Annotated in this window: 96 protein-coding genes and 3 pseudogenes (1 of these 99 running past the window's edge); 70 read left to right on the top strand and 29 right to left on the bottom strand. The window is 55.2% G+C overall.

What is annotated here, in order from left to right; all coding sequences use genetic code 11:
• The 3 genes from FYJ44_RS09325 to FYJ44_RS09315 all read left to right on the top strand — a co-directional run.
• The coding region (locus FYJ44_RS09325; RefSeq protein WP_154508122.1) for an integrase core domain-containing protein at positions 1-106 on the top strand (106 nt) is incomplete at its 5' end.
• Positions 107-575: 469 nt separating this feature from the next.
• On the top strand, positions 576-1,106 hold the full coding sequence (locus FYJ44_RS09320) for a putative type IV secretion/conjugal transfer ATPase (RefSeq protein ID WP_154511426.1): 531 nt from the start codon (positions 576-578) through the stop codon (positions 1,104-1,106).
• On the top strand, positions 1,103-2,203 hold the full coding sequence (locus FYJ44_RS09315) for a conjugal transfer protein TraW family protein (RefSeq protein ID WP_154511424.1): 1,101 nt from the start codon (positions 1,103-1,105) through the stop codon (positions 2,201-2,203). The genes FYJ44_RS09320 and FYJ44_RS09315 overlap by 4 nt, the downstream gene beginning before the upstream one ends.
• Positions 2,204-2,223: 20 nt before the next feature.
• Here the strand turns inward: FYJ44_RS09315 and FYJ44_RS09310 are convergent, their stop codons facing one another.
• Together FYJ44_RS09310 and FYJ44_RS09305 are read right to left on the bottom strand one after the other, a co-directional pair.
• Positions 2,224-2,496 (bottom strand): type II toxin-antitoxin system YafQ family toxin, encoded by a 273-nt coding sequence (locus FYJ44_RS09310; protein ID WP_302556098.1) that lies wholly within the window; start codon positions 2,494-2,496, stop codon positions 2,224-2,226.
• On the bottom strand, positions 2,497-2,757 hold the full coding sequence (locus tag FYJ44_RS09305; protein ID WP_154511422.1) for a type II toxin-antitoxin system RelB/DinJ family antitoxin: 261 nt from the start codon (positions 2,755-2,757) through the stop codon (positions 2,497-2,499).
• An 82-nt stretch (positions 2,758-2,839) separates the two neighbouring features.
• On the opposite strand from FYJ44_RS09305, the gene FYJ44_RS09300 reads away from it, so the two are divergent.
• The 25 genes from FYJ44_RS09300 to FYJ44_RS09180 all read left to right on the top strand — a co-directional run bounded on the left by FYJ44_RS09300 (position 2,840) and on the right by FYJ44_RS09180 (position 24,105).
• On the top strand, positions 2,840-4,951 hold the full coding sequence (locus tag FYJ44_RS09300; protein ID WP_154511420.1) for a DotA/TraY family protein: 2,112 nt from the start codon (positions 2,840-2,842) through the stop codon (positions 4,949-4,951).
• A 1-nt stretch (position 4,952) separates the two neighbouring features.
• A complete protein-coding gene (locus tag FYJ44_RS09295) occupies positions 4,953-5,594 on the top strand; it encodes a hypothetical protein (RefSeq protein ID WP_154511418.1) in 642 nt (213 codons plus the stop codon).
• On the top strand, positions 5,591-6,019 hold the full coding sequence (locus tag FYJ44_RS14485; protein ID WP_195841004.1) for a hypothetical protein: 429 nt from the start codon (positions 5,591-5,593) through the stop codon (positions 6,017-6,019). The genes FYJ44_RS09295 and FYJ44_RS14485 overlap by 4 nt, the downstream gene beginning before the upstream one ends.
• Positions 6,020-6,066: 47 nt before the next feature.
• Positions 6,067-6,537, top strand: a complete 471-nt coding sequence (locus FYJ44_RS09285) for a DotD/TraH family lipoprotein (protein WP_195841003.1) — start codon at positions 6,067-6,069, stop codon at positions 6,535-6,537.
• Positions 6,534-7,790: a type IV secretory system conjugative DNA transfer family protein gene (locus FYJ44_RS09280; RefSeq protein WP_195841002.1), complete on the top strand. Its 1,257-nt coding sequence runs from the start codon at positions 6,534-6,536 to the stop codon at positions 7,788-7,790. Before FYJ44_RS09285 ends, FYJ44_RS09280 begins: the two co-directional genes overlap by 4 nt.
• 93 nt (positions 7,791-7,883) lie before the next feature.
• A complete protein-coding gene (locus FYJ44_RS09275; protein ID WP_154511410.1) occupies positions 7,884-8,945 on the top strand; it encodes a type IV pilus twitching motility protein PilT in 1,062 nt (353 codons plus the stop codon).
• A complete protein-coding gene (locus tag FYJ44_RS09270; RefSeq protein ID WP_154511408.1) occupies positions 8,929-9,225 on the top strand; it encodes a hypothetical protein in 297 nt (98 codons plus the stop codon). Before FYJ44_RS09275 ends, FYJ44_RS09270 begins: the two co-directional genes overlap by 17 nt.
• Positions 9,225-9,998 (top strand): phosphoadenosine phosphosulfate reductase domain-containing protein, encoded by a 774-nt coding sequence (locus FYJ44_RS09265; protein ID WP_229772636.1) that lies wholly within the window; start codon positions 9,225-9,227, stop codon positions 9,996-9,998. The genes FYJ44_RS09270 and FYJ44_RS09265 overlap by 1 nt, the downstream gene beginning before the upstream one ends.
• A complete protein-coding gene (icmT, locus tag FYJ44_RS09260) occupies positions 9,991-10,263 on the top strand; it encodes an IcmT/TraK family protein (RefSeq protein WP_154511404.1) in 273 nt (90 codons plus the stop codon). Before FYJ44_RS09265 ends, icmT begins: the two co-directional genes overlap by 8 nt.
• A gap of 25 nt (positions 10,264-10,288) precedes the next feature.
• Complete coding sequence (locus FYJ44_RS09255; protein WP_154511402.1) at positions 10,289-10,708, top strand: hypothetical protein; 420 nt, start codon at positions 10,289-10,291, stop codon at positions 10,706-10,708.
• A gap of 16 nt (positions 10,709-10,724) precedes the next feature.
• Complete coding sequence (locus FYJ44_RS09250; RefSeq protein ID WP_154511400.1) at positions 10,725-10,940, top strand: hypothetical protein; 216 nt, start codon at positions 10,725-10,727, stop codon at positions 10,938-10,940.
• Positions 10,937-12,301 (top strand): zincin-like metallopeptidase domain-containing protein, encoded by a 1,365-nt coding sequence (locus FYJ44_RS09245; RefSeq protein WP_154511398.1) that lies wholly within the window; start codon positions 10,937-10,939, stop codon positions 12,299-12,301. Before FYJ44_RS09250 ends, FYJ44_RS09245 begins: the two co-directional genes overlap by 4 nt.
• Before the next feature lies 1 nt (position 12,302).
• Complete coding sequence (locus FYJ44_RS09240; RefSeq protein ID WP_154511396.1) at positions 12,303-14,423, top strand: DNA topoisomerase 3; 2,121 nt, start codon at positions 12,303-12,305, stop codon at positions 14,421-14,423.
• Positions 14,424-14,506: 83 nt separating this feature from the next.
• Positions 14,507-14,923, top strand: a complete 417-nt coding sequence (locus tag FYJ44_RS09235; protein WP_154511394.1) for a hypothetical protein — start codon at positions 14,507-14,509, stop codon at positions 14,921-14,923.
• Positions 14,924-15,009: 86 nt separating this feature from the next.
• Positions 15,010-15,435: a lytic transglycosylase domain-containing protein gene (locus FYJ44_RS09230; protein WP_195841001.1), complete on the top strand. Its 426-nt coding sequence runs from the start codon at positions 15,010-15,012 to the stop codon at positions 15,433-15,435.
• Positions 15,432-16,790 (top strand): secretion/conjugation apparatus DotM-related subunit, encoded by a 1,359-nt coding sequence (locus tag FYJ44_RS09225; protein ID WP_154511390.1) that lies wholly within the window; start codon positions 15,432-15,434, stop codon positions 16,788-16,790. The genes FYJ44_RS09230 and FYJ44_RS09225 overlap by 4 nt, the downstream gene beginning before the upstream one ends.
• Positions 16,791-16,801: 11 nt before the next feature.
• The gene (locus tag FYJ44_RS09220) at positions 16,802-18,061 is read left to right on the top strand and encodes a type IV secretory system conjugative DNA transfer family protein (RefSeq protein WP_154511388.1); all 1,260 of its coding nucleotides are present in this window, start codon (positions 16,802-16,804) and stop codon (positions 18,059-18,061) included.
• 74 nt (positions 18,062-18,135) lie between these two features.
• Positions 18,136-19,341 carry a tyrosine-type recombinase/integrase gene (locus tag FYJ44_RS09215; RefSeq protein WP_154511386.1) on the top strand — a complete coding sequence of 402 codons (1,206 nt, stop codon included), beginning with the start codon at positions 18,136-18,138 and terminating at the stop codon, positions 19,339-19,341.
• A gap of 18 nt (positions 19,342-19,359) precedes the next feature.
• Positions 19,360-19,581 carry a helix-turn-helix transcriptional regulator gene (locus tag FYJ44_RS09210; RefSeq protein ID WP_154511384.1) on the top strand — a complete coding sequence of 74 codons (222 nt, stop codon included), beginning with the start codon at positions 19,360-19,362 and terminating at the stop codon, positions 19,579-19,581.
• A gap of 380 nt (positions 19,582-19,961) precedes the next feature.
• Positions 19,962-20,171 carry a helix-turn-helix transcriptional regulator gene (locus tag FYJ44_RS09205; protein WP_154511382.1) on the top strand — a complete coding sequence of 70 codons (210 nt, stop codon included), beginning with the start codon at positions 19,962-19,964 and terminating at the stop codon, positions 20,169-20,171.
• Positions 20,172-20,865: 694 nt separating this feature from the next.
• Positions 20,866-21,213, top strand: coding sequence for a plasmid mobilization protein (locus tag FYJ44_RS09200; protein ID WP_154511380.1), 348 nt, complete (start codon positions 20,866-20,868; stop codon positions 21,211-21,213).
• A complete protein-coding gene (locus FYJ44_RS09195; protein ID WP_154511378.1) occupies positions 21,210-22,418 on the top strand; it encodes a relaxase family protein in 1,209 nt (402 codons plus the stop codon). The genes FYJ44_RS09200 and FYJ44_RS09195 overlap by 4 nt, the downstream gene beginning before the upstream one ends.
• Positions 22,419-22,427: 9 nt before the next feature.
• Positions 22,428-22,796 (top strand): hypothetical protein, encoded by a 369-nt coding sequence (locus FYJ44_RS09190; RefSeq protein ID WP_154511376.1) that lies wholly within the window; start codon positions 22,428-22,430, stop codon positions 22,794-22,796.
• A 2-nt stretch (positions 22,797-22,798) separates the two neighbouring features.
• Complete coding sequence (locus FYJ44_RS09185; protein ID WP_154511374.1) at positions 22,799-23,503, top strand: nucleotide-binding protein; 705 nt, start codon at positions 22,799-22,801, stop codon at positions 23,501-23,503.
• Positions 23,500-24,105, top strand: coding sequence for a hypothetical protein (locus FYJ44_RS09180; RefSeq protein ID WP_154511372.1), 606 nt, complete (start codon positions 23,500-23,502; stop codon positions 24,103-24,105). The genes FYJ44_RS09185 and FYJ44_RS09180 overlap by 4 nt, the downstream gene beginning before the upstream one ends.
• Before the next feature lie 18 nt (positions 24,106-24,123).
• On the opposite strand, the gene FYJ44_RS09175 is transcribed toward FYJ44_RS09180, so the two are convergent.
• The 4 genes from FYJ44_RS09175 to FYJ44_RS14950 form a co-directional block, all read right to left on the bottom strand.
• A complete protein-coding gene (locus tag FYJ44_RS09175) occupies positions 24,124-25,974 on the bottom strand; it encodes a UvrD-helicase domain-containing protein (RefSeq protein ID WP_154511370.1) in 1,851 nt (616 codons plus the stop codon).
• 10 nt (positions 25,975-25,984) lie between these two features.
• Entirely contained in the window at positions 25,985-27,865 is a 1,881-nt protein-coding gene (locus FYJ44_RS09170; protein WP_154511368.1) for an ATP-dependent nuclease, read from the bottom strand.
• A gap of 41 nt (positions 27,866-27,906) precedes the next feature.
• Positions 27,907-31,680, bottom strand: coding sequence for a type ISP restriction/modification enzyme (locus tag FYJ44_RS14955; RefSeq protein WP_326833679.1), 3,774 nt, complete (start codon positions 31,678-31,680; stop codon positions 27,907-27,909).
• 81 nt (positions 31,681-31,761) lie between these two features.
• Positions 31,762-32,742: a restriction endonuclease gene (locus FYJ44_RS14950; protein WP_326833678.1), complete on the bottom strand. Its 981-nt coding sequence runs from the start codon at positions 32,740-32,742 to the stop codon at positions 31,762-31,764.
• Positions 32,743-33,189: 447 nt separating this feature from the next.
• Between FYJ44_RS14950 and FYJ44_RS09160 the strand changes: the two genes are divergently transcribed.
• Complete coding sequence (locus FYJ44_RS09160) at positions 33,190-35,598, top strand: helicase C-terminal domain-containing protein (RefSeq protein ID WP_195841000.1); 2,409 nt, start codon at positions 33,190-33,192, stop codon at positions 35,596-35,598.
• Between the two features lie 53 nt (positions 35,599-35,651).
• Positions 35,652-36,545, top strand: coding sequence for a recombination-associated protein RdgC (gene rdgC, locus FYJ44_RS09155; protein WP_051643871.1), 894 nt, complete (start codon positions 35,652-35,654; stop codon positions 36,543-36,545).
• Positions 36,546-36,681: 136 nt separating this feature from the next.
• Here the strand turns inward: rdgC and FYJ44_RS09150 are convergent, their stop codons facing one another.
• The 3 genes from FYJ44_RS09150 to FYJ44_RS09140 form a co-directional block, all read right to left on the bottom strand.
• Positions 36,682-37,701 (bottom strand): Rpn family recombination-promoting nuclease/putative transposase, encoded by a 1,020-nt coding sequence (locus FYJ44_RS09150; RefSeq protein WP_051643870.1) that lies wholly within the window; start codon positions 37,699-37,701, stop codon positions 36,682-36,684.
• 83 nt (positions 37,702-37,784) lie between these two features.
• Positions 37,785-40,031: a DNA-primase RepB domain-containing protein gene (locus FYJ44_RS09145; protein WP_029436198.1), complete on the bottom strand. Its 2,247-nt coding sequence runs from the start codon at positions 40,029-40,031 to the stop codon at positions 37,785-37,787.
• Positions 39,997-40,371, bottom strand: a complete 375-nt coding sequence (locus FYJ44_RS09140; protein ID WP_034506676.1) for a plasmid mobilization protein — start codon at positions 40,369-40,371, stop codon at positions 39,997-39,999. The genes FYJ44_RS09145 and FYJ44_RS09140 overlap by 35 nt, the downstream gene beginning before the upstream one ends.
• 201 nt (positions 40,372-40,572) lie before the next feature.
• Between FYJ44_RS09140 and FYJ44_RS09135 the strand changes: the two genes are divergently transcribed.
• Both FYJ44_RS09135 and FYJ44_RS15055 read left to right on the top strand, forming a co-directional pair.
• Positions 40,573-40,911 carry a hypothetical protein gene (locus FYJ44_RS09135; protein ID WP_154511364.1) on the top strand — a complete coding sequence of 113 codons (339 nt, stop codon included), beginning with the start codon at positions 40,573-40,575 and terminating at the stop codon, positions 40,909-40,911.
• Between the two features lie 191 nt (positions 40,912-41,102).
• Positions 41,103-41,666, top strand: a complete 564-nt coding sequence (locus FYJ44_RS15055) for an IS5 family transposase (protein ID WP_154511362.1) — start codon at positions 41,103-41,105, stop codon at positions 41,664-41,666.
• Between the two features lie 275 nt (positions 41,667-41,941).
• On the opposite strand, the gene FYJ44_RS09125 is transcribed toward FYJ44_RS15055, so the two are convergent.
• Both FYJ44_RS09125 and FYJ44_RS09120 read right to left on the bottom strand, forming a co-directional pair.
• Positions 41,942-42,595: a hypothetical protein gene (locus FYJ44_RS09125; protein WP_154511360.1), complete on the bottom strand. Its 654-nt coding sequence runs from the start codon at positions 42,593-42,595 to the stop codon at positions 41,942-41,944.
• A 21-nt stretch (positions 42,596-42,616) separates the two neighbouring features.
• Positions 42,617-43,414, bottom strand: coding sequence for a hypothetical protein (locus tag FYJ44_RS09120; RefSeq protein ID WP_154511358.1), 798 nt, complete (start codon positions 43,412-43,414; stop codon positions 42,617-42,619).
• A 590-nt stretch (positions 43,415-44,004) separates the two neighbouring features.
• Between FYJ44_RS09120 and FYJ44_RS09115 the strand changes: the two are divergent.
• Positions 44,005-44,699 (top strand): annotated as a pseudogene (locus tag FYJ44_RS09115) (IS1 family transposase).
• A gap of 173 nt (positions 44,700-44,872) precedes the next feature.
• Here the strand turns inward: FYJ44_RS09115 and FYJ44_RS09110 are convergent.
• The 5 genes from FYJ44_RS09110 to FYJ44_RS09090 all read right to left on the bottom strand — a co-directional run bounded on the left by FYJ44_RS09110 (position 44,873) and on the right by FYJ44_RS09090 (position 52,100).
• Positions 44,873-46,531, bottom strand: a complete 1,659-nt coding sequence (locus FYJ44_RS09110; protein ID WP_154511356.1) for a hypothetical protein — start codon at positions 46,529-46,531, stop codon at positions 44,873-44,875.
• Between the two features lie 418 nt (positions 46,532-46,949).
• On the bottom strand, positions 46,950-47,246 hold the full coding sequence (locus FYJ44_RS09105; RefSeq protein ID WP_195840999.1) for a hypothetical protein: 297 nt from the start codon (positions 47,244-47,246) through the stop codon (positions 46,950-46,952).
• A 1,016-nt stretch (positions 47,247-48,262) separates the two neighbouring features.
• Positions 48,263-49,864 (bottom strand): helix-turn-helix transcriptional regulator, encoded by a 1,602-nt coding sequence (locus tag FYJ44_RS09100; RefSeq protein WP_195840998.1) that lies wholly within the window; start codon positions 49,862-49,864, stop codon positions 48,263-48,265.
• Positions 49,865-49,876: 12 nt separating this feature from the next.
• Positions 49,877-51,253, bottom strand: a complete 1,377-nt coding sequence (locus tag FYJ44_RS09095) for an ABC transporter substrate-binding protein (RefSeq protein WP_195840997.1) — start codon at positions 51,251-51,253, stop codon at positions 49,877-49,879.
• An 80-nt stretch (positions 51,254-51,333) separates the two neighbouring features.
• Positions 51,334-52,100, bottom strand: a protein-coding gene (locus tag FYJ44_RS09090; RefSeq protein ID WP_407643780.1) for an IS5 family transposase whose coding sequence is annotated in 2 segments (ribosomal slippage) — positions 51,334-51,737 and positions 51,737-52,100 — 768 coding nt in all. Because the reading frame shifts where the segments join, the coding sequence is not laid out codon by codon here.
• Positions 52,101-52,491: 391 nt separating this feature from the next.
• Here FYJ44_RS09090 and FYJ44_RS09085 point away from each other — a divergent pair.
• From FYJ44_RS09085 to FYJ44_RS09015, 15 genes are all read left to right on the top strand, one after another.
• Positions 52,492-53,727 (top strand): TMEM43 family protein, encoded by a 1,236-nt coding sequence (locus tag FYJ44_RS09085; RefSeq protein ID WP_154511346.1) that lies wholly within the window; start codon positions 52,492-52,494, stop codon positions 53,725-53,727.
• A gap of 48 nt (positions 53,728-53,775) precedes the next feature.
• On the top strand, positions 53,776-54,045 hold the full coding sequence (locus FYJ44_RS09080; protein ID WP_154511344.1) for a hypothetical protein: 270 nt from the start codon (positions 53,776-53,778) through the stop codon (positions 54,043-54,045).
• Positions 54,046-54,244: 199 nt separating this feature from the next.
• The gene (locus tag FYJ44_RS09075) at positions 54,245-55,732 is read left to right on the top strand and encodes a leucine-rich repeat domain-containing protein (protein WP_195840996.1); all 1,488 of its coding nucleotides are present in this window, start codon (positions 54,245-54,247) and stop codon (positions 55,730-55,732) included.
• Positions 55,733-55,826: 94 nt separating this feature from the next.
• A complete protein-coding gene (locus FYJ44_RS09070; RefSeq protein ID WP_154511340.1) occupies positions 55,827-57,452 on the top strand; it encodes a bifunctional metallophosphatase/5'-nucleotidase in 1,626 nt (541 codons plus the stop codon).
• Between the two features lie 86 nt (positions 57,453-57,538).
• Entirely contained in the window at positions 57,539-58,654 is a 1,116-nt protein-coding gene (locus FYJ44_RS09065; RefSeq protein ID WP_154511338.1) for a DUF805 domain-containing protein, read from the top strand.
• Between the two features lie 31 nt (positions 58,655-58,685).
• On the top strand, positions 58,686-60,158 hold the full coding sequence (locus FYJ44_RS09060) for an ankyrin repeat domain-containing protein (protein WP_195840995.1): 1,473 nt from the start codon (positions 58,686-58,688) through the stop codon (positions 60,156-60,158).
• Positions 60,159-60,190: 32 nt separating this feature from the next.
• Entirely contained in the window at positions 60,191-61,144 is a 954-nt protein-coding gene (locus FYJ44_RS09055) for a hypothetical protein (RefSeq protein WP_154511335.1), read from the top strand.
• 9 nt (positions 61,145-61,153) lie between these two features.
• Positions 61,154-61,654 (top strand): hypothetical protein, encoded by a 501-nt coding sequence (locus FYJ44_RS09050; protein WP_087353085.1) that lies wholly within the window; start codon positions 61,154-61,156, stop codon positions 61,652-61,654.
• A 5-nt stretch (positions 61,655-61,659) separates the two neighbouring features.
• Entirely contained in the window at positions 61,660-62,223 is a 564-nt protein-coding gene (locus FYJ44_RS09045) for a LemA family protein (RefSeq protein ID WP_154511333.1), read from the top strand.
• A gap of 258 nt (positions 62,224-62,481) precedes the next feature.
• Positions 62,482-64,326: a DUF2207 family protein gene (locus FYJ44_RS09040; RefSeq protein WP_195840994.1), complete on the top strand. Its 1,845-nt coding sequence runs from the start codon at positions 62,482-62,484 to the stop codon at positions 64,324-64,326.
• Between the two features lie 249 nt (positions 64,327-64,575).
• Positions 64,576-65,226 carry a hypothetical protein gene (locus FYJ44_RS09035; protein ID WP_154511329.1) on the top strand — a complete coding sequence of 217 codons (651 nt, stop codon included), beginning with the start codon at positions 64,576-64,578 and terminating at the stop codon, positions 65,224-65,226.
• Between the two features lie 24 nt (positions 65,227-65,250).
• Entirely contained in the window at positions 65,251-66,003 is a 753-nt protein-coding gene (locus FYJ44_RS09030; protein ID WP_195840993.1) for a DUF6935 domain-containing protein, read from the top strand.
• A 21-nt stretch (positions 66,004-66,024) separates the two neighbouring features.
• Positions 66,025-67,626 (top strand): hypothetical protein, encoded by a 1,602-nt coding sequence (locus tag FYJ44_RS09025; RefSeq protein WP_154511325.1) that lies wholly within the window; start codon positions 66,025-66,027, stop codon positions 67,624-67,626.
• A 187-nt stretch (positions 67,627-67,813) separates the two neighbouring features.
• Positions 67,814-68,905: a nucleoside hydrolase gene (locus tag FYJ44_RS09020; RefSeq protein ID WP_229772630.1), complete on the top strand. Its 1,092-nt coding sequence runs from the start codon at positions 67,814-67,816 to the stop codon at positions 68,903-68,905.
• A gap of 96 nt (positions 68,906-69,001) precedes the next feature.
• Entirely contained in the window at positions 69,002-69,664 is a 663-nt protein-coding gene (locus FYJ44_RS09015; RefSeq protein WP_154511324.1) for a DUF6935 domain-containing protein, read from the top strand.
• 166 nt (positions 69,665-69,830) lie between these two features.
• Here FYJ44_RS09015 and FYJ44_RS09010 read toward each other — a convergent pair whose 3' ends face one another.
• Entirely contained in the window at positions 69,831-70,847 is a 1,017-nt protein-coding gene (locus FYJ44_RS09010) for an ankyrin repeat domain-containing protein (RefSeq protein ID WP_195840992.1), read from the bottom strand.
• On the opposite strand from FYJ44_RS09010, the gene FYJ44_RS14480 reads away from it, so the two are divergent.
• From FYJ44_RS14480 to FYJ44_RS08990, 5 genes are all read left to right on the top strand, one after another.
• Entirely contained in the window at positions 70,846-71,130 is a 285-nt protein-coding gene (locus FYJ44_RS14480) for a hypothetical protein (protein WP_195840991.1), read from the top strand. The two genes, FYJ44_RS09010 and FYJ44_RS14480, sit on opposite strands and share 2 nt — an antisense overlap.
• Positions 71,131-71,279: 149 nt before the next feature.
• Positions 71,280-72,728 (top strand): lysozyme inhibitor LprI family protein, encoded by a 1,449-nt coding sequence (locus tag FYJ44_RS09005; protein WP_195840990.1) that lies wholly within the window; start codon positions 71,280-71,282, stop codon positions 72,726-72,728.
• 222 nt (positions 72,729-72,950) lie between these two features.
• Positions 72,951-74,129: a hypothetical protein gene (locus FYJ44_RS09000; RefSeq protein ID WP_154511318.1), complete on the top strand. Its 1,179-nt coding sequence runs from the start codon at positions 72,951-72,953 to the stop codon at positions 74,127-74,129.
• 150 nt (positions 74,130-74,279) lie between these two features.
• Entirely contained in the window at positions 74,280-74,528 is a 249-nt protein-coding gene (locus tag FYJ44_RS08995) for a hypothetical protein (protein ID WP_154511316.1), read from the top strand.
• A 575-nt stretch (positions 74,529-75,103) separates the two neighbouring features.
• Positions 75,104-75,481 (top strand): hypothetical protein, encoded by a 378-nt coding sequence (locus FYJ44_RS08990; protein WP_154511314.1) that lies wholly within the window; start codon positions 75,104-75,106, stop codon positions 75,479-75,481.
• A 153-nt stretch (positions 75,482-75,634) separates the two neighbouring features.
• On the opposite strand, the gene FYJ44_RS08985 is transcribed toward FYJ44_RS08990, so the two are convergent.
• The 4 genes and pseudogenes from FYJ44_RS08985 to FYJ44_RS08970 form a co-directional block, all read right to left on the bottom strand.
• Positions 75,635-76,392, bottom strand: a protein-coding gene (locus tag FYJ44_RS08985) for an IS5 family transposase (protein ID WP_154511312.1) whose coding sequence is annotated in 2 segments (ribosomal slippage) — positions 75,635-76,059 and positions 76,059-76,392 — 759 coding nt in all. Because the reading frame shifts where the segments join, the coding sequence is not laid out codon by codon here.
• 85 nt (positions 76,393-76,477) lie between these two features.
• Complete coding sequence (locus FYJ44_RS14885) at positions 76,478-76,897, bottom strand: IS5 family transposase (protein ID WP_326833680.1); 420 nt, start codon at positions 76,895-76,897, stop codon at positions 76,478-76,480.
• Between the two features lie 17 nt (positions 76,898-76,914).
• Positions 76,915-77,235 (bottom strand): annotated as a pseudogene (locus FYJ44_RS15050) (IS5 family transposase); the annotation flags it as partial.
• An 88-nt stretch (positions 77,236-77,323) separates the two neighbouring features.
• A pseudogene (locus FYJ44_RS08970) lies at positions 77,324-77,497 on the bottom strand (transposase); the annotation flags it as partial.
• A gap of 1 nt (position 77,498) precedes the next feature.
• On the opposite strand from FYJ44_RS08970, the gene FYJ44_RS14880 reads away from it, so the two are divergent.
• The 4 genes from FYJ44_RS14880 to FYJ44_RS14705 all read left to right on the top strand — a co-directional run bounded on the left by FYJ44_RS14880 (position 77,499) and on the right by FYJ44_RS14705 (position 79,566).
• Positions 77,499-77,876 carry a capsular polysaccharide export protein, LipB/KpsS family gene (locus tag FYJ44_RS14880; protein ID WP_268234076.1) on the top strand — a complete coding sequence of 126 codons (378 nt, stop codon included), beginning with the start codon at positions 77,499-77,501 and terminating at the stop codon, positions 77,874-77,876.
• Positions 77,870-78,499: a capsular polysaccharide export protein, LipB/KpsS family gene (locus tag FYJ44_RS14875; protein WP_326833677.1), complete on the top strand. Its 630-nt coding sequence runs from the start codon at positions 77,870-77,872 to the stop codon at positions 78,497-78,499. Before FYJ44_RS14880 ends, FYJ44_RS14875 begins: the two co-directional genes overlap by 7 nt.
• Positions 78,500-79,005: 506 nt before the next feature.
• Positions 79,006-79,239: a helix-turn-helix transcriptional regulator gene (locus FYJ44_RS15045; protein WP_081847572.1), complete on the top strand. Its 234-nt coding sequence runs from the start codon at positions 79,006-79,008 to the stop codon at positions 79,237-79,239.
• Between the two features lie 18 nt (positions 79,240-79,257).
• Positions 79,258-79,566 (top strand): hypothetical protein, encoded by a 309-nt coding sequence (locus FYJ44_RS14705; protein ID WP_034506670.1) that lies wholly within the window; start codon positions 79,258-79,260, stop codon positions 79,564-79,566.
• An 8-nt stretch (positions 79,567-79,574) separates the two neighbouring features.
• Here the strand turns inward: FYJ44_RS14705 and FYJ44_RS08950 are convergent, their stop codons facing one another.
• Positions 79,575-80,780: a tyrosine-type recombinase/integrase gene (locus FYJ44_RS08950; protein WP_154511308.1), complete on the bottom strand. Its 1,206-nt coding sequence runs from the start codon at positions 80,778-80,780 to the stop codon at positions 79,575-79,577.
• Positions 80,781-81,207: 427 nt separating this feature from the next.
• Between FYJ44_RS08950 and FYJ44_RS08945 the strand changes: the two genes are divergently transcribed.
• Positions 81,208-82,002: a prepilin peptidase gene (locus FYJ44_RS08945; RefSeq protein ID WP_195840989.1), complete on the top strand. Its 795-nt coding sequence runs from the start codon at positions 81,208-81,210 to the stop codon at positions 82,000-82,002.
• 287 nt (positions 82,003-82,289) lie between these two features.
• Here the strand turns inward: FYJ44_RS08945 and secF are convergent, their stop codons facing one another.
• The 4 genes from secF to FYJ44_RS08925 form a co-directional block, all read right to left on the bottom strand.
• Positions 82,290-83,390 (bottom strand): protein translocase subunit SecF, encoded by a 1,101-nt coding sequence (secF, locus tag FYJ44_RS08940; RefSeq protein ID WP_154511304.1) that lies wholly within the window; start codon positions 83,388-83,390, stop codon positions 82,290-82,292.
• Between the two features lie 14 nt (positions 83,391-83,404).
• Positions 83,405-84,985, bottom strand: a complete 1,581-nt coding sequence (secD, locus tag FYJ44_RS08935) for a protein translocase subunit SecD (RefSeq protein WP_154511302.1) — start codon at positions 84,983-84,985, stop codon at positions 83,405-83,407.
• 302 nt (positions 84,986-85,287) lie between these two features.
• Positions 85,288-85,644 (bottom strand): preprotein translocase subunit YajC, encoded by a 357-nt coding sequence (gene yajC, locus FYJ44_RS08930; RefSeq protein WP_229772629.1) that lies wholly within the window; start codon positions 85,642-85,644, stop codon positions 85,288-85,290.
• A 102-nt stretch (positions 85,645-85,746) separates the two neighbouring features.
• A complete protein-coding gene (locus FYJ44_RS08925; protein ID WP_154511300.1) occupies positions 85,747-86,535 on the bottom strand; it encodes an alpha/beta hydrolase in 789 nt (262 codons plus the stop codon).
• A gap of 95 nt (positions 86,536-86,630) precedes the next feature.
• Here FYJ44_RS08925 and FYJ44_RS08920 point away from each other — a divergent pair, with 95 nt between their 5' ends.
• The 12 genes from FYJ44_RS08920 (at position 86,631) to dapA (ending at position 99,903) form a co-directional block, all read left to right on the top strand.
• Positions 86,631-87,956 (top strand): amidohydrolase family protein, encoded by a 1,326-nt coding sequence (locus FYJ44_RS08920; protein WP_154511298.1) that lies wholly within the window; start codon positions 86,631-86,633, stop codon positions 87,954-87,956.
• A gap of 364 nt (positions 87,957-88,320) precedes the next feature.
• Complete coding sequence (locus FYJ44_RS08915) at positions 88,321-88,584, top strand: PxxKW family cysteine-rich protein (protein WP_154511296.1); 264 nt, start codon at positions 88,321-88,323, stop codon at positions 88,582-88,584.
• A 205-nt stretch (positions 88,585-88,789) separates the two neighbouring features.
• The gene (locus FYJ44_RS08910; protein WP_154511294.1) at positions 88,790-90,037 is read left to right on the top strand and encodes a M20 family metallo-hydrolase; all 1,248 of its coding nucleotides are present in this window, start codon (positions 88,790-88,792) and stop codon (positions 90,035-90,037) included.
• Complete coding sequence (gene mnmG, locus FYJ44_RS08905) at positions 90,030-91,973, top strand: tRNA uridine-5-carboxymethylaminomethyl(34) synthesis enzyme MnmG (RefSeq protein ID WP_154511292.1); 1,944 nt, start codon at positions 90,030-90,032, stop codon at positions 91,971-91,973. The genes FYJ44_RS08910 and mnmG overlap by 8 nt, the downstream gene beginning before the upstream one ends.
• Before the next feature lie 114 nt (positions 91,974-92,087).
• Positions 92,088-93,023 carry a PilZ domain-containing protein gene (locus FYJ44_RS08900; protein ID WP_154511290.1) on the top strand — a complete coding sequence of 312 codons (936 nt, stop codon included), beginning with the start codon at positions 92,088-92,090 and terminating at the stop codon, positions 93,021-93,023.
• A gap of 106 nt (positions 93,024-93,129) precedes the next feature.
• The gene (locus tag FYJ44_RS08895; protein ID WP_154511288.1) at positions 93,130-93,990 is read left to right on the top strand and encodes a hemolysin family protein; all 861 of its coding nucleotides are present in this window, start codon (positions 93,130-93,132) and stop codon (positions 93,988-93,990) included.
• Between the two features lie 8 nt (positions 93,991-93,998).
• Positions 93,999-95,678, top strand: a complete 1,680-nt coding sequence (gene lnt, locus FYJ44_RS08890) for an apolipoprotein N-acyltransferase (protein ID WP_229772628.1) — start codon at positions 93,999-94,001, stop codon at positions 95,676-95,678.
• Between the two features lie 2 nt (positions 95,679-95,680).
• Positions 95,681-96,794, top strand: a protein-coding gene (prfB, locus tag FYJ44_RS08885) for a peptide chain release factor 2 (protein WP_229772627.1) whose coding sequence is annotated in 2 segments (ribosomal slippage) — positions 95,681-95,755 and positions 95,757-96,794 — 1,113 coding nt in all. Because the reading frame shifts where the segments join, the coding sequence is not laid out codon by codon here.
• The gene (locus FYJ44_RS08880; protein ID WP_154511284.1) at positions 96,778-97,623 is read left to right on the top strand and encodes a GGDEF domain-containing protein; all 846 of its coding nucleotides are present in this window, start codon (positions 96,778-96,780) and stop codon (positions 97,621-97,623) included. Before prfB ends, FYJ44_RS08880 begins: the two co-directional genes overlap by 17 nt.
• A gap of 2 nt (positions 97,624-97,625) precedes the next feature.
• Entirely contained in the window at positions 97,626-98,429 is an 804-nt protein-coding gene (locus tag FYJ44_RS08875; protein WP_154511282.1) for a MinD/ParA family protein, read from the top strand.
• A 112-nt stretch (positions 98,430-98,541) separates the two neighbouring features.
• Positions 98,542-98,817 (top strand): HU family DNA-binding protein, encoded by a 276-nt coding sequence (locus FYJ44_RS08870; protein ID WP_154511280.1) that lies wholly within the window; start codon positions 98,542-98,544, stop codon positions 98,815-98,817.
• Positions 98,818-99,024: 207 nt separating this feature from the next.
• Positions 99,025-99,903: a 4-hydroxy-tetrahydrodipicolinate synthase gene (gene dapA, locus FYJ44_RS08865; RefSeq protein WP_154511278.1), complete on the top strand. Its 879-nt coding sequence runs from the start codon at positions 99,025-99,027 to the stop codon at positions 99,901-99,903.
• Between the two features lie 199 nt (positions 99,904-100,102).
• On the opposite strand, the gene phoU is transcribed toward dapA, so the two are convergent.
• From phoU to FYJ44_RS08850, 3 genes are all read right to left on the bottom strand, one after another.
• Positions 100,103-100,831: a phosphate signaling complex protein PhoU gene (gene phoU, locus FYJ44_RS08860; protein WP_154511276.1), complete on the bottom strand. Its 729-nt coding sequence runs from the start codon at positions 100,829-100,831 to the stop codon at positions 100,103-100,105.
• Between the two features lie 189 nt (positions 100,832-101,020).
• Positions 101,021-101,776, bottom strand: a complete 756-nt coding sequence (gene pstB, locus FYJ44_RS08855) for a phosphate ABC transporter ATP-binding protein PstB (protein ID WP_154511274.1) — start codon at positions 101,774-101,776, stop codon at positions 101,021-101,023.
• Positions 101,773-102,888, bottom strand: partial view of a sensor histidine kinase gene (locus FYJ44_RS08850; protein ID WP_154511272.1) — the 3' portion only. It continues 714 nt past the right edge of the window; 1,116 of the gene's 1,830 nt are visible here — the last part of the coding sequence; its start codon lies off the right edge, out of view; it ends in the stop codon at positions 101,773-101,775. The genes pstB and FYJ44_RS08850 overlap by 4 nt, the downstream gene beginning before the upstream one ends.

Raw genomic sequence — 102,888 nt, 5'->3', positions numbered from 1 at the left:
GAAAAGAACAGCGAACTTGCCGGTCTGGACGCATCGCTACAACTTTGTGCGTCCGCATACGGCTCTTGGCAGAAAACCTCCAGCCTCAAGGCTGAGCGGAGGGTGAACAACGTGTTGACACTCTACACCTAGAGCTTGTCCGGGCAAACCCTAAAATGTCCACTCAAAGCTAAAATTTTTAGGGGTATAAAATTTATTTTTCTAAATATGCCGTATAAATTAAGAGAGTTAAATAGGTAATTTAAATCCCGTCTCCGCATTTTGAAATTATGAGCATTAGCTGTGCTTCTCCGATGTGCTTATCAAAAAATGCCTTAAAATGGAATACGTTTACCCCGCTTTTTCGTCCCACTCCAGTTGCCCAATTTTTCCGAGTCCCGCTCCCTTCTGTCTAATCCCGTCCGCAAACGTCCTCAGCTATCCCGAATTTTTTGGGGTAACTGGCAGGGTAAATTTTTTTCAAAAAAATTTTTATTAAATTATATCAAGTAGATATTTGCCAAAAAAGACTGAGCTACGACGAGGCTCACCGTGTAACCAACAACGTCTCGGTGGCGGGCCAGCTTCAGGCCGACATGACCACAATGGCGCGGGAATCGCGCAAGTGGAACCTGTCTATCGGGCTGTACACGCAGTCCATTGACGACATTCCGAAAATCATCACGGACGAACTTGCCACAACCGTGGTCATCCTCGGCTCCGGCACGGAAAAAAGTATCGACAATATCTCGGAACGCTTCGGCCTGAACGGGGCCTGCCGTCATGCGCTCTCGCGGCTGGGCAAGCCCGGCAAGGCCGGTTCCAATCTCATTGCCCTGTTCAGAACAGGTTCGGGCATGTCCCAGCTTGTCCTCAGTCTGACCATAGGCCCGCAATCACTTTGGGCCTTTTCCACCACCACGGAAGACGTGGCTATCCGCAACAATCTCTATCAGCGCCTGGGGCCGTCCGAAACCCTGCGGCGGCTGGCCGCTCGTTTTCCCGGCGGTTCAGCCAAGGCCGAAGTCGAACGCCGCAGGCGCAAGGTCGAAGACCAGAGCGACGCCGATGGGGAAGTCGTCAACGTCATCCAGGAAATTGCCAACGAAATAGCGAGGGAACTATGAAAAAAGTTCTTTTGGCTTTGCTGATAACGGCTTTTCCGGCTCAGGTCTGGGCCGGTGGCTGCGGATGCGGCTCTGTCAGAGCCATCGTCACGGCGGCGAAATCCGAAACCATTCAGGCGGTAAACGCCTATACCGCTGCGGAAGCGCAGGCCATCCGTTCGGAAATCCTGCTGGCGGCGCAGAACATCATCGGCACCATCAAGACGGAATCCGCCACCATCGTGCGGGCGCTGGTCGCGCTCAAGGAAAGCAATGCCGCCACGCTCAAGGGACAGGCCGTGGCGGGTGAGGCCATGAAAACAGAGGATATGTACGGCAAAGCCGCGCAACCCGCCGGGCTGTGCGGAAGCAGTTCCCTGGGCGCGGGCATCCAGCTCGGCGCTCAGGCCGGACGGGAAATCCACGCCGCCATGCGCGAAAAGCAGCTTGAACACGCCCATACGCCGGGCAAAAAGCCGGTGGAATTTCTCCGGCGTGTGCTGGCGGAAGACCAACCTTCCCAACAGGAAAGTCTGGACGCGCTCTTTCCGCTGGGCGGCACGCTCACGGAAGACCAGGTAGCGCAGGCCCATGAAGCCGTCAAGACGCTCGGCAATCCTCGTCCGCTGCCGGTGGTGACGGAGGAACAGAAGAACACTCCCGCCGGACAGACCTATGCGGCGGCGCGGAAAATCTATGAGGAACGGATAACCGCCGTCATGGAATCCCTGAACAATCATGTGGTCTATCACGCGCCCACGCTGCCGGAGGATGTCACGGCCTGGGCGGAAAACCAGTGGTCGGAAGCGGGTGGGAGCGGCACGCCGCCCGGCATTGTGGACGGCAAGATCTCCGAAGCCGGGCTGTACAGGCTCCTCTCGCAGATGCGCGTCGGCAATCCCAACTGGTTCGCGCAAATAGCCACAGCAACGGATGCGGGGCTTTTGCGGGAGCTGGTCATCATGCAGGCGTTCCAGATGGAACTGACGCGCAAGAATACGGACTTGCTGGACAGGCTGACCGTCATTGCCTCGCTGGACTACCTCACACGTATGGAAGGCACGACGGGCAAGGAAATGGATGACCTCTACACCCGTATGGTCGGCGCACAGCAGTAGGGGGGATGGTAATGCGACAACTACAACGAAAAAAGGTCGGCGTGGGTGCCGGTACGATAAAAAACGCACTCGTTCCCGCTTACTTTATACACAAGAAGCCAATCCGGTTCTATATGCAACTCCCGGTAAGGTTTCCACTCTCCTTTGAGGGCATGGTCACGACAATGCTTGGGCAGTTGTTCCTCGTTAAGCAAAAGCATGATTATTGTTTTCAGCTTTTGCATATCGTAGCCGCGATGTTCCACCTTTCTCAAATCACGGCGAAATTGAGCGGTAAAAGTGGAATTACGCACTTATATCCCCAACTGTCTGAAAAGGTCTTCCGCATCCTTGGCGTGAAATATTTCCTCTCCCCGTTCCGCCTTCTCTATGGTTTCACGGGTCAGGGCATTGGGAATTTCAGCACTGAAAGGCAGGCGCTTTTCATGGGCCACCCTGGTCAGTGCCATGCGGCAGAGGTCGGATACCGTCAGCCCCATTTTCGCAAGCACGGCTGCCGCTTCATTCTTGATGACCGGGTCAATTCTGGCACGAACATAGTCATTGGCAGGCATAGGTCTTCTCCTTGTTTTCAATATTGTAGCTCACATGAGCACAAAGTCAACCTCATTTCCAACACCGGCATAGAGGGCAGTCATGGCCTCATCTGACCTTCCCGCGACTTCGGAAGTCCTGCTCCCGACCGATGCCAGTAAACATATCCTTGATACCTTTCTCGGTCAGGGATGGGATACCTGGGGCACGGGCCTCGGCGGTTCGCAGGCATCGGAATTGATGCTTGAAATGTTCAGCGCCTTCAACCTGATTGCGCTGGCTGTGGTGTCGGCCCTGTTCATCTGGGTGCTGGCCGTTGCCGTGGCCGGGACGGCCCACGAAGGCACTCCTTTCGGAAAGCGTTTCAGCTCGCTGTGGATGCCGCTGCGTTTTGTGGGCGCAATGGGGGCATTGGCTCCCATTTTCAAGGGACTGTCGCTCTTTCAGGTGGCGATTCTGGCCTGCATCGGCTTTTCCATCAACCTCGGCAACTACGTCTGGGAGCTGGGTACGGACTATTTTGTGGAGCATGGTGGGCAGCTTTCTCCCCAGGCTCCGGATCAGAACGTCACTCAGTATGCGTCCATCACCAACGGCGCTCTGGAATCGCTGACACTCCAGTATTACCTGAACGAACGGCGCGGCCTGAACATCACGCCGGGCGGGGAATGGAAGTACAGCGGCAACTGGTTCCGCTCCGGCGGCGAATACAGGTTCATCTTCAACGGCAACGCGGGAAGCATCACGGTTTCCTGCGTGGACGAAAGTGACGCCCTGTGCCGGGGCAAGGTCAATGCCGTGGGCACGGCCATTTCCGCGCTCTCGCCTCTGGCGCAACAGCTTGCCGATCCCGATACTCCGGCTGCATCCATCGAGCCTCGCGCCCTGTACGATGCGGCCAATCAGGTCAACACGACCATCCTTTCCGGTCTGCAAAGCTACGCGCAACAGGGACAGCTTCAAGGCAAGCTCAACGAGTTCAGGGAAAACGCCGCGCAATACGGCTGGTTCATCGCCGGGTCTTCCTACTGGTCAATCGCCTGGATCAATCAGGAAGTCCGGGAAGCCATGTACTCCGGCATCACCTACAGTCCGCATGAGTACACCGTGTCGGAGCTTCAGGCGCTGATGCACGGCCTGCGCGACTATGAAGCGGCAAAGGAGCGCGTGGACAACTACATCAAGACCGCCTACGCCAGCCGGAGGGGCATTTCCGACACCACGGCCACGCCGTCCGTCACGGACGAAGGCCGGGCTTTCGACGAAATCTGCAACTGGCTGCGGGCCACGCTGAATCAACTTGTGGCCGGAAATATCCTGCCCATAGCCATTGAAAAATTGTCCTCCAGCGATCCCATTATGGCCGTATCCGATGTGGGGGACTACCTCATCGGCTCGGCCTGGGGTCTGGCCTCGGCGCTCGGCGTCGTGGATGTGGCGCACTCAATGGGCAAGGCGCTGCCGTTTGTGGGCAAGGCCGTTCCCAATCTGGACAAATATATTTCCTTTGCCTTGTTCACGGTCTTTCTGCCGCTCCTGCTCTATGGCCTGGCTCTGGCTTATTATCTGCCCGCCATTCCGTTCATCCGCTGGATTTCAGCTCTCGTCGGCTGGATTATTCTGGTGGTGGAAGCTCTGGTCGCGGCCCCGCTCTGGCTCTGTGCCCATGCCCTGCCCGAAGGGGACGGCGCTGCGGGACAGCACGGCAAACGGGGCTATTTCCTCCTGCTCGGCATCATCATCCGTCCGCCGCTCATGGTTTGCGGCTTCTTTGCCGCCGTCATCCTCATGAACGTGGTGGGAAGACTGCTCGGCGCGGGTTTCGAGATATTTGTCGGCGGAACCATGCAGACAAAAATCATCGGCATCACCGGCACGTTCTCCATGCTCGTCATCCTCGGCATCGTGGTCATCATGACGGCCAACAAATTCTTTTCCCTTATTCACTATCTGCCCGAACACGTCACCAACTGGATAGGCCAGCAGTTCCACGCCCTTGGCGAGAAGGAAGACCAGGCAGGTGTGAAAAACGTCTTTGTCGGTTCCACCAATGCGGTTTCCTCCGGCGCTCATGGAGCGCGGGAACTGCGCGGCGACATTTCGCGGCAATGGAACAATCCCGGCTCCGGCGCGGGCAACGCCCGGATGTCAACGCCGCAGGCCCCTGCATCCAACGTCAGGCCGGGACTGACGCAGCAGAATTTCAGGAGCTGATATGGATATTTTCGACAAGGAAAAAACCGTCATCAGTTGCTTTGACCTGACCGGCAACATGGTGCGTCCCTGGGCGGAAGCGGGATACCTCTGCTACTGCGTCGATATACAGCATCCGCAGGGAGAAACGCGGCAGGGAAACATTATCCATGTCGGCGCGGATATGCGCGACTGGCTGCCTCCGTTCCGCCCTATCACCTTTGCGGCCTTTTTCCCTCCCTGTACGGATGTGGCTGTTTCCGGGGCAAGGTGGTTCAGGGACAAGGGCTTGTTCGCCCTGTTCCAGTCCATACGTCTGTTCTATGCCTCCATCCGCCTCGCGGAATGGCCACATGCGCCGTACCTCATCGAAAACCCCGTTTCCACCATCTCCACCTACTGGCGCAAGCCGGATTACACCTTCGATCCCTGTGATTACGCGGGCTATCCGGGTGGTGAAAATGACCTGTACACCAAGAAAACCTGCCTCTGGACAGGGGGAGGCTTCATCATGCCGCCGCCCAAACGTCTTGAACCGGTACAGGGAAGCAGGATGCACCGGCTTCCTCCTTCACCGGAAAGAGCGAACCTCCGCAGCGCCACGCCGATGGGCTTTGCCCGCGCGGTGTTTGAGGCGAACTGTCCCGGCTGGAGGTCGGTATGAAAACGCCCGTTTCTCTTTCAAGCCTTCTGGCTGTCGCCGGTGAATCCCGTCAGCACCTGACGGAACTCCGTTCCGGTTTCCGTTCCCGGCTGGCCGCTTTCCGGCGGAATCGCACGACCTCGGAACAGGCCGCGCTGGAAGAAGATTTCTCCCTCGTTCTTGCGGCCTGGGGTATTGCCGACGCGGATATTCCCGGCGTCATCACGGCTTTGTATCTGCGTCTGCCGGTGTTCGCCGTTCCGATGCTGGCCTGCCTCATTACGGCGGCATGGTCGCACAGTCCGCTTTCCTTTCTGTCCCTGGCCTGCATCGCGCCGCCCTGTCTGCTCGGCATGGTCACAACGCTCTGGCGCATTTCCATTTTGCGTCACCGTCGCTTTACGCCGCTGTGCCGCTGGCTGTTGCATTTCCGCAAACGCCCGTAGCGGGCGGGGGCGTGTCTCCCTTAACCTTAAATATAAGGAGTACCTTTGTGTTTTCCAGAACCGTATTGATAGTGTCCTGTCTGGCTCTTGCGGCCTGCGCGGAGAAAACCGCGCCTCCGGTTCCTCATGAAGTCGATTTCGTATCAGCTACGCTTGGACAGGCTGCGGAGCAGGCCCACGGCGAACTCGCCATGCTTGCCAGACTGCGCGGGCAGGGCTTGCAGCCCTTGCTGCCGCCCGCCGATCCCTCGCTGAATCTGCCCGTTTCCCTTGCCTGGACTGGCGAAGCGTCCGGGGCGCTCAAGGAAATCTGTCTGCAACTCGGCTACCGCTATAAAGAGGCAGGGAGTCCTTCCGCGCAGGCTTTGACGGTCGTGGTGCGCGGTTTGAACCGTCCGGCGCATGAACTGCTGGAAGACATCGCATGGCAGATTCAGCCGCAGGCCGTAGTGCGCGTCGATCCGGTCAACCGGGTGCTGACGCTGGCCAGAACTTCCGGCACGGAGGGAAGGTCATGAGTGCCACAGAGAAAACATCCGTGGAAATTCTGCGTCCCACCCCCATGCCCGCGCCCAAAATCGACGACTACAGTTATACGCTGGGATTCAGCAAAGGGTATGAGGCCGCTGATTCCTCCACCGTCTGTTGGGCTTTAGGCTTGTGTGCCGTTCTGGTCATCATTTGCTGTTTTATCGTGCTGTATAATCACCTCAGCCAACAGAACGATATCCTGTCTCGTTTCTGCACTTCCGAAAAAAACAGGAAAGGTGTGTCGAACAACGGCAGATTCTTCTCCCTGCTGCTTCCGCTGGCCTTCACTGTCTGCCTTGCAGGATGCGCCGGAAAACAGAGTGAAGTCGTCACTCCCGCGCCCGTATCGCCGGAAATAACCAATGCGCCGAAGCCTGCCGATGGTGTAACCAAAGAAGGAGCCTTCACTCCCTATGACGCCTCGTACCGGGAAGACGGTTCCGGGCAGTACCTTGCCGTCCATATTCCTGCAGACCCGGCCTCCGGGCCGCGTCACGGCGATCCCGCCGAACTTGCGGGACTGCTGGAAATGACTGGTACGGCGACCGGCAAAGAAAAAACGGCCGTCCAGCTCATGCGGCCCAAAGCCATCCGGGAAGCGGCACGGCTGATCACGTTCCAGACCGCCATGTCCTGGCGTTACGGCCAGCTTGTGGCGGAAACGGAACGCTACAGCGCCGTCATGGACACGGCCTTCAACTTTGCTCCGTTGATGCTCACGCAGGGCGAAGCCCTGATTATGCCGCCTCTGCTCACGCGGGCGGGAGCATCCATGCGCATTGAAGATAACGCCACGGCCACGGCGGCGAAAACCACCTATGAACTGCTGGAACCGGCCAGGTACATCGCGGTTGTGCCCAACTGGCGGGAGTTTCTCATGGCCGACGACTTCCCCGAACCGGAACAGCCCAATCCCGCCGTGCTGCCGAAAAACGCGGAGGAACGCGCCATCTGGCGAACCGCCGTGCGCGAAGCCTGGGAACAGGGGCTGGTCGAAGCCGACCAGCTCTATGCCGACAATGTGTCCCGCATGGCGCGGAGTTATCGCGGCGTCATGCTCTATCACCTGCTCACCGCCCAACATCTCATGAGCCGGGTCAATACCGCGTCCGCCGACCTGGGGACGCGCCGATCCGACAACGGCAACAAGCTGAACATCGGCCAGAAGGTGTACCGGATCACCGCGCCTTCCGCGTTCACGGTCGCGACGCCCGCGTCCCGGAAGAAAGGGGGAAAATAGCATGGGGCCAGTGATTTCTACCCTCATGAACCCCGTATCCGCTGGACGCATAAGGAACTCAATGACCTGCTGCTCTGGGGAACCCATTGCGGCATGTCCGACCTTAATCTGCGCTCCGGTCTGCCCGCATGGATGCGGTTGAACGGCTTATGGCGAAAGGTCACGCAGCGGGCCATCACGACCGATGAGCTGCTGGCCGCGCTGGAGCGTCTGACCAAAAACAATTCCGTGTCCGCGCTCATCAAGTCCGGCCAGTCCGATTACGACTTCGCCCACGAGGTTGAGGAATCACGCGGTCTGCGCCGCCGTTTTCGCGGCAACGCCACACCGGTGGCGGACGGCTATTCAACCGGCGTCAAAATCGTCTTCCGTACCATTCCTTCCATGCCGCCCGCTCTGGAAGACCTGAACGTCGAACAGGGCATCCTTGACCACGCCATGCCGTCCAACGGTCTGGTGCTGGTCACGGGTGTCATGGGTTCGGGCAAGTCCACGCTGCTGGCCGCCATCCTGCGGCGCATCATCGAAACTGGCGGGCGTAACGTCAGCACCTACGAAGCGCCCATCGAGTTTGACTTCGACGCCGTGCCCAACCCCGGCGGCCCTGTCTCGCAAAGCACGATTCCCGAACACCTGAAGTCCTTCCTCACGGCCACGCGCAACAGCACGCGCACGGCCCCGGATGTGGTGCTCATCGGGGAAAGCCGCGATCCCGACACCCTGCGGGGGATGATGGAAAGCGCGGAAATCGGCGTCGCCGCCTATTCCACCGTGCATACCCGCTCCGTGCCGGAAACCTTGAGCCGTATCATCAACGTCTTTCCCTTCGCGGAACGACTGCAAGTTGCTGCCACGCTGCTTTCCAGCCTGCGGCTGGTCATCTCGCAGCGTCTGCTTCCCCTGCCGGACAACAACGGACGTATCGCCCTGCGCGAATATCTGGCCTTTACGCCGGAAATCCGGGAAACGCTGCTGGAAACTCCGCTGGAACGTCTGATTCTGAAAACCGAAAACCTGCTGGCCGCTTCCGGTCAGCGGATTCAGGACGCCGCCCAAACCGCCTACAAGAACGGAAACATCGCCAGGGACAGCTATCTGGCGATTCTGGCCGAACGCAAACACAGGAAAGGAACCGATTATGGCGCAACAGCATAACGACAACATACCGTATTACGAAATCTTCAGCATCAGGGAATACGTCAGGGAAGGAGAGACAAAATCCTCCTGGCTGCGTATCGGCGCGGGCTTCAAGAACAGGGATGATTCCTTCGGACTGATCTTTCAGGCCATGCCTCTGCCCGATCCCAAATCCGGCCTGCTCCGTCTGTACATGCGTCCGTTCCGTCCCGCAACGGAACAGGATGCCGCTCAGGGGGAAGACGCCTTCTATCTGGAGATCGACCCGCTCATGGGCGCTCCGCTGGAGGAGCTGTGATGAAACATCCCGCGAATGTGGTTTCCCTCTCCGGCGGAAAGGACAGTACGGCCATGCTGCTCATGCTCCTCGAACGCGGCGAACCCGTGGCCGATGTCGTGTTTTTCGACACAGGCTGGGAATTTCCCGAAATGTATGAACATCTGGAAAAGCTCGAAGCCTTTACCGGCCTGAAAATCACGCGCCTGCGTCCCAGAATGCCGGTAGATATGGAAACGGACAAGTCGCCGTTTGACTGGATGTTTTCCGAATATCCGGTGGCCAGGCGGGGAACACGTCAGGTGCACATGATTGGCCGGGGCTGGCCAAACGCGCCCGTTCGCTGGTGTACGGGCCGCAAACGGGATGCGCTTCACGCGCATTTCCTGGCGCTCACCCACCGGAGTGGCCTTGAACTCCCCCTGCGTCAGTGTATCGGATTCGCCGCAGACGAACGGCATCGACTGGACGGCGTGACAAAAAAGAACAGCGCCTACTGTGTACAACGGTATCCGCTGGTGGAATGGGGCGTCACGGAGGCCGACGCGCTGGCTTACTGCTACAAACGCGGCTTCACCTGGGGCGGACTGTACCATTTCTTCAGTCGCGTCAGTTGCTTCTGCTGTCCATTGCAGCCCCTTGATGAACTGCGGACACTTCGCGGTTACTTCCCTGACCTGTGGCAACGGATGCTGACGATGGAATCCTGGCTGCCGGAAAACAGACGGCGTTTCAAGGATTCCAGCGTCTCTGCCCTGGATGCCCGCTTTGCGGAGGAGGCGGATAATGGCTGATGTTCTCTGGCGCGATACCGCGCTCACGCCCAAAATCTTCATTCTGGACGCCCGCGCCGTCTTTCCTCTGGCCCTCTGGCTCTTTCATTGGGCCTGGTGGACGGCGGGGCTGGCGCTTGCCGCGATCCTCGTCCTCTACCTTGTCCAGCGCACCGGCATGACGCCCATTGCCTGTTTCCGCGCCATCCGCGTGGCCTGCATGGGACGGAGACGCGAAACACGAAACACTGAAAACCAGTGGCGCAAACGCTGCCGCTGGCAGTAACCCTCTCACTAAAAAGGTGATCAATATGACCCATTACGCCATGCTTTTGAATCTTGATGAAGCCAACGCGCACTCCCTGCGAAGAGATGAACTGTTTCATCACATTCTTCAGGGCAGCATTTTGCGAAAAATCCTGCTTGGTCACGGTCAGACCGAGTATACAGCCATGAAAAACTCCCTTGATGCCATGCTGGATAACGGTCTTCTTGAAATCTGCGAATGTGACGGCGGCGTCGCTTCCATTCTGAAGGGCAGTACGTCAGGCAGAGAGGCTTTCCGTCACCTCTGGCTGCATGATGAAGAAAGTGAATCCATGCCCATCCTCCATACTCTGCCCGGTCATGAGTTTGCCATGCAATTTTGCCGTAAATACAGCCTTCCCGGAGAAGCTGAAACTGAGCTGTCCTCTTTCTTCAATATATTGTTCAAGAATAACGAACAGTAACTACAAAGGGATCATTATGAACAGAAAAGAACGCAACAGCCTTGGCCTGTTTGATACCGCGCGGCGCTCTTCTGAAAAAGAGCGCGTCACGCTCACCCAGGCGGACATCGAGCGCCAGCTTGACGCGGGCGCGTTTCTCATGAGCCGCGAGGAAGCCGTCGCCGCCGGGTTTCTCAATCCGTATGACGAACAGGATACCGTGATTGTGGACATCAGGGAGGAGCAGAAATGAGCCAAACGCCAGAGCAGAAAAAGAGCCGCTTTCAGCTCAGTCGGGAAGTTCAGGAGGAATTTGTCAACGGCATTGCCCAGACCATGTTGTCGCTGGCCGAAAATGCTGAACAGGGACAGCCGTCCGTGGCTGAAACGCCCTTTTGCCCCGTGACCGGCAAGGAATACAGCGGCGCGAACATGGTGCGTCTGACACTGACCGCTATGGAAAAGGGCTACGCCGACAACCGCTGGCTTACGTTCAAACAGCTTCAGGCGGTCAGGGAGGAACATCCCGACCTGAACATCCGCATCCGAAAAGGAGAGCACGGCGTCACCGTGCTGCGCCCGGAGGACGTGTTCTTCACGGTGGAAAAGGAAGGAAAGTGGAATTTTGTTTCTGAAGAGCAGGCAAAGGGCCTTCCTGATGTGCGGCGTCATACCCTGCTGTATCCCTTCACGGTCTTCAATGCGGCCCAGATTGAAAACTTTCCCGCCAGGGAACAACCCGCGCCCGTCATAACCGAAGCGGAACGCAATGATTTGCTGGAACGATTTGTCGCCAGTTCGGGTGTGGCGGTCGAACACGGCAAGGGCGTTCCGCGCTTCGACCACAAGACGGATACCGTCAGGCTGCCGCACCCGGAGAATTTTCACAGTTCGGGCGATTACTACGCCGCGAAGCTGCGGGAGTTCTTCAAGGCTACCGGTCACAGGTCACGGGAAGCCCGACAGCCTGTAAAGGCCCAAACACTCAAAAGCTGCGCCTTCGAGGAAATGCGGGCGGAAATGTTCTCCATGCTGGCCGGGGCGAAATTCGGTCTGCCCATGCCGGAACACGGTTCCGCGGAACGGCTCAGGCTCTGGAACCAGACCTTTTCCGGCGGGGAATCCAGGGCGCTTTTCCGGGCCGCCTCGGAAGCCGCGCGGGCGCTGACAACCCTGCGCCAGTTTGAAGCGGGCGAACAGCCCGCCGCCCGATGGTTCCCCAAACGCGAAGCATGGCCGGAACTCATGGAGATGCAGAAACAACGGGATGCCGTGACGGGCGTGTCCTTCCGGGAAAAGACCGGTTCCGACGTGCCGCGTCCCGCGCCCGGCAATACCGCCTCGCGTTCTCTGTCCGAATCCGTCAGGGCATTTGAAGAAACGGACGACCTGACCGTCAAGGCCCGTCTGATTCTCCAGAATCCCGACTTCCTGAACATGGCGCTCAGGCTCGACCCTTCCGCCACCAGAGAACTGGCCGCGCTCTGCGACCAGGTGTCGCAGGCATTGCACATGGAGCTGGACGAAAAGCTCCAGTCCGCGCCGGGCGCTGTGGAAAATCCCCTTCCCCTGAACGAACAGAAAGCCGCTTCCGCGCGGCGCATGAGGATGTAATATGCGACTTTTCATTGCCGAAAAACCCAATCTTGCAAAAGCCATCGCCAACGGCCTGGGCAACGGTCGCACGGAGAGCGGCTGCATCCGCTGCGGTAGCGATGTGGTGACATGGTGCTTCGGGCACATGCTCGAACTTGCCTGGCCGCAGGAATACAAGCCCGAATACGCTCAATGGCGGCGCGAACACCTGCCCATCATTCCTTCTGAATGGAAATACAAGGTCAAAAAGGACTCCGCCAAACAGCTTGCCGTCATCGGCTCCCTGCTGCGCGAGGCCGATTCCGTGGTCAACGCGGGCGATCCCGACCGCGAGGGTCAGCTTCTCGTGGACGAAGTGCTGGAGCATTTCAAATATCGCGCCCCGGTTGCCCGTATCTGGCTGCCGTCTCTGGATGACAAATCCGTCCGCATCGCCCTGAACGGCATCAGGGACAATACGCCCTATGCGCCTTTGCGCGACGCCGCCCGCGCCAGAAGTCTGGCCGACTGGCTGGTGGGCATCAACGCCACACGCGCCCTGACCATCAAGGGAAGAGAAGGCGGACGTTCCGAAACGCTTTCCCTGGGTCGCGTCCAGACGCCCACGCTTGCTCTGGTCGTTGCCCGCGACAGGGAGATTACCAACTTCACGCCCACGGACTATTTCGTGCTGCGGGCCTCACTCACCCATGCCGCCGGAGAATTTACGGCGAACTTCGTGCCCTCCGAGATGCAGGCCGGTCTGGACGCTTCCGGGCGGCTCGTGGATTTCTCCCAGGTTGCCGCCGTTCTTGAACGGGTCAACGGCGTGGAGGGCGTTGTCACGGAATCCCTGCGGGAGAGCAAAAGCAAGGCCGCGCCCCTGCCGCACAGTCTTTCCTCCCTGCAAAAAGCTGCTTCCGCCCAACTCGGCATGTCGGCTCAGGAAGTGCTGGATACCGCGCAATCCCTCTATGAGCGCAAGCTGACCACCTATCCCAGAACAGACTGCCGCTATCTGCCGGTTGAGCAGTATCAAGAAGCCGCCGCCGTGCTGGCCGCGCTTTCCTCGCTTCCCGGTCTGGAACAGGTGGCGGGAAAGACTGACGCCTCGCTCAAAAGCGCCGCGTGGAATACGGGAAAAGTCACCGCGCACCACGCCATCGCGCCCACAGGCGAACTGCCCCCGGACAATCTCAAAATGGAGGAACGCTCCCTCTATTTCATGATTGCCACGGCGTTTTGTCTGCAATTCCACCCGCCCATGCGTTATGAAGCGCGAAAAATCGTCCTCAACCTTGCCGATACCCGTTGGGAAGTCACGGGGCGGCGCGTGGTGGATGCCGGATGGACGGCCTTCTCCAAAGACGAGGATGACGACAGGCAGGAAGAGGAATCCCTGCCGCCGGTTGAACAGGGTGATGCCGTGACCTGTCGCACCGTGGAAAGCGTAAAGAAAAAGACTTCCCCGCCTTCCCGTTTCTCCGAGGGGACGCTCATCGAGGCGATGGCCAATGTCCACCGTTTTGTGGGCGACGCCGAGGCCAGAGCCACGCTCAGGGAAACCAAAGGCATCGGCACCGAGGCCACCCGCGCAAAGGTTCTCGAAACGCTCAAAGAGCGCGGCTATCTGGCGCTTGACAAGAAGTCCATCGTTTCCACGCCGCTGGGCCGGGAAATCATCGACCTCACCCCGCCCGCGCTCAAAGACCCCATTACCACGGCGGAATGGGAGTCCCGCCTTGAAGCCATCGCCCAGGGCAGGGAAACGCTCGACGCCTTTCTTGCGGAGCAGAAGAAGATTCTGCCGGATTTGCTTGCCCCCATTCTGGGTGACGGCAAGCCCGCCTTTCCTTGTCCTTCCTGCGGCGCAGCCCTGAACCGCCGCAAGCGCAAGAAGGACGGTTCGTGGTTCTGGGGCTGCACGGCGTATCCCGACTGCAAGGTCATCCTGCCCGACGAAAACGGCAGGCCCGGCAAGGCCAGGCCCAAACCCGCTCTTTCGGAATACGCCTGCCCGGCCTGCGGCAAGCCCCTCGTCAAACGCTCCGGCGCGAAAGGCGAGTTCTACGGCTGCTCCGGCTACCCCGGATGCAAAAAGACCTGGCCCGTCGCTCCGAACGGCGCTCCTGATTTCAACGCAAAGAAAAGAGGAAAATAGAACGGAAGATGTGGGGGCGCTGCCCCCCACTCCCCCGCAAGGGGCATGATGCCCCTTGACCCCCATTATTTGGAGACAGCGACATGAAATATATTGCCATGTTTCTCTTGTGCATGGTTCTGGCCGCGCCGTGTTTCGCCGGTTCCTGTCAGGATATGCAGGACGCCGTGGGCAGCGCGATTCAGGAACGCAACAACAGGGTATCGGACTCGCACGACATTCTCATGCCCGACCCGGAAACCGAACGGGACGCGCTTTCCGGCTGCCTCGGCTCCGTCAATGCCATTGGTGATGCTTTTTCTCTCGGCGTGACTCTGCCGAGCATGGATCAGATTGTCGCGGGCATGTGCAGTCAGGTCAATTCCTACATCAACCGGAAAATCAACGAGGCTCACAATCAGGTCAACAACGCCGTCAACGGCATGGGCGGCAACAACCCCTTCAAGGTCTACGGCACCGGTGGGGATTATGTCGTCAAAATTACGGGAAAACTTCAATGAGAACGGTAATCTTTCTTTTCGCCGCTCTGTGGTTGTTGCCGGATGCGGCCTTTGCCGCTGACCGGACAAGAGTTGTTTTGCCGTCCATGCGACCGCTGACAGCTGACTGCGTTCTGGACGCCGCCCGCATCAGCGGAATGCCCGTCGCCGCGCTCTTCGCCATTCTCGCCACGGAAGGCGGAAAAACCGGGGAAGCCCTGAGCAACAGGAACGGCACATGGGACATCGGGCCGTTTCAGGTCAACACCATTCATCTTAACGAGTTGGCCGCGATGGGCATTTCGCCTGACGCCGTACTCCGTGATGGCCGTGTCAATGCGTATGCGGCGGCCTGGCTGCTGCGGAAGGAGTATCAGCGCACGGGCAGTCTCTGGCAGGCCATCGGCGCGTATCACTCCCGGACGCCGCATCGCCGGGATGCCTATATCCGGCGCGTAAAAAGCAATCTGGAACGGCTGCGCCGGGACGGGCTTTTCACGCTCTCCGTTCTTGAGCGGGAGGCGGGACAATGAACGGTCGGGATAACAGGGATGACCACCTTTTCTTATGGTGCGCCTTTCTGGTTTTCGTCTTTGTGCTGCTGCCCGCCCTCTATGTCGTGTATGCGGATGATGTGAACAGGCCGCTGCTGGCGTTGGCCGAAGCCCAGATTCAGGTCTTCGCGCCATTCTTTGAGGAAGCGCAAACCGCGTGGGCGCGTATCGCGGAAGCCGATCCGGCCTCCCTGTCCTGGGAAACCATGCAAAAAGTCCTGCGCTACACCGGCTCGTGGATTCGCTGGCCCTTTGCGCTGCTGCTCGTTCTGTTCGGCGTGGCCGCCATCTTCATGGGGCGCGTGGGCAGTCTTGTCCGCCGCTTCAATATGGAAAGCCTGCTCCGGAACAACGCGGAGTCCTTCCCTTGTCTGCGGCCTGTGGTGGGGCGCGGCAAGTATCTGCTCTCGCCGGAATCCCATGATTCCGGGCCGTGGAAAATCGCCCGGACACCGGTGCAGTTCGCTCTGGAGAATGGATTACTGCTTGATGAACAGGGGAAAGCGTTCACGCCGGGACAGGCCCTGAAAAACGGCCTGCCGTCCACGGAACTGCCCGCCTGGGGCAACGCCCGGCTGGATGGAGAAAAAGCGCTTCGTGTGCTGACGGAACAGCTCGGCAAACGCTTTGAGGGCTACGAGGGCTTGTCGCCCTGCCGTCGCGCTCTGGCCGTCGCTTTTCTGGCCTATGCGGGCGGGGACAAGAAGGGATGCGTCGCTCTTCTCGACGCCGTTTCCCTCTCCTACCGCGAGGAAACCGGGCAGGCGTCTTGTCCTCTTCTGGAGGACGGCGACTTTGCCAACAAGCTGAAAACGCAATGGGAACGCCATGCTTCCGTGTTGAACGAGAAGTGTCTGAGCATCCATGCCGCCTATGAACTGCCTTGGTTCATGGCGTTGCTGTATCGGGCGCGACAGAAAGGCGTGCTGGCCAGTTCGCAGTTCCTCTGGCTCCGCCCGCTGGATCGTCCGCTCTGGTACGCGCTCAATCAGTGCGGAGGACGCGCGGCATGGGCCGAAGGTTTTGCGCCCTGGGCGCACTACACGGCGGAAGAAAAAGAAAGGAAGACTTTGACAAAACCGCATGTGGCTCCCGCCGTGGCAAGTCTCAGGGAAGCCCTTTCCGCCCAGGGCTGGCTGACGGAAATCTTTGTGCCGCCCATGCCGGAAACAATCCCGGTTCCGCCCGCTGACGCCGCCGAAACTTCAAACTCCGAGGCTGAAACTTCTTCCATTGAATCGCCGCCGGACGCGGATGTGGTTCTCTGCCCCCCGGAAGAAAACCCCGAATACGACGCCAATGAAGATGAACACTTAGCTGACGAATACTACTAGAGGTTCCACTTATGAACAGAACCATCAGAGGTCTGGAAGACCACGAAACACAGGAACGTAAACGCCTGCACCGTGATGTACGCTCCCCCTCGCAACGTCTCGCGGACGCGCTCAAGCTCGGCCAGGTGCAAATCGGTGGAATGTTCGGCGCGGGGGTGTGTCTGTTCCTCTTCCCCGTTCTGGCGACGCCGTTGTTTTTGGTTGGCATCGCTCTGTTCCTTGCCCGCTGCGCCTGCGTGAACGGCGAACGCCTGCCGTTCCGTATGCCGATGGGCCTGTACGGTACGGACAGAGGCGATCCCCTGCCCGGACGGGGCGGTTTTGCCAGACCTGAAGGCATCTTCTTTCTCGGCAACCGGCTTCAGGACAAACAGGAGCTTTGGCTGAAAGCCAAGGATATTCTCACCCATTGCCTGCTCTTCGGCACGACTGGTTCCGGCAAAACGGAAACTCTGGTTTCCCTGTCCTACAACGCTCTGGCCACAGCATCCGGGCTGTTCTACATCGACCCCAAGGCCAGTCCCAAGCTGGCTGTCCAGATATGGCAGATGGCCCGGTTCCTTGGCCGAGATGACGACTTCCGCGTGTTGAACTACGGCACGTCAGGCAAGGTCAAGGGCAAGTCCCCGCGCCGTCTTTCCAACACCAACAACCCGTTCACATTCGGCTCGGCGGAAGCCCTGACGCAGCTTCTTGTTTCTCTCATGCCCGCTTCGGATGGAGCCAATTCCATTTTCGCGGACAAGGCGCAAGCCCTGATTTCCGGCGTCATGTACGCTCTGGTGGACTTGCGGGACAAGGGACTGCTCAAGCTCTCCACCTCAATCATCCGTGATGCCCTGGCTCTGGAAAAATGCGTGGCTCTGGCCCTGCATCCTGAACTGGATCAGGAATCCCGCGCCTCCATCCAGGCGGCTCTCGGAACATCGGGCTGGATCGCCGGACGGGAAATGAAAGACCAGCCGCCGTCCTTCGCGGAACAATTCGGGTATGCTCAGAGCTATTTCGGCAAGGCGCTTTCCAGCCTGACCGACACCTATTCCCACATCTACGGCGCGGAAGATGGGGAAGTGGACTTCGCGGACGCCATCATGCAACAGTGGATTGAGATTCACAGTAGTCTTTGTTTTTACATAATATGTTATTTTTATTGTGAAATATTTTTGAGCGGTAGTCTGGATAGTCCAGAGAAGTCCGCTTGCAGCCTGCATTTTTGTGGGTATATATGTGGGTATCAAAACTTGGGATGCCCCAAAAGGGAAATCGTGTAACACTTTGAAATTGCACAAATAAGCGGATAAAAGCCCCAAAAGGCTCCTGCAACGTCCTTCAGGGAGGTCTGTCCATGCTTACCGATACCTACATCAAAAGCCTGAAGCCCGCAGAAAAGGCCAGAAAATACGCGGATGGAGGCGGCCTGTTTCTCTATATTCCGACCAGCGGCAGCAAGCTGTGGCGCATGGCCTATCGCTTCAACAAGAAGAGCAAGCTCCTCAGTTTCGGGGAGTACCCAACGGTCACGTTGAAGAAGGCCCGTGAAAAGCGCGACGAGGCTAAAAAGCTCCTTGCGGACGGCATAGACCCAGCGCAGCATAAAAAGGCGGCCAGAGCCGCCAGAGAAGCGGAAGAAGCCAATTCCTTCAAAAATATTGCGCTGGAATGGCAGGAAACGCAGACAGTCCACATTTTGCCGGCAGGAAGGGCCCATCTGCTGCATTGTCTGGAGCAGCATATTTTTCCTCATATCGGTTCCATGCCGATAACCCAGATTGAGGCGGCAGACATTCTGGCGTTCGTAAAGCCCTTTGAAAAGCAGGACAGGCTGAATCAAGCCCATCTGCTCATTCAGCTCTGCGGGCGCGTCTTCCGTTATGCCATTGCCACCTCACGCGCCAGACATGACGTAACCGCAGACCTCAGAGGCGCAATCCGTACCAAGAGGCCGAAGCATCATCCGACAATTCTGGACAAGAACAGGATCGGTAAACTCCTTTTGGAGTTTGATGAACACCCCGGCTACTATCCCGTTACCTGCGCCCTGCGGATCATGCCGCATGTTTTTGTGAGAGAAAAAGAGCTGATCTGGGCAGAGTGGACAGAATTCGATCTGGAGCGGGCAGAATGGCGCATCCCTGCGGAGAGGATGAAAAAGCGCGAAATGCACATAGTCCCCCTTTCCCGGCAGGTACTGCAAATTCTGCGGGAGTTACACCGGTTTTCAGGCAATGGCCGTTACCTTTTTCCATCTGCACGCTACATGGAAAAGCCGATCCAGAAGTCAACCATGCTGGCCGCACTCCGGCGCAAGGGATACTCCGGGAGCGAAATGTGCATTCATGGCTTCCGTTCAATGGCCTCGACGCTGCTCAATGAAATGGGTTTCAATAGCGACTGGATAGAGCGGCAGCTTTCGCATGATCACAGAGACGCCGTCCGGGCTGCCTACAACCATGCGCAGTATCTGCCGGAACGGCGCAATATGATGCAGACATGGTCTGACTATCTCGATGACTTGAGGGAAAAGGCCCGCCAATGCAGTGAAACATGTTGAAACAGCAGGAGGAAAGCCATGACATATCCGGCAGGAGATTCTTTGCTGCGCCTACCGCAGGTTCTTGAACTGATCCCTGTAAGCAAAAGCGCATGGTGGCGTGGATGCAGGGATGGCAGGTTTCCCAAGCCCGTCAAGCTGGGGCCGCGCACGACGGCATGGAGAAGTACAGACATTGCAGCCCTGATAAGGCAGGCTCCTTCCCCGGCTTGTGAGGAACAGGCAGTTCCTCTGGATTGAGTATTGTCTTTCCCGGACAGAAAACGGCAAGGCCGGTGTATGCCCCTCAGAGGCACGCACCGGCCTTTATATGTATCAAAAAGTCCAAAAGTATACACAGTACGCAAGAGGCTTTCCCGGATATTTTTATGTCTATGAGACCCGAATATAGACAAGGAAAGCATGGGGAACAAGAAAAATAAGAAAACTAATTATTCCAAAAAGTTTTACTGCTGTGCAAAGAATTTCAAAAAGTTGTCAAGATAAAAAATATATTTTTGAGAATATAACAGGTATTTCATGGGACAATATGGGACATATGCAATGGCGCAATCAGGAGAAAAAACGGGAACGCCGGAAAAGGCATGATATGCTGCGCAAAATACCGAGGAGGGGAAATTATGCCGACACCTGAGCACACTAAAGGCCTGTTGCGATTGCGCCAGATTCTGGAACTCATCCCCATCAGCCGCAGTGCATGGTGGGCGGGATGCAAGAGCGGACGCTACCCCAAGCCTATCAAACTCGGCCCGCGTACCGCTGTTTGGAAAGCAGCGGATATTTATGCCCTGCTGGACAAGCTCTCCTCTTCGCAAAAGGAAGAAGAATAGGCATGACCCTGTTCCCGGCTCGTCGTCCGTCACTCCCGCAAATCTGCCGAAAGCGGGCAGCGCGTCAAGGCCAGGCCCTTGCGGGCCGCTTCGCGGGCCTTGACGCTTATGCCCTTGCTTCCGGCAAAAAATACATGCGGGCGACGGACGAGGAAGCCTCCGGCGGGGGCTCTGTCAAAGGAAGTCCACATACCAGCAAGGCCGCACATACATTTCAGGAAAGCTGCGCAGACGTTCTTTGCAGTGGGCACATAAAGAACAGCGGTACGCAGGATACCGGGCAGCAACAGCAGGCGTTACCTGCTGCCTGTTCATGGAATACCGCCCCAGAAAAAGGCCCGTATATGCCCGGTGCCTGTCTCTGGCATAGGCGGATACTGACTTCCCGGAAGACGGATAGTGATCCGTCTGCGGCAGAAAGCGAATCCGTTATCGGAGTCATACCGATCCGGCAAACGCTTCCTGTCATCATGTCGCGTGCCACATGCGATCCGGTTATGCGGCATATGCGTTCCCGATATTACCCGGATGCTGATCCGTCACCATGTTGTTCCTCTGCTCATGTCTGCGTATTTGTCCGGCGGTATTTCCGAGGGCCAGCCTACGTTTCGTATAGACGCTTCGCGTCATACTTCACGGCTGGCGAGGGGCGCTGCCCCTTCGAACCCCTAAAAGGCAAAAGGCAGGCAAGGCGATGAAGCGCGTCAAACCGGTTCGCACTGCGGCTGTTATCATACGCCTTTACCCGGAGGAACGCGACATTCTTCGCTTCAATGCCGGGCTGCATGGCATGAGCATGTCGGATTATGTGCGGCAGACCTGCCTTGGCATACGACTGCGAAGAACTCCCGAAGAAAGACGCCGAGTGCGTGAGCTGGCGCGTATTGGCGTTAATATCAATCAGCTTGCACGCTGGGCCAATACTTACAAGCAGGCAGCTGAGGCCGTGGAAGTCCTGCTGGCCCTGAAGGAGCTTGAAAGGCATGTCAGAGAGTTTGCCACGGCAGCCCCGGAGGATAGCAGTACGGGGGAGGCGTCATGATGATGAAGGTATTTCCGCATGGAACCGGATCAGGAGACAAGCCCAGCCGCTATCTTGTGCGCACGGATTATCCGGGAAGAGACACACGCCCCCCGCAGGTATTGCGCGGCGATCCTGCCATGACCCGTGCGCTTATCGACAGCATAGAGCGGCGATGGAAATTCACGTCCGGCGTACTGGCATGGCATCCTGATGACTGCGTCAGTGAGCAGCAGGAAAACGCCGTGATGGATGCTTTTGAACATGTGGCCTTTGCCGGGCTTGAAGAAGATCAGCGCAATATTCTCTGGGTTCGCCATACCCATGCGGGGCATCATGAGCTGCATTTTCTGATTCCGCGTCTGGAACTTTCCAGCGGAAAGGATTTTAACGCCTGTCCGCCCGGCTGGCAGAAGGACTTTGATGTTTTTCGAGACCTGTTCAACTGGCGTGAAGGCTGGGCCCGCCCGGATGATCCTGCCAGACGCCGGGAGGTTCTGCCGAAAAAGGCTGATTTGTTCAGGGCGCGTCTGGCCAGATGGGGAAAGGAACTCCGGGCAGGAGAACGCGACAAGGTAAGAGACGCCATTCTGGCCCACCTTGGGGAAAGGAGAGCAGCGGGAGAGATCAGGGAACGCACGGACATTCTGAAGGCGCTGAAAGAGCTGGGATTGACTATCAACCGTCAGGGCAAGGAATACGTCAGCGTCATCGAACCGGAAACGGGCATGAAACTGCGTCTGAAGGGCGGCATGTTTTCTCAGGACTGGAAAGCTGCGGACAGGGAAGGCTGGGCTCATGTACCGGAACAGGCGGCGCATACCATCGCCCGCCTTGAGGCCGAACTGGGGCGCGTTCTGGCAAAACGCACACGGCAGAACAGGAAGCGTTATCCGCTGAAATGGAAAGAGGTAAGACCAGCCGTTTCCCTGCATTTGCCGGAAAAACAGAAGGAAGTTTGCCATGAGCGAAACAGAGCAGATGCTGCTTCAGGCGCTGAAACGTCTGGAGGAAAATTACGAGACGCGGCTGAAGGAGTGCGGCACACGTCTGGAAGAGCTGGAGGAGCGCCAGATGCTTCTTGTGGCGGAAGTGCGCAGTTTGAAAAAATTGTTCAGCGATGTCGAAGCGGTGTACAGCAACTTGCAGACCTTGTTGCTGAGATTGAAAAACGGCGCATAGCGCAGGAGCGGGAGCGCAGCAGCCCGCGCATACGGATGCGATGAGGCGGACGCATGGGAAAGTTCAAGCGCATTGCAATGAAAGACATCAAGGCCATGCAGAAAACGCTGGATGACCTGCCGGACAAGAACCTTGGCAAGACAAGGGAAGAAGCCGTTGAGCTGCTCGACGTCCAAATACGCAAGGCTTTGGAAAAGGGCTATACCGTAAGGGAATTGTCCGAGATCATGGCCGACGGCAATGTCAGCATTCCACCGCCAGTCATTCGGGCAAGGTTGCTTCCCAAAGGGGAAACAACGCGCAAGCGGGCTTCCTCTCCCTCAAAAGCGCGGGATACGGCTTCTGCCCCGGCAGACGCCGCTCCGGCATCGGCAGAGACGCCTTCTTATTATACCCCGGACATACCGGATTCGGAGTTGTAGCAATGACTATTCAGAACAGTGTCTTTTATGTTGGCGGCAGCAAGGGCGGCGTGGGCAAAAGCCTTTTTTCCTTTGCGCTGGTGGACTACCTGCTCAACAGGGAAGTCAACGTCCTGCTGGTGGATACAGACACCGACAATCCTGATGTCTACAAGGCGCACAGCTCTCTGGAGCTGCCCAATCTGCATTGCCGCATGAACAGTCTCGATGATGCTGACGGCTGGGCGGATCTTCTCGACATGGTGCAGAAATTCCCGGAATACGCCGTCGTCATCAATGCGGCAGCCCGTACCAAGACCAGCACGAACAGTTATGGCGAAATCATGAAGGCGGCCTTGCAGGATATGGCGCGTGAACTGTGTGTTTTCTGGATTATCAACCGCCACCGGGATTCCATAGAACTGCTGCATTCCTTTCAGGAAGTCTTTGCCGACGTGCGGATTTATGTCTGTCGTAATCTGTACTTTGGGGAGGCGCAGCGTTTTGACCTTTATAACGCCTCAAAAGCGCGTGAAGCCGTGGAAAGAAAGGGCGGTACGCTGGATTTCCCGGCTGTTGCCAACCGTGTAGCCGACTGGCTTTATTCCAGGCGGATGTCCCTGCGTGCAGCGTGCGCGGAAATGCCCTTTGGGACACGCGCCGAAGTGCAGCGCTGGCGCTCTCTGTGTGCTTCCCTGTTTACGCAGGTTCTGGGAGAAAACGCATGAGCATGGATGCCATTATTAATCTGGAGGAGGCCCTTGGGCGCAAGTTTACCGAACAGGAATCCGCCCGCCTGCGGGAGATCGGCAGGCAGCTGCATTTGCGGGATGACGACGCTCTCTGGTCGCTTTTGGCAGCTCTGGAGTACCAAAGAATTTTTTACGAAGCCCTGCCGGACAGGATTGCTGACGCATCACGGGAAATCATGGACGGTATCAGCGCAGCTGCCGCCAGCGAAACAGCAGCCGCACAGGCACGCCTGACCGAAAGCGTCGTGGAACAGGCAGAACGGTTATCCGGCAAGATTCACTATGCAACCCTTGTGCCTTTGGGCATTGCGGCCCTGATATGCCTTCTTGTCTTTGGCAGTCTGATGCTTTGGGCTGGCTTCTGTATCGGCTCCGGCCAGTCTCTCCCGCCTGCTGCTCTTTTGAATATGCCGTCCGGCATCCTGATCGGAGGCTTGAGCTTCGTTGCAGGTATCTATCTTTTTGTAATTACCGCACGGCTCTTTATTGATGAAGATGATGCTTGGAAAAAGAGTTGTGCCGTAATGTTTTTATTTATGATTGTTGGGTTATGCTTATACCTTTCAATGGTATACTAATTTATGTAGTACAATGTTTTAGCCGATATGTTTTATGTCCCATTCTGAAAAGAAATCTTTGTAAGTTTTATATGTGCTATGTCGTATGGCTAGGCATAATAAGTCTCTTGGACGAGAGAAGCCAACATATACACAATTTCTATCTTTTTTATATAGACTGCTTTTGCACTGATCTTGCTTATAAAGTAGCTTTATTGTTCGTATGATATCTGACCTTTTTTGATTTTCTGTTTCTAAATACAGAGTGGCATCATGAGTTTCACCCTTTACACCATGTACAGTATCAAATTGAATTTTTATTCCATATTCTTCTGATTCATAGATATTATTTGTTGCAACAGGATTATCAATGATATTCTTTTCCATGAAAAAATTGGGGATTTCTTGAAAGATATTGTCTCCTAATATATAAAAAATAATTTTATCTATTTTTTCTTTTATATTTTCATATGTAATTGTGTTTATGGTTATCAAATTAAACATATGTGTTTTATACTCTCGTTCACATGTTTCTTCAAGGAAACGTTTAAGCGTCTTTGTTGTATGATATTTATCTTTATTGTATCTTCTATTTGTAAAGTGTAACATTTTACATATTAGTTTTCTAACAAGCCTCTCTACTATATATGCTCTACCAGAATTTAATTCGTTCATGATGTTTACAATATAATATTGATAACTGTTTTCAAGCGCTAGTTTATTTGTTTCTCTGAATTGCGGCCAATAATCACTAATTTTTAGTCCTTTAACATTTTTACATATTCCAATAGCTTTATATATTCCATCCTTTTTTATTAAATCGTTATTTTTTATTGCTTCGATAAAGGAAGGCAGTACTTTTGTAATATCTTCATATACTAATAGCGTCGGTCTTATGCTACAATACCCTCTTATAGATAATATTTTCTGTTCTGGTTGGAGTTGTGTTACTAGATTAGCAATTTCTTGACTAAATCTGTGAGTGTGAGCAATAGATAAATGATTAGGACTCGCCTCCCAATAAGGATCATCCTTTCTCACATCGCTGTAGATTGTTTGATTGGTATCACCAATTTTTTGGAAAATAGTCTTCGTATTGGAAAAAAGTTGTTCAAAAATTTGTCTTTGTATACTTGAACAATCTTGATATTCATCAATGAAAACAAAAGCAAACCGTCGGGATAAAATATCCCGTAGTAAGATGCCATTTTCTCTTATTATTTCTTCTGTGTAAAGATATGTATCACGATACCTAATAACACCATCGTTAAATAATGATTGTTTTGCATTATTTAAATTTTGAGCGTGAATAGTATCTTTTTTATATATCTTTTTTGAAGAAGAGTTTTCTATTAAAATATTTCCCTCAGCATCAAAAGCGATATCTTTAATAATGTCCACGGCTGTATTATATTTTCGACTATGGCGGCATTTTATAATAAGAGAATTATATGTATCGGGATACGTTTTTCTTATTGCGTTGTTTAAACATTGTGCATAATCTTCATCACTTGTTAATTGTATGGGGTTAGGGATTCTACATCTGAGAAAGGGGAATAATATATATTTATCAATGAATGATTGAATTGTCCCTATAAAATTAGGGTATGATAGTAGTTTATGGGCAGAGCCTCCAAATTTGTTTTTAATTTCATTAACTGCAACATTAGTATGAGATAATACGCAGATTCCTTGACCATTAGGTAGTGGCAGTCGATCCGTAAGTATTTTTAGTTTTCCGATCAGAACAGTTGTTTTTCCACTACCAGGGCATGCCAAAATATCTTTACTTTCCCAGCAGTTGATTACAGTTTTTGCGTCATGTGAAAACGTACAACCGGGAGGTAAGAGTAATTTTTCCAACGAAGAAAAATCAGATATTGTATACATAATCTCTGCCCTATTTTACGCCAGCTGCGTGTTTGATTGCATCAACGATGTATTTCAGGTAGATATCTCTCTCTAGCTGCTCAGCAAGAGCTTTCCTTTTATCCTCATTGATACTTATCTGATACAAATCTAAATCAAACATCTTTTCTTTTGTTAATCCTTTTGTTTCATCAATAAGGCTCCATCTTAAATTACTAGCTAGGCACTGTGCTACAACAGCTTTTGATATTTGTTTTTCGAGCATGATATCGTGATAGTATTTATAAGCGACTTTCTCAGGAGAGATACTTTTCCATGCAGTTTGTTCTTCTTGAAATTCAGTATGAACAGATTTTATTTTTGAGTCAGTTAGAGCATACTTGTCGCTGTTTTCTATTTTTTCTGCTTGTAAAATAGATTCAAACAACATATCTTTTAAACTGCTAAGTCCAATAGAATACTCAAGAGTCCATTTTGGTGCAACAAATGCTTGAACATTTTTGTTGTTGTATCTTTGCTTGATGCTTTCGATCTTTCTTTCTGTTTCAGTATTATAGGTGTTAAAGACGCCATCTTTTTCTTCTGGTTTAATATCACAATCTGTGATAATTGATACAGGAATTGGGAGTGTATCTCCTTGTGATCTAAGAAAAATTTTTGAATATCGAAAGAAAGCAATATTCCCAACATTAACAAGAGATACTCCATGCTTTTCTAGATTTAAATCTAAAATATCTGCTAAAGCCGGGATTAATAATGCTTCTGCATCTCCTTCAACCATGATAATGCCTTTAGCAAAGAAGAAATTCGCTTTAGTTGCATCAAGGAATCTTTGCAAGAATAGATAATCGCCCTTATTGAGAGCTGTTTTGTCTGGTGTTAACTCATATGCAGCATTTCCTTTAATTAATATGATGTTTTTCGTATTGATTTTAGATGCCAGTGTCGGACTATGCGTTGATATTATAAGCTGAACACCTGAATCGTTATACTTCTTTTGCAGATAATTCATTAGTCGTAGTTGAGCTTGAGGATGTAAATGGGCTTCGAGTTCCTCGATTAGGGCTAGTTTTAAGCTGTCATTCGCATTAGAATTGAGCAGTAATAGTTCTGCTGCAATAAAGAGTAAGTTATAGACTCCCAAGCCTGGGCTCCTTTCGGGGGCAATAAGAGACAAACTTTCAAGGATTTGTTTGAGTGTAGTTCTAGAGGCTTCAATAGAAGCACTATTAGAAGCATTTTTATCAATAAATTCTTGTAATGTTTCTCTGATGTTTTCTAAAATTATTTTTCCATCTTTATCAATAAAATACTGTTGAATTTCATTGTTAGCTTTTTTTATTATTTCTACTAACTCATTACTTTCTTTATTGGAAAAGTGTGGATGGCTATATAAAATTTGTGAAATTCTTGAGTTTCGTCCACGACACATTTCACGTTCGGCATCACGTAGCGGTTTCAAATATACACATTTAAGCAATTCTTTCGCTTTACCGTTAAGAACATTCCCTCTATCTCTGTCTCCAGTATTTAATTCTCTATATATCCTATTTCCTTCCTTATATGCTCTGAAGAATAAGAACAACTTAAAATTAGTAGAAGAATTATTTTCTTCTTTTTCAACTGTTGCAAATTCAATGAAGTTTTTTGCTTCTTCTGCTTCGAAATTTTCAATTGTGCAGCTGATTGAGAATTCTGTAGCACTTTTCCCATCATTATCAGTAAAAAAATCGTCCTCGGTAATTGCAATGTAGTCGTCACTCTGAGTGGAGAGTACTATTTTGATGGCGTCGATAATTGTACTTTTTCCGGAATCATTCTCTCCTACCAAGGCATTTAATCCTTTATGAAAGTTAATAGTAAGATTAGTATATTTTCTGAAATTTTTCAAAGTCATTTGCGATAAAAACATGATAGACTCCTACTGAAATGATATCAAACTTTGTTATACTGTTACAGCCCATTTCCTAAGGAAAGACTTGGCAAACTTTTAACCAGTTTCACCGTCTCCACGCTGACGGTTATCACGCTCAGGAGCAAGTCGAGGATGTACCTCGGCTTGCCCTGTTCTGTGGCCCAGTCGTTGGGGTCGTTGGTGATGCCGCTGGCCTTGTCCATTTTGATCTGGTAGCGCTCCATAATCCATTCCACAGCGGTTCGGCCATTCACTACATATTCGCAGGCTTCCTGCGGGATATGCGAGATCGTTATCCACGGGTTATACTCGATGGTCGTCTTGTCCTGCTTGTCCGGGAAGCGCATCTTCTCCACGCGGAACTTGCCCTGTTCCGCGCCGGTAACAACCACGTCCGGGTGCGGGGGCTGCGTCTCATAATTCAGATGCAGTTCCGCCAGCGCGCGCCCCGCCTTGCTGAACGCCCAGAAGTCCGCAGGCTTCTCCACCAGCGGCAGGCGCGGCAGCATCTTCTTCAAGTCTGCGGCAAACGTCCGGCGGTAGTCCGGCGAATGCAGCAGGCTATAGACATAATAGAAAATGTCTTCCTTGCTGACCTTCGGCCCGTAGCTTGCCCGGCAGCGTTCCAGAATGAAATTGGTTATGCCGTCCTTGCGCGTGTACTCGCTTTTTTCGCTGTCAAAAAGCGTCGGCTGGTAGACGGATTTCTTTTCGTAATAGTACAGCGGAAAGCATTGGGTTCCATCATTATGAAGATGCAGATCGGGAATATCGTTGACCATGAAGGGGCTAAACTCTACCCAACGCCCGCCAATACCCGGCAAGCAGATAACAAGATTTTTGGTTTCCGGCGTGGGAAAAAGTTTCGGCATTTGATACTGCATTTCATTCAATGCCGCAGAAAAATAGACGTGCTGTTTGCAGAAGGGGCGGTAGACTGCCTGCCTAATGGCAGAAGGCTCAAAAGTCTTTGTGCGCTTCTTCTGAAAATCATTCTGGAATGCCCGCGTCCAGCTTATTCTTGTGGCATCAAGCATGGGCGTTTCCCTGCCGGATTCCACCATGCTGTTGTAATAATCAATGGTAGATTTGACATTCTGCTGCAATTTTGTTTGCGAAAAATTGTAGCACCATGCGTCACGCTGGGTTTTCAATCCATTGGAATAATACGGCATAAAAAACGTCTGCTTATTCTCCTTGTTCTCCTTGTCTCCAAGAGGGATGAAAGTGCCGAACACGTCATTGCGCTGATTGAGCCAGTCGCCATGCGCGTTGGGGCGGATATGCGTCCAGTTCATGGCAGGATTGAGGATGCTGCGCTTTTCGGCAATGATGGCAAGTTTTTCTTCCCTGCTCAGATAATCGCCGATGTCGTGATACTGGATAAGGGCCTTGCCTGTATAGCCGGGCTTTTTGACCAGCACGGTAATGGCAATGGGCGTGCGACTGCCAAGACCAAAGACGTTCCCGGATTCCTTGCGGCGAACTTCTCCCGACGTGCGGCAGTTGCCGCGCAAATTGAAGACATAGATGGCGCTGAACTCCGCCTCAAGGCTTTTGCGGAAACCGTCCATAGCGTTGCCGTCCAGCCAGTAGCCATTGGAAACAAAGGCAATGATGCCGCCGTGCTGTTTGTCCAGCCTGTCCGAAGCCCAGCGGAAGGCCTTGATATAGGAATCATAGAGGGCGTTCTTGTTGGTCTTGTCCGATTGTTTGGCGTAGGTATCGGCAATGCGCTGTTCCAGGCGGCGATAGGACTGGTTCTGCGCATCGTCATTGGCGGATTTCTGGCCCACGGAATAGGGCGGATTGCCGATGATGACCTGAATGGGGGCGTTCTGCTGGGCCTGCACCCGTTCGGAATTTTGCGGCAGGGCGGGCGTATAGAGCCAGTTGACGTCATCGGTTTCGCCAAGCTGGAAGGTATCCGTCAGACAGATACCGTTGAAGGGCGTATAGGCGGCGCTTTCGCCCTGTGTGGCATGGTAGGCATTTTCGATATTGATGGAGGCGATATAGTAGGCCAGCAGGACTATTTCATTGGCGTGCAGCTCCGCCGCGTATTTGCGGGGCAGAGCCTCCGGCGCGATGAGGCCGCTCTCAATCATGCGAGCGATGAACGTTCCTGTCCCTGTAAAGGGGTCAAGAATATGCACGTTTGCATCGGAAAGGGAGCGCCCGAAGGCCGCCTGCAGGACATCGGCCACGGAACGGTTGATGAAGTCCACGATTTCCACGGGGGTATAGACGATGCCGAGTTTCTCCACCGTGCGGGGAAAGGCCGTGCGGAAAAACTTGTCGTACAGCTCCACGATGACGCGCTGCCGGGCTTCGGCATTGTCGAGGCCGGAAACGCGCATTTTGACGGATTCGTAAAAGCGCGAAAGCACGACGGTATCCTTTTCCAGCGCCTGCGCTTCCAGCAGATCAAGCATGCCTTGCAGGGCGCGGGAAACGGGATTGTGCTGCACAAAGGAATAATCCTCAAACAGCGCTTCAAAGACCGGCTTGGTGATCAGGTGCTGGGCCAGCATTTCCACCACCTCGCCGGGCGTGACGGCGGGATTGATATTCTTGCGCAACCCGGACAGGAAGTCGTCAAAGGCGGTCTTGTGCGGGCCGGGAACGGCGATCAGGCGGTCGATGCGTTCCATATAGCCCTGAGCGATCTGGGCAACGTCCGCCGCCCACTGTTCCCAGTAGCGTTTGTTGCCGACCTTCTGCACCATGCGGGCATAAATGGCCCCTTGCAGATCCTGAAGATGCGGCAGGGGCAGGGGAAGCCGCGTTGCCGTGCCACCTCCCTTGCCCGCCGGGGGCGTGTCGCCTTCCTCATCCGGCGTATGTCCGTCGCCAATGCCGCCGATCAGCACCGTGCCGCCGTCCTTTGGCTTGTGGCGATTCAGTTCCAGCTTGTTGATCATGGCGCTGAAGCGGTCATCATGCGCGCGCAAGGCATTGAGAACTGTCCAGACAACGGCAAAACGCTTGTTGTCGTTGAGCGCTTCTTCCGGCGTCACATGGGAAGGAATGAGGACGGGAATAATGATGTAGCCGAATTTCTTTCCCGGAGCCGTGCGCATGACGCGCCCCACGGACTGCACCACGTCGATCTGGGAATTGCGGGCCGAAAGAAACAGCACCGCATCCAGAGAAGGCACGTCCACGCCTTCGGAAAGGCAGCGCACATTGGTCAGGATGCGGCATTCGTTGCCGTCGGCAGGGGCGGCATTAAGCCATGACAGCTTTTCGTCGCGGGTGGTGGCGGGCATGGTTCCGTCCACATGCTGCGCGGATACGCTGACCATTTCCGCGCGTTCCTCCTGCGTCAGGCTGTCATAATAGCTTTCCTTGAAACCGTTGAAGACCGCGCTGATCCGTTTCGAAATCTTGATGTTCTGACAGAAGGCGACCGCCTTGCGCATGGGCGCGGGATCGGAGGTCTTCAGCAGGCCCTCGTCAATGAGCATCCGCTTTGACAGGGCGTTGATGCAGCCGATGAGCTTGCTTGCGTCGTCGGTATCGATCTCCTTGCTGCTGTCCGCCACGGCGGCTTGCAGGGCGGCGGGAATCTGGCTTTCGCTGAGCGTCAGCACAAGCACCTTGTAATCCGCCAGCAGATTCTTATCGACCGCCTCGCCAAAGCCGATGCGAAAGACCTCCGGCCCGTACAGGGCTTCGTCATCCATCGAGCAGAGCCAGGCTTCGGCATCCTGCGCCTTTTTCTTGCTTTCTTCCGCATACAGGCGCGGGGTGGCCGTCATGTAGAGGCGTTTTTTCGCCTGAATAAAGGCGTTGTCATGCACCTTCACAAAGGCGGAATCTTCCGCGTCCTTCAGCGTGACGCCGGTGGTTCTGTGGGCCTCGTCGCAGATAATCAGATCAAAGGGCCGCTAAAAGGTCTTTTGCGCTTCCGCAATGACGGCAATGGACTGATAGGTGGAAAAGACAACCAGCAGGTTGTCCGCATGAAATTTTTCCGCCAGCCGGAACTGACGCACGATGTCATCCACATTGGTGGACGCGGGAAAGGCCAGATCGGTAACGCTGTAGCCGTCCTGATCCTCGTCCTTTTTGCTTCTGCTTTTGCTGACTTCGGGATCGGAGCAGATGCAGATGGGGAAAATGTCCGCCGATGTTTCCGCCGTCCATTCCCGCAGGGTCTGACCCACCAGCGCAATGGAAGGAGCCAGAAACAGCACAAGCCCCCTGCCGCCGGTTTCGTTCTCCGCAATTTTCAGGGAAGTGAAGGTCTTGCCCGTACCGCAGGCCATGATCAGCTTGCCGCGATCCCCGGTCTGGAAATGCTCGTGAAAGGCGGTTATGGCCGCCTGCTGATGCGGGCGCGGCTGCTTGCGTTCCTGCCGGGCCTGTGCGCCGCTGATGCCCTGTTCCAGCGCGGCCCAGTCCACGGGCGCGTTTTCCAGATCGGCAAGGCTGATGCGCTGTACCGGCGGTTCCTGATGGCGGATGGCGTTTTCCGCCTCGCTGCCCCATTTGTTTGTGGTGGATATCCAGAGCCGGAGCGCAAAGGAGGTCGTCTGCTGCTGGTCATTGACAAACTGCTTGCTGGACGTGGCTAGAAAGCTGTCCACGGCGGGCTTGTCTATGCTGGCTGTTTCCGCATAGCACTTGCATTGAATGGCCCAGAAATCCCCCTCCACGGTCTGCGCAACCAGATCAATGCCCGTATCCTTGCCGCCGAGGTTCTGCTTGTACGGAAATTCCCGCCAGAGCCAGACATGCCGGAACGTGCCCGCATACCACGGAACCGTTTGCAGAAAAGCCTGCATGAGCCGCTCGAAACGGTCGCCCTTGTCACGTTCGGAAAAGGAAATGGCGCGGTACCTGGCAAGAATATCCTGAAAGGTCATGGGGACTCCTGAAAGCGATATGGCATAATATGCTATCCCGGAACGTCCAAAAAGAAAATCGAAAAAACGGGACAGAAAATGCGGGAACCTTCTGACGCTGCGCCCCTGTAAACATCCTATCCCGCAGCGTACAACGACGTGTTTTCCCATCTCGCGTTTTGCCGGGTAACTTTCAGGGTATCAAAAATATTTAAAAAATTTTTATCCTATAATTTCAAATAAATATATCCTAAAACAGGCGTCAACTACAAGTTAAAAAGCCGCTTTGCCAAGTTTCAGAACGTACCTGAGCTGCTCTCCATGTACCGTACCTTTGCCGATGTCGTGACAAAAAGCGATCTGGACGAACAGGCGAAGCAGGCCGGGGAACGGCCTCTGACGCCTCCGATTGAAGGCGGCAAGCCTTATAACGATGTGGTGGAACGCTCCCCGGCTCAAGCCGCGTATATGGACAAGATCATCCAGCGCATGGAGAATCTGCCCAGGGACCCGCGCATCGACAATTCTCTCAAAGTCACCAATGACGCCCGCAAGGCTGGACTGGATTTCCGGCTGATAGAACCGACCGCCGATGATTTTGAAGGTTCCAAGCTCAACGCCGCCGTCGAGCGTATCCACGAAATCTGGCGTGATACAACCAATGACAAGGGAACGCAGCTTGTTTTCTGCGACCTCTCCACACCCAAGGGAGGAAAGGTTCCGGCATCCGCTCAGAGCGAACGGCAGGATTTGGAATCCGGGGCGCTTATCGACGTGGACGGCACGCTTGTCCGAGAAACGCCGGAACAGGAAGACATGGCCGAGGATGACGGGGACGACGCTCTTGCCGGTGTCGTCAATATGGATGAGGTCATCGCCATGTCGTCCGGCAAGTTCTCCGTGTATGACGACATGAAGCAAAAACTCATGGCAAAGGGGATTCCCGCCGATGAAATCGCCTTCATCCATGATGCCAACACTGATATACGGAAAGCAAAGCTGTTCAGCGATATGAACACGGGTCGTGCTCGTGTTCTTCTTGGCTCTACGGCCAAAATGGGCGCGGGCATGAACGTACAGAAAAGGCTTGTGGCCGCGCACCATCTGGACGCACCGTGGCGGCCGTCAGATTTGGAACAACGAAATGGAAGAATTATACGTCAGGGAAACATATTTTATGAACGCAATCCTGATACTTTTAAAGTAAAGATATTCAATTATGCAACAAAGATGACTTACGATTCGCGAATGTGGCAATGCATAGAGTACAAGTCAGCAGCCATTGAACAGTTTCGCAAGGGCGATCTGCTCCAGCGTGTCATTGACGATGTGGCCTCAGAAGCTGCCAACGCCGCCGAAATGAAAGCCGCAGCATCCGGCAATCCGCTTATTCTCATGCAGGTACAGCTTGCCGCCGATCTGCGCAAGCTGGAAGCCCTGTATTCGCAGCATCAGCGCAGCCAGCACCGGATGCGCGACCGCCTCAAGTATCTTGCTTCCACAGAAACACGGCTTGCAAAAGAGGAAACTCTGTATGCGGAAAACGTCCGCCGCAGGGATTCCCATACCCACACGGTCATGGAAAAGGGGAAAGAAAAAATCCTGGTGGAACTGACGGCTGACGGCAAGACCTTCACGGCCAAAGACAGCGAAAAGATAAAAGACCGTTTGCTTGAAGGCGTGAAGGAAGTCACCCGCGATTCCAGCGCAACATTTCCGTTCGGCTCCTATCGCGGTTTTGAAGTCTCTGTCGAACGCGCGGCAATACGTATGAGCGGCAAGGACGGTTTTCAGCTTTCGCTTCGGGGGGCGGGCGAACGGGAGTTCCGACCGGGTAATCTGTTCTACGATTTTGAGGAAAAGTTCAGTCTGGCCGGTCTGTTTCAGCGCATGGACAATTTTCTGGCCAGGGGACTGGATGACGCTGTGGAAACGCAGCGGGAGAACGCACGGCAGGAAAAGGCCGAACTGGAAACCGTCAAGGCCACTCTGGGCAAGGAGTTTCCGCAGCAGGAAGAACTGGCTCTGGCGCGGGAAAACCACAGCGCGGTCATCCGGGAATTGCAGCGGATGCAGGAGGATTCGAGCTACGTCTCCACCTGGACACCGAAAACATCTCTGACCGATGAACAGCCGACAACAGCGGAAGCGCCCCAGCCGAAGGAGAACAGCGCTGCCGCCGCAGTTCCCGCTGCGCCGCCGGAAAAACAAGCTCACACGCTCAAATACGGCGAAGGAGAAGGGAGAACGGAATACACCGTCTCCAATCAGCACAACGGCTATACACTGCAAAACGGGTATGTCCTGCGCCGCACCTATTTCAACAGCAGCATCGGTTCCCTGGGGCAAAGTCTGTACGAGGACGGTCAGTGGCACAGCACGGCGACCGCGCCGAGCGGCATGAAACTCAAGCAGTTCGAGACGCGGGAAGCGGCCATACAGGTTGCCCGCAATGACGCCGAACAACGCGGGCTTGAAGAAACGCCGCCCGCCGAAGCTGCCGCGCCAGCATCGACACTGGCTGGCGAAACCTTCCGCGACCGGCTTGCCAGGGCCGGTTTTCATCCTACCGGCAGTGATTTTTACGGCAAGAATGAACATGCATTGACTCTGGATGCGGTAGACGGCGGAATGTATGAACTGCGCGTGTTTCAGACGGGAAACGACAAAATCGGTCTGCGTGTCCAGTACGAGAAAAACCATATCATCAACGGGGCGCGCACCGTTCGCGCCACATTTGATACATTTGCGGAAGCCCTGGAGCATGTGGAGGCATACAGACAGCTCACGGCTCCGCAGGCCAAAGCCGCCGTTCAGACGGCTTCGCCCTCCGGCGGCGTACATGGATTTGTGATTTCACGTCCGCGCATGAGGTAAGCGGCATGAATCATTTTTCTCTCTAACCTCACAACAAAGACAAGGAGTTACTCATGTCAGGTTTCATGTCTTCAAGTACAGCCATAACCATCTGCAAAGCCGATTCCGCCGCCGGGCTTGCCCTGGACGCCTTGCGGGTACATGCCTTTACGCCCGACATTGATGCTGACGGCAGACGCCTCGGCTGGGTGGCGCTTGGCGATCCGCTGGATACGGACGGCTTTGAGCTGGCCGCCGTGGATGGTCGCTATTCCGGCTTTTCCTTCCGGCTGGATACCCGCAAGGCGTCCGGGGCCGTTATCCGGCTCCAGCTTGCCGAAGCCGTGCGGGAGGAACGGGTTTCCGGCAAAAAGGTCGGAAGCAAACGCAAAAAGGAGCTGAAGGAGGCCATCACCGCCAAACTGACCGCCAGGGCGGAATTTGTACCGTCTATCATTGACTGCATCTGGGATGCGGAAAAGAGACGCCTGCTTGTAGGCTCGGCTTCCGCCAAGGCGGTACAGCCGGTGCTTGACCTGTTCAAGACCACATTCGGCATTGATGCCGCGCCCATCACGCCTGCGGGCGACATGCCGAGACTCTTTGCCGCTATCCTGCGCGGGGAAGGCTACCCGTGCGAAGGCTACACCCTGCATCCGATGGGTTCCGCCAGTCTGGCCGCTTCCGAACAGGCGGAAGAAAAAGCCGCCGTCGCCGTGCAGAACAGCCTTAACGCCGTGGCTCAGGCGCTTGAGGAAGGTATGGCTATTCAGAAACTGCATCTGGTGGCTACTTCCGATGCCGATCCCGACCGGCAACTGGAGTTCACGCTGGATGCCGGTCTGGCTGTGTCTGGCCTGAAACTTCCCAAGGCGGAAAAAGGTACAGAAGATGATGCCACATTCCTCGTGAATGTCGATGCCTGCACCGCTGTGGCGGATATGGTCGAAACGCTGGCCTCGGCGTAGCGTACAGCGTTGTGTGAGCTTATGGAGCGGCAGGTCGGAGCTGTGTCTCTGTCTGTCGCTCTTTTCGATTACCCCCAAAAAAATGCCGCTTGCCTCATAAAGAAACAAGCGGCAGTATATTTTACTGAATATACAATTACATCAACTTGTCGTCATCTTTTTTGATCTGGTCAATAAACGCCTGCAACGACTCCGCATGGTATGCGGAAAGCGTCAGTTTCCGCAGGGCGTTTGAGTCAGATGAACTCGCAATATAGGAAGTCACGGATTGGGGGAGCGTTCCAAAACGGGCCTCCAGCAAGTCCCGCAAGGCCAGTCCTATTCCCTTGACCTCACCTCTGGCCTCACCTCTGGCCTCGCCAATTATTACCCCTTGCCGAATGTATTCATCTTTCCACTGAGCGGCACGTTCTTCCAACATGGCGTCAACCTCCCGCAAGTCTTGAAATTCGGGAATTTCTTCTGTTATTCCAGAGCGTTTAAGGACAACACGAGCCAACCATATTGTAAACGCTCGACGCAAAACCAAGTATTCAGGCCCATGAAGTCGGCTTATCAACTCCTTGACTATCTGCCGAACCTGTTCCGGTTCCTGCGCTCGTTCCAGTCTCAGGAGCTGCGCGACCAGGCCCTTGCTTTTGTCCAGTTCATCTCCTGACACTCGACTTTCGTCCAACAAAAAATGCCGGTGCTGGGGACGATAAAATTTCAGGCTCTCCGGCATGGGAGCGAACAATGCCGCCACCTCCTGCGGAGCTTTCCATGCCTTGCCTCCATTGTATATAACAATGGGAAACACCGGCGGCAAGCCCTCATTTTCGCGGATATTTCCAGTTTTGACGAGATCAAGCAGCAACAGTGCCGTGTAGGACAGCATTCTCAACGCCATCCAGTGGTCGGGCGTGCTCTGGAACTCCACGAGCAAAGCCACATAACACCATGAACCTTTTTTCCAGCCGACACGCCAGACAATATCGTCATGGCGTTCCCGCAGGTCGTCCGTCACATAACTGCCCGGACAGCGTTCAAGCGTAGAAAAATCAAGGTCCGCAATGAAATCAGCGGGAACAAAATCCCGTAACAGCGATTCCACCATTTCAGGATTGCTGAAAAACTGCTTGTACGCAGAATCATGTGGTATTCGTTCTTTTCCCATATGAATATCCTATCTGAGTAATGCCCGATGAGCAAGATGCTAACCATACTTTTTCCCTGTTATTTCCTCATACTATGTTTCACCTATTTCATTCGTATACGCTGCTCCTTTTCTTCTGTGCGTTCAATCTTCCTCCACAGTTCCCGATACCGCTCATTTCGCTCAAGGTCTCTGTCCCCTGCCGGGCCGAAAGCGTAATCCGCCGTTCTTTCGGCGTACCGCTGCCAGTTGCGCCCGGTCTGCGTTTCCCGGATGGTCGGGGCACAGGTGCGGATGGTTTCTTCCACGTTTTCACGGCTGTGACCGTTGGAGCGCAGCCGCAGGGCGATCATCGCGTCCACGCGGGAGTAATCCTCAATGGTCAGATGCCTGCGAATATTCTCCAGATGGGCATAATAGGCCGAGGCCGGGTCGCCGGGCCAAAAGTCCGGCATCGGGAACGTCCGGCGCTCGGCCTTTCGTTTCTCGGTCTCCTCCGCGTACTCATGGTCAATCCTTCTGGCCAGAGCCAGCGCCTTGCCGCACTCCCGACGCTCCGCAAATAACAGCTTCACCTGGGGATAGCCCCCGTCTTCCCGCCGATGCTTCGGCTTGCGGTTTTCAAAACCCGGCGCACGGTGAGGATGGATGCAGCCGCACAGCTTTTTGTCGCCATACTCCCGGTTCAGGCGTTCCGTAATGCGGTTGCCCACATCCCGGTCAAATTCCGTACCCTGCCGGGGGATGGTCAGCAGGCATTGGTAATTGCCCGGCGAGCTTTCCAGCACCACGGCAGGCCGGAAGCCGTCTTCCTGGAGCTTTTTCAGGCTGTCACGGGTCATGTCGTCAATGAGAATATGATGCCGGTCATCCGATAGTGGCGTGTAGTAGATATTTTCACCCCGTTTCTGGAAGCGCAGCATCTCCGGTATGTGAGCCTCCAGTTCGTCCGGGGAAAACCCTCTGGTCATGCCGCCTTTTTTGTCCAGGATGAAGGTCTTTTTGCCGCCGTCCTCTTCCATCTTTATGCAGGTAACGCGGTAGCGTTCCGCATTCACCGCATCCGCATACTTTCTGAAATCCGCAAGTTCCCGCATGGGTTCCGCTCCCTTTTCCCGTCTTTCGGCAGGGGGCGGGGCATTCCTTTTTACCTCCCGTGCCGCCCGATACCGCCAGCAATTTGCCTCCTTTTCCATGCCTCGTGACCGCAGCCAGTTCTCAAAACGCGGCTTGCCTCCACGCACTTTTTTCCGGCCTGACCGCAGGGAAAGCCGTTCCGCTCTCTGCTGCGCCATCAGGCAATGCCGGGCGATATTCAGAACCGGCAAACCATATTTCGCCAGGTGGGAAAGCGCCTTTTTCCTCTCGAACCTGTGCCGTTCCTTCATCCGGGAAAGCTCGGCATTACCTGCTGTTCCTGCCCTTTTCGGGCCTCCGGCGAACTCTTCCTGATACATTTTCCATGCTTCCAGATTGACGGAGCTTACCGGCTCCGGGGCAATCTTTCCCAAGGCATCCGGGTACGTTCCTTCCTCAAACTCCCCCAGCCTTTTGCACAACTTTCCCATGCTGAACGCACGGTCTACGGAGGATGCCTTCACGGCCTTTTCCCCCACAAAAATGATGGCCCCGGAGCCTTTCTTCTCGAAACGCAAACCGACTTCCGCCAGTTTTTCGTGCAGCTCTGCCCACGATTGCGCGTCTTTTATGATGGAATGCCCGCGCTCCTGCGCGATGCGCTGGGCGGATTTTTCGCCGGTGGCATGTTCAAAATCCAGCGCGGCCTGCTTCGGTTTTATTTCGCGGGCCGTCCTTCTTCGCGCCAGCTCGCCATTTTCCAGTACCGCATACATGGAGTTTTCTTCACTGGCCCATCCCTGCCTGCCTTCAATATGGGCCACGAGCTTATGCGCCTCCTGAATGTCCAGTCCATTGAAAGGAAGCACGACTTTTCCCGTTTCCGGGTTCGTCCTGTTGACCGCGACATGCAGGTGATAATTGTCCGTGTCATAATGCACCCCATACACGGTCTGATGTCCGGTCAGCCCCATTTTTTCCAGAAACATGTCCACCACTTCCTCCACCTGTTCCCTGGTGGGCTGTTCCCCTTCCTGCCAGGAAAACATCCAGTGCTGCACCGGCATGTCGCTGTGAACCGACTCCCTTGCCAGAGCAATCATTTCCACCTTTTGACCGGTATGTGTTGCTGAAAGAAAACCTCTTCCGTCCGCGTATTCGATTTTCTCACGCGGATTTCTGTTATGGGGGAACCGGATGTAATCCACGAGGTCGCCTATCTGCCACGCCTTGGGCTTTTCAGCCTTCGTATTCCTGATTTTCTTGACAATCATGATGACACCGCAGCGAGATTTTCTGGATGGCCCAGACCAGATTCCGCAGGGCGTCCTCCTGCCGTTCCAGAATATCCGGGGGAGCTTTCGCCTGCCGAAGCGTCTCGAAATTGTGCTTGAGCAGGCCGCCTATCCGCCTCAGTTCCGCAACGGTACTCAGGTCTGCATGAGCCACCAGCGGCCTGCCTCCGAAAAAACGTCGCCGCATGTATTCCGACAGGGACAGTCCGGCGATTTCCGCCTGCTCCATGAGGCGCGTTTTTTCTCTTTCGGTGACGCGGATCGTCACCCATTTCCGGGCGGCGCTCCGGCCGCCGTCTTCGGTCTTTCCGTCTTTCATGTCTTTTGCCTTTGGACTGCGAGAAGCGAAGCGCCGAGCATTCCGGGAGTCCAGAGGGCGTCAGCCTTCTGGCAGGATGGGGTTGTGGTGTAGCACAACCCCCATCCTGCCACGAAGAACCCGCCTCGTGCAGTGGCCGAATTGTATATATAGAAAAATTTCCTGTATGATGGCGAAAATCTTCTTTCAAGGAGCAATACGATGTCCTCGAACGCGACTATCCGTCCTCAACAGATAGAACAGGCAAAAAAACTGCTTCAGAATTTACCGGAAAAGGAAAACAGGAAGACCCGCCCGGAAGCAGCTGAGCTGCTTGAGCGGGATTTCAAAAAGGCGAAGGAAAAAGGCTACAATTCCAGAGAACTGAGCCAGATGCTCAAGAATGAAGGCATTATCATTCCCGCGTATCTCATAAAACGATTTTTTGCAGAAAACGGAAATATTTCCGTCACTCAAAAACAGGAAGCAATCTCTGCGAAAAAACAAACTTCCCAAAAGGCAGCTTTTATCGTACCCGATACTTCAGACAAGAAAATATGATATGAATATACCTATCTTCTTATGAAGACAGCATCACAAACGCAACGTGGCCTTACCTCTGATTGGCTACCTGACTGATGATGGAAAACAGGTGTTTCTGCTACAACGGCCCTAGGGTGTGTCTGCAAACCCTCTTCATGAAAAGGGGGAAGTCAGGTTAGGTAAGGTTTTCATCGTGTTACGACAGGGAAATGTGCTACTATGACATCCCTGAAGACCTCTGGCTCAGGCTTGAGCCCATACTGCCAACAGAAGGTTCTCCTCGTGGAGGGAGACCGATTGGTGACGTCAGAAACTTTCTCAATGCTGTACATTGGATGCTGCGAACCGGATCTCCATGGCGAGCTTTGCCAGAGAAATATGGTTCGTGGAAAACCGTATATTCCCGATTCAGGCGTTGGCAGAAAAGAGGATATCTGACTGCTATCCTTAAGCTTCTTACCTTACAGGCTGACATGAACCACATCATGATTGATGGGACATACGTTCATGCTCACAAGCATAGTGCCGGAGCTCGACATACCTCTGGAATCAATCAGGCTCTCGGCCGAAGTCGTGGCGGCTTTACTTCCAAAATTCATGCGGTGGTGGATGCTCTCGGTAATTTGCTGGCTTTTACTGTCACGGCAGGACAATACTCCGAGTATCCACATATGGGTAAGTCAACGCCAGCAACGAACTATGCAAACAAAGCATCTCCACTTCTGTTTCTGGAATCCGCTCCCTCAGGTTGCGTTATGGAGTTGCTTCCATGAAGAAGCTCCTGACAACTTTGGAAAATCGGCAGGGACAGCTCGCGCCACAGCCCACCACCTCAACATTATCAAAACAAAAGCAAGGCATTTCCCGAATGCATACTTTCTCTCTATTTCGATTCAATCGATCACGATATTGCCCCAACTGATACTTCTGCTCTTTCCATTTTCAGATATAATGGAAAAATATCGAACAGACCTTTTCATTCCATTTTGGATTCTCTCTGTTAATCAAGGGCCAATATTTTATAGGAGAAACTCCCCATCCAACCTCTTCATCCCATAGCCTGTTCCGTAAACTCAAAGCTTTTAAGCTGCAATTGTCCGTCCTGATAATGTACTATGACGTGGAATCTGGCCTCTTTCCATATGATTTCCTCGCCGTCAACCTCTCTGAAACGCTGAAGACTGCCAAACATTTCCCAGTGGTTTTCGCCTATGGGCTCTATCATCTCCACGTTGGCATAGCCTGGCAGCAAGTCATCCGAGGACAGGTTGCATACATTGCCCGTTTTATCGCTTAGAACGGAAAAATCAATAAAATAACCGTTACCATCAAAGTAGGTTCCCTCGAAGTCTTCGTATCTGCTCACTTCCTGACCGAAGATGGTTCGGGCAATCTCTTCCACCCCATCCTTCGGCACATAACCCTGATATTCTTCAGATATACCCTGGAAAAAATCAGGATGTTCATCACGATCCAGACCACAGACCGAGCCTTCAGACAGGATGAGGAAAAAAAGCGCATCCCGGCACAGCTCGTTCTGGGATTTATGAGCATTCTTTGTCAGACCCATACTCCACAGGACAAGCAAATTATCCTTCATGACGAACTGTTCCGCTCGGGACGGGAGTATTCCTTCCGCGAAAGTGGGCAGGGGGCAGAGCAGCTGATACACCAATACCATCAAAAGCAAAACCTTGTTCATAATTCGCCTCGCTGAAGAAATTTACTGTGCGTTGAAGTCGAGGGAAAGGATGCACCAATGCCTGCCCGTCTTTTTGGCGATCAGGCGGAATGTATCCCGCTTGGTTACGCGCAAGATATCGCCTTCTGCCTGATACAGGCCCCGCACTTCGCCTTCCATGACCCATGTGTCATTTTCAGGGTACAGATTAAACGACTGGGCAAAAGCCCCATGCTCATGGTACAGAGGCCAAGACTCGAACAGCCGGACATCATCAACGAACAGCCCTTCCTCCTTCCGCAGGAAGTAGTCGGCCTGAGGTAGGGCGGACTTGTCGAAGGGCCAGCCCAGCCACTCCTGCGCTACGCTCTCCAATTTCGCAAACGGAACATAAAGCCTGTACTGCTCTGGCACTCCGTTAAAAAGTCGCAGAAGTTTCCGCTTATCCTCTTCATTGTCACACGCCTCGGGAAAATTCATGATGCCTTCATTTGAGGCCATCACTAGGAGCTGAAGCGCTGTGCGCGCAACGAAAGAAGGAGAAAGCTGTCCGTTTTCCACCAGACCGAAGGTTTCCGGTCGTGACGTGTCTTTAGGATTCCGCTCGCCGATACTGACACGCAGTTTCCAGAACGAGACCACATTGTCCAGCAAAAGCAACCTGTCCGAGCGACTCATCAACTTGGCCACATTGTTCAGCTCGCGTACTTTCTCAGAATTGACCGGCAGGGGAGGTCGGGGGCGTATGGCATCTTTGCCAGCACGAACCGGAGCTGCGATGCTCAGACACAGGAAAAAACACGCTGCGGACAACAACAGGCGTGTGCGTATGTCTTTCATGGTTCCCTCCTCAGGCATTAAATATACTACCAGTTAGTAGCAAGTTTACCCTGAAAGGGGGCGGCTATGCATCATCCTTGTGATGAGAAAGGGACAAAACATCTAAGGAAAGTGGAATCATCATGAAGATGAAGCGGGCTTCTGACGTCCTTCTTCTGCTTTCAGGATTCTACCGCAGTGCTTCGGGACGTCCAGTCTTGCCGCCTGCCCGCCATCATCTGGGTATAGACCCTCATCTCGTGACGGGCAGGAGCTCGGAGAAAAGTTCAAGGAAGAAGGATGGGACGGCAGCGAACACTTCGTCAAATTCCCCACCCTGAGGAACCTCACAGGAACTTGACCGCCTGCTGCCCCCCCTGACGGAACGTCGGGACGCCTCATACGCTCATGATGAGCACAGGCATCCCAAATACCAACGAAGTTCAGCCTGAACAAAAAGTGCTCCTCACGGGGAGCGCCTTCTTTGTTAGTGGACAGGACGCATGGGACGTTTCACTGCTGAAAGACCGAACCTTAGACACTCCCTTGCAAAAAAGGAGAGTATTGCATAAAGAATGTTATAATGACATACTCCAGTTAAGGAGTTCTTTATGCAATACTGTCCAAAATGTGCGTCAGAGCGGATTATGAAGAATGGAAGACACTTGGAGCGTCAGAGATTTCGCTGCAAAGACTGCGGTTTTCAATTTACCCGTGACACTCCCAGAGGACGACCGGCAACGGAAAAGGCAATGGCCATCCTGCTTTATACTTTGGGCCTTTCGTTTAATGCCATAGCACGTATTTATGGAGTTGCAACATCGACCGTCATGCGTTGGGTCCGGGATTTCGCTGAAAAAACTTATGAAAAGCCTTCTCCTGGGGAAGCTGTCATCATAGAACTTGATGAGATGTGGCACTATTTGCATTCAAAAAAAACAAACTATGGCTCTGGAAAGCTTATTGTCGCGATACCGGTCAACTCATTGACTGAGAATGTAGCAATCGTGACCAAAGCACTCTTGCAAGATTGATGGCAAGGCTTCGCCGTTGGTCTGTCTGGTTCTTCTGTACCGACAACTGGAAAGTATATCCACGGGAAATACCCGAGGACGACCTCATTCAAGGAAAACGGGGAACCGTGCGAATTGAACGAAATAATGCCCGCCAAAGACACTGGTTTGCCCGTTTCAAACGTAAATCTCAGGTGGTTTCAAGGTCCTTGCGAATGGTTGATCTCACAATATCTCTCTTTGCCAGATTTCATGTGAACGGGCAAAGAGAAGATATTTTATCATTCTTTTAGCAATACTCTCCAAAAAAGAACTGGGCAGAGAGGTTCAGAGCAGGCCGTATGCGATGTGGGGACGACATCGCGCCTTGATGCTTCGACCATCTTCCTGACCACGCTATCCTGAAGACCCTTCCTCAGCATAAGCCCAATGGCGACGCGAACTTCTATATCGCCACCCGCTGGCATCAGCGTTTTTTAAGAAATAATCCCTCCGCAGTTGCCCCGTTCCCTACACGGTACCGGCAGTCTTTACCATCGACATACCTAGAAACAAGGAAATCATTATACAGCAATATCTCTATGGCACAAGTCTCGTCTTCTTCAATGAGGATCCTGTTACCATGTAAATTGGCCACTGCGATCTCACCGGACAATGCATCCTCTGGAAAACAGGCCATCCTGTAGGATGGTGCTCCAGTAAGTCCTATAAGGCGATAGCGGACGGTCCCGTCATTACTAACCTGCAAGACAACAGTGCCGTCATCGCAATTATCCCCAAGGCTGTATGCGTATGTCCCAGAAGCTTTTTCCACGTCAAATGACCAATTGTAGGGAGCATGTGTTCTTTCAACAACGCTGACCTTGATGGTAAATTTCTTGCCGTCTTTATATTCATAGTCTCCTTCATTTTTCTCAACGATCCGCGGGCGGCCATGCCATGTTCCCGACAGAACTCCATTGACAAGAGTGCCAGTGATCGTGCCGGAGATATCCCCGTTCGGCAACATCTCATGCAGACGATACGAACCATCATCCTCTTCCCTGCCCAGAAGACGAATAGGAATCTTGGCTTTCGTACGTGTATAGACGATCTCACCGGAGACGAGACCATCCCTGATGTCGAACCAGATGGAAACAGGGATCTTGTCGTTAATGACTCCTTTGCCCTCATAATACTGAACCCTCGCAGCATCGTTCCGCTCCGTCGCCACATGTTCAGTCTTGCTCGACGTAAATTCGGTATCGATTCTGGAAGCAAGGCGCTGCTTCAGATCTTTAGGTTCTTTCTGGTCATTAGCATCGACACTGGCAATAAACTCCTCGATCAAATGCCCCGTCAGTGTGCCTTGATGTTTTTTTACGATAAAGCCCATCATTTCATGCTTCCACCAGTTCCACCGGTCATACATGAATCCATCCTGGTCACGAGGTGGAATCTTCCGGAATAACATAAGGTTGATGATCGCATGATAGCGTTTCACGGCATCAGGTGCATACGGATTTTTCGCATTACTACGCAGGAATTTCTCCAGTTGGACGGCCCAATCAGCCATATGAATCTGTGACCAGAGCATAACGTACTCCTCACCGCCCAGATCCTCGTTACAAAGCGGCTGGGAGACCAGCACATCCACAAAAGTCCTGCCCTCCGGGCTGAAGTGAACGCGCTTATAGATCGAGGGATAATTCAAACGCAGAAATGCCATCCCTTCCGCTGTGTCGGGGATGAGGCACAGTGAATCGAGCATGGCCAGAACTTTTTTGTCGGAGGCACTCAATTCTTCCTTGGCGAAAGCCCAACGCTCAAGCACAGGCTCAACAAGTCCCGTTATTTCCTCTTTGACATCCGAGTTCCGAAGTGCGCTCAGGGGCATCTCATCCATGTCAAGCAAAGAGCGTATAATCTGTTCCTCAGGTCTCTCGCCGATTGTGGACAACTCGATATTGCATTCCGTGCTCCATCGCTGCACGGCCTTCAGCATGGCGGTTTCATCCACTGCCCCGTCACAGGACACATCGGCCGATACAACCGTTTTCAGAAGATCAACAGGGACAGCCTGAGCCTCAGCCCTCCATCCCAGAATCATCAAAACCAAAACGATGCTTTTCCAGAATGAATACATACTTCCTCCCTATTTCGAGCCAAACGATAACTAATGTTGCCCAGCTGATGCTTCTATCTTCCCGTTTTCAAATATGATGGAGAACCTGCGAACTGACTATTCCATTCCACGGCAGGCCATCTCAGATAGTCAGAGTGCTATTTTATAGAATAAACGCTCCGTCACTCTTTTCAATTCGTATCCAATTCCGTGATATTAAATCTTCTCATCTGCAATTTTCCGTCATGATAATACACTTCTCCATCAAACGATGCACTTTTTAATATAAGCACTCCGCCATCTACATCCTTCAGTATACGCAGAAGCTTGGCATATACTGTCCAGCTGGTGTCGTTTATGGGCTCCGCTATCGGCTGGTAGACATGGCCAGGCCGCCGGTCATCCGGCATCAGGTGGCACAGGTACCCGGTTTTATCGCTCAGAACGGAAAAATCGAGAAAATAGCCGTTACCGTTAAAGAACGTGCCCTCGGGGCAACGTGCTGACTCACTTCCTGAGCAAAAATAGTTCGGGCAACCTCTTCCACCTTTTGTTTCGGTACGAATCCCTGATAGTTTTCGGGGATGTCCTGGAAGAACCCAGGATATCTGCTGCGCTCCATGCCACAAGCAGATGAGCCTTCAGACAAAATGACGAAGAAAAGAGCATCCCGGCACAGCGTGTCCTGATTCTTGGGCACACTCTCCTTCAGGCCCATGCTCCACAGAACGAGCATGCTATCCTGCAGGAGAAGTTCCTCCACCCTGGTCGGACCGCTGTCCTGTGCGGGTACAGAGAGGGGCAGAACATCTGGCACATCAGTATCATCAACAGCATGATCTTTTTCATGATCCACCTCACAAAGGAAAGGCTCTACACGTTAAAGTCGAGGGCAAGGATACGCCAGTACTTACCCGTCTTTTTGACTGCCCAGGCGGAACGTCTCGCACATGATCACGTCCAGGGTACCGTTTTGCACCTGCTGGATGCCCCATACGTCGCCTTTCATGATCCACTTGTCCTGTTCGAGGTAGACCTTTTTCCTTCAGCAGAAGGTAGTCAACCTGAGGCAGGGCCGCCTTATCAAAGGGCCAGCCCAGCCACTCCTGTGCCGTGCGCTCCAATTGCTCAAAAGAAATACGTATATCGTACCGTTGCGGCACATCGTCAGGGTGACACGGAGTTTACCACTCCGGCACGCTTGGCCTAGGCGCATCAACATTCCTCAGTATGATCTGAAGCGCTGCACGTGCGACAAAACAGGGAGAGAGCTGTCCGGTTTTCACAATACCGAAGGTCTCAGGTCGTATCATCTCGTCAGGCTGCCCCTCGCCGATCTTCACATGCAGTTTCCATAACGAGGCAATATTGCTCAGCAAAAGCAACCAGTCCGCACGACTCGACATGGACACATCTGCCGACTCAGGCGACAGCTCAGTATCTGCCTGCACTGGAGGGAACGGTTACGTGGCATCCTCTACGGCACGAACCGGAGATGCAAAAGTCAGACACAGCAAAAAACACTCTACGGACAACAACAGACGTGTGCATAAGTCTTTCACGGTTCTCTCCTCAGAGGGTAAACATGCTACCAGCTGGTAGCATGTTTACCCTGAAAGGGGACGACCATGCATCATCCTTGTGATGAAAACTGGACAAAAATCTAAGAAAAGCAGGGTCATCATGAAGATGAAGCGAACTTCTGACGCTCTTCTCCTACTTCCAGTATTCTAACGCAGTGGTTCGTTACGTTCAGTTTTTCTGCTTACCCGTCATCATCTGGACGTAGACCATCATTTCCTTGTAGGAAGTAACATTGAGTTTTGCGTAGATATTTCTATTATGTGTACGTATAGTATTGATGGAAAGATTTAGTTTATTGGCAATCTCATGTGAATTGAGACCTGCAATATATAAATCAAAGACAATACGTTCTGCTTTTGTTAGAGTTTCTATTTGATTGATGAACATACGATATGCACTCAGCTCTACCTGCTCAGAATTTTGCTCTTCAGATGCATTTTCTCCCAGCTGGCAGATCAGTTTCTGCTCTCTGGCCTTCATGAATGCGATAAGATCATCCAATTCTCGAATTTGAGTTGTACAGCCTGCTTCCTCCTTCTTCCTGGCATTGTATATGCCCTGTAAGACAGGGGCTGCGTAACACCTGGAAAGAAACATGGCCAGCAGCACAGCAACTGCCAGAAAAATCATCAGAAAAGACGCCACGAGGATATGCCGGTGCATCAGCATGTTTCGTTCCTGGCGCTGGGGCAGCAGCACGGCTGCTACCCAGGAGGATTTCTCTCCAAGAAGCGGAATTGGCGCAAGTCTCAGGGGCTTTTCCCTACCCACAAAAACAAGATTTCCATCACTGTAGCGATTGTAATATTTTTCTACCGTGACCTTGTAGATAGAAAAGTCCTCAGGTACAGCCAATGCAGGGCCATCTTGAAAACCTGCTCCAGTATCCAAGGTGGCCACCCCATCACTATTTTGCTGCCGCAGAGCAAGTACTCCTGTCAGGCCGGTCAGGGATGGCGAAAGGTGCGCATGAGCCAGCTTGAAAAGCAGGCTACTGATTTCAAGACCACAAACCCCATATACTTTACCGTCTTTACCAAGCAAAGGAATACAAATCAGGAGTACTTTTTCCCAAGTTCCACGCAGATAATGGGCCTTGGTAAAAAAATAACTGTTTTTGGGGGATTGTTTTGCCTCCTGGAGCAATTCATTCCAACAGGAGATACTGGACGTATCAAATTCCATGTCCCAGTTATTGTGAATGGCAAAGCGATACTGGCTGGCGACCTGCGGCATTCCACGAAGCCAAACTATAGGAGCCTGTACCGTATTGAAATTGACGGGGGTGTTAATTTTCAGATAAACACCACAACGAGAAGTGGCGGTCTTGGAAAGTGCGCTGTTAAGCGTAGCTTCAAAGATAATAAAAGCCCCGGTGGAACGAGATTCCCTCAGACTCCGAATCAGCAGAGGAGTACTTTCGTATTCCAACTTGCCTATCAGCGAAGCATTGTCACTTACGTTTTCGAATACAGATTTGTTTTTGGCCAGGGTGCTTTCGACCGTACACGTCAGATCATCAGCCATGCGTTGGCTGGCAGCGACAATATTTCCCATATGCAGGGAAATATTTCTTTCATAGATAGTGAGATATTCTTTCATATCCTCACCTATCGTCTTTTGAGAGGCAGGCAGGAAATCGAAGATGTAAAGCAGCGTCATCAAAATAACAAGCAAGAGTAGAACAAAAGACAAAAAATAAACATTCAGGTGCATTCGTAGGGGACGCTTGCCTTCTCTAAAAAAAAGAGTAAACGGAAGAAATCGCATAGCAGCCACACATCACTGGAAAGGCACGGCTAAACGTTTTTTCATCTGTGTCAATGATGCTCTTACAACGCTCTCAGGATCGCCCTCACCACTATACCGTGTCCCACGATACGAAGAAAGAACATCACGCAGCGCTGCTCCAAACTGCCTTTCCAGTTCTCCGTAATTTTCAAAAGCAGGCACAGAAACAAAAGTGGACGTTTCATAAAGCGACAACAGCACCTTATAAGCTTGTTTATAGCGATCATGAGAAAAATCGGCATATTCTGCCTGTTTCAGTCTCTGAAAGGCCTCCTTTTGAACAGGCATATACCCTCCCTGTACGGCAAGGGAAAAATTAATCTCCGGACTGGTAAGCCATTTGCAGAATACTGCGGCAGCGTATTCCTTTTTCGGGGTGGAGGCACGTGCGTACAGAGAGGAGCCTCGCTGGATGTCCAGCCGTTTTGCCCCCTCAAAGCGTGGATCAGGAAGTATCGTCAACCTGAGCGGCAGCGTACTGTTGTCCTTCAGCGTAAGGGTATCATTGTAATAAAGAACGGCGGCGGAAGAGCCCACACCACACACCACTTCCCCCATCATCATGACGGTGCTGTTATACCCGGGATTAAGCCACAGTTGACCGTTTACAGAGGCCTTGGCCAAAGGACGCCATAGTTTCAGCAGAGCCGGATTATCCCAGCGGATATTCTCTTTCTCGAAAAAAGGCTCCCCCAACGACTCCGAGTTGAGTATAGCATAGTGCATCCAGTCATCATACATAAAGAAGGATTTACCGCCGGACCATTCATAATAACGAGCGGATGCACGAAAAACTCCTTCCAGAGTAGAGAGATCGGCATAGGATATGCCCGTTTCCCGGCTGAAGGGCTCAAAGAGGGTGTCATTGACATAGAGAAGATTGGTGGATTTGGCAAAAGGAAACCCGTAAAGGGCACCGTCCATCATACCCTCTTCAAGAAAGGCCGGAACATAGTTTTGCAGCTCTTCTTCACTAAAATACTTTTTCCAGTCCAGGACTCTTGAATTCCCGATAATGGCCAATGTCTTGGGATAACAGGTGAAAAGGTCAGGCAGTTCTTCGCTTCCCGGCTCTTCACGGGCTGACGCCACAAGTTCATCATGAATGTTCCAGGTACTGCTGACGGAAGTGACATTAATAATAATCCCCTGTTTTTTCCCCACCGTCTGGTTGAAACGGTCGATCAATATATTCATAGGAGAACGGGCCTGTGCGCCATACACATGCCACATGGTCAGAGTGACAGGCTTGTCGGGGTCCAGCGGAGAATCAGTGCAAGAACAAAGCAGAAGCATATACACAAAGAACATACCAAGTAGGAATGTCTTACGCACCTTTCTTGAAATTTCAGCCAGTTTTGAACTCATCGTCATTATGCCCGTGCTTCATGCTGTCCTTGCCATACGCTCAGAGTCAGCTCCTGAAAAGTCACAACTAGATAGTATAGTCACGAGATTGAGGCCCAAAGAAAAATACACCTGATATGAATTGCGGCCAGAAATGATGATGTATTCTTTGCATATCTGGTCGCAATTCCCCGCCATCGCTTCAAGTGAAGAAAGGCATTTTCGACAAGGTGCCGGATTTTATAGAGTCCTTTGTCATATTCTCGCTGCTCTTTTCTATTCTTCTTTGGGGGAATGACTGGGCTCATCCCTTGGCTCGCTGCTTGGCAAAGAATTTCATTGGTATCGTAGCCACGGTCAGCGAGTAAATGCTGGGCATTAAAACCATCAATCAAGGCAGTCGCTTGCTTGCAATCTGCTGCTGTACCTTGTGTAATAATAGCCCTGAGCGGCATACCATGCGAATCCACGGCCAAATGCAATTTTGAGTTGAGCCCCCTTTTGTACGACTCATGTCTTGATTACCGCCTCTGGCTCCTGCTGCATGGGGATGTACCTTACAATGACTTGCATCAATCATAAGCCATTCAAAGTCTGGTTCATCTATCAAAGTTTCAAGCAATCGTTCCCATATGCCGCTATCCCGCCAACGAATGAAACTCCGATGAGTGTTGCTCCAGCCTCCGAGGTCGGGTGGTAAATCACGCCACGGTGCGCCAGTGCGCATGATCCAAAAAACGGCATCAATAAATCGACGGTTGTCGTGCGCTCTGCCACCCCAGGCGCCCTCACGCCCCGGCAAAAGTGGCTCTAACTTTTTCCAAACGGCATCTGAGATGTCATGTCGTCTATGCGCGGCTGGCAACATTGATTCCTCGCTTGTAGTTGGTTCCAAGCGAAGTATTCCACAAAATCATAGTTTAGACAATCTCGTGACGACACTATCTAGTTTATACCGGTTATTTCTTAGCTCTTCAGTCAGTAAAATTCAATCTGCCCAGCCCAAAAACATCCTTTCCTGCCTTATATGCGACCTGCAAGTTTTTCTCGATACAACCTCTTTTTTATCAAATAGATAAGTCTGTTTTTCATCATTGGGATGAAGACTTTTTTTATCAAAAAAATAGGCGAATCAAAAAAAAATGCCTCCTTTTTCATTACTGAGATGATGCAAAAAAACACATCCTTCAACTATGTTCCACTAAAAGCGGAAAAGTTTATGTCCCGGAACAACGCAACCATCTAGCAAGGAAAAAGTCATGAGCGATGAAAACAGTTCGTACACGGAAGTTACAAGCACCAATTGGTTTTCCCGTCTCGGAAATTCCTTTAAGGGAATCGGAACTGGCATCCTCTTGATTGTCGCGGCTACCGTACTGCTATGGTGGAATGAAGGCCGCACTGTACGTACGGGCGATGCCATTGCCGAAGCTCAGATGGTGACGGAGCCCATGCCCAGTATCGACAAGCTCGACAGAGCTTTTGAGGGCAAACTGGTGTATGCCAAGGGGAGCGCCGTCACAAACGACGAGCTGGTTGATCCGGTGTTCGGCATCAAGGTAAATGCCATCAAGATGCGTCGGAAGGTGGAGTATTATCAGTGGGTGGAACACAGCAAATCTGAAAAAAGAACAAAGCTGGGCGGAGGGGAAGAGACGGTCACAACCTATTCCTATTCAGCGGAATGGGTAGACAGCCCTGTGAATTCCCAAAGCTTCAAGAAGAGAGAAGGACACGAAAACAAGACCCGCATTAATTCCGAAAACGTGAGCTGGCTTGCCCCCAACGTCACCTTTGGCGCGTACCGCTTCCCTGAATTCCTGAGCCGTTCCATTGGCGGAGAGAAAGCGCTGAACCTTTCCCTTAGTGATGAACAGCGCGCGGAACTGCAAAAGGCCTTCTTTGCCCCCAACACCAATCTGGAAACCTCCCAGGTGTTGGGTCAGCAGGGCGCCAGTATGATCCATATCCAGGGCAACACTCTTTATGTAGGCCGCCAGCCCGGCACACCGTCCATCGGTGACGTGCGCGTGACCTTTTTTGAAACGCCGGCCGCCGAGGTCTCGATTATAGCCAAGGTGAACGGCAATACATTCGTTCCCTTCCTCGCCTCCAACGGCAACACATTTTACCGCCTTGCCATGGGTACGCAGGACATGAACGGCATGTTTGAATCCGCCAAGAGCAGCAATGCTACGACGGCATGGCTCCTGCGCGGTCTGGGCGTGGTGCTGTGCATTGCCGGTTTTGGCATGATCTTTGCTCCCCTCAAGGTCCTCGCCGACGTCATCCCCCTGCTGGGCAACATCGTGGGCGCGGGTACGGGCTTGGTGGCAGGCCTGCTGGGCTCTGCCTGGTCACTGGTGATCATCGCCATAGCGTGGATACGTTTCCGTCCCGTGCTGGGCTTCTGCCTGCTGGGAGCAGCGCTTACGCTCGTTATCCTGCTGTTCATCAAGGGACGCATGAAGAAGGCAAATCCTGCCTCGGCCTAGAGTGCAGTGGCGTTCTATCTGTAACCATGAAAAGACAAGGAGCAAAAGATGAAGAAGATTATCGTCGCAATGTTTGTATTGCACGCACTATGTGCAACGGCATGGGCAGCGGATCTCAATCTCAAATGGGACAAGAGCTATGTGTATTGCACCGCTGGCGGCAGGCCGGATGTCGGAAATGGCACCCAAGTTTCGAACTATCTAAAAAAATTCGGAAAAAACTCTTCCGTATATCTTATTACCCCTTCCGGATTTTCGAACAGAGCAGAGGCAGACAAATATGCCCGTTCATTGGGCGGTAGATGCCCGAAAAAATAACTGCGTTAGGGAGCTGTTTACACAAGAATAGAGAGTATCAGTGTTCTCAGGTTGTTACGTTGCGTCCCGTTTGAACAAGCGGACATTCGCAGTCTGAACAAATACCGTCGGCTCAGGGGAAAAATGCAGACGGTGACAGGCAACGTCTCCCAAAGGTTGGACAAAACATTCCTCAAAAAGAAGCAGGAGGGAAACCTATATGTCCATGAAAACCATTTTTTGCGCCATGCTGGCAGTGGGGCTGAGTGTTTCGTCAGCCTATGCGGAGCCTTCCGTCAAGCGTTCCGGTAGCACCATCACCGTGAAAGAAGCGCTCACCGATGATGGCATCAGCCAGGCCAAGGAGTTTGCTGGCAAAATCAAGACACCTACTTTTAAACTTGAGAACATCAACGATGCAGATCTGGTCAAGTTCTGCCAGACCTTCCCCGATGCCACCAGTATCGACATCAAAGGCAAAAAGGATGAACTCACGAGCATCGCTCCTGTGGCGGGGCTCAAAAATCTGACCTCTTTTGAGATGGACGCCAAATCCGTGGCGGATATGTCACCTTTAGCCAGCCTCAAGCTAATCAAGCTTGAACTGACCAGCGACGCCATGGGCCCAGACCTTAAATGGATGGCTGGATTGACCGGCCTCAAGGAGGTCGAGATCAACGCCGGGAATTCCCTGACGTCTTTTGAGGGCTTTCCCACTTTGTCTGGCAATCCCCGCGTCACCATCAATGGAGCCGCTCCAACGGATCTCTCGCCGCTTCAGCACCTGGGGAGCTCCAAGCTTGAGCTGAAATACTGCACCATCAATGACCTTGCTCCTCTCGCCAAGATGCCCAACCTGAGCGAACTGAATCTCTATGGAGCAACAGTGAAGGACTTCAGCCCGCTGGCCAACTGTGAAAAACTGAAGAAGCTCACCTACTATGCTGTCAAGGAAGCCGACTTCTCTACTCTGGGTGCGCTGAAGCAGATCGTGGAGCTCAATGGCGGTCTCACCAAGCTGGACAACATAGCCTTTGTCGCCGAATTGCCTGCCCTGCGTGTCTTTGACGTGTTTGCCGAATACGTGACCGACTATTCCCCCCTGGCTTCCTCCAAAGTGGAAAAGCTCCAAATCTGGAAAATGCGCGTTCCCGTGGGTGACCTTGGTAGTGTGGGTAAAACGAAGACGCTGAAGGAACTCAAGCTCTGGTCAGTGGACGGTGCTACCAATTCCGCTGCCCTGGCTGAACTGACGGAGCTGCAGAAGTTCACCATCACCTCGGAGTACAATAAAAAAAGCGGAGACCCCTTTGACATGGCCTGCGCCAAGGGCTGGGGCAAGCTGAAAGAAATGAGCATCACAGGTGCCAAGATCGTGAACGCGGGCAATATGGCCGCTCTCACTTCCATGGAAAAACTTACTCTGGTCAAGGTTAATGTGGAAGGTGAGCCATTCAGCCTGTCTGGTCTGGCCAAACTGTCCAATCTGAACTCGGTCAGAATCAACGACAGCCAGATAGCCGATTTTGAAGCTCTGGCGGGGTGCTCCGGGCTCACCTATGTAGAGATGAAGGGTAGCAAAGGCATCAGCAGCCTGGCCCCCCTCAAGGCCCTGCCAAATCTGAAGAGGATAATCGTTTCCAAAGGGGCCTTCCCTGATGCTGAACTGAGCGGCTTTGCCCAGAACGTGAAGGTTGAACAGCGTTAACATGAACGGGGCCGCAAGCGACAGGGCCTGCGGCCCCCTTGCCAGTCCAAAAAGCAAGATGTTTCTTAAACCTGACTACTCGGGGAGGGTTCGCATGAACATCCTGTGCCATTGCGCGAAAACAGTCTGTACAGTGCTTTTGCTTTTTACCCTGTCCCTGGCACAGGAAGGCTGTTCGCATACGCAGCGTCCATCTCTGGAGGAAGACTGTCTTGCACTGACCATCCTGCATACAAACGATACACATTCCCACATTGCGGGCATCAACAAGTATGGCAACGCCTGCTTTGATGACAAAGAATGCCGCGGCGGACTGAGCCGCATCGCTAGTGCCATACGCGCGGCCAAGTCGCAAAACGACAACGTCATTGCCTTGGATGCGGGTGATCAATTTCAGGGGACCCTTTTCTACAGCGTAAACAAGTGGCCCATGCTTGCCGCGCTGGCGCAGTACATGCCTTACGACGCCATGACACTGGGCAACCATGAATTTGACGAAGGCTGCCTGGAACTGACGCGCTTTCTGGAGGATATTCCCTTTCCCGTGCTGGCAGCCAACCTGAAGCCCGAAAAAGGCTGTCCCATGCTCAAAGGCAACTATGCTCCCTACACCGTACTCACAGTACGCGGGCAAAAAGTAGCCATAGTGGGCATAGCCAACAATGAAGTAGTTAATCTGGCCTCCGCCTGCTCCCATACTCTTTTCGAAGATACGGTCAACTGCCTGCAAAGGACAGTAAAGGAGCTGGAGGGACAAGGTGTAAAGCACATCATCGCTCTTACGCACATTGGACTGGCTGACGACAGGGAACTGGGGCGCAGCGTGGACGGTGTGGATATTATCGTAGGTGGCCATAGTCACAGCTATCTGGGCCCGGACTCCGAGGAAGGTCCCTATCCCATAGTCGAGTATTCCCCCTCTGGACAGCCTGTACTGGTGGTCAGCGCCAAACGGGCCACGCAGTATCTGGGTGAGCTCAATGTCAGTTTTGACAAACAGGGAGTTCCCCTAGCCTGGAGCGGTGGAGCGAGAGAACTTTCTGCCTCAGAACCGCGCAATGCGGAAATAAGTGCCTTGGTAAAGAACTACGCCACCATTCTGGATGAATACCGCAATATCAAGGTAGGCAGCCACAATATTTCCATGCCCGATGGAATGGATGCCTGCCGCGAGGATGACTGCCTGGGAGGCAGCCTTATCGCTGACGCCATGCTGGAATACGCACGCCCCTTTGGCGCGCATGTAGCCCTGTGTAACGGCGGCAGCGTGCGAGCTGCCCTTCCTGCAGGATCCATTTCCCGGGGCGATCTGCTCAGCGTCATCCCGTTCGGCAACACTCTGGTGATACGCGAACTCACGGGAGAACTATTATTGGCAGCCCTTGAACATGGCGTTTCTGAAGAAGGCGCCAAGGGCCCGCGCCTTCTGCACACCGCAGGTCTGCGCTATGTCGTTGACGGTACGCGTCCGGCGGGTTCCCGCGTAGTCAAGGCGGAAATCCTGGATGAAAAGGACACGGCCACTTCCCTCGACCCCAAAGCCCACTATGGCATCATCATCACCGATTATCTGGCACGCGGCGGGGATGCTTACGAAATGCTCAAGAATAGCAAGGTGATTCCTTCGCCCGAACCCATCGATATTACGGTGGTGGAAGAATACATGAGGAAGCATTTACCTCTGCCTCAGCCCAAGGGCGAACGCATCATTCGTAAGTAGGCACCCAGGAAGAACAGAGACCACGCCGAACCCGTCCGCCATCCGCAACATGAAGATTCTGACGGGCTCTACAAAGGAGAACAGCCATGAACAGCGCACATAGCATAACTCCAAATCCGCACAGGCTGGGCTTCAAGGAATCCGTTGTCCGCTGCCTCAGGAAATACGCAACATTCCGTGGGCGCGCTACGAGGGCGGAGTACTGGTGGTTTTCCCTGTTCAATTCGCTTGTATGCATGGCAATCTACGCCGCCGTTCAGCAGCTTATGGGCACGGAAACGGCAGATGATGCCATGGGCATCGTTCAGCTGGCACTTTTCTTGCCTGCTCTGGCCGTTGCTGTACGGCGTCTGCACGACATCAACTTCAACGGCTGGTGGATGCTGCTGGGGCTGACCATCGTGGGCCTCATTCCCCTGTTTATTTTTTTCTGCCTGCCCGGCAAGGCCGCAGATAACCGCTTCGGCCTCCGTGAGGTCGGTACACAAATGGGCGTAGAAACGGAAAGGCGAGAGGGGAACGGCAACACGCGCACTATGAGCACTTTCCTAGGCCTGTACTGTCTTGTGGGGCTGAGCCTTGCCGCTCCGCTTTTCTCGGCGAAAACCGTGTCCAGCGCGGAATCATCTTCTTCCATTGCTTCGCATTCAGGCTCCCCGGAGAGCACGCACGTTTTCTCTCCCACTCCCTCCTCATCTTCCTCCAAAAACGAAGTGGAACTGAACCTTCAAGAAGCATTCGGCGGCCTGTTCTCCATTATGGGGGAAGCCATCGGCTGTATGACGAAGGGTATGCAGGAAGGCGCACGCGATATGCAGGCCCAGCTCGACGGCTCGGACGGCACGCGGCTCATCATCAACAGCAAAGACCTCGCGACCCTGACCGAAACGCGAGTCCTCAAGGCTGAACAACAGGAAGACCGCTCCTGGCGCATCATTCTGGCCGTCAAAAACCCGCAGGAGTTCCCCGTGCGTCTGACCGGGCTTACGGAGAAACAGCAGGTTCTTCTGCTGGATCAGGAAAATTTTGTCTACGAGCAAAACCCCGTCGGGGAACGCCTTGTGACAGTACCGGAACGGGCCGCACAAAAGCTGACATTCTTTTTCCCTGAACTGGATGGTTCCACGCCCAAAACCATACGGCTGTACGGCATGGATTTTGCCGTGCCTCAGCCCATCGAGGTCCGTACCATATCTCAATAAACAACCGACAGACCACATGGGAGGCTCCCTTATGTCAATCCGTCTGTTCCCTTACTGTTTTGTTCTGCTTCTGGCAGCATTCGCTCCGGGCGTGCCCGGCATCGCAGCGGCAACCACTGAGTTCCTGGTCCTCAATGACTATGCGCAGGCCTGGGCAGACAAACAGGAATGGGTATATGAAGGTATGCAGGAAAGCGATGAGCCAGTTCCTCACAGGGAAGGCGATGCATGGAATCAAGAGGACAGCTCAGGTCTCACGGTTCTTGATTATGCCCTGTTAGGTGCTTCCGCACAGGAACTTGGTGCTGTTCAGTCTATGGTCCAGCTTGGTGCGCGCCCAGGCACCGGAAAAGCGGAAGCGTATCTCGGCCCGACTCTGAATCTGGCCAGACTGGCTGTTCGCAAGGCTCCTTTGGAGGAATGGCGCAGCACCATAAACTTTGGCGGAACGAACAAAATACTACCGAACGGTTTCACCCCCCTGCTGTGGGCGGCCGTGTTCCAGCCGGACGCATCGGTACTGCACGCGCTGATAAAAGGCGGAGCAGATCCGAAGAAGGGACTGCCCGAAGAGGCCGGAGGACAGAACATTCTGCACATTGTTGCTGAACAGGGATGGGATCCTCAGGCTGTCCATATCCTCATCGATGCAGGTCTGGATGTCGATGCCGTGACCAATCCCCAGATGATGGGGGAAACTCCCTTCATGGTGGCCGTCCGCAGAAACCAGAACCCGCAAGTTATCAAGGCCCTGCTGGAAAGAGGCGCAGATACGGAAGTCCGGGACAGCCAGGGACAGCGTGCATGGGAAGGGTTATGGCCCGAGCGTGAAGCCTGGCTGAAGGATGCCGGTCTGGGCTGGCTGTGGGACAATGCTGCGCGGCAAAAGCGGGCGAAGAGAGAACGTTCTGGTGGACAAGCTGCACCAGGTATTGCCCCCCCCAACCCCGCTTCCACCAGCGTTGAAGGGCAGACGCAGAATGCGCTCATGGACACGAATGCTCCGGGCATTCAAGCCCCGCTTGTCAGCAACGCCATGCCGTACGAGAGCATGTCTGTACAGGCTCTGATTACGGACAGCGACAGGATGGGAACCAACGTGCGCGATGCTCCCTCCGGCAAAATCATCGCTACCATCCCCTTCCCGGTCAATAACGAGCTACCCGATGATGAGAAGCTGACGCGGCGTGTAGTCACACTTCTGGAAGAGCGGAAAGGTTGGTTCAAGGTTCTCTACTATGGCGACAAGCAAGGCTGGATGCACAAAAGCGTGCTGGGTGCCTATGCCTGCGCAACCGAGGATGGGGATGCCCGCCTGAAAGCCAACCCCGATTACAATGCCCCTAAGGTGGCCATCCTGCCCACGGATACGCCCCTGCGTCTTCTGAGTGTGCGCGGCGCTTGGCTCAAGGTCTCCTGCACCACCAAGACGGGGCGAAACGTCAGCGGCTGGCTGCCGCCGGAATGTGTATGGGCAAATCCCTATCGGCATGAATGGCGCTGAAAGCCCGATAACACTCTAAGCAAGAGGCAAGAATGCATCTCTCCCTGTTCTCACTGGTGCCGGCCTTTTTTCTTCTTTTCCTGCCTACGCCCTGTTCAGCCAAAAATCTGGATAGTGTGCGTTCCTTCTCCTACATTGTTTCCGGCATGATGGCACCTCAATCTTTCCATGTATGGACGACCAGAGACGGCAAAGTCATGATGCAGGTGAACTACAAAGGGAAAAAATATCGCCGGGAAGCCAATGGCTGGGTGCTGGAACACTTATCTATTCTTGCCGAACACCACAACATTATTGCCTGGACCGATCATCGGGACAAACCACTTCCCGATGGCATATATGCATTGGATGAAGGATCCTATTCACTAAATGTCCTGTGGGATTCGGGACAGAAGCTATCCATCTCAGGCCGGACTCTGCCGCAAGGCTCCCAGGCTTTTACCTCGGATCTTATGGATTTGTGGGAAAAGACCGTACAGCGCTATCCCTATGAACCTCCAAAGGAAATACATTCTGACAAGATCCGCTTTTTCTCATTTCATGAACACTTGGAACAAAACGAAAACACATGGCTGATGCTATGCGCCCAGGATTTATCTTCTCAGGTAAACGTCCGGATCTGCCGTAGGAACATAGCTGGCAACAAGGAATATTACAAGACTGCCCCCCTCTTTCTGCAAAAGCTGAATGGACTAATCAAGCGGCACAAGCCAAACCTCTGGAACGATAAGGCCAAGGCCGCACAAATGGATAATGATGCAACGGCCGTCCCTTACGTGACTTTTTATGTGGAGTATTATCCAGAGCAAGATGATGCACCGGATAATGAATACTATATTCACAATTATGGAGATGCAACACCTATGGAGATTATTGATGTTGTGTTTAATCCTACTGAATATCAAGGATATATACATTTTAAGAAGGAACTCCTCGCGCTATTTGAAAACGTAATGCAGAGCAAGAAATACCGTTATGGAGAATAGGAGGGAAATATGATGAAAACGAGCCTGATTCCTGCCCTTGTGGCACTCATGATCACTTTGGGCATGATGAACACAGCCTATGCGACATCACAGACCGGCCTGCCCGCGCCCCTGTCTGTAAGGGAAGCCCCGGATCTCCTGAACAAGCTGACCGTTGGGGCGTATGAGCTGACCGTCACCTCCAATCAGGACTACACTGTCAAGCTGCTTGTCGCAGCCCAAAAAACTCTGAGGAACTTCAGCATCATAGCCATTGAGTATGTGCCCAACAAGGATCCCAATGATACGACCATCAGATTCAAAAAGACAAAGATGCTTTATACCCTGCCACTGTTCAGTCCGGACAAGCCCCTCTATGCTCTTGTCGAAATGATAGGCAGCATACCCAATATCGGGTTTTCCTATGCAGCGGAGGATGGTACAACCCCTGTTTTTTCCCTGAATTACAACGGAAATGACGGCTCTCTGCACCTGTATCCCGTGAACATCGTGAATGAAGAAATGGAGTAGACATTATGATTACTGTCATCATCATAGTAGGTATTGCCCTAACGATCGCCATAAGCCTCATTCTGCTCTATAACGGCATGGTGAATGGAAAAAATATGGTGGATGAGGCCTGGAGCGGCATCAGTGTACAGCTTAAGCGCCGTCATGACCTGATTCCCTCGCTGGTCAGTGCCGTCAAGGGCTACATGACCCACGAGCAGGATACGCTCACCAAAATCGCCGAGCTGCGCGCCCAGGCTGTTTCCGCCTCTTCTTCCGGCTCGCTGTCGTCCATCGCAAATGCGGAAAATCAGCTGATGGGAGCCTTGCGTTCCCTGTTTGCCGTATCGGAAAACTATCCCGATCTGCGCGCCAGCGAAAACTTCATGCAGCTCCAAGAACAGCTTGCCCTGCTGGAAGATGAGATCCAGCTGTCCCGCCGCTACTACAACGGCACAGCCCGCGACCAGAATAATCGTGTGCTGCAGTTTCCCGGCAATCTGGTGGCTCGCGCCTTCGGCTTCGGCAAGATAGAATATTTTGAACTGGCCGATCCCGCAGAAGCGACTGTGCCGGAAGTGAAGTTTTAAGCCATGTGTCGCGTCATTTTGCTTCTTCTATGGGCGGTGATGCTCCCCCCAGCAGTCGTAGCACTCGGGGCGGAAACTCCTCTCTCTTCCGCCCCATCCCCGGACATGCCTTCCTGCTTTGCCCTTATCCAGGTGGCTCCCGACGGAGAGTTAACCATTATCGAGCGGCTGAAGGGCTTTGGTCCTTCCGTGGAACGTCCTCTGAGCAGTGGGGCAAAGATCTACGGCAGTCTCGCCCCCTTCGTACAGGAATCGGATATGGAGCTGGTGTCAGTCACAGCCGATGGCAAGCCCGTCACTCCCAGCATGTATGTGAAGGAAAAAGACAATAGCCGCCACGTGCGTCTTATAGCCCAGGACAAAAGCCTGTCCGTGCACGAATATACCCTGAAGTACAAGGCTAGAGACAGGATTCTTTTTCTCTCCAACGTGGATAGACTGGACTGGGATATCTGGGGCACAAGTCGGCACAATAGTAGCCCCCTTAGGCTTTCCTGCGCCATAGCCCTGCCGAAAGGAGCGATCGTCAGCAAGCAATGGTCCCGGCTGGGGCATACAACCATGGGGCACAGACCCGTCACCCAATGGATCAACAAGGATGGGGTGGCCTTCTTCCGAGGTGAAGAGCCCATGATGGATACTGAACACTTTGTCGTTTCCGTGGAATGGAACAAAGGCGTCGTCACCTCCGATGGGTCAGAAGAAACGCTCTCCACCGTCAAAAGCACCCTGTGGGGCGTCTTTGCCCTGCTCCTGCTCCTGTGCGGCGGGATCTGGTTCAAGTTCGGCAAGAACCCGCGCCCCAAGGTCTCCATCCCGCTTTTCTATCCGCCCCTTGGTCCGGACGGCAAAACGCTCTCTCCGGCAGCCGTGGCCTATATCCGCGAGGCGGCCATGCTGACCTCTCGCGGTTTTTCCGCGCTCCTGCTGAACTTGGCGACCCAGAAAATGGTGGATATGACTGGCACAGGCAGTCGCACGGATCCCTATGTCCTGCGGACAAGCAGTGAGATCATGAAGCGGACCTCCATAGACAGTTACGGCACCGAAAACAGGAATACCGGCCCAAAAGGAGATGAAAGCAGCCAGCACAAACGCCGCATCTGGGAAGACCTCCTGAAGCGGGGTCGTGGTTTCGACATGGCAGAGCGACGCTGCCTACGGAAGCTCTTTCCCACCCGCCCGCCCCAGCCTCTTGAAGTGGGCAGGAAAAACGCCTGGAAGGTGGCCGAGGCCCGCTCCACATCCTACGAGGCCCTCGCTTCCCAGTACCGCGACATGTGGCAAATAAACGGGAACCTGGTCAGCCTGATGTTCATCCTTTGTTATGGCGGGGCACTCCTGGCTCAGGGTGCCCTCTGGCTCAATTTTGGTGCTGAGGACATCCCTGCAGTCCTGGCCGCCTTCAGCCTGACGCTCGGCCTCACCTTCTTGACCCATCGTAGCACACAGTATGCAGTCAGCATCCTGGTCCGCTGGCAGGAAATGGGTTACCTCAACCTGCTCCTTCTGGGAGTCTATATACTGCTCGTGCCCGTCATGCTGGTGTATGACGTCATCCTCGACGAAAGCATGTCGGACTTTGCCCTTTACCCGTTCATGCACAGCTGGAGTGCGCTGCGCCCCCTGCTCTGGCTGGGATTGATGGGCTATCTCCTCTGGCTGACCCGAAGCATTACGGAAGTATTCTTAGTCCCCTTAAAGATTCTGGGCTTCCTTTTGCTTTTCTTTGTGGTGGGAGGGACACTCTTCTGGGCCAACAGTTTTATGGGCAGCGGCAATCTGGCCTTTATGGGCATTCTGCTTCTGCCTATGGTCTTCATGCCTCTCATGAAGCGACCTGCCCCCAAGGCCGCGCAGATTCTGGCGGAGATCGAAGGTCTTGCCCTGTATCTGGGGACTGCAGAAGCATCGCGTCTCAACACCTTTAATCCGCCGGACCGGACACCGGAAGAATTCCACCGTTTCATGCCCTACGCTGTGGCGCTGGGACTGGAAAAGGCTTGGGGGGCACAATTCGCCACCTCTCTGGCGGATCTGCAGTTCCGCGGCAGTTCCCTGCAGAGGCTGGCCGAATACGAGCACCGCATGCAGGGGAGATAGCACTGTTTGGCACATGACGTATGACCGATTCTGGCGAGGATATCGTGATGGATACCAGTCCGGGCATGAAAAAAGGAAACATGGGGCTGTGTCACAGACAAGAGTGACATTCGCAATAAAGTTCCAGGGAATAGTGAAACCACGCTATCCCGAAATCGGATTATCTGACACGTCACCAGACTTGATGACATAAAAACAAATCCCGCTTTTATGCGATGGAATAATACCCCCTTACAGGAGTGAATGAACATGAAAGCCAACATGGCATTGCCTGCAATAACCCTGCTGCTTTGTTTAATCATAGGCAACTCAAGCGTTAGCCTGGCAGGTGATTCCGGTGAAGAACGTACTATCCCTGTCATAGAATGGGGATGCTGGTCGTGTAATAAACGAGTTTTTACGTTTACTCCTGACAGTCTCGACGGAAAGATCATCCAGCACAAGGATCCCAATTATCAGCAATCAAAGTGGATTATACTAAAGACCAGAAGTCCCATAAAAAAATGCGAAAAAATGTTTGATGGGGCACACATTTTTGACAAAAAAAGAGAATTCATGACTTCCGGATATACCATTATGACACAGGCCGACAGTTTTGTGGTCATAAAAGGAGGTTCGGCCATCAAGGCACAGATCAACAAGGTTCAATGTGTGGGGTGCCAAAAAGGTGCCTATGCCTTTGCAGGTGACGATCTGGACCAATGGGGGGTTTTATCCATGAGCGAAGTGCCTGCCGTCTTTGCCATGAAATCCGGATCCAAGATAGGAACCTGTGGTAAAATAAGGCTCCCTTATGGAGGCTCTTTCTTAGGACCTCACTTGTTTGATCTAAAAGGAACTGTTTCCATGTCGTCAGATACTGTTTCACAAAATTTTGGCTCCTTTCTGTGCTCAGATTGATAGCCATACTTGCAGGAAAAACGTATGAGAACACAACTTTTTTTAATCATGTCCCTGCTTATCATGGGCATGTGCCTGGATCCGTATTGCATCTCGGCCAAACCATTAAAAGAAAAGAATACTGTTACCTCAGCGAAAGGTCTTCCATCAACCTATGCAGACTTTAAAGAGCGCTGCCATACTGTCGCCGTCACCCCTGAAGGGGCTGTCAAAATGTATTTTGACGCCGTATTCTGCTACCTTGATCCCAATCGCCGGACGGAAGCATCCAAGATGCTGCGCTATATTATGCACGCCAATGCCAACTGGGAAGGGAATCAGAGGCATGTAACATTCATACGTCGTCTGAAGGAGCCTTCCTACCACTATATATTCAGAAGTTTCGCATCGGGAACAAGTCCTGAAAATGGATACAGTATGTCACCCGATGATTATAGGCTAGTCTTTTCCAAAAAAGACCAGCAACAGGATTATATCCGCGTGTTTTTGCGTTCGTCCGGAGCAGACTCGGACCGAAGAGTATGGGTCAAGCAGTATCCTGATGGATTCTGGTATGTCATCAATAATTCAGATACGTATGCAAAAGTACGTGATCCTGCGGTCTCTGCTCTGAACAATAGCCACGATGCCGATTTCGATGTTGCTCCTCCGGCGCAACCGCAGCCTCCGGAAGATGTAACTCCTCCAGAGCAACTACAATCTTCAGAAGCAGTAACCCCTTCAGTGGCACAACAACAGCCTTCGGAAAGTGAAGAGCCTGCGATGTCTACCTGGTAGCATCGTCAAAAGGAGACAAACATGAAAAGATTCTGGATCGCACTGTGCGGCGTTCTGGGGATGGCTTTGTATGTTGGCACGGCCCACGCCGCTTTCTGGCAAGTTGTACGTGATACCCCCATACGCGAGGACGCATCCACTGATGCCAAGCGGCTGGATACAGCCCGAAAAGGCTGGATAGTGAACGACATGACCGGGAGCGGTTCCAGTCCGCAGTGGATCAAGGTGGTGGAGGTTCAGAAGCATATCGGAGATGGCATGGCCTATGCTCACCTTGTGTACAGAACTCCCGATGCGTACATCAGCGCTGCGGACGTGGTCCAAGTGGAGGATGAGAATGGAACACCTCTTAAGACGACCGGAAACACTTCTGATGCTACGGCAGCACAAGGCGTGCGTGTGGAACTTATGCCCGCACCCAAGGCTGAGGATATAGCCTCCAACGGTGCTGTGGACGAAGCTGCATTAAAAACGGCCTTGGATGTCTGGGTACAAAATTGTAATACCGTTCTCAGCAAATATGAAGGCATGGAGTCCAACAAGGCGGCAATAGAGGTGCTTGCAGGGACTGACTACGCCACCTTTACCAGTAAGGATATCCACGCGGTAGAAGACAGTGTGATACAACTCTTGGACCGCTGGGCGAAAACCCAATATGTCGGCTCCCAAGCTAGTTTAAGCACTGATGACCAGAAAATTTTTGATGTACTGGCCAGCTATTGCCTGATTCCAGGGATCGTCGAGGGCAGCCCCTTCCTCATGGCAGACCTGATCACCTTGCGCAAAAAAGTCATCTTTGATCCTCCCGTTGCCGCCTATACTGCTTATGTGAACCTGCTGGACACTCAGCCGCAAATAGTGTTCTCCGATGGCGGTTGCCGTCATTCGGTGAAAGAGATGGGAACATGGGCTACGCAGTGGGAACAATACCTGAAAACAGTGCCCGCCGACAGCTTTTATTTCATCGAAGGCAAAAAACGTTACCTTGAATTTGCAACCTACATTTTATTCAGCGACTTGCCCAACACGCCCGCCTTTCCTGACTACAACAATGGTAAGATGGAAAATGAATGGTTGGAAGAGCTGGAGAGTGTGACATTGGAGAATCCGGGTACGGAAACGGCCGCCATCATCGCGGAATTTCTTAAAAAAGTAAAAGCCAATGGCAACAAGCTTGCCCCCTTGGACAAAAAGGTTCTTTTGACCAAACTGAATGTACTCCTTGTACCCCAAACGACCGCGTCTGCCACCAAGTCGATCCCAATGGAAGAAAAGCTGCTGGGCAAGCACATGTTCTCCCTGCAGTGGATAGAAGGCCCCATGGGCGAGGCTGTTGTTTCTCGCACGGAAACGGGCGGCCTGCGTATTGATGCCAGGCAGGAACACAAAGGTGATTTTGTAACCCTGAACGGCGACGTGCGCATCCTAGATGACAAAAATTTTGTGGTCACGGGGGTTCTTGTCACACGGGTGAGCCATATTGCCGGCGGAAAGCCCTGTCCCCGCTCGGGAGAATTTACATTTCGCGTAACGAAAAACCGCAAGTACTGGCGGCTCCAGCAAATGGATAACCCCTGTGACCCCGTAGTCGATTATGTGGACGTATATTTCAAAGGACTTTAGAAGTGTTGCCATGCAATCATACCATAAACTACTTCCATAGCTCTATTCGGAAAAATTTTTGAACGATTGTGGTTATCACATAGTCATCACTGACCCCATGACGTAATGTTGAGCCTTGATTATCCTTCAAGATGACGTCGCAGCCCTTTCGAGCTCTGACAGGACAAAACAAGCAAGGAGTACAATCATGAGAATCATTAGTCACATATTGTTGAGCATGGCGGCGTTTTGCCTGCTCTGCGGAACAAGTGTTCAGGCGGCCCAGCAGAAAGAGAAAGTCTTGCTGGATACGGACATGGTCGAGATGTTCGATGACGGGGTAGCCCTCATCATGCTGGCCAATGCGCCGGGCATAGATCTGCTTGGCGTAACCTGCGTCACCGGCAACAGCTGGGTACAGGAGGGCGTGGCCTACAGCTTGCGTCATCTGGAGATCGAAAAACGCGATATTCCTGTAGTGGAAGGCATGCGCTACCCCCTGCGCCCGCATAGGCACGAACTTTTCGAGATGGAGCGCGCCCAGTTCGGCATGGGACACGACGCCTGGCTGGGCTCGCTGGGGCGGTCAGAACCTGCAAGCTGGCAGGACTTCTACAAGACGCACTATGGCAAGGAACCGCAGTTCAAGCCGCTGAAGACACATGCCGTCAATTTCATCATCGACACCATCCGGGCACACCCCCATGAAGTGACCATAGTCGCCATCGGTCCCTGCACAAATCTGGCCGCCGCCATCCGCATGGCCCCGGATATCGTGCCTCTGGTTAAGCGGGTGGTCTATATGGGGGGAGCTTTTTTCCAGCCCGGCAACGTGACTCCGGCGGCGGAGTTCAACTGGTGGATAGACCCCGAAGCCGCCCAGATAACTGTCCGCGCGCCCTTCAAGGAACAGATCGTATTCGGCTTGGACGTGTGCGAGAAGGCGGTCTTCCGCAAGGCCCATTATGATCGCCTCCTCACCAGTCTGGGCAAGAGTCCTCAGGCCGACATCCTGAAGAACACCTTCGTCGGTCAAAGCTTCGCCAAGGATCCCGCCTTCACCCATTTCGTCTGGGACGTCCTAGTGGCCGCCGCGATCATCGATCCTGACATCATCACGGCGGAGCAGACATGCGCCATCGATGTGAACACACAGTACGGTCTGTCGTATGGGCAGTCACTGGCATTTCCCAAGGTCTCTCCAGCCGGATGCTCCAAGGCCCGTATCGTAACGGATATCGATCAGGAGCGTTTCTGGAATATGGTCAATGACAAAACGTACTGGAAGTCCGCCCGCTGATAATCCTGCATGGTCAGACAGGTGAAAACGCTCTGAGAACGATTCAAAATTCTTTTAGTCTAGCCTACCACACGATATTTTTAGAGGAATGAATGTATGAAAAGACATATCATCACCTGTCTGGCCATACTTTGTATCATGCTTATAAATGCATGTGTACCCACGTTTCCCCAGTCATTCAATACTTCTCAGCTCTTCTACCCGCTTATGAACCAAGGCAGCGTGACATCATCCCCCTCCGCCCCGGCAGGGCTTCCTTCGACCTTTGCCGAGTTCAAATCACGTTGCAACTCCGTTGCCAGGAGTCCCGAAGGGGCTGTCAAAATGTATTTTGACGCCGTATTCTGCTACTTTGGTCCCAGTCGCCGGACGGAAGCATCCAAGATGCTGCGCTATATCATGCACGCTGATGCCAACTGGGAAAAAAAACAGAAGTATGTGACATTTGCACGTCGCCTGAAGGATCCCGCCTGCCACTACATATTCAGAAGTTTTGCTTCGGGAACGAGTCCTCAAAACGGCTACCGCATGTCGCCCGAGAATTATTCGCTGGTCTTTTCCGGCAAGTCGAACGAGGCCGACTATGTCCGGGTCTTCCTGATCTCATCAGGGTCTGACAGCCGCCGTATAGTCTGGGTCAAGCAGTACCAGGACGGACTCTGGTATGTCATCAACAATGCAGATACCTATATGAAGGTACGCGAACCTGCCAGCTCCCGTCCTGACAACAGTCATGACGCGGATTATGACAACAGATGATGAAACAAGAGGCGATATCATGGCTGTCCACCCTGCCTGAGAAAGTCCCTAGATGAATTGCCCCCATGATATCGCCTCTGCTTTTCCTCTGTGCGATGGGCGACCTTTAGTCCCCCTCAGACATATATGTTTTTCGCCCAAGTGCAACATCGCACCTTGATCAATTCTACAAGATTTCAGCCAGACCGTTCTGTTTCAGCCAAATGATACGCTCGACGGACAGCTCGTCCCCAGCCCGCTTTCCGTCCAAGTCACGCAGGCTCGGATCCGCCCCATGTTGCAACAGCAGACGGATGACGTCCGCATCAGGAGCGTCGTTCCGTACGGCAAGCATCAGGGGGCTGTACGCGCCAAAATCCTGCCCGCTCCGCCCATTGACGGGCAGGCCCACGGATAGCAAAAAGCGGACGGAGGAAAGGCCGCTCTGCCCTGAACAGGCGGCGTGCAGGGCATTGGAAAGGCTGGCATCGGCAGCCAGTACGTCCGCCCCCCGCTCCGCCAGCAGACGCAGGAGGACCAAGCCGTCCGCCCGTCGCGCCGCGAACAGAAAGGCTGAACAGGCGACCCCATTGCGTATGTTCACATCGGCACCGTGACGGATCAGGGTTTCCGCCACAGCAGGATTTTTGTTCGCCCGGCAGGCCATCATCAGGGCACTGTCCCCCAGCAGAGACGACCTACTATTCACATCAAGGCCACTACGCAGCAGAAAACGGATAATCTCCGGGTTCCTGTTATACTCGGCCGCCAGTAAAAGCGCATTGTCCCCCAGTCGGGCGTCGCCCCCCGGCAGAACTTGTCGGGGGTTGGCCCCGGCCTTCACCAGGGCTTCCAGAACGGCCGGATTAGGGCAGAGTGCCGCAGCCCACAAAAAGGCGGTAAAGCCATTGGGCATGGTGGAATCCGCCTTGCCTCCGGCCTGTAATGCGGCCTCCAGTTGACTGAGGGGGGCCTGGGTGGCAAGCAGGCGCGCCAGTGTCAGGGCCGGATCGGCCAGGCCGGGACCGGGGCGGGCTCCGTGCCGCAGCAAGAGCTCCACCATGCCCGGTGCGCTGAACGCATTTCCATGCGCCAGCGCCATATCCAGGGGGGTATGGCCATGGCTGTCCGTCACATCGAGCCTGACGCCCGACTGCAATGCCTCTTGCAACGCGGAGGGATCGTTCTCAAGGATGGCGGCCATGATGGCGGATCCTTCGCCACTCCAGGCCGGGCAACTCCAGAAAGACAGGCTGAAAAACAGCACCATTCCAAACGTCATAAATCTTTTTTGCATGGGAACCTCCATTGGTCGGGAGCGACATGGCAAGAGTATGGCCCACCACCCCGAAGAACGCATCCTTGCCAAAATGACGTCACAAAAAAGTTTTCATGCGGCTTGCAACGCCTTTCTCATTGTCGTGATGAGATCATCTTTTTTCAATGATGAGACATTAAAAAAACGGGACAACTCATCATCAGGATGATGCAAAAAAAAAGCGCCTTGCTAAAGTTGAGGCAGGTAAAAAAATTTTGCTCCAGTCTACCGAACAAGAGCATGTCGAAGGCTATCTCGTTTGACGTACTGTCATTACCGCTTCGCTGGAAACAGAGAACAAGCATAATGGAGGACAATATGAAACTCGGGAAATGGGCACTGTGTCTTTGTCTGTTGGGAAGTCTGTTCTTGCAGTCGCACGCCCTAGCACAAGCAAGCCCGGCAAGCAAAGGCAAGGCATCTGTTTTTTCTTTTGAGAATACTCGCCTCGGAGGCTTTTATCAGGATGATAAGAATGGTCCCCTATGGCTTGCCGCTGATATGCTGGACGGTTACCCAGCTTTTGCTCAGCTTTTGCAGCAAAATCAAAAAGACACTTCCCGTGGATTGCAGCTCGCCTCTTCTTGGAGAGCCATGCCTCGTCCCGTCCAGTCCTATCTCGGTGATCCCACACCTGTGCATCAGTATCTGACCCAAAAGGGGGTAGAGAATCCCCAGCCCCAGCTGGAGCAGGCCTATAGAGTGGATCTGGACGGGGATGGACAGGAAGAGCTGCTTATTGTGTCCCAGAATATGGTACCGGCACGGAGTCAGGGGGTGAGCTGGCAACTCGATGTTCCGCTTTTTGCGAAAAATCCTGCCCTCCCGCAAAATCCCCAAAAAGGTCAGCATTCCGTGGTCATGCTGCATGATGCCAACGGCTGGCATCTGCTGACCCAATATGTGGCTCTGAAGGACGTTGAGGCAACATGGGCCGCTCCCCGTGTCCACAAGATTCTGAACTTCGCGGATCTGGACGGGGATGGCAGCATGGAAATCCTTATGGCGGAGTATACGGCTGAATCCGTCGGCTATGCTGTATACCACTATACCTTTATTCAGGATACCAATCGGGACTTCATCACGAGGAGTACACTGAGACAGTTTTTTGCCGTGACACCCAATGAAGTGGCCCAGTTCCACATCAGTGGACGGCTGATCAGGCCTGTCAGCTATGAAGACGCCTACGGTTATCAGCTGCAGCTGGAGAACGGCATTATTCTTGATGTGGCCATGGGGCAGAACGTCCTGCCCGAATTTGCGGAAGCCAGCCCCAATTGTCTCGTGGAGATGGACTGTACGCTAGAACACTGGTCGGACGGCAAAACTTCCTCGTATAACTATTTCTATGTGCCGAATTCTGGTAAAATTGTGGCTCCGGCTGACATTTTGGTGGGGCAGGAGGGACCTGTGGCACAAACGTCCTCCACGCTCATCAACACAGTGGAAGAATTGGCCCCCGGCTTCAAGACCTGCGTCTCGCACAGCTCTTCCACTCTGGAAATGCGTGAGTGCAACGCCAATGCCATCAAGTATTGGCAAAACAGACTGGACAAAGAACTGAGTCACGCCAGAATGATGTGCAGGCAAGCCGATCGGCCTGATTCCTGCCTGGAACACCTGAACAAATCGCAGGAAGCCTGGCAGAACTATGTGGATATGATGGCGGCTTACTACGAAGAAGTAAACGGCGGCAGCGTGGGGGTGCTTGAGCAGGGGTATTTTCGGGCTGAAGCCATCAAGGCTCAGGTCCGTATTCTTGAATAATCAGGAATTCTATTTATAAAAATGGTTTACATCCTTACTAGTCTTTTGTGTCTGTTTAATCTCTATGCAAGATCAAAGAACAGCCCACAATCAATATAGAAATCTTTACGATAAGATCAATGAACATCCTTGCAAGTGATGAATCATATATATAACGACTAGAGAACTTGGCATTGAATAATGCATCTACATTCATGACTGTCTATGTAGCAGGAGGTTTCTATGCGGTTCTTCATCCTCTTTATACTATGCCTTTTTACGTATAGTCAGGCTGCAGCCGTTGAAGTGGCAAGCTCAAAAAGCGAGCTACAGGAAATGGGGATCGAAATTCAGCTTCTGAGCAGCATTGAAGGTCTGCCGTCCTGCAAAATCGGGGGAGCCTTTAATGCGGATATCGGCAAGTGGCTGCGCCTTGTGCGTGATGGAGAAGCTTTTGCACAAACCTGTGTGTATGAAGATTGGAATATTTCTCTCACGCAGACCAGCGGCCTTTCCTTCTATCAGGTGGAGTCTTCTCAAGATGGCAAAAAGCTGCTCTCCCTGCTCTCTGACCAGGGCACAACGCTGCATATTTTCCATACCAGCGGCCCCGGCCTGAAGGAGCACCGCCCGCTGGACGGAAAACTACTTTTTCTCTGGGAAGACGAAAACGGCTATTCCTACGAAACTCTTGTGGGAAAAAACGAAATTCATACCAGTAGCGAGGCGATCGGGGAACATCACTGGACGGATCTCAGGCTGGAAGAGGTGGAATACCTAGGTCTAAATGGAAAGGGAATGGCGCTTATCGGATACGGACATCTGTTTCGGACAAGGGATGGGCAGGTGCTGGACTTAATGGGCAATTGCTTTGGGGGGAACTCAAACGAACAGTGCTGGCATTGGCTGAAAAGCTTCCAAAACAAGCCGCTCCGTATCCTGTGGGGAGAGTTTGCCTTTGGTGCGGGAGGAGGCTCCACCCTTTACGAGGCCATGCCCGGCTTGGCCGAGGTCGCCGGAGCCGCCCCACACTACAGCAACAACCGCTTCGGTTTTTCTCTCTCCTGGCTGCCGGGGAATTACAACGTACTGGAAGCCGATAACGGAGACGGCGTAACGGTGCGTGACAATAAAGGCTTCACCATGCTTGCCTATGGAACTTATGGCTATATGGTCATGGGACAGAAAATGGAGGATGTGCTGATCGAACTCTCTCACGGGCTGGATGTTACCTACAGACGAATCAACGACGAAAAGAGCTGGTTTGTAGTCTCAGGCTTTGCGGGTGAGGATATTGTCTATATCAAGTGCTTTTTAAGAAATGATGCAGCCTGTATTGTCCGCATGAGCTACCCGAAGCATAAGGCAGAATTCTACGCCCCCCAAGTGGAAAAAGTGATGCAGAGCTTCAGATTCAACTAGAGTACAGTCTAAAAATGTCTGAGGCTGTTCTTGCCATGAGGACATTACTGATGTCATATTGCTTTCGATTTTTATCTATGCTGCACCCCCTCACTGCAAGCGAAAAAAGTGAAGAAAAGTTGCACTCGTTCTCATTCCAGTCCGGCGGGTATGGAACGCCCCAGAACCATCCATATCTGGCGGGATGATAATAGACAGATACTGCTGGACGTGGAGGGAGATAAAAACTACCGCACCAGAGTAGATAGAAAAGTTTTGGAAGCCTTTACCAAACTTGTACGTCAGCATCCTTTAGCCGCTTGGAACAATTTCAAGGATCAATCCTGCCACGCCTGGCTTGAAGAGAGAGATCGGGAAAGTTTTAGCCTTGTCATCATTTGGGAATCTGGAAAAAATTGATATCCACGGAACCAAGCTCAGACCTGAGGGGTTTAGGGTCTTCAAAAACGATGTTCTGTCACTATGGGATAAGGCCGTGTATCGCTTTCCCTGGCAGCCTCCACTGCAAATCAATTCAGAACATCTTGAGCTTTTTGAGTTCATAGAAAGGACATCCCCCGATGAAAACAGCTGGCTCATGTTTTCCACCCAGCAACTAGGGCAATATGTCTCCGGCATGATCTGCCGGGGGAACACATCCGCTAGCAATCGCAGCTATTATAAGGCAGAGCCGCTCTTTCTTGAAGAACTCAATTCTCTTGTAAAAGAAAATAAACTCCTTTTATGGTATGACAATGTACGACATTAATATTGAAAAATGGTCACATCGATCAACTTATACCATATGTAAATATTCATATACGACACGAATCTTTCAATAAACAAAATATAAATTATACTATATATGACGACATAGATATATTTTCCTCTCCTAAATATCAACGATATTATATCTATATTCGTAGAAATTATTAATATGCTTGAAGGCATAAACATAGCGTGAAATATCGCTATAAAACCATAGGAGGTTGACAATGTCAAAATTTTTCTACGCCATTACAATCATCTCATTTATGTCATTAATAATTTTTCCACAGTATTTATTTGCAAATAATAACACATCAGATAATATATATTGTGAAATTATATCTTGTGGCCAGAAGTACTCTATCAATAACACCCAAATAGTTATAGAAAAAAATGATAACATTATAATTTACACCTTGAAAAGAGGAAATAAGACCTCCCTTTTTGATGAAGTAATGCTACTTACCGTTGCCGAGGTATTGCCCGGTGTAGCCCAAGTCTATGGAATTACAAAAAATGGATGTAATTCTCGTTGGGGTGAAGCTAAGTTCAACGGCAAATGTTGGGTCGGCTCTGATTTTCAAATTTGTTTCACCAAGGAATAATCAGGCTGTTTGCTTCTTCCTTGTTAGAAAATGGATAGTAGAATAGGGAGCACCAGCACAACACAGGTTTGAGGCTTTATCTGACTGGGGCAAAGGAGGTACAATATCACTTTCCCCATTATTTTCTTGGCTCTTGACTAGGGTCAGGACTCGTTAATTAAGGTAGAAGAGAACAGTGACAGCAAGACAAATGGCTGAGAAAAAAGTATGGGCACAGCGGTCATATCGGGTTGCGATACGTCGCCAGTCCTTCAACTTGCTGAATGTATTTTCAATAAGATGGCGACCTTTATACAGCGTCTTGTCGAAAGGAAGTTCTTCATTTCTGGTTTTCCGCGGTGGTATGCAGACGGTTATCCCTTTGGCTTTTAGAGATTCCCGCAACCAACTCGCGTCATAGCCTCCATCTGCCAGAAATATGCTGTTATCGGGAAGCAAGTGCTGGAGAATGGCCGCCCCCTTGTAGTCGCTGACCTGTCCTTCCGTCAGCAAAAGCAGGACAGGACGCCCGTGCCCATCACAAACGGCATGAAGTTTGGAATTCAGGCCACCTTTTGTTCGTCCTATGAGGCGCGAAGAATCCCCTTTTTGAGCAGGCTTGCCGCCGTGCGGTGAGCCTTGAGGTGAGTGGAGTCGATCATCAGTGAGCCATCAAAAGACGTTTTGTTGGCCAACTCAGTGAAAATTTTATTGAAAACACCGAGTCTGCTCCACCTGATGAATCGATTGTACAGCGTTTTGTGCGGGCCGTACTCATCAGGTGCATCCTTCCACTGAAGCCCGTGCTTGATGACGTATATGATGCCGCTGACGACGCGTCTGTCATCGACACGCGGAGCACCGTGAGAACGGGGAAAGAACGGTTTGATACGCTCCAACTGGCTTTCGGAAAGATAAAACAGGGTACGCATGCGACACCTCCATGCCCTCTGCATACCCTGTTTTTGTTCCTTTGAAAATAACGAGTCCTGACCCTAGGGTGTGTCTGCAAACCTCTTATCGAAGCCAGATAAGTGAAGCAGCCAGACATACAAAGGCCGCAAAAACTTCTGCCAGCTTGTCATAACGAGTTGCAATTTTACGATATTCTTTGATCTTGTTGAAAAACGTCTCAATAAGATGACGTTCCTTGTAGAGATGTCTGTCAATGGTACGGGGATGATGGTTCGTTCTTCTGGAGGGAATAACTGCTTCACATCCCTGCTGGTGAAGCGCATCGATGAGACTCCTGCTGTCATAGCCCTTATCGGCCAGAATTGTTGTGTTATGATACTGGATTAGAAGGTTACTGGCTTGAGGATACTCGGAGTATTGTCCTGCCGTGACAGTAAAAGCCAGCAAATTACCGAGAGCATCCACCACCGCATGAATTTTGGAAGTAAAGCCGCCACGACTTCGGCCGAGAGCCTGATTGATTCCAGGGTATGTCGAGCTCCGGCACTATGCTTATGAGCATGAACGTATGTCCCATCAATCATGATGTGGTTCATGTCAGCCTGTAAGGTAAGAAGCTTAAGGATAGCAGTCAGATATCCTCTTTTCTGCCAACGCCTGAATCGGGAATATACGGTTTTCCACGAACCATATTTCTCTGGCAAAGCTCGCCATGGAGATCCGGTTCGCAGCATCCAATGTACAGCATTGAGAAAGTTTCTGACGTCACCAATCGGTCTCCCTCCACGAGGAGAACCTTCTGTTGGCAGTATGGGCTCAAGCCTGAGCCAGAGGTCTTCAGGGATGTCATAGTAGCACATTTCCCTGTCGTAACACGATGAAAACCTTACCTAACCTGACTTCCCCCTTTTCGTGAAGAGGGTTTACAGACACACCCTAGTCAAGAGCCATTGCTGTATAGACTCTCCCGTTTCTCTTCAGCAGACCCAAAACAGCTATTTTTCCGGCAGATCTCCGCCCCCGTTTACCTTTTCTTACTCCTCCAAAGTAACTTTCATCAGCTTCTATCTCACCGAACAGGCGATAACTGGGGAGATGAGAAGCAATAAGACGGCGCAAGCGTATGGATGAGGAACAGGTGACGGACCTCCATGTCTTCGGAGACTGGCGGCCCCTGCACCGGGAAGCCGTCCTGCTGGCTAGAGTCCGGGGCATCCGGGTCTGGGCCTATGAGGAAGGTTATCTGCGCCCGGACTACATCACAATGGAGCAAGGCGGTGTAAACGGCCTTTCCTCCCTGCCGAACACCAGAGAAGGCATGGCGGAACTTGCCGCCCACTGTCCGGACGTTCCCGAAGCCCGGAAAGGCGGCAATCCGCAAACCGTCAAGACATGGCGGGCCATCGCCCATTATGCGGGAACCATCTTTCTCTGGGTTTTTAAACCCACCGTCCGCAGAGCGCCAGCCGCGAGGTCTGGGGCTGGTTTCTGCGCGTGCTGAGCCGTTCCGTCCGGCGGAAGCGTTCCGCTCAGGCCCTTCGGGCCGCGTCCCGCGCCCATGCGTCGTACTTTCTCTTTCCCCTCCAGTTTGACGCCGATTCCCAGGTACGCCGCTATTCACCCTACAGCGGCATGAAGGAAGCCATTGCCTGTGTGCTGACTTCCTTTGCTCGAAGCGCCCCGGCGGATACCCATCTCATTATCCGCAATCACCCGCTGGATAACGGCCTGATCGACTATGCGGGCTTCATTGCTTCCTTTGCTGCGGCCTGCGGCATCAGTGACCGGGTGCACTTCATTGAGGGCGGCAAGGCACACCAGATGATGGACAAAAGCCTCGGTGTGGTGGTGCTGAATTCCACTATAGGGATTTCGGCTCTTCGTCAGGCCAAGCCGGTCTACTGCGTGGGAACGTCCATCTACACCAAGCCCGGCCTCGCGGTGACCAGCGCGGAAATGCCGCTGGACGCCTTCTGGAGCCATCCGCGTGGACCGGAAACGGCTGCGATTGCGGATTTCGAGCGTGTGCTCAAGACTCATGCCCTGGTCAACGGGAATTTCTATACCCGGGAGGGCATCAGCACGGCCATTGACGGGATTCTGCAAAGGCTGGGAAGGCATTAGGGGAAACACCTGTCACGCCCGTGGGGAAGACTCATAGAGAAAAAGCACCCCGATTCCTGCTACGAACAGAAATCGGGACTGACGCGGCACGTTACGCGCCCCGTACGGTTGCCATGGTCTTTTTTTTCACAGCCCTGGCCCATTGCTACAAATGGGCCGGGGCATTCTGTTATCTGGTGTTCGATACCAGCAACATTAACCATACATCTTATTGATTTCTTTTTCTATTTTTTGCAAAACTTGAAAAGTATATAAATTGGCCACTGCCCGGCCTGATTTCTCCATGCTACACAAGATTCAATCCCTTTGAGTCTGTTTTAGCCATTAGCGAGGAGAAGTTATGTTGGAGCTCTTGACCAGGAAAGAACAAGATGTCGTCAATCTGCTGATGAAAGGTATAACTCCAAAAAAAAATTGCCCGTGAACTACGTACATCGCGTAGGCTCATACATCTGCATCTTTCCCGTATCCGCAAAAAATTTTCCGTACACACAACGATAGAGATTATGCGTTGTATCGGGGAGATGATGGATTGTTCCAAGCACAGCATAAAACTTACACCTCGCGGAGCGGAAGTCTTTCGACTGTCCCTCGACGGATTCAGCACCACAAGAATCGCCCGATGTCTGAAAATCACTCGAAGCGGCGTCCGACGCCACAGAGAAAAAATGCTCATGGTAAACGGATGTAATTCCATATTGGAATTGGTTGCAAAGTATTACGGGACATACGCAGAGTAATATTCTCAAGGAGTTTTCATGGAAACTGACGGACGTACCATCATCATTTCCACGCCGGAAGAACTGTTTCCCCTTATCACGGAAGCCGTGCGACTCGCCGGTTATGAGAATGCCCGAAATACTTCTGACTGCCCGAACCAGAAGTTGCTTGCTCCCAAAGATGTGGAAAGAGAGTTCGGCATCCGCCAGAAGACTCTCGCTTACTGGCGTCAGGAATGTATCGGCCCGGCATATACGAGTTTCGGCAGGCGCGTTTTCTATGAACGCTCCGTATTGGAAGAATACATCGCCTCCGGACGCATCCAAACCTTGGACACAATCAAATGATGGATTTATCAGGCAAGCATATCCCCGATAATCGAGAGCTTTTCGCTTTCCTGGCCGGGGAACAAATGGGCATACCGCATGGTCATGGTGATGTTCTTATGGCGCATGAGCTTTTGCAGTTCCATGAGTGTGACCTTGCCGGACTGTGCCAGCCAGGATGCGAACGTATGCCGCATGGTATGCAATGTGACCATATACAGACTGTCGCAGTTTTCTGGCTCCAGACCGAGTTTTCTGACGGCGGTTTTGAAGCACGCGGGAGTTTTAGTGAAGGCCGTCTTCTTGCGGGGCTGCTGGAAGATGGGTTCCGCAGGTTTGCGCTTATACGCCTGGAGCATCCGGATCATGTCCTCAGGTACTCGGACGAAAACACGCTTGCCGCCTTTCTGAATGATATAAAGACCGCAGGCGTTAGCATCCACGTCCTGTCCACGCAGCTTGAAAATTTCCGTGGGCCGGAGGCCGGTTCGCAGGGAGAGCAGAGCCATGTCATGCAACTGGGGATGACGCTTTTCAAGGTCGTCCAGAAGGGCCTTGGCTTCCTCTCTGGTCAGGAAACGCAACCTTTCATTGTTGGCCGTCACCATTTTCCATGTACCGCCCTTGGTGGACAGCGGGTTGACTCCGCTCCACATACTCGTGGCGATAGCATGGTTTATGGCAGATCGCATGAACGAAAAGATATTGTTCACGGTCTGCCCGGCCAGCGTTTTCCGTTTCCCTGTTCTGGCTTTGGACTTGCCTGTGCTCTTTTTGGCCTTCGTATTCCCGGTAGGTGTCTTCAGAAGCTGAGCTTTGAGGGTGGAAAGAAGATTGGGCGTCAGTTCGACCACAGGCAGGGAGTGAATTTTATCCTTGAGATGCGCCTGATATTGACTATAGTGCTGGCTGACGGACTTTCCTTCGCTTTTGCCCCATGCAAGATAGGCGTCCACCAGGTCTCCGATGGTGACTTTTTCCCGTTCGACGGGGTTGACGCCGGTGACGGCAATCTCCGCAAGGAATTTTGCGCGTTCTTTTTGAACCAGAGTCGGACGGATGCCCTTACTGTGTCTGCCGACAGTTTTCCAGTGGCCTTTGCCCTGGGTGTCCGTGAAACAAAAACAGTAGATACGATCCGGCTCACCGGTTCGCGGGTCACGTTTGGCGGACTGGCGGTAGAAAACGCCCTCAAACTTGGTCTTTATGTATTTTCGGCTGGTTACGTCGCTCATGAAGAGATAATAACGACGAATTACTCAAATTGGAAGATGATTATCCATTCGTTATCCAAAATGTATTTTCCTGAAAATTTTTCTAACGATAACACATTTGATTTACTTATTATTTTAGCAATAATACTGGCAACATGTGAGGGACAGAGAGAGAGAGAGAGAGAGAGAGAGAGCTATTTTCTTAATTATATAAAGTGATTGCATATATTTTCACCTGTGGGGGCATTTTTTCGGCTCTTTTCTTGGCTAGTACCCCACATACCCGGCGGAAGCAATATGTTTTTGCCGGGGTGGCCTCCTCCCGCTCCGCGCGTTGACCCCTTGCCGGGCCTGGGCTAGGCTTGTCCCCGCCGTCCGAGGCGCTTTCCGCGGGTTTTGGTGCCTTCACCCCGCGGCTTGGAGTGCGCGCCGGCATGGGAGGAGACGCGTGGAGTCCGCATTTCCCGTCCTGGCGGGACTGCTGGGGCTGGTTCTGGGCAGTTTTTATGCAGCCTGCGCCTATGGTTATATCCACGGCCTGCCCTTTTTCCGCCCGCGTTCCGTCTGCCCGCGTTGCGGCGTGACGTTGCGCGCCAGAGATCTTGTGCCCGTGGCGAGTTGGCTTGCGTTGCGCGGCCGCTGCGCCGCCTGCGGGGGACGCATCTCCCTTTTTTATCCGCTGGTGGAAAGCGTTTCCTGCCTGTGCGCCGTGCTGCTGGCCGTGCGCTTCGGCGTGTCGCCGGCCTTTTGGGTCCAACTCGCGCTCTGCGGCGTGCTGATCACCGCTTCGGGCATTGACGCCCGCATCGCGGTGCTGCCCGATGCGCTGACGCTGGGCGGCGCGCTTGTTCTCTGTCCGCTCATGGTCTGGAGCACGGCGCTGACCTGGCGCGACAGTTGCGCGGGCGCTCTGCTGGGCTTCGCCCTGGCAGGCGGACTACATCTCTTTTTCCGCTACGTACGCAAAAAAACAGCCTTGGGCCTGGGCGACGTGAAACTCTTTCTCCTGCTCGGCGGGGTCTGCGGCTGGCAGGGCCTGCCGGGCATCTGCCTGATCAGCTCCGTAACGGCCGCTTCGGCCCTGATCCTGCTGCACCTTCGCGCCGCCGGAAATGACGGAAACGGCTCCGGCCCGAGCATCTTCGCCCGCCCTATCCCCTTCGGTCCCTTCCTTTCCCTGGGCGCGTTCACCTATCTGCTCTGGAGCGGGAGCGGCCAGTTCCGTCTGATTTTGCACTTCTAAATCCGCACAGGCGCAGGTGGCGGCGGCTTCCCGCGCTGGCCCGCGGCATGTCGCGGTTGTTCACCTCATCCCTGACCGGCTTTCAGACGTTGGAACGGGTCATTTTGTAAATGACCCGCATGTCTTTTTGAAAGAAAGCCCCCACGGAAGAAGCGCTTTTTCCGTGGGGGCTTTCGCCGAATCCGGCTTGCAAACTCAAAGGCCTGCCGCGCAGCGCGGCTTCACATTCCGAGACAAGAGCGTTTTACCGCTGAAGCGCCGCAAAAGGCGTTCCCATTCCACACGAACTAGACTACCCCATGCTCGCCCGGACGTTCGTACTTTTCCTTTTCCTGCGCCCGGACGTAGAATTCCGTATTGCCCAGAGCCAGCAGGATGGCTGAGGAAACATAGATGGACGAGGCCGTACCGATAAACACGCCGATGAGCATGGTCAGCGCGAAATCATGAATCACGCCGCCGCCCAGCAGAAAGAGGGACAGGGTCGCCACAAAGGTGGTGCCGCTGGTCAGGATCGTGCGCGAGAGGGTCTGGTTGACGCTCCGGTTGATGAGCGCGGCCAGATCCAGTTGGGGCGCGGCGCGCAGATTCTCACGCAAGCGGTCATAGACGATGATGGTGTCATTGAGGGAATAGCCCACCAGAGTCAGCAGTGCCGCCATGACGTTGAGGTCGATTTCCACATTCATGATGGAGAGCAGGCCCGCCGTGATGAGCACGTCGTGCAGCAGGCCCACCACCGCTCCCAGCGCGAAGTTGAGCTTGAGGAAAAAGCAGACCACCATGGCGATGGCCAGAGCCGTCATCACCAGCCAGCCCATGCTCAGGCCGGTGAAGCCCAGCACGTACATGCCGCCCCAGAGAGCCGCGGCCATGATGGCGCCTGCCATCCAGCGCTGCTCGAAACGGCCGGAAATGTATACGGCGATGAGCAGCACGGCGTAATACAGGGCGCTCAGAGCCTTGTTGGTCAAGTCGTCGCCCACCTTGGGCCCCACCACTTCCAGACGCTGGATCTCGGCCGCGTTATCCGGAAAGGCCGAGGCCAGGGCATCGACCACATTGGTGCGCAGGGCCGAGGCGTCGGCGTTTTCCGCACTGGAAAAGCGTAGCAGATAGTCCCGCCCGCCCTCGCCGAAACGCTGGGTGGTTATGCCGGGCAGGGCCGGGATATCCAGGCTTTTCTTGAGCGCCTCGTCATTGACGGGCTTGTCGAACTGCACCTGGACAATGACGCCGCCCGCGAAGTCGATGCCCATCTTGAGGCCGTTGCCCCACAGCGCCGAGGCCAGACCGGCCAGCAGCAAAACGATGGAAATGCCGTAGGACCAATGCCGCCAGCCGATAAAATCTATATTGGTATCATGCTTGATAAATGCAAAGCCCATGATGGCCTCCCCCGCTAGATGCTGATGCCCTTGGGGCCGCAGTGGCGCGCCCATTCCTCAAAAATGGCCCGCGACACGAAAATGGCCGTGAACATGGAGGCGATGATCCCCAGGGAGAGCGTCACCGCGAAGCCCCGGATGGGGCCGGTGCCGAACTGGTACAGGATCACCGTGGCGATGATGGTGGTCAGGTTCGAGTCGGTGATGGAGATGGCGGCGCGGTCAAAACCCGCCTTGACCGCCGCCAGCGGCGACAGCCCCAAGCGCAGTTCCTCGCGTATTCGTTCGTAAATCAGCACGTTGGCGTCCACGGCCATGCCGATGGTCAGCACGATACCCGCGATGCCCGGCAGGGTCAGGGTGGCCCCGAAAGCCGCCATGCCCGCCATGACCATCAGCATGGTGAAGCAGAGCATGCCGTCGGCGATAAGGCCGCTGAGGCCGTAGTAGATGGCCATGAACAGCACCACGGCGGCCGCGCCCACCAGGGCTGCGCGCACGCCGCTGTCGATGGATTCCTGCCCCAGAGAGGGGCCCACGCTGCGTTCTTCCAGCACCGAAACCGGCGCGGGCAGGGAGCCGGCGCGCAGCACGATGGCCAGGTCCTGGGCCTCGGCGGTGGTGAAGTTGCCGGAAATGCTGGCCCGGCCGCCGCCGATGCGCTCGCGGATCACCGGCGCGGAGTAGACCTTGCCGTCCAGCACGATAGCCATGCGGCGGCCCACGTTTTCCGTGGTGACCCGCTCGAAAATGCGCGCGCCGCGGGTATTGAAATTCAGGGTGACGTAGGCCTTGTTCATCTGGTCAAAGGCGGGCCGGGCGTCGGCCACATCCTCGCCGGTGAGCATGGCGTCCTTTTCCACGGCGATCTGGCCTTCCTTCTTCTGGCCGCCCGGCGTGTTCTCCAGCAGGGGCAGGGAAACCACGCCCGTGGGCAGCACGGCCTTGCCGGGGTCCACGTCGTCGCGCACCAGATGAAATTCCAGATGGGCCGTCTGGCCGATGATCTGCACGGCGCGGCGCGGGTCGGAAATGCCGGGCAGCTGCACCTGAATGCGGTTCCCGGCCTGCTTGCGGATGTCCGGCTCGGCCACGCCGAACTGGTCGATGCGGTTGCGGATGGTGCGCAGGGCCTGATCCAGGGCCATGTTTTCCAGACGCGTCACTTCCGCGGCCGTAAAGTGGGCCACGTAGCGCAACTGGCCGGATTCGCCCTTGCGCGGCTCGCCCACGGACAGTTGCGGGAAGTGGCGGCTGAGAATTTCCTTCAGCTTGTCCTCATTTTCAGCGCGCGGCAGTATAAACTCCAGCGCTGTGCCGCCCACCACGCGGGGCCGCAGCACCACGACCTTTTCGTCCTGGGCCAGACGGCGCAGGTCCTGCCCGGCCAGAGCCAGGGAATTGCTCACGGCCTTGGCCACATCGACGCCCAGCGTCAGGTGGATGCCGCCCTTGAGGTCAAGACCAAGGTTGATCTTGTTGGACGGCAGAATGCGCTCCAGAGCCGACCCGATGCCGGGCACGCTCGGCAGCGCGTAAACAAGGCATGCCAGAAACACCACTACCGCAATGGACAAGCGCCAGCGCAGACCCATCGTACACCTTCCGCAAAAAGGACTTGCCCGCGCTGTGCGCGGGCGGAATATCTGCCCCGGCAAGCCGCCCGGCGGCCGAAAAGGCCGCGCCGCCCTCAGGGGCGGCTTGCGCGGCCAACGGAACAGTCAGACCCAGATTTGCTTTGAGATTGCAGTCAATTTCAAAGCCCGCGCCGTCTTTGGCCTGCGGGAAAAACGCGGTTTTTCCCCGGCTTCAGACGCGGGCGTCGGCTTTCGCCGACGCCGGAGCAGACGATATTTCAATATCGCATGCCCCCGACGCGAAAACACCCGACAGGGGCTTATTTCTTTTCTTCGGCCTTGGCTTCCTTGCCGCCCCGGGCCGGCAACAGACCGCCGATAGCCGCGCGGGAAATACGCACTTTGGCTTCGCCGGATTCCAGCAACACCTGCTCGTCGTCGATCTCAAGGATGCGGCCGATGAGCCCGCTGGAGGTCACCACATGGTCGCCCCGTTTCAGTTCGGTCAGCATCTGCTTGTGGGCCTTGGCCCGCTTCTGCTGGGGACGGATCAGCAGGAACCAGAAAATGACGAACATCAGGATCAGCGGCAGGAACTGCATCAGCATGTCCGTGCCGCTGGCGGGAGCTCCGCCGGCTTGGGGCGTGCCCATGGCAAAAGCTACGGATTCAAACAAAGCGCACCTCCATTCAGGTGTGGATGAGGCCCCGGCGCGCGCGGCGCGCCCGCGCGGGCGGCCGCCGCCCCGGAGCCGGGTTGGCGAGATAACAGCGCGTTGTTATAGCCCCTGCGGCGTGAATTTGCAAGCCTTTGTGGCTTCGGCAGCCTCTTGCGCGAAGGATACGGCCAGCGCCGCAACCTTTTCCCGGCTTTCCCTGTGCATTGTGGGCAAATGGCCGCCGTGCGGGCTGCGCACGCGCAACAGGTGCAGGTGCGTCACCGGCGCGGCGCTGCGCCGCGCCAGATAAAAGGCGTTGTACGGGCGGCAGCTCATGTCGCTGCGCAATTGCACGATGCAGAGCGGCGCGCGGATCAGAGGCAGGTCGCGACGGATGGCGGGCAGGGCGCGCTCCACCTCCGCGAAATGTCGCAGGCAGCAGATTTCCTCATGCCCCTGCCAGGGGGCCACGGCGCGGGAGGCCGGATCGCGCGGGGGCACGCGCAGCACGGGCCGCAACCGGGCCTGGAGGGGCAACAGGAAAAAGCGCCAGCTCACGGCGAAGAAGGGGAAATATTTGTGAAAAAACAGCGGAGTGGCCAGGGCCAGCAGGCCAGCGGGGGGCGGAAGCTCGCCGCGCGCCGCCGCCTGGGCCACATCCAGCGCCAGAATGCCGCCCAGCGAATAGCCCGCCAGCAGGACGGGACCCTCCCCGCTCAGACGGGCGTATTCCGTGCGGGCGAAGGCCCGCCACTGGGCGAAGGAGGAAGCCAGGTAGGCTTCTTCCGTGCCGCCGTGGCCGGGCAGGGCCGGAGCGTGGGCCGCAAAGCCCGCCGCCGCCAGGGCGTCGGCCAGGGGCAGCATTTCAAACGGGCTGCCGCCGATCCCGTGCAGGAGCAGACACTGCATGAAGCCTCCTTTCAGGGTCTTGCCTCTCCGGCCCGCAGGCGTTACCTAATCGTTTCACGCTGTCCGCACTACCTCTTAACCGACCGGGATTATTCATGCAGCACTGCCACACGCTTCTCCACGCGGGCATCCTCGTCACGCAGGACGTGCAACGCCGCATCATTGAAAACGGCTCCCTGGCCATCAATCAGGGCATGGTGGCCGCCGTGGGGACGCGCGAAGCGCTGTCCGCCGCCTGGCAGGCCGAACGGGAGCTTGACCTTGGCAGGATGCTCGTTCTGCCCGGCCTCGTCAATGTCCACACCCACGCGGCCATGACCTTTCTGCGCGGCTTGGCCGACGACATGCCGCTTATGGACTGGCTGCGCCGGCGCATTTTTCCGGTGGAGGCCAAGCTCACCCCGGAGATCGTCCGCCTGGGCAGCCTGCTGGGCTATGCGGAAATGCTGCGCACCGGCACCACGGCCTGCATGGACATGTATATTTTTGAAGAGGCTGTGTTCGAGGCCGCGCGCACGGCCGGTCTGCGCTGCGTGGGCGGCGAGGCGGTCTTCGCCTTTCCCTCGGCGGCCTGCGCCGGTCCCGAGGCGGCCCTGCAGGCCACCCGCGCCCTGGCGGAGCATTGCGTCGGCGACGACCGGCTGCGCGTGGCCGTCAACCCGCACAGCGTCTACACCACCACGCCCGAAATCCTCGCGGCCTGCCGCGACCTGGCCGGAGAACTGGGTCTGCCCCTGCACATTCACCTTTCGGAAACCCGTGAGGAAACGGAACTCTGCCTCAAGAATCACGGCAAACGGCCCGTGGCCCTCTGCCGCGATCTGGGCCTGCTGGACCTGCCCTGCACTCTGGCCCATGTGGTGGACGCGGACGAAGAGGAATTGGACATTCTGGCCCGGCACAAGGCTGTGGCGGCGCACAATCCCTCTTCCAACATGAAGCTGGCCTCGGGCGTGGCCCCGCTGCCCGCCATGCTGGAACGGGGTCTGGCCGTGGGCCTGGGCACCGACGGTCCGGCCAGCAACAATCAATTGAACATGTTCACGGAAATGGGCCGGGCCGCCCTGCTGCACAAACTGGCCGGGCATGATCCCACCCTGCTGCCCGCGGCGCGGGTGCTGGATATGGCCACCCTGGGCGGAGCCGCGGCCCTGCACGACGCCCGCCTGGGTTCTCTGGAGCCGGGCAAGGCGGCGGACTGCGTGGCTCTGGATCTTTCCTCGCCCAACCTTCAGCCTCTGTATAATGTTGTCTCACAGACGGTTTACGCGGCCACGGGCCTGGAAACGCGCATGACCATGGTGGGAGGTGAAATTCTTTATCAGGACGGGCGCTTCAGTCGCTTCGACTACGACGCTCTCTGCCGGGAAATGAGCGACCTGCGCTCTTTTGTGCTGCGCGCCGCGGGTCTTGCGGGATAACGCCCGGCGCCGGGTCGCGGATCCGTTCGGGGCGGACAGCGCGAGAGAAAGCGCTTCCGCTTCGGGTTTTCTGTCTGTTGCGGTTATTTTGTAAAATCCGCCTTGCCCGTACGAAAAAATCGCCAATTTTGCAAAATTCCCGCACCCCCAGCCCCCGCCGCCTCCCGGCTACGTCGGGTGTGTTCGCAGGAATTAGGCATGATGGCCACGCCCGCATAGAACCTCCACTCTGAAAGCCCGGTCTTCCCTCTTGACAGCGGCCCGCATCAGCCTATACTAATCCACTCTCAGTCCGACGGCCCCTTGGAGCTGTCGGCGGAACATACGAAAAATTCGGGGCGCTCCGGCGCATGGAGGTTTTGCTATGAGTCCTCTGGAAAATGCCACCAAGACCGCTGAAGGCGTGGTGGTCAACGGTTTTGTCATTTCCCCTGTGGTGGAACAGTGCTCCGGCTGTGACCGCGTGCGCGAATTCGACGGCGAACAGTTCTGCTCCAGCTATCCCAACCCCGCCAGTAAATGGGTCGGCGGCCGGTGTAACTTCGCCACCCACGTCAAGGCCCAGACGGCCGCCGCGGCCAAGGTGAACCCGTTGAAGGCGTCGAAGCGCGCCGCCAAGGGCCGTTAAACACTATCGGCATTCAATCTTTTTTGCCGCCGACAGCGTCAAGTTTCGCTTTTTATTCCGGTCGAGTACTATAAGAGTACACTCCCTTCATAAAAAGCTTATTTTCCTTGTCGGCGACAAAAAATTTTTGAATGTCGACAGTGTTTGAAAGCATTTTTTCAAGAGGCTGCGCAAGCGGCCTCTTTTCCTATTGTCGGACAAAATTATGGAACATCAGGAACTGGACGGTCTGCTGGCCGGATTGGCGCAACGGGACGAGCGCGTGGTGGAATTGCAGAGCGCGCTCACGGCCTGCAAGGCTCTGGGGCCGGACAACGGCGGCCGGGGCGAGCTGGCCAAGGTCCGGCTGATCACGGGCTGGCTGGAGGCCTGCGGCGTGCGCGATCTGCAACGGCTGGACGCGCCGGACGAGCGCGTGCCGGACGGGCTGCGCCCTAACCTGGTGGCCCGCCTGCCCGGTGCGGATTCCCGCACGCTCTGGCTTTTCGGCCACACTGATGTGGTGCCGCCGGGCGACCCCGCCGCCTGGACTTCCGACCCCTGGCAGGTCCGGCGCGAAGGCGACTGGCTTTACGGGCGCGGTGTGGAGGACAACCAGCAGGCCATCGTCAGCATGCTCCTGCTGGCCGAAGAGCTGCGACGGCAGGAGGTGACGCCCGCGCTGAGTCTGGGGCTGGTCTTCATGGCGGACGAGGAATCCGGCAGCGATTACGGCCTGGCCCACATGCTGGAACGCTCCCCGGAGCTGTTCAGGCCCGAGGACCTTTATATTGTGCCGGATGCGGGTTCGCCGCGCGGCGACCTCATTGAAGTGGCGGAAAAAAGCCAGCTCTGGCTCAAGGTGCGGACCATCGGCGTCCAGTGCCACGCGTCCACCCCGCACAAGGGCCGCAACGCCTTTGTGGCCGGCGCGGACATGGTCCTGGCCTGCCGGCAGGGTCTGTACGCCGCCTTTCCGCAGGAGGACGCGCTGTTCAAGCCGCCCTGCTCCACCTTTGTTCCCAGCAAGCACGACGCCAATGTGCCCAGCGTGAACATCCTGCCCGGCAGCGACGTTTTCTACCTGGACTGCCGCCTTTTGCCGGACGTGCCGCAGGAAGCCGTGCTGGCCGAAGCCCGGCGGCTGGCCGCCGCAGTGGCCGCGCGCCACGGCGTGGAGATCACGGTGGATGTGGAGCACGCCCAGCCCGCCTCGGCCGCTCCGGCAAACAGCCCCGTGGTGCGGGCGCTGGAGCGGGCCGTGGAACAGGTTTACGGCGTGCGGGCCCGGCCCGTGGGCATCGGCGGGGCCACGGTGGCCGCGCTGCTGCGCCGCAAGGGACTGCCCGCCGCGGTCTGGGCCTGTATCCAGAATACCTGCCACCAGCCCGATGAGCGCGCTTCCATCAGCGCCGCCCGCAAGGACGCCCAGGTGTTCGCCCATATCCTCATGCAACGGGACGCCCATGCCTGACGCCGGTTTTGACTGCATCATCGCCGGCGGCGGCCACGCCGGTTCCGAAGCCGCCGTGGCTCTGGCCAAGCTGGGTTTCAGCGTGCTGCTGGTCAGCGGCAATCTGGACCGGCTGGGCTACCTCTCGTGCAATCCGGCCATCGGCGGCCTGGCCAAGGGTCACATGGTGCGCGAAATCGACGCCCTCGGCGGCATGATGGGGCTCTGGGCCGACGCGGCGGGCATTCAGTTCCGCACCTTGAACATGAGCAAGGGCCCGGCCGTGCGCGCCACGCGCGCCCAGATCGACCGCGAAGCCTATCAGCGCGCCCTGAAAAAGACGCTTTACGCCACGCCCGGCCTGCGTCTCTGGCAGGATACGGTCACGGACGTCATCACGGCGGCGGGCCGCGTCGCGGGCGTGCGCACGGCCCAGGGGCTGGAGTTCGCGGCCCGGCACGTGCTGCTGACCACCGGCACCTTTCTGGACGGACGCATCCACATCGGCCTGACCAATCTGCCCGGCGGCCGTCTGGGCGACGCTCCGGCTCTGGGCCTTTCCGACAGCCTGCGCGCTCTGGGTCTGGAACTGGGCCGCCTGAAAACCGGCACCACGCCGCGCCTGCTGCGCGCCTCCATTGATTTTTCCCGTCTGGAGGAACAACGCGGGGACATGCCTCCGCCCGCCTTCAGCTTTCACGGGCCCGGTCCGGTTCTGCCGCAGGTTTCCTGCCACATCACCTGGACCACAGCCCGCACCCACGAAATCATCCGGGGCGGCTTCGACCGTTCGCCCCTGTTCACCGGCGTGATCCAGGGCGTGGGCGCGCGCTACTGCCCGTCCATCGAAGACAAGGTGGCCCGCTTCCCCCAACGGGAGCGGCACCAGATTTTTCTGGAGCCGGAAGGCCTGGACAGCGCGGAGGTGTATGCCAACGGCATTTCCACCAGCCTGCCTCTGGACGTGCAGATGGCCATGCTGCGCAGCATCCCCGGCCTGGAGGGGGTCGTCATGGCCCGGCCGGGCTACGCCATCGAATATGATTACGTGAACCCCGTGCAACTGCGCCCCACCTTCGAAAGCAAGGCCGTGCCGGGCCTCTGGCTGGCCGGGCAGATCAACGGCACTTCCGGCTATGAGGAAGCGGCGGCGCAAGGCCTCTGGGCCGCCCTGAACATCGCCTGCGCCGAGAAAAATCTGCCGCCTTTCGCGCCGGGCCGGGACGAAGCCTACATGGCCGTGCTGGCGGACGACCTGGTGACCCTGGGCACACAGGAGCCCTACCGCATGTTCACTTCCCGCGCCGAGCACCGCCTGCTCCTGCGCGAGGACAATGCCGACGCCCGCCTGACCCCGTTGGGCCGCGGCTTGGGCCTGGTGGACGACGCGCACTGGCGCGTTTTTTGCATAAAACGGGACAACGCGGAACGTCTCAGAAAACGGCTTGAGGAAACACGCATTCCCACCGACAGGCGGGAGGCGGACCGCGACCAGGCCCTGCTGCCGCCGGGCCGCAGCCTGGCGGAAGTGCTGCGCCGTCCGGATATGGATCTGGAACGGCTGGCCGCCGCGCTGGCGGACGCGCCGGGGCTTTCCCCGGTTCCGGGAGCGGAACTGGCCGACGAACTGGCGCGTTGCGGCCGGGCCGTCTGCGAAGGCGTACAGACGGACATTAAATACGCCGGCTATCTGGAACGCCAGCGCGCGCTCATCGAGCGTACGGCAAAACTGGAGTCCACGGCCTTGCCCTCGGATTTGGATTATGCCAGAGTGGCGGGACTCTCCCGTGAAGTGGAAGAAAAGCTCAGCCGTGTGCGCCCCCTGAACCTGGGGCAGGCCGGCCGCATTTCCGGAGTGACTCCGGCGGCGGTGGCCTGTCTGGAAATACATTTGCACAAACTGGGGCTCTTGCGCCCGGCCCGGCGGCCACAGCCCCGGAACGGCGTCTCTTCATAATCTCAGCCGGAACACGCGACGTTGCGTCATGTTGTTCCATCGGAATTTACGCGCAAATTCCGGCAGCGGTTCAGGCGTGACACATATTCTGGATTATACTCCGGTGGCCCCACAATGAGCACAGAAGAATACATTTTGATCTTTGGCGGCCTTTTTGTGGCGCTCTGCTTCCTGCTTGTCTGTCTGAACGGGCGATTGCAGAAAATCAGACAGGAGAAGCGCCGCAAAAACGTGATCCGCCAAATGCTCCAGACCGCCCAGGAACAGAACGAAATTTTCGATCTGAAAGTGCTGGACAATGAGACCAACAAAAAAGGGCTCTCCGCCACATTGCTCCAGCAGGACGCCGCAAGCCTGGATATGGAAGTGCTGGCCTACGTTTCCAAAGAATGGACGGGCACCCCGGTGGACGTCTATTTTCGCGTCAGCCTGCCGGAAGGCCCCATTTTTTACAAATTCCGCTCCGCCATCCAGACGGTGGAGGCCGGACGCGAAAAATCCCGTATCGGCATCGCCGCGCCCACGGATCTGGAAGTTGGACAGAAACGCAATTTCATCCGCGTCAAACCTCACAAAGAGGCGGTGCGGGTCATCGGCGTCTGGTCCATTGAACCGGGCAGGCCCATTCCCCGCACCACGGGCGAAATCGGCCGCCCGGTCATGCACTACAAGCTGGGCATGAAGAACGAACCCGTACAGGTGGAAAACGTCTCCGCCACGGGCATGGCCCTGCGCTTCCAGATGGAAGATGCGGAAACGCGGCCTGTTGACCTGGACAAAGGTTCGCAGCTACTCTGTCTTGTCATCTATGCCATGGATAAAAAAGGCGAGAAGCTCGTCACGTTCTGGTGCACCTGCGAAGTCATCAACGCCCGCACGGTGGAGGGCCCCGCGCCCGCGCTGATTCTGGGGGTGGAGTTCACCAACTGGGCCGTGCTGGAACAGGGCAAAGCCGAGATCCACTGGTTCCACAGTTCCCCGTCCCGAGGGGTGGGGCCCATCACCCAGTGGGTCATGCGCATGGATATGGAACAGCGCAAACTGCTCTGAGGACGTTTTCGCATTGAAAACGCCGTTTTGCCCGGCCGCGCGACGCCCGCGTCCCGGCCGCGCGAAACCTGAACCCGCAGATCCGCGCCCAAACAAGGAGGTTATTTTGGACGGAGGCTCCGACGGTCATAGTACCATCTGGTCGCGCCTGAGCAGATTTTTCGGGCACGACGACGAAGAATCCCTGGAAAAAGCCATTCTTGAAGCCAGAGCCGAAGGCGAGGTCGAACCGGACGAAGAGTCCATGCTGCTGGGCATCCTGCGCTTCAACGATCTTCAGGTGCAGGACACCATGATTCCCCGCACCGATATCGACTGCGTGCCCGACGACATGCCCCTGCCCGAGGTGGCGCGCGTCATCGTGGATTCCGGGCACTCCCGCATCCCCGTGTACAAAGACACCCGCGACAATATGGTGGGCATCCTGCACGCCAAGGATCTGCTGCGCTGTCTCATCGAACCGGCCGGGGAGCATCCTCCGGTGGCGGCGGTCATGCGCGAACCCTTTTTCGTGCCGGAAACCAAGCCCATCCGCACCCTTCTGCAGGAATTCCGCGCCCGCAAGCAGCATATCGCCATCGCCCTGGACGAATACGGCGGCACCTCCGGCCTGATCACCATTGAGGACGTGCTGGAGGAAATCGTGGGCGACATCGAGGACGAGCACGACACTCCCCGCCAGGAGGACATCCGCCCCCTGGGCGACAATGTCTACGAACTCACGGGCCGCGCCCTGCTGGAAGACCTGGAGGAACTGGGCGTGGACCTGGTTTCCGACGAGGTGGACACCATCGGCGGCTATCTGAGCATGGAAGCCGGGCACGTGCCCGGCCCCGGCGAAACCTTCACCCTGCACGGCTGGACCTTTACGGTGCTGGACGCGGACAAGAAGCTGATCCGTCTGCTGCGCATGGAACCCGCCGACAGGGCCGCGCAGGACACGGACGCCGACGGGGACAATGCCTGAACATGAATATGACGCGCACGCGCCCCCTGCCGCCGCTTCGGGATCTGTGCTGGGGGCTGGCCGGAGCCCTGGCCCTCTGGCTGGGTTTTCCCAATGATCTGCTGAGCCTGCCGCCTCTGGTCCTGCTCTGGCCCGTAGCCCTGGCCGTGCTGGGTCTGCGCGCGCCCGGCCGCATGGCGGCCCTGCGCCGGGGCTGGCTGGTCAGTCTGGCCGGAGGCACGGCGGTCCTCTACTGGCTGACCCTGCCCGTGCACAATGTGGGCGGCCTGCCCTGGCTTCTGGCCGTGCCTTGCGCCCTGTTCATCGCGTCCTGTCTGGCCAGCGCGGGCGGTCTGTTTTCCCTGGCCGCATATCTGCTGCGCGCCCGGCCGCCGCTGACGCTGGCCCTGCTGCTGGCCCTGCTCTGGTATCTGCTGGAGGCCTGCTATGCGCTGGCTCTGGGCTTTCCCTGGCTGCCTCTGGCCGGAGCTCTGGCCGTCTGGCCCCAGCTGATCCAGGCCGCCGACACGCTGGGCGCATACGCGCTGGGAGGCTGCTGGCTGCTGGCCGCCCTGCTCTGCCTCTTCAGCCTGCCGTCGGCAACGCAACGGCATTTTTTTCCGCGCCGTCTGGCCGCCGGTCTGGGGCTGGCCGCGCTGTTGCTGGGCTACGGGGCCTGGCGGCTGGACGCCCATCCCTTTCAGCCCGCGCCCACAGGACCGGACAGCATGGCCGTGCTTTTTGTGGAAGGCAATGTGGATCAGAACCGGAAATGGCTGCCCGCCTTCCAGCGCCAGACAGTGGAGCTCTATCTGAGCCTGACCCGCGCGGGCCTGGCCGCGCGGACCGTCGCTGATACGGGCACGGGCCAGGGCGCGGACAAGGCTTCGGATCCGGACGCCAGGCCGCTCATCGTCTGGCCGGAAACCGCCCTGCCCTTCTTTTTTGAAACCAAGCCGCGCCTGGCTGTCCTGGTGCGCGACATGGCGCTGACGGCTCACAGTCCCCTGCTTTTCGGCGCGCCGGGCGTGGAACGACGGCCGGGACAGGCCGAACCGGCCATCTTCAACCGGGCTTTTCTGCTGGGTCCCGACGGCGAGACCGTGGGCTATTACGACAAGGAACATCTGGTGCCTTTCGGCGAGTACCTGCCGGAATGGCTGAACTGGGGCTTTCTCCAGGCTCTGCTTCAGGGCGTGGGCGTCTATGAGACGGGCACGGCCACGGCCCCCCTGCGTCACGGCAATCTTGCCCTGGGCATGCTCATCTGCTATGAAGGCATATTCCCTTGGCTTGCCCAGGCCCGCGTGGCGGACGGGGCCAATATTCTGACGGACATCAGCAACGACGGCTGGTTCGGGAACACCCCGGCGGCGCGGCAGCATCTTTACCTGACCGTGCTGCGCGCCCTGGAGCAGAACCGCTGGATTCTGCGCGGCACCAACACCGGCATTTCCGTTGTGGTGGATCCGCGCGGGCGCGTGACCGCGCGCGGCGGCCAGTTCCGGGCCGGAACCCTTTGGGCCAGGGCCGGATTGACGACCGCGCCCAGCCCCTACCACCGCCTCGCGCCCTGGCTGCTTCCTTCGGCGGTTCTGCTTTTCTGCGCGCTGCTTGCTTTCGGTTCGCGCGGGGCGCAAATTTCCGCCTTCTCCGGCACTTCCGGGAAAAGCAAGCCGGGCCCTTCACCCTCAACCCCACAGAATTGACCATGTTGCATCTCAGTGATCTGCGCGCCGCCTGTCAGCCCTTGTCCCAGCGTTTCGACAACCTTTGGGGGCGTCTTTGACGTCGCTGCCAGCGAACAGCGCCTGCGCGACATAGAAGCGGAAATTTCCCGCCCCGGCGCCTGGGACAAGCCCGAGGCCCTGACTCCCATTCTGCAGGAAAAAAGCCGTCTGGAAGACGAGGTGGGCCGTCTGAACCGCCTCAAAACCTGCCGCGACGACATGGAGGAATGGCTGGCCCTGGCTTTGGAAAACGAAGACCAGGAAGCCCTGGAATCCCTGGAGCAGCAGCAGCGGGAGCTGGCCGCCCTGCTGGACGAGACCGAGCTGGTGATGCTGCTCTCGGCCGAAGAGGACAGCCGGGACGCCATTCTGGAAATCCACCCCGGCGCGGGCGGCACCGAATCCCAGGACTGGGCCGAAATGCTGCTGCGCATGTACACCCGCTGGGCCGCGCGCCGCAAATACGCCGTGGAGGAAATGGACTTTCTGCCCGGCGACGAGGCGGGCATCAAGAGCGTGACCCTGCGCATCTCCGGACCGCACGCCTTCGGCTTTCTGAAGAGTGAACGCGGCATCCACCGCCTGATCCGCATTTCGCCCTTCGACGCCTCGGGCCGCCGGCACACCTCCTTCGCTTCAGTGGATGTGATCCCGGACGCGGGCGGCGACATCCAGCTGGATATCAAGGAATCGGATCTGCGTTTCGACATCTTCCGCTCCAGCGGGCCGGGCGGCCAGAGTGTGAACACCACCAGTTCCGCCGTGCGCGTCACCCACTTGCCCACGGGCATTTCCGCCCAGTGCCAGAACGAGAAATCGCAGCATCACAACAAGGAGACGGCCCTGCGCGTCCTGCGCGCCCGCCTTTACAATCTGGAATTGCAAAAGCGCGAGGCCGAGCGCCAGGCCGAATACGCCGGCAAGGACGCCATTGCCTTCGGCAGCCAGATCCGCACCTACACCCTTCAGCCCTACCGTCTGGTCAAGGATCACCGCACAGGTTCGGAATCGGGCGACGTGGATGCGGTTCTGGACGGTCAGATCGACCAGTTCCAACACGACTACCTCTTGTACCGCCATGAGCAAAAACGCTGAATTTGAGGCCCTGGCCCGCGAACTGAGGGCCCTGCGGGAGCATGCCGCCTGCGGCGACGCCGGAGAACAGCCGGACAATGCCATGCTGGTGGTCCGGCTGGTACGCGGCCTTTCCCGACAGCGCTGGCAGGACTTCTGCCGCGCTTTTCCCCTGAGCCAGTGGTGCGCCCTGCCCATGCCTGACGCCGCCCCGGAGGCGCACGTGGCGGATCTGCGGGCCGACATACAGCAACAGCCGCCGTCGGCCATGCCGCCGGATGCCCTGGTAGGAACGCTGAGCGCCGAACTGTTCACGGCCCAACTGGAGCGCGAACTGTTGCGCCAGGCGCGCAACGGCGGGGATCTCAGCCTGATCTGCGCGGCCCTCTCCGAACGGCGGCGGCTGTGCGTGGCTTTGGGCGAGGGCACGGTGAAACGCCTGGAAAGGCTGCTGGCCGAAACCCTGCGCGACAATCTGGACGTCTGCGACAGTCTGGGCGGCATGGCCTCCGGGCGCTACGCGGCGCTGTTGCCGGGCATGGGTCTGCTTAAAGCCCGGCGTCTGGCCGAGCGCCTGCAAGCCGCCTTCGCGGAGCAGGCCCGGCCGCTGTTCCCCACCGGCGGCATTTCGGCCGGGGCCGGGGCGGGCTGCGCCCTGGGCATCGTCTGCGCGGGCCAGGGCGCGCCGGAGCGCGCCTCCGATCTCCTGGCCAGAGCCGCCGCGGCCCTGAACGCCGCTCTGGAACAGGAAGACGGCTATATCCATCAGGAAACGCCCACATCTCTGGGCGAGCGGACCACCCTGGTCCATTCCAGTGAAAAACGCTTTCTCTTTTTCGGCGGAGAATAATTATGAACAGCACCTTGAGCGTTGCCGTGCTCAGCGGCAAAGGCGGGGTCGGCAAGACCAATATTTCCCTCAACCTGGCCTGCGCGCTCTACCAGGCGGGTTTCAAAAACCTGCTCATGGACTGCGACATGGGCCTGGCCAATCTGGACGTGCTGCTGGGCATCACCCCGGAGGGAAACCTTCAGAACGCCCTGCTGGGCGAAGCGCGCCTGAACGATGTGCTGTATCCCGTGGAGCCCAAGGGCTTTGACGTGCTGCCCGCGGCCTCGGGCGTGCCCGAGCTCAATGATATGAGCCCGGACCTGCGCGACCTGCTGCTGGAACGCCTGGAACCGGTGCTCGGCGGATATGATTTCGTCTTCATGGATCTGGGCGCGGGCATTTCCGAAACGGTGCAGACCTTCGCGGCCATGGCCGCGGTGCGCATCGTGCTCATCACGCCCGAGCCCACCTCGCTCACGGACAGCTATGCCCTGATCAAGGTGCTCAACAACCGCTTCGGCATGCGCGATTTCATGGTCATGGTCAATCAGGCGAGCTCGGCCAAGGAAGCGCAAGGCGCTTTTGAAAAGCTGAACGGGGCCTGCCGCCACTTTCTGCATCTGGAACCCGTGCTGCTGGGTCATGTGCGCATGGACAAAAAGCTGCCTGAGGCCGTCTGTCGCCAGCAGCCCCTGCTGCGCTACGCACCGGGCAGCCCGGCGGCCCAGGACATCCAGGCCATGGCCGCCCGTCTGCAGCGCGTGCGCCTGAGCATGGCCGACTGGCTGGCCGCGCGCAGCGTTCTGCAGGCCCTGCCCAAGTAAGCTGTTTACCTTACAGCATAAAAGGTATAGATATAGTGGAGCTGTCCGAGGCCCCCAAGCTTTGTCGCCCTTCCCTCACGGGATAATAATATAACGTGTCAACGGAGGCGTGATGAATAAGAGCGAACTGATCAAGGCATTAGCCGAAGAGACCAACATCCCTTTTGATGATGCGTCACTGGTGGTGAACACATTCATCGACGCCATGAAAAAATCGCTGATCGCCGGGGAACGGATCGAAATCCGCGGGTTCGGCAGCTTCAAAATCAAGGAATATGGCGGCTACGCCGGACGCAACCCCAAGACCGGGGAAAGCGTTTCGGTGATTTCCAAACGCTTGCCCTTTTTCCGCGCGGGCAAGGAACTCAAGGAATTCATCAACCAGTAGAGCCCCGATCCGCGAGACGAAGACCTCTGCCGCTTCTGACGCGGATTTGCTGAAAATCCGCCTGGAGTGCTGTCATCGTCCAATACCGGCACACACCACGCAAGAGGGCACTACGACAATATCGTCCGGGCCGCGTCGCCCACCGCCCGGTTACAGAGCTTCGACGTGTTTTCAGAACACGCCGGACGCAGCCATAAGGAGTCGGACATGCTTTTTTCCGGCGCGCTGACAGCGCTTGTCACTCCGTTCAAGAACAATACCGTGGATGAAGAGGCCTACCGCGCCTTTATCGAGCGTCAGATCACCGAGGGCATCCACGGCCTGGTGCCCTGCGGCACCACCGGCGAATCCGCCACACTGTCCCACGAGGAACACGAGCGGGTCATTGAAATCTGCATCGACCAGGCCAAAGGCCGGGTGCCGGTGCTGGCCGGGGCCGGGTCCAACAATACCAGCGAGGCCATCCGCCTGGCTCTCTTTGCCAAAAGGGCCGGTGCCGACGGCGCGCTGCTGATCACCCCCTATTACAACAAACCCACTCAGGAAGGATTGTACCAGCACTTCAAGGCCATTGCCGAGGCCGTGGACCTGCCGCTGGTGCCCTATAACGTGCCGGGGCGCACGGGCTGCAACATGCTGCCGCCTGTGCTCAGCCGTCTGGCCCGCGACTTTTCCAACATCGTGGGCGTCAAGGAAGCCACCGGCGACATGGTGCAGGGCAGCCTGGTGCTGGAATCCTGCCCGTCGGGCTTCAGCGTGCTGTCCGGCGACGACCTCACCGCCCTGCCCCTCATGGCTCTGGGCGGCAGCGGCGTGATTTCGGTCACGTCCAACCTGGTGCCGGGCCGCGTGGCCGCCGTGTGGAACGCCTTTTCCAAGGGTGACGTGGCCGGGGCCGCCCGCCTGCACCACGAGCTCTTCCCCTTGCATCAGGTCATGTTTGTGGAAAGCAATCCTATTCCGGCCAAAACGGCCTTGGCCCTCATGGGCCAGATGGAAGGCGAAATGCGCCTGCCGCTCTGCCCCATGAGCGAAAACGGCAAGACAAAATTGATTGAAGTGCTGCGCCGGCAAGGCCTGTTGTAAACTCCGCTTGCGGTGCAAACAAAGCCGGGCGCTTCCATCCCGGAGGTGGAAGCGCCCGGCTTTGTCATACCTGGGCGTCAGAAAAAACGGGGTGGCGCAACGGCATTCAGCACGCGGGAAGATAATCAGCCGCAGGGCGCGCCGCATTGCCCACAGAAGAAATGCGGATAGCCGCCACCGTGGGCGCGGGATGCTTCCCTTATTCTTCCCCGGCCTCGTCCTCCCGCTTCCAGAGCAGCGTGTCCGGCTCGTCCGCCAGTTCGCCATGATGCTTGAGGGTCTGGCCCTGATTGATGAAATAGACGTGCTCGGCAATATTGATGGAGCGCCGCCAGATCCGGGTCAGGGAACGGGTGACCAGAATGATGTGCATGGCCAGATGGGGTTCCAGGTCCGCGTCGCGCTCGGAAAGCCGCTCCATGATGCCCTGGATGATCCGTACTTCGCACTGAACGGCCTCGTCCTCGCCCCGGCTCATGGTCAGGGCGGCCTCGGTGTCATTTTCACGAAAGATGACCACGGCCTGCTCAAAGGCCTGACGGGCCTTGTCGAACATCCGCCGGACATGGGGTATGACCCCGTAGCCGGGCATGTCCTGCATCAGAATGGCCTGCTCGGCCATGCTCACGGCCTCGTCCCCGATGCGCTCCAGGTCCACCACCATGCGCAGGGCGCTGACCACAAAGCGCAAGTCGCCGGCCACGGGCTGGGTGCGGGCCATGAGCCGCAGGGCCATTTCGTCGATCTCGTTCTCCAGTTCATCAATGGAGCCGTCGCTTTCAATAACCGCGGCCGCGCGGCCGGGATCGTTGGCGGCCAGGGCCTTGCCCGCCTCTTCCAGAGCTATGCCCACACTGGCGCACATGACCAGAAGCCGCGTGCGCAGGGTCACGAGCATCTGCTGCAAATAATTTTCCTGCTGATTCATCAGGTTTTCTCCTGAAAATATGCACAATTATTCCTATGCCATGTCACACATAAAACTTCGTTTTCCGTGTGAGGATCGCTTCGCCGAAAAACGTTGTTGGCGACGGGAGTGTACTTTTATGGCACATGACCGGTGCAAAAAAACGGTTTTGACGCAACGGAAAGACAAAAGAACCACTTTGCCGAAGACCTAGCCGAAGCGGCCGGTGATATAATCCTCCGTCTGCTTCTTGCCGGGCCGGGTGAAAATCACGTCCGTGGCGTCGTGCTCAATAAGGCGGCCCATGTAGAAAAAGGCCGTGAAGTCCGACACGCGCGCGGCCTGCTGCATGTTGTGGGTGACGATGATGATGGTCAGCGACTCCCTGAGCTCGCGAATGCTCTCCTCTATCTTTTGGGTGGCAATGGGGTCCAGAGCGCTGGCCGGCTCGTCCATGAGCAGCACTTCCGGCTCCACGGCCAGGGTGCGCGCTATGCACAGCCGCTGCTGCTGTCCGCCGGAAAGCCCCAGCGCCGAAGACTGCAACCTGTCTTTGACCTCATCAAAAATAGCGGCCCGGCGCAAGGAAATTTCCACCTTTTCGGCGATCAGGGATTCATCGCGGAGGCCGTTGACGCGCAGGCCGTAGGCCACATTCTCAAAAATGCTCTTGGGAAAGGGATTGGGCTTCTGAAAGACCATGCCCACCCGGCGCCGCAGTGAAACCACGTCCGTGCCGGGACGGTTGACGTCCTCGCCGTCCAGCACTATCTCCCCTTCCACGCGCGCGCCGGGCACCAGATCGTTCATCCGGTTCAGGCAGCGCAGAAAAGTGGACTTGCCGCAACCGGACGGCCCGATGAGGGCCGAGACCCGGCCCGGCACGAAATCCAGGCTCACTTCGTGCAGGGCCTTGTTCGGGCCGTAGTAGACGCTGATGTTCCGGGCCTGCAGATTTTCCTTCATGCGCTTGCCGCTCCGTCGGGATTTTCGTCGGGGCGGTCGCCGCCCTCAACACGAGTCAGGGTGAACACAAAGGCCGTGCTGCCGTCCTGGGCCGGGCTTTCCGCCCGGATGCGGCCGCCGTGCCGTTCCACAATGTGCTTGCAGATGGCCAGCCCCAGCCCTGTGGAGGCCTGGCCCCGGTGCCGCTCCACCTGATAGAAGCGCTCGAAAACGCGCTCCAGGTCCGCCGTCGGAATGCCGGGGCCGTCGTCCACCACCCGGAACACGACCTCCCGGCCCGCCGGATGCGCGGAAACGCGGATGTTGCCGCCTTCCGGCGCGTAGCGGCAGGCATTTTCCAGCAGATTGCGGAAAACCTGGGTCAGGTGCGGCAGGTTGGCCATGACCCGGCATTCCTCCGGGATATCCACATCCAGTTGCAGCTTGCGGCGCTCCAGGTCCTCGCGGCACATGCTTTTGGCCTGGGCCAGAGCTTCACGCGGGTCTTCTGGCGTCAGTTCCAGACTGCCGGACTTGCCCTCCAGACGGGCCAGGGACAAGAGGTCGCCCACCATGCGCGTGAGGTACGTGCCGTTTTTGAGGATGATTTCACCGAAACGGCGACACTCGGGCAAGGTGTCCAGGCTGATAAGGGTTTCCGCATAGCCCTGGATGGCCGTGAGCGGAGTGCGCAGTTCGTGCGAAACATTGGCCACGAAATCCCGGCGCACGCGCTCAAGGCGCATCAATTCCGTAATGTCGTGGAACACGATCACGCCCCCCAGATGGCAGTCCGGCCCGGCAGGTCGCGAGAGACAGACGGACATGACCTGCCCCGAAGGCAGCGTGAGCTGCAGATGGCGCTGCACCCGGCCGTTTTCGTCGCCCGGCCCGCCGTCCGGCGCGGCTTCGGAGCCGGGCGCGGGCGCGGCCAGCACCTCGTCCACGGCGGTCTGCAATTCCGGCGAGGGGATGATTTCCACCACCTGCGCGCCCTGGGCCGTGGCCGCCTCGGGAAATTCCCGGGCCAGAGCCCGGTTGCAGCGGCGGATGTGCCCGCGCGGTCCCAGCACCAGCACGCCGTCGCTCATGGTATCCAGAATGCTCTCAAGCTGGGCGGTCTGCTCGGCGGC

The sequence above is a fragment of the Desulfovibrio porci genome (assembly GCF_009696265.1).
Lineage (GTDB): Bacteria > Desulfobacterota > Desulfovibrionia > Desulfovibrionales > Desulfovibrionaceae > Desulfovibrio > Desulfovibrio porci.
Note: the sequence above shows the minus strand (reverse complement) of the source record. Positions and strands in the feature narration are given on the sequence as shown.

What these genes read in the sequence shown, in the direction of transcription:
- FYJ44_RS09235 (WP_154511394.1), top strand. Translation starts at nt 14,507, where the DNA reads ATGAAATATATTGCCATGTTTCTCTTGTGCATGGTTCTGGCCGCGCCG.
- FYJ44_RS09300 (WP_154511420.1), top strand. Translation starts at nt 2,840, where the DNA reads ATGGCCTCATCTGACCTTCCCGCGACTTCGGAAGTCCTGCTCCCGACC.
- FYJ44_RS09020 (WP_229772630.1), top strand. Translation starts at nt 67,814, where the DNA reads ATGAGAATCATTAGTCACATATTGTTGAGCATGGCGGCGTTTTGCCTG.
- FYJ44_RS08920 (WP_154511298.1), top strand. Translation starts at nt 86,631, where the DNA reads ATGCAGCACTGCCACACGCTTCTCCACGCGGGCATCCTCGTCACGCAG.
- FYJ44_RS09225 (WP_154511390.1), top strand. Translation starts at nt 15,432, where the DNA reads ATGAACGGTCGGGATAACAGGGATGACCACCTTTTCTTATGGTGCGCC.
- FYJ44_RS08995 (WP_154511316.1), top strand. Translation starts at nt 74,280, where the DNA reads ATGGAACGCCCCAGAACCATCCATATCTGGCGGGATGATAATAGACAG.
- FYJ44_RS08880 (WP_154511284.1), top strand. Translation starts at nt 96,778, where the DNA reads ATGAGCAAAAACGCTGAATTTGAGGCCCTGGCCCGCGAACTGAGGGCC.
- FYJ44_RS14705 (WP_034506670.1), top strand. Translation starts at nt 79,258, where the DNA reads ATGGAAACTGACGGACGTACCATCATCATTTCCACGCCGGAAGAACTG.
- FYJ44_RS08925 (WP_154511300.1), bottom strand. Translation starts at nt 86,535, where the DNA reads ATGCAGTGTCTGCTCCTGCACGGGATCGGCGGCAGCCCGTTTGAAATG.
- FYJ44_RS09230 (WP_195841001.1), top strand. Translation starts at nt 15,010, where the DNA reads ATGCGACCGCTGACAGCTGACTGCGTTCTGGACGCCGCCCGCATCAGC.
- FYJ44_RS09105 (WP_195840999.1), bottom strand. Translation starts at nt 47,246, where the DNA reads ATGCTCGTTCTGTGGAGCATGGGCCTGAAGGAGAGTGTGCCCAAGAAT.
- FYJ44_RS09030 (WP_195840993.1), top strand. Translation starts at nt 65,251, where the DNA reads ATGAGAACACAACTTTTTTTAATCATGTCCCTGCTTATCATGGGCATG.
- FYJ44_RS09200 (WP_154511380.1), top strand. Translation starts at nt 20,866, where the DNA reads ATGAAGCGCGTCAAACCGGTTCGCACTGCGGCTGTTATCATACGCCTT.
- FYJ44_RS09135 (WP_154511364.1), top strand. Translation starts at nt 40,573, where the DNA reads ATGTCCTCGAACGCGACTATCCGTCCTCAACAGATAGAACAGGCAAAA.
- rdgC (WP_051643871.1), top strand. Translation starts at nt 35,652, where the DNA reads ATGTCAGGTTTCATGTCTTCAAGTACAGCCATAACCATCTGCAAAGCC.
- FYJ44_RS09295 (WP_154511418.1), top strand. Translation starts at nt 4,953, where the DNA reads ATGGATATTTTCGACAAGGAAAAAACCGTCATCAGTTGCTTTGACCTG.
- FYJ44_RS09015 (WP_154511324.1), top strand. Translation starts at nt 69,002, where the DNA reads ATGAAAAGACATATCATCACCTGTCTGGCCATACTTTGTATCATGCTT.
- FYJ44_RS15055 (WP_154511362.1), top strand. Translation starts at nt 41,103, where the DNA reads ATGTGCTACTATGACATCCCTGAAGACCTCTGGCTCAGGCTTGAGCCC.
- FYJ44_RS08875 (WP_154511282.1), top strand. Translation starts at nt 97,626, where the DNA reads ATGAACAGCACCTTGAGCGTTGCCGTGCTCAGCGGCAAAGGCGGGGTC.
- lnt (WP_229772628.1), top strand. Translation starts at nt 93,999, where the DNA reads ATGACGCGCACGCGCCCCCTGCCGCCGCTTCGGGATCTGTGCTGGGGG.
- FYJ44_RS14880 (WP_268234076.1), top strand. Translation starts at nt 77,499, where the DNA reads ATGGATGAGGAACAGGTGACGGACCTCCATGTCTTCGGAGACTGGCGG.
- FYJ44_RS09255 (WP_154511402.1), top strand. Translation starts at nt 10,289, where the DNA reads ATGACCCATTACGCCATGCTTTTGAATCTTGATGAAGCCAACGCGCAC.
- FYJ44_RS08915 (WP_154511296.1), top strand. Translation starts at nt 88,321, where the DNA reads ATGAGTCCTCTGGAAAATGCCACCAAGACCGCTGAAGGCGTGGTGGTC.
- FYJ44_RS09095 (WP_195840997.1), bottom strand. Translation starts at nt 51,253, where the DNA reads ATGAGTTCAAAACTGGCTGAAATTTCAAGAAAGGTGCGTAAGACATTC.
- FYJ44_RS08900 (WP_154511290.1), top strand. Translation starts at nt 92,088, where the DNA reads ATGAGCACAGAAGAATACATTTTGATCTTTGGCGGCCTTTTTGTGGCG.
- FYJ44_RS14950 (WP_326833678.1), bottom strand. Translation starts at nt 32,742, where the DNA reads ATGACCTTTCAGGATATTCTTGCCAGGTACCGCGCCATTTCCTTTTCC.
- FYJ44_RS09045 (WP_154511333.1), top strand. Translation starts at nt 61,660, where the DNA reads ATGATTACTGTCATCATCATAGTAGGTATTGCCCTAACGATCGCCATA.
- FYJ44_RS09120 (WP_154511358.1), bottom strand. Translation starts at nt 43,414, where the DNA reads ATGAAAGACATACGCACACGCCTGTTGTTGTCCGCAGCGTGTTTTTTC.
- FYJ44_RS09275 (WP_154511410.1), top strand. Translation starts at nt 7,884, where the DNA reads ATGTCCGACCTTAATCTGCGCTCCGGTCTGCCCGCATGGATGCGGTTG.
- FYJ44_RS14485 (WP_195841004.1), top strand. Translation starts at nt 5,591, where the DNA reads ATGAAAACGCCCGTTTCTCTTTCAAGCCTTCTGGCTGTCGCCGGTGAA.
- FYJ44_RS09215 (WP_154511386.1), top strand. Translation starts at nt 18,136, where the DNA reads ATGCTTACCGATACCTACATCAAAAGCCTGAAGCCCGCAGAAAAGGCC.
- FYJ44_RS09125 (WP_154511360.1), bottom strand. Translation starts at nt 42,595, where the DNA reads ATGAACAAGGTTTTGCTTTTGATGGTATTGGTGTATCAGCTGCTCTGC.
- FYJ44_RS09320 (WP_154511426.1), top strand. Translation starts at nt 576, where the DNA reads ATGACCACAATGGCGCGGGAATCGCGCAAGTGGAACCTGTCTATCGGG.
- FYJ44_RS08950 (WP_154511308.1), bottom strand. Translation starts at nt 80,780, where the DNA reads ATGAGCGACGTAACCAGCCGAAAATACATAAAGACCAAGTTTGAGGGC.
- FYJ44_RS09075 (WP_195840996.1), top strand. Translation starts at nt 54,245, where the DNA reads ATGTCCATGAAAACCATTTTTTGCGCCATGCTGGCAGTGGGGCTGAGT.
- FYJ44_RS09210 (WP_154511384.1), top strand. Translation starts at nt 19,360, where the DNA reads ATGACATATCCGGCAGGAGATTCTTTGCTGCGCCTACCGCAGGTTCTT.
- FYJ44_RS09170 (WP_154511368.1), bottom strand. Translation starts at nt 27,865, where the DNA reads ATGTTTTTATCGCAAATGACTTTGAAAAATTTCAGAAAATATACTAAT.
- FYJ44_RS09175 (WP_154511370.1), bottom strand. Translation starts at nt 25,974, where the DNA reads ATGTATACAATATCTGATTTTTCTTCGTTGGAAAAATTACTCTTACCT.
- FYJ44_RS09205 (WP_154511382.1), top strand. Translation starts at nt 19,962, where the DNA reads ATGCCGACACCTGAGCACACTAAAGGCCTGTTGCGATTGCGCCAGATT.
- FYJ44_RS09185 (WP_154511374.1), top strand. Translation starts at nt 22,799, where the DNA reads ATGACTATTCAGAACAGTGTCTTTTATGTTGGCGGCAGCAAGGGCGGC.
- mnmG (WP_154511292.1), top strand. Translation starts at nt 90,030, where the DNA reads ATGCCTGACGCCGGTTTTGACTGCATCATCGCCGGCGGCGGCCACGCC.
- FYJ44_RS09005 (WP_195840990.1), top strand. Translation starts at nt 71,280, where the DNA reads ATGAAACTCGGGAAATGGGCACTGTGTCTTTGTCTGTTGGGAAGTCTG.
- dapA (WP_154511278.1), top strand. Translation starts at nt 99,025, where the DNA reads ATGCTTTTTTCCGGCGCGCTGACAGCGCTTGTCACTCCGTTCAAGAAC.
- FYJ44_RS09050 (WP_087353085.1), top strand. Translation starts at nt 61,154, where the DNA reads ATGATGAAAACGAGCCTGATTCCTGCCCTTGTGGCACTCATGATCACT.
- FYJ44_RS09110 (WP_154511356.1), bottom strand. Translation starts at nt 46,531, where the DNA reads ATGTATTCATTCTGGAAAAGCATCGTTTTGGTTTTGATGATTCTGGGA.
- FYJ44_RS09190 (WP_154511376.1), top strand. Translation starts at nt 22,428, where the DNA reads ATGGGAAAGTTCAAGCGCATTGCAATGAAAGACATCAAGGCCATGCAG.
- FYJ44_RS09060 (WP_195840995.1), top strand. Translation starts at nt 58,686, where the DNA reads ATGTCAATCCGTCTGTTCCCTTACTGTTTTGTTCTGCTTCTGGCAGCA.
- FYJ44_RS09070 (WP_154511340.1), top strand. Translation starts at nt 55,827, where the DNA reads ATGAACATCCTGTGCCATTGCGCGAAAACAGTCTGTACAGTGCTTTTG.
- FYJ44_RS09305 (WP_154511422.1), bottom strand. Translation starts at nt 2,757, where the DNA reads ATGCCTGCCAATGACTATGTTCGTGCCAGAATTGACCCGGTCATCAAG.
- FYJ44_RS08990 (WP_154511314.1), top strand. Translation starts at nt 75,104, where the DNA reads ATGTCAAAATTTTTCTACGCCATTACAATCATCTCATTTATGTCATTA.
- pstB (WP_154511274.1), bottom strand. Translation starts at nt 101,776, where the DNA reads ATGAAGGAAAATCTGCAGGCCCGGAACATCAGCGTCTACTACGGCCCG.
- FYJ44_RS09160 (WP_195841000.1), top strand. Translation starts at nt 33,190, where the DNA reads ATGGACAAGATCATCCAGCGCATGGAGAATCTGCCCAGGGACCCGCGC.
- FYJ44_RS09265 (WP_229772636.1), top strand. Translation starts at nt 9,225, where the DNA reads ATGAAACATCCCGCGAATGTGGTTTCCCTCTCCGGCGGAAAGGACAGT.
- FYJ44_RS09040 (WP_195840994.1), top strand. Translation starts at nt 62,482, where the DNA reads ATGGAGCTGGTGTCAGTCACAGCCGATGGCAAGCCCGTCACTCCCAGC.
- FYJ44_RS09180 (WP_154511372.1), top strand. Translation starts at nt 23,500, where the DNA reads ATGAGCATGGATGCCATTATTAATCTGGAGGAGGCCCTTGGGCGCAAG.
- FYJ44_RS09145 (WP_029436198.1), bottom strand. Translation starts at nt 40,031, where the DNA reads ATGATTGTCAAGAAAATCAGGAATACGAAGGCTGAAAAGCCCAAGGCG.
- FYJ44_RS08910 (WP_154511294.1), top strand. Translation starts at nt 88,790, where the DNA reads ATGGAACATCAGGAACTGGACGGTCTGCTGGCCGGATTGGCGCAACGG.
- FYJ44_RS09065 (WP_154511338.1), top strand. Translation starts at nt 57,539, where the DNA reads ATGAACAGCGCACATAGCATAACTCCAAATCCGCACAGGCTGGGCTTC.
- FYJ44_RS14480 (WP_195840991.1), top strand. Translation starts at nt 70,846, where the DNA reads ATGATGGCGGATCCTTCGCCACTCCAGGCCGGGCAACTCCAGAAAGAC.
- FYJ44_RS09315 (WP_154511424.1), top strand. Translation starts at nt 1,103, where the DNA reads ATGAAAAAAGTTCTTTTGGCTTTGCTGATAACGGCTTTTCCGGCTCAG.
- FYJ44_RS09025 (WP_154511325.1), top strand. Translation starts at nt 66,025, where the DNA reads ATGAAAAGATTCTGGATCGCACTGTGCGGCGTTCTGGGGATGGCTTTG.
- FYJ44_RS09055 (WP_154511335.1), top strand. Translation starts at nt 60,191, where the DNA reads ATGCATCTCTCCCTGTTCTCACTGGTGCCGGCCTTTTTTCTTCTTTTC.
- FYJ44_RS09220 (WP_154511388.1), top strand. Translation starts at nt 16,802, where the DNA reads ATGAACAGAACCATCAGAGGTCTGGAAGACCACGAAACACAGGAACGT.
- FYJ44_RS09035 (WP_154511329.1), top strand. Translation starts at nt 64,576, where the DNA reads ATGAAAGCCAACATGGCATTGCCTGCAATAACCCTGCTGCTTTGTTTA.
- FYJ44_RS09000 (WP_154511318.1), top strand. Translation starts at nt 72,951, where the DNA reads ATGCGGTTCTTCATCCTCTTTATACTATGCCTTTTTACGTATAGTCAG.
- FYJ44_RS09270 (WP_154511408.1), top strand. Translation starts at nt 8,929, where the DNA reads ATGGCGCAACAGCATAACGACAACATACCGTATTACGAAATCTTCAGC.
- FYJ44_RS09080 (WP_154511344.1), top strand. Translation starts at nt 53,776, where the DNA reads ATGAAGAAGATTATCGTCGCAATGTTTGTATTGCACGCACTATGTGCA.
- FYJ44_RS09010 (WP_195840992.1), bottom strand. Translation starts at nt 70,847, where the DNA reads ATGGCCGCCATCCTTGAGAACGATCCCTCCGCGTTGCAAGAGGCATTG.
- FYJ44_RS09150 (WP_051643870.1), bottom strand. Translation starts at nt 37,701, where the DNA reads ATGGGAAAAGAACGAATACCACATGATTCTGCGTACAAGCAGTTTTTC.
- FYJ44_RS09195 (WP_154511378.1), top strand. Translation starts at nt 21,210, where the DNA reads ATGATGATGAAGGTATTTCCGCATGGAACCGGATCAGGAGACAAGCCC.
- phoU (WP_154511276.1), bottom strand. Translation starts at nt 100,831, where the DNA reads ATGAATCAGCAGGAAAATTATTTGCAGCAGATGCTCGTGACCCTGCGC.
- FYJ44_RS09245 (WP_154511398.1), top strand. Translation starts at nt 10,937, where the DNA reads ATGAGCCAAACGCCAGAGCAGAAAAAGAGCCGCTTTCAGCTCAGTCGG.
- secF (WP_154511304.1), bottom strand. Translation starts at nt 83,390, where the DNA reads ATGGGCTTTGCATTTATCAAGCATGATACCAATATAGATTTTATCGGC.
- FYJ44_RS09100 (WP_195840998.1), bottom strand. Translation starts at nt 49,864, where the DNA reads ATGCGATTTCTTCCGTTTACTCTTTTTTTTAGAGAAGGCAAGCGTCCC.
- FYJ44_RS08870 (WP_154511280.1), top strand. Translation starts at nt 98,542, where the DNA reads ATGAATAAGAGCGAACTGATCAAGGCATTAGCCGAAGAGACCAACATC.
- FYJ44_RS09240 (WP_154511396.1), top strand. Translation starts at nt 12,303, where the DNA reads ATGCGACTTTTCATTGCCGAAAAACCCAATCTTGCAAAAGCCATCGCC.
- FYJ44_RS09140 (WP_034506676.1), bottom strand. Translation starts at nt 40,371, where the DNA reads ATGAAAGACGGAAAGACCGAAGACGGCGGCCGGAGCGCCGCCCGGAAA.
- FYJ44_RS09250 (WP_154511400.1), top strand. Translation starts at nt 10,725, where the DNA reads ATGAACAGAAAAGAACGCAACAGCCTTGGCCTGTTTGATACCGCGCGG.
- FYJ44_RS09280 (WP_195841002.1), top strand. Translation starts at nt 6,534, where the DNA reads ATGAGTGCCACAGAGAAAACATCCGTGGAAATTCTGCGTCCCACCCCC.
- FYJ44_RS15045 (WP_081847572.1), top strand. Translation starts at nt 79,006, where the DNA reads ATGCGTTGTATCGGGGAGATGATGGATTGTTCCAAGCACAGCATAAAA.
- secD (WP_154511302.1), bottom strand. Translation starts at nt 84,985, where the DNA reads ATGGGTCTGCGCTGGCGCTTGTCCATTGCGGTAGTGGTGTTTCTGGCA.
- FYJ44_RS09085 (WP_154511346.1), top strand. Translation starts at nt 52,492, where the DNA reads ATGAGCGATGAAAACAGTTCGTACACGGAAGTTACAAGCACCAATTGG.
- icmT (WP_154511404.1), top strand. Translation starts at nt 9,991, where the DNA reads ATGGCTGATGTTCTCTGGCGCGATACCGCGCTCACGCCCAAAATCTTC.